The sequence below is a fragment of the Serratia proteamaculans genome (genome assembly GCF_013337185.1).
In the GTDB taxonomy this organism is placed as follows: Bacteria; Pseudomonadota; Gammaproteobacteria; order Enterobacterales; family Enterobacteriaceae; genus Serratia; species Serratia proteamaculans_D.
Map to the genome: position 1 here is coordinate 1 of NZ_SWDE01000006.1, position 113,127 is coordinate 113,127.

The window sequence follows — 113,127 nt, forward strand, 5'->3', positions numbered from 1 at the left end:
ACAAAGCCTCATGCGAAAGCATGGGGCTTTTTGCTGTGTGCGGCTATAAGTAAATGACCGTTATCCCATCAATTTTCACCCCACTCTTCAATGCGCATCACATAAATCACGCTATATTCTTCGCCCGCTATTTGTTTTAATCGTTAACTAAACACCAACAATTAAATCACATTTAAACGGCAGGACGCCGACTTCACTGTTTATCTGGCTCGGAGAATATAAAATGACAGAAACAACCTCGGCCATTGAGGATGGAGGGGCCGCCGATCTGGCGGTTCAGGACAAAAAGAAACGCATTTTCGCGATTGTAGGGGCTTCATCAGGGAACCTGGTGGAGTGGTTTGATTTTTACGTCTATTCCTTCTGTTCTATCTACTTTGCCGCCTCGTTTTTCCCCGCCGGCAACAGCACTACCCAACTGCTGCAAACGGCCGGTGTGTTTGCCGCAGGTTTCTTCATGCGGCCAATCGGTGGCTGGTTATTCGGTTATATTGCCGATAAACATGGCCGTAAAAACTCGATGCTGATCTCGGTCTGTATGATGTGTGCAGGATCGCTGGTGATCGCCTGTTTACCGACCTATGAGTCGATCGGCAGTTGGGCACCGGTGCTGCTGCTGGTTGCCCGTCTGTTCCAGGGGCTGTCGGTTGGCGGTGAATATGGCACCAGTGCTACCTATATGAGCGAGGTGGCCATAAAGGGGCGGCGCGGGTTCTATGCATCATTCCAGTATGTCACGCTGATTGGCGGCCAACTGCTGGCATTGCTGGTTCTGGTGGCGCTGCAGCAAATCCTCTCTGCCGGTGAACTCAAGGCCTGGGGCTGGCGTATTCCTTTTGCGATAGGGGCGGTATTGGCCGTGGTGGCGTTATATCTGCGTCGTTCGCTGAATGAAACCTCCGATGCCAAGACCCGTAATCATAAGGATGCCGGTTCACTGAAAGGGTTGTGGAAGAACCGTAAAGCTTTCCTGATGGTGCTGGGCTTTACCGCCGGTGGTTCGCTAAGTTTTTATACTTTTACTACCTATATGCAAAAGTATCTGGTCAATACCTCTGGAATGGACGCCAAGCTGGCCAGCGGTATTATGACCGCAGCCCTGTTTATCTACATGTTGATGCAGCCGTTGGTTGGGGCGTTATCGGACAAGATTGGTCGCCGTAGCTCAATGCTGATCTTTGCTTCCTTCGCCACCTTACTCACAGTACCTATTCTGCTAACCTTGAAAAATGTCAGCAACCCTTATGCGGCATTTGGACTGATCGTGCTGGCGTTGTTTATTGTCAGTTTTTATACCTCGATCAGTGGGTTGCTGAAAGCCGAGATGTTCCCGCCGGAGGTGCGGGCGTTAGGCGTTGGTCTGTCTTATGCGGTGGCTAACGCGATGTTTGGCGGGTCTGCAGAATATGTTGCTCTGTCGCTGAAATCGTACGGTATAGAGAATACCTTCTTCTGGTATGTTTCCGGCATGTGCCTGTTGGCGTTGATCGTTTCACTTCGCTTGCATCGCAAGGGGAAAGAAATCCAACTGTGAATCAGCGGGTGGCGTGGTACAGGCTATACCCCGTGGCCGCCCCCGCCACATCCCAGGCAAAATCCTTCCAGCTCCAGCCAGTGCCGCCTTCGCGACTGTCATACAGTTCTTTGGCGGCACCCAGTCCGATAGAGAACATCAGGCCAAAGCTGCGGCTGCGAGCCTCACTCCAGTTTTGATGATCGCCATAAGCGGCACCGGCGGCGGCAAAGGCTGCGGAAGAGACAAAATGTTGCGCCTTGTCTTTTCCGGTCCAGCTGTCATTTGCCCAATGGGTGCAACCGCTGGTGAACAGGACAAAGGGCAGCACAAACAGACAGTGGAGTGGGCGCATAATGAAAACATCCTGTTGTCATGGCTCATAAAAAACCCCGGCATGGGCCGGGGTCTGCGATAGCTGAATTATAGCGCGCTTACAGTATACGGCTAATCAATCGGTCGATACGGATACGGCGCAGACGGCGGATCAGCTTACGCACTTTGATCGGATACTCCTGGATGCTTTGCAATTCCAGATAGTGTCCCACCACGGTGGTATGGGTACGGATGCACTCCAGCTCTTTATGCCGCTGCTCACGCATTTCCTGCTTGGGATCGTGGATCAGAATGGCATTTTCCAGATCCAACCGCCAGGCGCGTGGGTTGAGGTTATTACCGGTAATCAACTGCCATTCGTCATCTACCCACATGCCTTTCAGGTGATAGCTGTTATCGCCGTCTTTCCACAGACGAACAATCAGCTGACCGGTATCGATATAACGTTGCAGACGGCTGAGAAAGCGTCGCAGATTGATTTCGTACAGGTAAGGCAGCGCACCGATAATTTTGAATGGCTGATCTTCCGGAATATAGAAGTCATTAGCGGTTTTATCACCGACAATGATTTCCACCTGCTTGCCCTGGCGCAACAGGTAGATGATATTGCGCACCAGCAGCGCCGGCAGGTTGAAGTAGGGGGTGCACAGCGTCAGTTTCTGATCGGCGCTGGACATCAGGTGGTGAATGGTTTTATTCAGAATGCTTTGTTTGCCCAGCCCAACCAGCGGAGTTACCGCCAGTTCATCGTTACCGGCGTTGTTGCGAAACTGATAGCCGGCACGGCGCAGGCCGAAACGGAACAGGCGAGTTTCGTTTTTGATCTCAGGGCTTTTCGGGCGATCGTCACGATCCAGACGTTGTACGGCACCGGCGGTTAGCAGATGCTGCTTGATGTAATCGACCAGGGTATTGGCCAATTCACCGTTGGTGATCAGTTGGTAGCGATCGTAACGGTATTTTTCATGCTGATGCAGGTAAACGTCATTGATACTGGCACCGCTGTAAATCACGGTATCGTCGACAACAAAACCTTTCAGGTGCAACACGCCCAAGGCTTCACGGGTGTTGACCGGCACGCCGTATATCGGTACCGGCAGCCCCGGGTGCTGGTCTGCCATTGAGCAGTACCAGTCGGCGTTGGTATTGGCGGCCGCGGCGCCGATGCGCCCACGCTGGGCACGATGCCAGTCGACCAGAATGCAAATCTCCAGCTCCGGACACCGCTGCTTCGCCTGATAAAGTGCATTGAGAATATCGCGCCCGGCGTCGTCGTGCTCCAGATACAGAGCGACCAGATAAATACGTTGGGTGGCGTTAGCGATTAATTCCAGCAGGGTGGCGCGGTAATCAGACGGCGTGTACAAAGTGCGTACATCAGCCACCGTCTGGGGGAGTTTGGGCAGTTGTGCAAGGTGTTGTTGATGTTTGCTACGTTTAAATTTTGACAACATCACAGTGCGCTTCTTCTCTCATGATTAGATGGCCTGAACGCCAAATACGGAAAAACAACAAATCGAATAATCGGGCGATAATACCACTAGTTGCCTCGATTGTGCGTATGTTTTGGCGTTAAGTGGTGGATTCGTAGCGCATTGCGACACAGGTCACTGCGCTTCCTCCGCCTGCAGCGGCAGGGTCAAATTGACGATACCGTCCTCTATCTGCACATCGATACCAAAGCCCAACCGCTGTGCCAGTCCGATCATTCCGCGGTTGTTTGGCATAGTGATACCGGTCAGACGGGTCAACCCATGGGCTCGGGCATAGGCGATCATTTTTTCCAGCAGTTGGCGTCCCAGACCGAGTCCTTTCAGGTCGGAACGCACTAGCACGGCAAATTCCGCATCGGTATTGTCCGGGTCGGACAGGGCGCGCGTTACGCCGATGATCTGTTCATCACGTACTGCGACAAAAGCCATTTCTCGATCGTAGTCGATCTGCGTCATGTTAGCCAAATCGTCATGGGTAAACTCGTTGATCTCACTGAAGTAGCGATAGTAGAGATCTTCCTTGGTCACGCGATCGATAAAGTGTTTCAACGCCGGCTCGTCTTCCGGCAGGATCGGCCGGAACAGGCATTGCGAACCGTCTTTCAACCCAATGGTTTCTTCCAGTTCATGAGGATAAGGACGGATCGCCAGCCGCGCCTGCGGGTCACCCACAAACGGGGCAAGCTGCATGGAAACGTCCAGCAGGGTGAATTCGCTGCCGGACGCCAGTACCGGGTGGATATCCAGACGAGTGATTTCCGGGCAGTCGAGGATCAGATTGGAGACTTGCACCAACAGGCGGCTCAGCCCGGGAATATCCAGCGGCCTCAGGGCGCTGCGCCCGCGGATTTTTCCTCCTTTTACCGCCTGCAATACCAGATAGCGCGCCAGCGCCATATTCAGCGGCGGCAGCGCCACCGCGACCTGATTTTCCTGCCGCCATTCGATGCCGCCTTCGCCCAGCATGATCAATGGGCCAAAAATGGCATCCTGTTCTACCGCAATACGCAGCTCTTGTGCCCCGGCGCGGTTGGCCATGCTTTGCACCAGCAAGCCGTGGATACGTGCCTGTGGATAGGTGCGTTTCACCCGGTCAAGAATGGCTTCTGCGGCACGCTGCACTTCAGTCGCGGTACGCAAATAGAGCATTACGCCCTGAACTTCAGACTTGTGGGGAATATCCGGCGAACGCAGTTTCAGGGCTACCGGGTAGCCAATTTGTTCGGCGATATGCACCGCTTCGGCGCTGTCTTCGGCAATCCAGGTCGGCAGAGTGGTCAGGTCATAGGCCTGCAGAATCGATTGCACCTCGTGGGTATCGAGTTGTGTAGCGCCTTCGGCCAGCGCCTGTTGAATTAATCGGTGGGCATCGGCGGTGTTGGCGGTCAGGCCGACCGGGAGCGCCGGGGTTTCTTTTAGCTGCTTCTGATTACGGCGATATTCCACCATATGCATAAACGCGGTCACCGCACCTTCCGGGGTGCGATAGGTGGGGATACCCGCCTCGGTAAACAGCCGTCGGGCTTCCTGCGAGGAATATTCACCGCACCAATTGGTGAGCAGCGTAATGCGTTTGCCACGCGGGTGTTGACGCACCGCTTCGATAATACGTTCGGCGGTAATGGTGCCCGGGGCCGCCGCGCTTGGGGCATGGATCAGCAGCAAGGCGTCGTAGTCATGGCTGTCGAGCAAAGTTTTAACCGCCGCCAGATAACGTTGCGGTGTCGCGTCATCACGCAGGTCAATCGGGTTGCCCGCGAGGATAAACTCGGGCAAAGCCTCGCCAAGCTGCGTCAGGATCTCGTCCCCTAACTGCGCCAGCTTGCCATTGCGGCCCAGCAGCTCGTCCAGAGCCATAGCGGCCGGTGCGGCACCGTTGCTGACGATCATCAGCCGCTCGCCGCGTAGCGGGTGCATATGGCTCAGGGTTTCTACTGCGGAGAACAGCTCATGAGTATCCTGCACGCGCAACAAACCGGCGCGCTGAATAGCGGCATCGTAGGCGGCATCCAGCCCCTGCTGGCTGTTAAGCAACAGCTGGGCCTGCTGGCTGCGGCCGCTTTTGACCACCAGAATCGGTTTGTTGCGTGAAGCGCTGCGCGAGGCGGATAAAAAGCGCCGTGCATCGCTGATGTTTTCCAGATACAGCAAAATGGCACTGGTCTTACTGTCGCGCGCCAGAAAGTCCAGCAGGTCGTCGACGTCAATATCCAGGCTATCGCCCAGCGCGATAAAATAGGAGAAGCCAACCTCACGCTGTTGTGCCCAGTCGAGAATGGTATTGGCCACAGCGGCGGACTGGGAAATAAACGCCAGCTTGCCTTTGAGAATGGGGACCGGTGAGAAACTGGCGTTAATGCCTTGCCACGGCGCCAGCAGGCCCAGGCTGTTTGGGCCCAGCAGGCGCATCGAATAACGCTGCGCGCAGGCTTTCAGTTCTGCGAACTGTTCAGGCGGGGAGGAGAGCACAATGGCGGTTTTGCAGCCACGCTTGCCCAGATCTTCAATCAATGTCAGGTTGCGCTGCGCATGGGTACAAAGTATCGCCAGATCGGGGCTGATGGGCAGGCTGGCGACGTCCGGGTAGGCCATCACGCCGCACACCGCCTTGTAGCGTGGGGTGACCGGCATCACCGGCCCGTTGAAACCGCCGGCCAGCAGGTTGCTCATCATCAGGTTACCGGCACGGCCGGGCTGTTGTGAAGCGCCGAGAACGGCAATCGATTTAGGACGTAAAAGCGCTTCTAACCCTCGCTGGCTCATGCACGACTCCTTTAGGCAACGTTACGCCTGATTCTAGGCGTTTTGCGACGGCTTTGCTGTGACCGGTGCCTCCGGGCGGGTAGGTTTCCCGGCCAGATACTGTTGACGGAAATAGTGAAAATGCTCGACCAGTCCGTCGGCGGCGGCCACATCCCCGGCCTGCTGCAACAGCGCTGCCGCCACTTCGGCCGTGCAGTGCTGCTCGGTGCGGCTGGCTTCGCGCAGTTGGTAATTCGAAGCGGCGGTCACGTTGAGTGAAAACACCGGGAACTGATTAAGGTACGGGCTTTTACGGAACATTTTGCTCGCCTCGGTCCAGGTGCCATCGAGCATAATAAACAGCGGCGGTTTGCCACCGGCAGGCAATTCGCTGAACACCGGCCGCTCGGGGGCGACATAGGAGGCGGGAAACACCACGTAAGGCTGGCGCTCGGGATCGTTAATCGCCGCCAGCAGGGCAGGGTCAACCTCGGTGCGCGACCAAAGAAATGCCTGGGTTTCCGGCAGAATATCGGCGATCAGTCGGCCGGTATTGCTCGGTTTCAGCGGCTCTGCTCCAAACATGATCAGGCAAAAACGGCTGGCGGCCGGCTGCGGTTGGATAGTGTCACACAGGCAGTTTTTATGGGGTAGCAGGCAGCCCTGACAACGCGGTACGCGGTTGCCACGCGCCAGAAAAGGGCGGGTAGAGCGTTCCAGGCGAAATTGGCGCAGGCGAAGGACGGCGTTGTCGGTCATAAAAGTCTCGGGGAAAACCGCTATTGTAACGCAGAAAAAAGCCCGACGGGAGCGTTCGGGCTGGATTGAGTCACGGCGGTGTCACGGGCAATGGGCAACACCGCCTATTGAAAGGCGACGGGTGTAGACTTTCTGCGTTAAACTAGTTCATTGAGCCAGTTATCGAACGGCGTTTTCGGCATGGCGCCGTTAAGCATGTCGACCATTTTCCCTTCGCGGAACAGCATGATGGTCGGAATGCTGCGGATGCGGAAACGGGCGCTCAGTTCGGGTTCCGCCTCGGTGTTGACTTTAACGAAGCGAACTTTGCCGGCGCGCTCTTCGGCGACGTCTTCAAAGATCGGGGCAAAACTGACGCAAGGGCCGCACCACGGCGCCCAAAAATCGACCACTACTGGCAGGCCATCTTGCAACAACGAGTCCAGTGTGGCAGCGGTGGCATTGATCACCTCGCCGTCAAAGAGCGCATGGCCGCAACGGCCGCATTTCGCGCCGTCAGCCACTCGTTCTTCAGGCACGCGGTTGGTGGCATTACAAGCTGGACAAACTGTATTCATGATGACCTCGGATACGGTGAAAGCACGACATACCGCACTCGGGTTGCGGATATGTATCTTTAATGCTGCTTATTATCGTTAAAAGTAGGGCAATGAACAAAGAGGTTTGTTCGATGAATACGATAGTTGTTAGCTTTTAGCGCAAGTAGGTGGCTTAGCACCCCAACATCAGGTAATCTTCGCGCCCTGCGCGTTGGTGGAGAAGAAAATGAACGATTCATTTAGTGGCAAGAACGGTAAAGTTAAAGTGATGTACGTCCGCAGTGACGACGACAGCAACAGCGACGACCGTAACAAGAATAAGCGTCCGGCCGGCAAAGGCCGTCCGGCAGACGGTGCGCGCTCTTCGGGCCGTACCGGTCAGGACAAGCCGCGCGGTAATAACGATCGCCGTGGCTCTGGCTCTGATTCCCGCCGCAGTGAAAGCGATCGTCCTCGCCGTCCAGCGCAAACTGAAGACCGTGGCGGTTATGATTCGCCGTGGAAAACCGTGTCACGTGGCCCGGAAGAAGAGCCGGCGTTTGATCACGGCGGCATCAGCGGCAAGAGCTTTATCGATCCAGAACAGTTGCGTCGTCAGCGTGCGGAAGAAACCCGCGTGTACGGCGAAAACGCCTGTCAGGCCCTGTTTGCCAGCCGTCCGGACGCTATCGTCCGCGCCTGGTTCGTACAGTCGGTCACGCCACGTTTTCGTGAAGCACTGCGCTGGATGGCGGCAAACCGCAAAGCCTATCACGTGGTGGATGAAGAAGAGCTGGCCAAAGCGTCCGGTACCGAACACCACGGCGGCGTTTGCTTCCTGATTAAAAAGCGTCAGGGTCTGGATGCACAAACCTATCTGAAAGAAGCCCCGGCGAAAGACTGCGTGCTGGCGCTGGAAGAAGTAGGCAACCCGCACAACCTGGGTGCTATCGTCCGTTCTTGCGCCCACTTTGGCGTTAACGGCGTATTGCTGCAGGATCCGGCGGTGCTGGAATCAGGTGCCGCGGTGCGTACGGCTGAAGGCGGTGCGGAACACATCAAGGCGATTAACGCCGATGACTTCCTGTCGGTGCTGGATACCTTCCGCAAGGCAGGTTACGCCATCGTCACCACCTCGAGCCACAAAGGCACCCCATTGGCGCAGGCTAAACTGCCGGCCAAAATGGTACTGGTACTGGGTCAGGAACGTGACGGCCTGAGCGACAGTGCCTGGCAGCAGGGCGACATGAACGTGTCTATCGGCGGTACCGGCAAGGTAGAAAGCCTGAACGTATCGGTCGCGACCGGTATTTTGCTGGCTGACTGGTGGCGTCAAAACCAGGCCTAATATACCCGTCGCCTTTCAAGCCGCAGCGTTGTGACCTGCTTTGGTTCTGTAGGGTGCGAATATATTCGCACCGAATAACACGGGCGCAGCATGCAGCGCCCCTACAATTCCTGGGGATGAGTGAGTTGGTCTGAAATTCATAGGGTATAGGGTCAAGAATAAAAAAACGGGCGCCTCAGGGCGCCCGTTTTGCTTTCTACTGTTTAGTGAGCGCCGCCGCCCCCACCGCCGGAGCTGAATGGCGGTTTCGCCACCCAGACCAGCGCCAGCAGGATCAGGAACACCCCAGCCGATAGCCAGAATATCTCGTTAGCCGAGATAATCAGCCCCTGCGCGGTGATCTCGTTGGCGATATAGGCCGACGCCTGCTGCTTGCTCATGCCAATCTGTTCCAACTGCCGGTACATCTCTTGCGACTGCGGGCTGTAAGGGTTCACAAATTCCGCCAGCTGCGAGTGATGCTGCGATTCACGCTGAGTCCACAGCGTGGTGGTGATCGACGTCCCGATCGACCCCGCTAGCGTACGGGTAAAGTTCGACAGGCTCGACGCCGCCGCCATACGCTCCGGCGGCAGGCCGGACAGCGTAATGGTGGTCAATGGCATAAAGAAGCAGGCGATGGCGAAGCCCTGGACAAACTGCGGCCACGCCGAAGCGCCAAAGTCCATTCCCGGTTCAAACGTATAAGCGCGCCAGTAAAAGCACACGGCATACATAATGAAGCTGAAGGTCACCAGTCGTCGCATGTCGAGCCGGTTACCGAACTTGCCGATGATCGGCGACAGCAATACCGGTATCAACCCGATAGGTGCCGAAGCCAGCCCCGCCCAGGTGGCGGTATAGCCATACACCTCCTGCAGTAGCTGCGGCAATAGCACGATAGCGCCGAAATACAGCATATAGGCCAGGCTGATACACAGGCAGCCGACGGTAAAGTTGCGCGACTTGAACAGCGACAGATCCACCACCGGGTGGTCGTCCGTCAGTTCCCAGATGATCAGGAACACCAGCGCCACCACCGCCACTACCGTTAGCACTATTATTTCGGTGGAGTTGAACCAGTCCAGCTCCTTACCCTGATCGAGCATCACCTGCAGCGAACCAATACCGACGATCAACAGCACCAGACCGATGGTATCGATCGGTTTGATCTCGGTTTTGGTTTCCCTGCCTTTCAACGTCGACATCGCCACCAGGATCACTACGGCGCCAATCGGAATGTTGATGAAGAAGATCCAGCCCCAGTGATAGTTATCACTGATATAACCGCCGAGGATAGGCCCGAATATGGGCGCGACGATCACCGTCATTGACCATAGCGCCAGGGCCATCGCTCGTTTGGCGGGTGGATAGTTGTTCAGCAACAGACTTTGCGACAGCGGGATCAGTGGCCCCGCGACCACGCCCTGGATCACGCGGAAGAAGATCAGCATGCCCAGACTGTTGGAGATGCCGCACAGCCAGGAAGCGAGCACGAACAGTGCGGTGGACCAAAGGAACAGGCGCACTTCACCGACGCGCTTCGCCAGCCAGCCGGTGATCGGGATCGAGATAGCGTTTGCCACGCCAAACGAGGTGATCACCCAGGTCCCCTGCGAGTTGGAGGACCCGAGGTTACCCGCGATGGTCGGGATCGCCACGTTGGCAATGGTGGAGTCCAGCACCTGCATAAAGGTCGCCATGGCGAGCGCGACCGTCATCCAGGCGAGCTGGGCACCTTCAAGCGGTTTCTGTGCCAAGGTAGCCTCCCACGCGCTTAGCCGGCATTCGCATGGATCACGTCGGCGATCATCTGGTTAACCGGTGTCAGGTTCAACGCCAGCGCGTCGGTCTGATACAGCGGCTTGTCACGCACCACGTCAGACAGCACTCGGCCGTCCAGGTTGGTGGTGTCAACTTTCACCAGCGTCGACAGACCGATACGCAGCGGATGATCGGCGATTTGCTTGGCATCCAGCTCAATACGTACCGGCAGGCGCTGAACCACCTTGATCCAGTTACCAGTAGCATTCTGCGCAGGCAGCAGTGAGAAGGCGCTGCCGGTGCCCATATCGATACCGACCACTTTGCCGCTGTACACCACATCGTCACCGTAAATGTCACTGACTACGGTGGCCGACTGACCGATGCGCATATTGGCGATCTGGGTTTCTTTAAAGTTGGCGTCCACCCAAATGTGATCGGCAGGCACCACCGCCATCAGCGGGGAACCGGCGGCGATTTGCGCGCCAACCTGTACGCTGCGGCGAGACACATAGCCGGTGATCGGGCTGATGATCTTGGTACGCTGCAACGCCAGCCAGGCGTCACGCATTTGCGCAGAGGACTGTTGGATAGCCGGCTGTTGCTCCAGCGGGGTGTTCAGCACCATTGCCTGGTTAGCGTTATATTGCTGAACCGCCACTTCCAGTGCTGCTTTGGCGCTGTCGACCGCATCACGAGCATGTTGCAGTTCTTCACGGCCGATGGCGTCAAGGCTGCCCAGTACCACGCGGCGCTTGAGATCGTTTTCCGCCTTGCTCAGGTCAGACTTGCGCAGGGCAATGTTGGCCTGATACTGCTTGCTGTTGATGATCAGCTGGTGGGTCTGACGCACGCTGTTGGCCAGGCCGGTTTTGGCGCGTTCAAGCGCCTGTTCGGCATCGGTCGGATCCAGCGTGAGCAGCACATCCCCCTGCTTCACATAGTCGGTATTGTCGAAGTTGACGCTGTTCACGCTACCGTTCACCTGGGCCATGATCTGCACCTGGTTACCGGACACGTAGGCGTCGTCCGTTTCCTGGTGATGACGCAACACCAGGAACCAATACACTAAATATGCCACCCCAATAACAATGAAAATAACCGTCATCAACAGCAGCCAAAACTTGCGCTGCTTCTTTTTGCCGACAGGTTGTGGCGGGGTCTGAGTCTCCGCGCTTGCGCTCATGGTGTTCTCCAAGCTCTCTATTTTATTATGCTTTTGAATCCGCAGCGACCGGGGCCTGATAGCCACCGCCCAGCGCACGGATCAGTCCTATCTTCGCCTGCAGCAAGTTGCTGTTGGCATTCAGTTCCGCCTGTTGCTGCTGCAAGAGCTGCGTCTGGCTGGTTAACAACTGGTCGCGCCCGATAATCCCTGCCTGGTATCGAGCGTTAGCGACGCGGTACACCTGTTGCATCGATTGGGACGCAGATGCCGCCTGCAGCTGCTGTTGCGCAGTGCTTTGTTGGACGGTGATGGCATCGGCAGTTTCCTGCACGGCATTCAGGATGGTTTGGTTATAGGACTCCACAGCCTGGTCGTACAGCGCGGACTCCTCACCCAGTTTGCTGCGCAGCGCACCGGCGTGGAAGATCGGCAATGAAATCGCCGGTACCACGTTCCAGGCCTGGCTGGCCGCTTCAAACAGATTCGGGCTGGTCCCACTGGTGTTGGTGGTCGTCAGGCCGGCAAAGGCTGAAATGGTCAGGCTGGGGTAAAATTCTTTGCGGGCGGCGCTGACGCGTTGGTTATAGGACTCCACCAACTGACGCTGCGCGGCGATATCCGGGCGTTTGCCCAGCAGATCGGCGGTCAGTTCACCTTTTGGCGCCATCAGATTACTGGCGGGCAGGGCCACCGGACGCAGATGCTGCATGGCGCTCGGGCCCTGGCCGGCCAACGCGGCCAACTGGTGTCTTAGTTGTTCAATCTGCGACTGCAGTTGCAGGATCTGCTGCTTGGCACCGTCGGCCTGCGCCTGGCTTTGTTGCGGAACATCAACGCCGGTGATGCCGGCTTTATATTGTTGTTGGCGCAAATCCGTCAGGCGTTGGTTGTTGTCGACTTCCTGCTGGAGCAGTTTTTCCAGCGCGAAATTGCTCTGCAACTGGAAATAGGCGGAGGCCACCGAGCTGGTCAGCGTCAGCGCAGCCTGTTCCTGCTCGGCACGGGCCGCATCGACCTGTGCCTTGGCGGCGTTAACCTGATTGCGGTATTTGCCCCACCAGTCAAACTCATAGGCCAGATTCAGCCCCAGCGAGTTGGATGACTCGTAGATCGGCTGATGCGGATAGCCCAACCCCAGGTTGACGTTCTGCGGAATTTTCTGGCGGTTGCTGCTGGCATTCAGATCCAGATTCGGGCCGTTGGCTGCACTGGCTTCGCCCACCACGCTTTGTGCTTCACGCACGCGCCCGGCGGCTTGCCTCAGCGTCGGTGAGCTTTGCAGCGTCTGGGTCATCAGGCTGTCGAGCTGCGGATCGTTGAGCGAACGCCACCACTGTGGGCTAACGTTCAGCGAGCTGACTTTCGGCTGTGACAATTGCAGGCTCTGCGGATCCATCAGGGTGGATTGCGGGGCAATATTGTCGGTAGAAGCGCACCCGGCCAGCAGCAATACGGCGAACAGCGGGGTGAATCTCCAGTTAAACGGGGATCGCATAGTAGGTTACCTGAACAGAAATTATTGGGATAACTGTCCTGAAACTTCCATCTGGTCCAGACGCGTTAACAGCTTGCGCGTCAGCTGTTCAAGCTGTTGCTGTTCATCATCGTTCAGCGTGGACCACAGGAAATGCAGACATTTGTGCTGCGGTGGCAGCAGTTGGTTGAGAAACTCTTCTCCCTGCGGCGTCATGTGCAAATGCAGGCAACGACGGTCATGGTCGCTTTCCCGGCGTTCAATCCAGCCGCGCTTTTCCAGTTCATCGGCAATCCGCGTGGCATTGGTGCGTGACGAGCCCAGAGCAGAGCTTAGCTCAGAAGGCTGGATGCTGTGATTCTCCTGCGCATCCAGAGTAATCAGCGCCATAAACAGTGTTTCGTTAATCCCTTGTGCCTTGAGCATTTTATTGCGATTTTCCAACAACTTGCTTTGCATGTGCATGCACAGCCGGGTCAGCAGAATTTCCTGATAAGGAAAATCTTTCTGACGTTTTGCGCGGAAATTAAGCATTTGTTCAATGGGAGTAAACGAGCTTTCCATAATTTGGGGCCTCATTAATTTCGTTCGAGATAGTAACGATAGTGATTAATAATGTAAATCTTCAGCCGTGCGAATAATTTAGCAATTCGTGTCATTTGTAAGTTATTTGTCAACGCCCCATTGGCGAGCGACAGCTCAGAATGGGGATGACGGATAAAATCAAAGGCTGGCAGGACCGAAAATCATAAATATTTTTAACGTTATGCCAAAGGCGAGTGCACCGATCAAGGTAGACAGAATGATGCTTTTGCTGCGGTAAAAGCATAGCCCCAGAGCGGCGAAGCCGAGCAGGGTTGGCCACAGCTTGTCCGGTTCACGCATCACCACCGGCGTGCTGGATACCACCAACAGTGCGCAAATGGAGGCGATACCAATGCTGTCGAGCAACAGCGCGGTTTTACCGCGTTTAATGCCCGGTTGGGCACGCGCCGGTGCCAGGCGTAAGGGCAAGTAACGGAACAGGTAATTAGCGCAACCGACCACCAGGCCAATCACCACCACATCAGTGTTCATCGATGGCCTCCGTTGCGGTGGGTTGGAACAGGGCGGCAATACAGCCGGCGCTGATGCCGGCTAAAATGGCGACGGGAATAGAAAACAGCACCACGCCGAGCAGCGCGCCAGCCAGTGCGGCGAAGATAGTCAGGCTTTGTGGACGCCTGAAGGCGGCCAGCAGGAAGCTGAGGAACAGCGCCGGCAGCATAAAGGACAACGAGGCTTCAATCGCCGGGTATTGGTCCAGCGGCCCGTTACCGAACAGTGCACCGATGGCGGTGCCCGCTACCCACGACAGCCAGGAGCACAGTGAAATGCCGAGCATCCAGTTCTCGCTCCAGCTGCGGTTATTGCGCATCAGTTTGGCGGTCGCGGCAGCGAATACTTCGTCGGTCAGGCCGAAGGCCCAGAGTGCGGTTTTACCGCCCGACATGCGTGAGACGATGCGGTGGCGCAGAGCGGGGCCATACAGCAGATGCCGGATATCCATGGCCATCACGGTCAGCGCGGAAACCCACAGCGACATGCCGGCGCTCAGCAGGGCGGTGATCACGAACTGGCTGGCACCTGCATAGATAATGCAGGAAAAGAAGATGCTCTCCAGGGGGGAGAACCCCAGCTTAACGGCGCTCAGGCCAAAGGCAAAAGCCACCGGCACATAGCCGATGACGATCGGTAAACTGTCGACGATGCCGTGGGTGAAGGTCGAGCTGACGGCAGGGGGATTGAGGTTTTCTGCAGCTTGGCTTTGCATTTTTATTAGTGTCGCAGGATAGAGAGATCAATAGTTCATCTGCAGAACATTACCAGAGAGTGAGTAATGTTTATACCCTGCGGCGCTAATAAATTCCTGATATGACTATTCGCTTGCTAATCAGATTGTCGCTGGTCCTTGCGGATCATGATGCTTGCCGCACCACCAGGTCAGTAGGTTGAGCAGGCATAAAACGCCCCCGGCAGCGGCAACGCCGGTCCAGCCCGCATGTTGATAGGCTGAGGCTGACAGCAGCGAGCCGAGTGCCCCACCGATAAAATAGCTGGTCATATAGCCGGCGGTCAGACGGTTACGCGCTTCCGGCATAATGCGGTAAATCACGCTCTGATTGGTGACGTGTACGGCTTGTACGGCCAGATCGAGGATCAGAATACCGGCGATCAATGCCCATAGTGATTGTTTAGCGAAAGCGATGGGTATCCACGAAAGCAACAACAGCACCAGGCCCACGCTGGTGGTTAACCCGGCTTTGCCCTGATCCGCCAAATGTCCGGCGCGTGAAGCTGCCAGCGCACCGGCAGCGCCGACCAGGCCGAACAGACCTATCACCCCTTCGGAATAACCAAACGGCGGTGCGGCCAGTAAAAAGGCCATCGAAGTCCACAGCACGCTGAAGTTGGCGAACGACAGCGCCCCGAGTATCGCGCGGGTACGCAGCAGCGGAGTACCGCAAAACAGGGTGAAGATCGATTTCAGCAACTGCGGGTAATTCAGTCCCGAATGCTGCTTGTAGCGCGGCAGTGCGCGCCACAGGATCAGCGCCATCAGGATCATCAATACGCTGGCGACCCAATAAATGGTGCGCCAGCCGCCGATCGAGGCCAGCGCTCCGGCCACGGTGCGTGCCAGCAAAATGCCGAGCAGCAGTCCGCTCATGATAATGCCGACGGTTTTGCCGCGTTTTTCCGGGTGTGCCAGCGTCGCCGCCAGCGGCACCAGGATTTGCGCGACCACCGAGAATAGCCCGGTGAGCGCGGTACCGAGGATCATCATCGGCAGGGTGGTGGAACTGGCGGTGATCAACATGCCGCCCGCCGCCAGCAGAGTCATAAAGACGATCAGTCCGCGGCGTTCAAACATATCGCCGAGGGGCACCAGCAACAGCAGGCCAACGGCGTAGCCCAACTGGGCGGCAGTGACGATAAAGCCGGCCTGATTCACCGATAAATCGAAGTTCTGGGCGATGGTTTCCAGCAGCGGCTGGGCGTAATAGTTACTGGCGACCGCCAGACCGGTGGCGATGGCGATCAGCACGATCAGCGCCGGGCTGAGACCTGGCTGTGCATGTTGTTGGCTCATAAGATATTAATCACAAAGAGAAGTTGAGCGCAGTATCGGGCAGGACAGCGCGTTAAACCAATGTATAATTTTCATTTGATTAATCTCATTTTGCGATAGATACCATGAACCTGAAACAGATCCGCTTTGCGCTGGCGGTAGCCGAAGAGCAGAGCTTTACCCGTGCGGCACAGCGCTGCCACACGGTACAGTCAGCCCTTAGCCACCAGATAGCCAAACTGGAGGAGGAACTGGGCTGTGCATTGTTTGAGCGTACCTCACGTCGGGTCAGACTGACCACCGCCGGGCAGGCGTTTATTCAGCCTGCACAACGGCTACTGGCGGCGAAGCAGACGCTGGTGGAAGAAGTGCTCGCGGCCAGCGGCACGGTATCCGGCACCCTGACCATTGGCACTATTTCGACCATAAACGCGATTGATCTGACCGAAAAACTGGGCAACTTCCATCGCCACTATCCGGCGGTGAATATCCGGCTGTACGTAGGCATGAGCGAAGCATTGCTGGAAGACGTCCATCAACAAAAAACCGATGTGGCGTTTGTCGGTATCTGGCCGGGGGATATCGATATGCTGCCGGTGTCACATCGGCAGCTAACCGATGAGCCGCTGGTGGCGCTGATGGCGTCGCAGCATCCGCTGGCCAGCCGTCAGCGGGTCAATCTGCAAACCCTGTCGGAAGTGCCGCTGGTGGACTTTTACAGCGGCACCGGCGCCCGACGGCAAACCGACCGCGCGTTTCAGGCAGCGGGTATCAAGCGGCATGTCAGTTTTGAAATTGATCATATTGAATGGTTGGAGAATTTGGTGCGGCGTGGTTTGGCGGCGGGCATTGTGCCGATTTCTACGGCGCAGCGTTTGAGTTCGCTGGTGTCGATCCCGATTGAGGACGGTCCGCGGCGACAGGTGTATTGCGTATGGCCGCAGCCGCTGTCCAGAACCGCCGAGCGTTTTTTGCAGTTTAGTGGGATAGATATTGCGGAATGAACAGAGCAGGGGCGCAGTGGTGAACTGCGCCCCCTGTGCGATTACTTCTTCGCGGCTTCGGCGGCGGTTTTCACCCAGCCGTCAAAGGTGGCCTGATGCGCTTTGATCCAGCCATTAACATGGTTCTGGATATCGGCTTCGGACGCCTGACCTTGATGCATACGCAGGTTCTGCGCATTCACATCGCTAATCGGCAGCTTCATGATGGCAAACAGCTTGGCGGCTGCCGGGTTGGCCTGCGCCCACTGTTTGTTGGCGACGATGCGCATGACGCTCACCGGGAAACCATAGTTGGCACCGTTGGGCAGCTTGGTGTCGATATCTTTCTGACTGCCAGGCAGGGAGGAGAAAGGAACTTGCAGCCAAACCACATCGCGACCCGTGACCAGTACGTCACTGAGCCAATAAGGGGTCCAGGTGTAGTACAGGATGGGTTTGCCTTCCTTGTAGCGGGTAATGGTATCGGCAACCATCGCCGCGTAGTTACCCTGGTTGTGTTGGACGGTTTTATCCAGGCCGTAGGCCTTGATCTGGTGATTAATCACCGCTTCACAACCCCAACCTGGCGTACATCCGGTCAGATCGGCCTTACCGTCGTCGTTGGAGTCAAACAATTTGGCAATTTTGGGATCTTTCAACTGCGCAATGTTGGTGATGTGGTACTTATCGGCGGTTTTCTTGTCGATCAGATAACCCTGCGCGGCGTTGTTTACATAAATGCCTTCGCGATAAAATTTGGCATCACCGCCGGCGGCCTTGTATTGATCGTTGTGCAGTGGCTGCCAGTTCACTGCCATGAAGGTTGCGTCGCCAGAGGCGATTGAGGTGTAGGCGACGTTATAGTCCACTTCACGGGTGTCCTTGACGTCATAGCCCAACTTTTCCAGCGCCTTGCTGACCAGCATCGTCTGGAAGGTTTCTTCAGAGATGGTGCTTTGCACCGGCTGAACGCTAATGCCTTTACCCGGCAAGTCCGCGGCGGAAACCGCCTGTGAGCCAATCAATGTGGTAAGGGCAACTGCCCAGATTCCTGTAGTGCGCATAGTGAAATACCTTTTTATGTTATGAAGCCGGGATTTCCGGCACGTCGGGATTATTTCGCTGCCGCCGCAGCGGTGCTGACCCAGCCGTCAAAAGTGGCCTGGTGGGCTTTAATCCAGCCGTCTACGTGACGTTGTATATCGTCGGCGCTGTTCTCGCCCTTGTGCATACGCAGGTTCTGCGCATTCACGTCTGCCAACGGCAGCTTCATGATGGCGAACAGCTTGGCCGCCGCCGGGTTGGCCTGTGCCCATTGCTTGTTGGCAACGATGTGTTCGTCGTTGACGGCGAAGCCGTAATTTTTACCGTTCGGCAGTGCGGTATCCTTATCTTTCAACGAACCTGGGCTGGCGGAGAAGGGGACGGTCAACCAGACCACATCACGGCCGGGTGCCAGCTCGTCGCTGACCCAGTACGGCGTCCAGGTGAAGTACAGCACCGGTTTACCCTGCTTGTAGCGGGTCAGGGTGTCGGCGATGATGGCGGTGTAGTTGCCCTGGTTTTGGGCCACCGTATCGCTCAGACCATAGGCCTTGATTTGCGTGTCGATCACTTTTCCGCACGTCCAGCCAGGCTCACAACCGGCCAGATCGGCCTTGCCATCACCGTCGGCGTCAAACAGTTTGGCCAGCTTGGGATCTTTCAACTGCGAAATATCGCGGATGTGGTATTGATCGGCGGTTTTCTTGTCGATCAGATAGCCCTGTGCCGCATTAGTGATATAGGCACCCTGGCGATAGAACTTGTTGTCGCCGCCGGCGCTTTGGTACATGTCGGTTTGCAGTGGGTCCCAGTTCACCGCCATATAGGTGGCGTCACCGGAGGCGATAGAGGTATAGGCGATGTTGTATTCCACTTCGCCGGTCGGCTGGACGTCATAACCCAACTTGGTCAGGGCGCGGTTAACCAGTTCGGTCTGGAAGCTTTCTTCGGCGAGGGTGCTTTGCAAGGGCTTAACCGTGACGCCTTTGCCGGGAAGTTCGACGGCGAACGCCTGTGTGCCAAGCAATGAAGTCAGGGCCAAAGCCCAAATTCCTGTCGAGCGCATAGTGGTTCCTTCGATTTTATTGGTGCTTGTCGGTGCCCCCGACGCGGGCCGGGGGCAGGGCGATTAAGGCTTTTTGATGAAGGGCCGGGTGATCAGGCCGATGGGGCCGTGTGCGAACCAACGTCCCATGCCTTTGCTGCGGCGATCGCGCCCCAGCGACTGGGTGAGACGGTCGAGTATAATTGCCAGGATCACGATACCAACCCCACCGACCGCGGCCAGCCCCATATCGAGGCGACCGATACCACGCAGTACCATCTGGCCCAGACCGCCGACGGCGATCATCGAGGCGATCACCACCATCGACAGTGCCAGCATCAGCGTTTGGTTTACCCCGGCCATTATGGTCGGCATCGCCAATGGCAACTGCACTTTAAACAGCAGTTGGCGTGGGCTGGCACCAAAGGACTCCGCGGCTTCGATCAGATCTTCCGGCACCTGCTTAATGCCCAGAATGGTCAGCCGGACGATTGGCGGCAGGGCGAAGATAATGGTGACCACCACCCCCGGCACGTTACCGATACCGAACAGCATGACGATCGGTACCAGATAGACGAAGGCCGGCGTGGTTTGCATGGCGTCCAGCAACGGCCGTATGACCTTGCCTGCGTACTTGCTGCGCGCCAGCCAGATGCCGAGCGGCAAGCCGATGACGATACAGAAGAACAGGGCGGTCAATACCAGCGCCAGCGTCACCATGGCCTGTGACCAGGCACCAATAGCGCCGATGGCAATCAGGGAGACCAGCGTGGCGGCACCCATACCGAGGCTGGAAAGCTGCCAGGCAATCAGCGAGAACAGCAAAATGGCTACGGGTGCCGGCATGCCCAGCAGCAGTTGTTGAAAACCGCTGAGGATAAAGTCGACCGGGACGCGGATCCCCTGGAACAGCGGGCGAAAGTGCATTACCAGCCAATCAATGCCGTGGGTTACCCAGGAGTCAAACGGCACCCAGGTCTTGTGGAACGGATCCAGCAGGTTGAAATGCTCCGGCTGGGCCGGTGCGCTGTTAAGCCAGTCGGAACCTTGAGCGGCCTGATTAACGGCGTCATGGCTTGCCGGTGGCGGCGCGCTGGACCAGGCATCGCCGGCGGGAGCCGCTGAATTTGCAGCGTCAGTGGCCGGTGCGGCACTGGCACCGGCGTCGGCAGGCGCAGTGGCCCATGGATCCTGTGTAGTATCACTCATTCGTTGGGCCCTCTTTATCCAGGGCCTGCAACAGCATGGCCTTGGAAATAATTCCGATATAGTTATTTTCTTCGCAGACCACAGGTACCGCGCAAGGCGCCAGAGCGACCAATGAAATCAGTTCGCTTAGCGGCATGTCGGCCGGTACCGGGGCGGGAGCTTCCAGCAGGGCGTCATCCAGTGTCTGGTTGGCCGCCAGCGCCTGCTTGAGCGAATCTACCGACACTACGCCGATAAATTTCTTTCCGCGTTCAACAACATAACCATAATCACGGTCTTCATCGCGCAGCAGCTGTAATGCTGAGCGCGGACCAAAACCGGGGGTTTTACGAATAAGCGCTACCGGACGACGCTTGGCGATATCCCTGGCGCTGAAAACATGGCTGACATCAACGCCACGGAAGAAGGTGCGCACATAATCGTTGGCCGGATTATTTAATATTTCCTCCGGCGTACCGACCTGAATCACCTCACCGCCCTGCATAATGGCAATACGATCGCCAATACGCATAGCTTCGTCCAAATCATGGGAAATAAAGACGATGGTACGCTGATGTTGGGCCTGTAATTTAACCAGTTCATCCTGCATTTCGGTACGAATTAATGGATCAAGTGCTGAGAAAGCTTCATCCATCAATAATATATCCGGATTATTAGCCATAGCACGGGCTAATCCAACGCGTTGACGCATCCCACCGGAAAGTTCATCGGGATAAGAATGAGCGTAATTCTCCAGACCGACCTGACGCAGGGCCTCCAGGGCTTTTTCCTGACGTTCCTGCGGCGGAATACCGGCTAATTCCATACCGAATGCGGTGTTATTCAATACATTCATATGTGGCATTAAAGCGAATGATTGAAACACCATGCTGATCTTATTGCGGCGCACGGCGCGCAGTGCGGTGTCGGATATTTTCGATATATCCTCACCGTCAATCAGCACCTGCCCACGGGTGGGTTCTATCAGACGATTGAGAAGGCGTACCAGGGTGGATTTTCCCGAACCGGAAAGCCCCATGATGACAAAAATCTCGCCTTCTTCAATGGCCAGAGAGGCGTCTTTTACGCCTAGTGATAACCCGGTTTTTTCAAACAGTTGATCTTTTGTCAGACCTTTCTCAATCAGTTTGAATGCGCGATCCGGATGTTCGCCAAATATCTTATACAGGTTCTTTACTTCGAGTTTAATTGCCATGCAATTTGCTGTTTCCTCTGATGAATTATCAAACGATAAAAAATGTCCCAATAGAAAATAATAGTCCCCTATACCCTAACACAGTGAATATCTGAGACAACCCTCAATGTCCGATGAATGGGATATTAGCGATTTACATCAACATTTCTATTGGTTATGGTAGTGGGGTGGATATTCAATTATTTGAATCTACTATTTGCCTTAAATGCTTGGTTTTAAGTAAAAATAATCCTGCTGCATTAATGTTATTATTTCCCCGTTCGGCGCTGAATTCAGACAATAAAAAACCCGACCATAGGCCGGGTAAAAGTCATCAGTATTTCATTAATTTCAACGACAGGTGCCGATATCGAGGGGATATCGCCGCAGTCATATTATCCGCCTAATATGACAGGCAGATGTCAGATTAAACCTTGCGATACAGGCGGCGTGGATGGCCGATATTGCCGTACATCATCTCTACGCGCACGAACTGGGTAGCGACGCAATATTCCAGATAACGCCGGGCGGTGGTCTTGCTGATACCCACCTGTTTGACCACGTCTTCCACCGCGTGCGCAGCCTCCGGCTGTTCGATAAACAGCGCCTGTACCAACTCCAGCGTGTTGGTTTCAATGCCCTTGGCACTGGGCTCGCTGGAGAACTGTTTGGATTGCAGGTTATACAGCGCGTCGACGTTGCTTTGGTCGATCACCTTAAAGGTTCGCTGGGTTTGAACAAACTGCATAAAACGTTCTAGCGAATTGCGCAGCCGCTTGTAGGACACCGGTTTGATGATGTAGTCGAAGGCACCGTTGCGGATCGCCTGGCTGCAGGTGTTCATATCGCTGGCGGCGGTAATGAAGATCACCGAACAACCGGGGTTTTTCACCGCAGTTTCTTCCATCAGTTCGATGCCCTGGCCGTCCGGCAGAAAATTATCCAGCAGGATCAGACGTGGCTGGTGGGCGTTGACTTTGGCTCTGGCCTCGGCCAGCGTGGCGGCATAAGCCACCACCCGCAGAGCAAAGTTCTGCTCAATAAACTCGGCGTGCAGCGTGGCCAACTGCGGCTCATCTTCCACGATCAAAACGTCCAGTGCTTCTGGTTGCATCATTCGGGTGCTCGAAACGGGTTATAAGGTTTTAGGGATAAATAAAGAAAAAATAGCCCCGTGCGGCTCGTTGTCCGACACTTCTATACTGCCATGGGCCTGCGCTACGTGGCTGGCGACCAAATGCAAACCTATGCCGTGGTCGCCTTTGTCATCTTTGGTGGTGATGCCCTGCTCGAACAGCGTGTCACGCACCTCGGCTGCAATGCCGGTACCGCGATCGGCCACTTCAATCACCAGCTCATTGCTGTTATCGCTAATATAGAGTTCTACCGCCTCGTGTGGTTCGGCGCAATGCAGCGTAGCGTCTACCGCATTATCCAGCAAATTGCCGATGATCGACATCAGTTCGGTTTCATTCAGCGCCGCCGGGATTTGCCGTAGCTGACAGGCGGGATCGAAGCGCAGCTCAACGCCTTTTTCCTTCGCACTGGAGTACTTGCCCAACAGCAAACCACAGAGCGCCGCCGAGCTGAAACGCTGTGAAATAAAGTCTAGGATCTCCTGCGCGCCTTCCGATTGAGCCTCCACATAGCGGATCGCCTCGTCGTAGCGCTGCATATGCAGCAGCCCGGCCAGGGTGGCCGTCCAGTTAAGCTGCTCATGGCGCATGATGCGCAGGTTGTCAGCGTAGCGTTTGACCTGGCTGAGCTGGCTGCTCAGGGTATTGATGTCGTTCTTGTCACGGAAGCTGATCACCCAGCCCTGCAACTCTTGTTCCTGCATGATACGTACCCGGCTGGCGATCACCCGCACGTGGTTAAAGCGACAAACCTCGTCGTGGGTGTCGTGCCCCAACTGGGAAGCACCGAAGAAGTCCGGCTGTGACTGGATAATCTCGCCGATATTGCGGCCCATCAGAGCGGCGGCAGGCTGGCGTAGCTCCAGCAGTTCGCGCGCCGCGTGGTTAATGGTGATGATCCGCAGTTGCGGGTCGACGGCAATCACCCCTTCGTAGATGGCTTCCAGCAAGGCTTTTTGCTGACGCACCAGCAGCGCAATTTCTTTGGGTTCCAGCCAGAACATCTGGCGTTTTAAATTCTTCGACAACAACCAGGAAAAAACAAACAGAGCGATTAATAACAACACAATAGATCCGACGATTTGCGTCAGGGTTCTGGCATTCAGGTTGTCGATATGGGATTTCAGATAGCCGACCGAAACAATGCCGATGACGTTATTATGCTCATCCATAATGGGCGCTTTACTGCGCAGTGAAATTCCGATGCCCCCTTTGCGGATGGAAATAATACTTCTCCCTTCCAAAACTTCTTTATTATCACCTCCGACCATCGGGGTACCAACAATATTGGCGTATTCGGAGTGGTAAAGGTGCCGGGTTTGCTTATCGCCGATGACGATATAGCTGGCATCGCTGCTGGCACGTATTTTTTTCATCAGCTCGGCAATTTTAACCGGGTCGTTTTGTTCCACCGCGCTGACCAGCGAAGGGATCAGGGCAATCTCCCTGGCCTGCACCTGCGCTCGCGCGCCAAGATCGCGATGCAACTGGGCATCGAGCTGGTAGTAGGTGTAAGCGCCAATAAAGGTTAACAGCACGCAGGAGAAGGCGACCAGGCACAGGAACAGCTTGATTTGAAATGAGAGTTTTATGCGCATGGCCTGGGGTTCACCCTGAGAGATCCTGAGTGCTTACCCTATCATGAGTCGCCGTTAATGTAATATTGCGCCGGATCAACTTGTGATCGCAGCCACGGGTTTATTCTTGGCGGGTCGCCACATTCACGGCTGCAATAAAAGTGATAAGTTTTAAAGTTTAAATAACATTAACACCATTAAAACCGCGCTCTATTTTACATAACCTCTATTAACACCATAGAAACCATAACCACCATTAAAAACCCTTTTTTAATTTGAACAAAATCACAGCAGATAATCCGTGCGTTTCTCTATGATGGCTGAACAAACTAATAAGAGGCCAGATTATGAGCACAACCGATGATTCTTACCTCGTCGCCAAAGACAAAGCAGCTGAAATACCGTTGCGTGAAAAATGGTGGCGCATACTGGATACTTACAAAGTAGGGATTATTCCGTTGCCGTTCTTTGTTCTGGCCGGCATGCTTATTTTACTCGATTGTCTGGAAGGGAAATTACCCAGCGATATCGTAGTGATGGTCGCTACCTTGGCTTTCTTTGGCTTTGCCTGCGGTGAGTTCGGTAAACGCCTGCCGTTGATTGGCAAAATGGGAGCCGCGGCGATCTGCGCCACCTTTATTCCATCCGCGATGGTGCATTACGGCCTGCTGCCGGATGTCGTGGTGGAGTCGACCACCAAATTCTATAAGTCGACCAATATTCTGTATCTCTATATCTGCTGCATTATCGTCGGCAGCATTATGAGTATGAACCGCCAGGTGTTGATCCAGGGGTTCCTGCGCGTCTTCGCACCAATGTTGTGCGGTGAGGTTGTTGGCATGCTGGTGGGCATGGCCGTTGGCATGGCTCTTGGGCTGGAACCCTTCCAGATTTTCTTCTTCCTGATCTTGCCGATCATGGCCGGCGGCGTCGGTGAGGGCGCTATCCCGCTGTCGATGGGCTACGCGGCCATCCTGCATATGGACCAGGGGGTTGCACTGGGCCGCATTCTGCCAATAGTGATGCTCGGCGGCCTGACCGCGATTGTTCTCGCCGGCTTGCTGAACCAACTCGGCAAGCGCTACCCGCACCTGACCGGCGAAGGCAGCCTGATGCCCAACAAGCAGGGCGACAGCGAGATGAGCGCGGTAGAAAAATTCAGTGGCAAGGTGGATGTCAGCACCATTGCCTGTGGCGCACTGCTGGCGATTCTGCTGTACATGGTAGGGATGTTGCTGCACCGCATGATTGGCCTGCCGGCACCGGTCGGCATGCTGTTTGCCGCAGTGGTGGTGAAGCTGGCGCACGGCGTGTCGCCACGTATTCAGGAAGGTTCGCAGGTGGTGTACAAGTTCTTCCGTACGGCGGTGACTTACCCGATTCTGTTTGCCGTCGGCGTAGCTATCACCCCGTGGCAGGAATTGGTTGATGCCTTCACTATCCAAAATCTGGTGGTGATTGTCAGCACCGTTTGCGCACTGGTGGCGACCGGTTTCTTCGTCGGCAAAAAAATTGGTATGCACCCGATCGACGTGGCGATTGTCTCCTGCTGCCAGAGTGGGCAGGGCGGTACCGGTGATGTGGCCATCCTGACTGCCGGTAACCGTATGTCGCTGATGCCGTTTGCCCAAATCGCCACCCGCATCGGCGGCGCGATTAACGTCTCCCTCTCTTTATTAGTCCTGGCCAAATTCTTCGTATAAATAAAAGAACCTCAGTTTTCTTTGCCTTTCCCCGCCCCCGCGGGGATTTTTTTTGCCTGTGTCATCGCTCTTCCGGGCAGGCTCTGGGTTTTGCGTTAATACTTAGCGCTGCCAAATTTACAATATGGAGTCGTTATGTTCTGGAAACGTTACCTGCTGGGGGCGGCGCTGGCCGTCATGTCACTGCAAACTCTGGCCGCTGCGGCACAGGTGAAAACCCCCGCGCCGGGTTTTTATCGCATTATGCTGGGCAGCTATGAAGTCACCGTATTGTCCGATGGCATCATCCGTTTGCCGGTGGACAAACTGCTGCTTAACAGCTCGCCAAAGCAGATTGAAACCGCCTTGGCGGAGCATCATCAGAAACTGCCGTTAGCCACCTCGGTCAATGCCTATTTGATCAACACCGGCAGTAAGCTGATCCTGATTGATACCGGTGCCGGCAAATTGCTGGGGGACGGGTTGGGCAAGCTGGTTGCCAATCTGAAGGCTGCCGGCTACCAGCCGCAGCAGGTGGACGAAATTTATCTGACCCATCTGCATCCGGATCATCTCGGCGGCCTGTCGCAAAACGGCAAGGCGGTATTCCCGAATGCGGTGGTGCGCGCCAGTCAGCAGGATGCCGATTTTTGGCTGAGCGAGAGCCGACTGAAGCAGGCGAAGAGCGAAGACAAAGCCTCGTTTGAAAGGGCCATCGCGGCGATCAAACCTTATCAGGCTGCCGGGCACTTTAAATCTTTTGCCAGTGACGGTGAGTTGTCTCCGGGGATCAGCGCGTTCGCGGCTCACGGCCATACGCCGGGCCACAGCATTTATCAGGTAGAGAGCCAGGGCAAAAAGCTGCTGGTGATTGGCGATCTGATCCATGTGGCGGCAGTGCAGCTTCCCGATCCGCGCGTTGCAATAAGTTTCGACAGCGATGCCAAAGCGGCGGTGGCTCAGCGCCTGCGAGTCTTTAGTGATAGTGCCCGACAGAGTGTGCTGGTGGGCGCAGCGCATCTGTCATTCCCGGGTTTGGGCTATCTGAATCAGCAGGGTGAAGGCTACAACTGGGTACCGCTGGATTACGGCACCCTGTAAGCCATTGACCGCCCTTATGGGGGCGGTTTTTTCAGCGGTTGGCTGCGGCGAACACCTTGCTGAACCAGTCGATAAATACCCGTACCCGGGGCGAAAGCTGGCGACTGCGCGGATACAACAGCGATACCGGCATCGGCGTGGAGGGGAATTGTGGTAACAGCGGCAGCAGGCTGCCTCTGGCTAAGTCTTCGCGCAGATGATAGCGCGGAACCTGAATAATCCCCAATCCCATACGGGCCGCTGCCACCAGGCTTTCCGCCGCGCTGACCGACACCGTGCAGGGCAAGATTATCTGCTGCGGCTGGCCTGCGACGTTAAACTCCAGTGGCATTATGCTGCCGCTGGCCGAGGAGCGAAAACCCACCATGCGGTGTCCTTCAAGTTCATTGATGCCAAGCGGCGTGCCGAAGCGTTGCAGATAGTCCGGCGCAGCGCAGGTCACTTCCTCCAGCTCACCCAGCCGACGCGCCACCATATCGCTGTCTTTCAGTTTGCCGACGCGGATCACGCAGTCGATGCCTTCCCGCACCGGATCCACCAGCCGATCGCCTTCGCTCATAAAAAATTCGATATCCGGATATTGCGCCAGAAAGTCGGGCAACCCTGGCAGCAGAAAGTGCCGTGCCAGCGTGCCGTGTACATCAATGCGTAATAACCCACGCGGTTTTGCGCCGGCAAAGGCCATCTCGGCATCTTCGATATCCGCCAGAATAGTCAGGCAGCGCTGATAGTAGGCCTCACCATCTAGCGTGGGGCTGACGTGGCGAGTGGTGCGCTGTAGCAGCCGCACCTGCAACCGGGCCTCCAGCTGTTTGATAGCATCGGTCACCGTCGATCGTGGCAGAGCCAGATCCTGCGCGGCCTGGGTAAAACTGCGTTGTTCCACCACGCGGGTGAACAGACGCATGGCGTCAATTCTGTCCATGAGATTGTTCGCTAAATTCGAATAGTGATACCGAAGATTAGGGGATTATCCGCCATTGCGAAAGGTGCATGATGACCTCACGCCAGCAAGCCTGCCGGCGCAGCGCCGACGAGGAGAGATCAGATGAACACTACTACCCAACAAGTTGCCATCGTAACCGGCGCATCACGCGGCATCGGTGCCGCCATCGCCGAACGGCTGGCCGCCGACGGTATGACCGTGATCGTCAATTATTCAGGTAATCAGGCCCTGGCCGATCAACTGGTGCGCAAAATTGAGCAAAATGGCGGCCGCGCGCTAAGCGCCAAAGCGGACGTCAGCGATGCCGCAGCGGTGGCAAAAATGTTTGATCATGCCGAACAGGCCTTCGGCGGCGTGGATATTTTGGTCAACAACGCCGGGGTAATTGCACTGGCCCCAGTGGCGGAAATGAGCGATGCCGATGCCGACCGGCTGATCGACATCAACCTGAAAGGCACCTTCAATACTCTGCGTGAAGCGGCGAAACGTCTGCGCGACAATGGCCGCATCATCAACTTTTCTTCCAGCGTGGTCGGGCTGTTGCAACCGAGCTACGGCATGTACGCCGCCAGTAAGGCCGCCGTTGAGGCGTTGACCAGCGTGCTGGCGAAAGAACTGCGCGGGCGTAATATCACCGTCAATGCGATAGCACCAGGCCCGACCGCCACCGGATTGTTCCTGGACGGTAAAACGCCAGAGTTAATCGAGCGACTGGCGAAAATGGCGCCGCTGGAACGCCTGGGCCAGCCGCAGGATATCGCCGCGGCGGTGTCATTTTTAGCCGGTGCCGACGGGGCCTGGATCAACGGCCAAACCCTGCGTGCCAACGGTGGCATTATCTGATGCCTGCGGCCGGTTTTTCCGCCACGGGATCGGGTATCCTGTGGCAGGAAATCCACCGTGAGGAAGTGTTTAATGGTAGGCCGTAGTAGAAGAAGGAAGGCGGGCAGCCAGATTGACGATGGCGTCCGTTCCCCCTGCAATAACGTTTGCCAGATCGACACCGAAAAGGCGTGGTGCCGTGGCTGTTGGCGTACGCTGGATGAAATCGCCACCTGGTCGAGCGCCGATGACGATGAAAAGCGGGCCATCTGGCAACGCATCCGGCAGCGTGCAATGGCGATTAAATGAACAATGCTGTTGAGTAATCAATGTTGATGTAGCACAATTGAGCTACATTCGCTTTGTCTGTGTCGAGGTTTGTTGACTATGCCGACTACCACCATCCGTATACCAGAAGAACTTAAAGCCCGAGTTGCGGCCGTAGCAGAGCAAGCCGGCGTGACTTCACACAGCTTTATTCTGCAGGCTATTGCCGAGAAAACTCAGCAGGAAGAATTGCGGCGTAATTTTGAAGAAGAAGCGGAAAAACGTTATGCCAACATTGTTGCTACGGGGGAAACTATTCCCTGGAGTGATATGCGTAGCTATCTGGAAAGTTATGTAGCAGGGGACACTGCTGCAGCCAAACCTTCTGTTAAAAAGCTGGGGGACTAATGACAAAAGTCGAGTTGGCGCCAGAGGTCAGGGATGATATTGAGCGTATTCTCGTCCATTTGGCACATTATGAGGTTGCAGACTCAGGACGGCGAATTGAGGAAATTATCCAGGCTATTGCAGTACTGGAACATAATCCGCTAATTGGTCGGCCGCTTGGGTCAGGAAAGCGTGAGTTGATCATTGGTCAGCAAACTCATGGATATTTGGCTCTTTACAAATACATTCCTGATATTGATACGGCATTTATTCTGGCGATCCGAAGTCAGAAAGAGCTTGGTTATTAATGTTGCGATACCGTCCTCATTAGGACGATATCGCGATAATTAACCTCAGAAATCCCAGTCGTCATCCTCGGTATTGACCGCTTTGCCAATCACGTAAGACGAGCCGGAGCCGGAGAAGAAATCGTGATTCTCATCGGCGTTTGGCGACAGCGCAGACAGAATCGCCGGATTGACCTCCGCCATCGACGGCGGGAACAGCGCTTCGTAACCCAGGTTCATCAGCGCCTTGTTGGCGTTATAGTGCAGGAAGGTTTTCACGTCTTCGCTCCAGCCCACGCCGTCGTACAGCTCCTCGGTGTAACGCACCTCGTTGTCATACAGGTCCTGCAGCAGATCGAAGGCAAAGTTTTTCACCTGTTGCCGGCGGGCGGCATCGACTTTCTCCAACCCCTTCTGGAATTTATAGCCAATGTAATAGCCGTGGACTGCCTCGTCGCGGATGATCAGCCGGATCAGATCGGCGGTGTTGGTCAGTTTGGCGCGGCTCGACCAGTACATCGGTAGGTAGAAGCCCGAATAAAACAGGAAGGACTCGAGGAACACGCTGGCGACCTTTTTCATCAGCGGATCGTCACTGCGGTAATGGGCCAAAATGATGCTGGCCTTTTTCTGCAGCGCACGGTTTTCCTCGCTCCAGCGGTAGGCGTCGTCGACGTCCGGCGTTTGGCACAGCGTGGAGAAAATCGAGCTGTAGGAGCGGGCGTGTACCGCCTCCATAAAGCTGATATTGGAGTACACCGCTTCCTCGTGCGGCGTAATGGCATCAGCGATCAGCGCGGGTGCGCCGACGGTATTCTGAATGGTATCCAGCAGCGTCAGGCCGGTGAACACCCGGATGGTCAGTTGCTGTTCCTTCGGCGTCAGCGTGGCCCACGACGGAATATCGTTCGACAGCGGCACTTTCTCCGGCAGCCAGAAGTTGGAAGTCAGACGGTTCCACACCTCCAGATCCTTGTCGTCTTCAATGATGTTCCAGTTGACTGCGCGCACCAGCTGCGCCGGTTTAATGCTATTCATAATTTGCCTCACAGCGCGCAGGACACGCAGCCCTGCACCTCGGTGCCTTCCAACGCCATCTGGCGCAGGCGGATGTAATAAATGGTTTTGATGCCTTTACGCCAGGCGTAAATCTGCGCGCGGTTGATGTCGCGCGTACTGGCGGTATCGCGGAAGAACAGCGTCAGCGACAATCCCTGATCAACGTGCTGGCTGGCGGCGGCATAGGTATCAATGATCTTTTCCGGCCCGATGTCATAGGCATCCTGGTAATACTCCTGGTTGTCGTTGGTCATATAGGGCGCCGGATAATACACGCGGCCAATCTTGCCCTCTTTGCGGATCTCGATGCGTGACACGATCGGATGGATGCTGGAGGTCGAATTATTGATGTAAGAAATGGAACCGGTCGGTGGCACCGCCTGCAGGTTCTGGTTATACAACCCGTGCATCATTACCGACTGGCGCAGCGCCAGCCACTCTTCACGGCCTGGAATGGCAATATTGGCGTCGGCGAACAGGGCGCGAACCCGTTCGGTCTGCGGCAGCCAATCCCGTTCGGTGTATTTGCTGAAATACTCACCGGAGGCGTAGGTGGAATCCTCAAAGCCGGCGAATGCGCTGCCGCGCTCGATAGCCAACTGGTTCGAGGCGCGAATGGCGTGGTAAGCGACGGTATAGAAATAGATATTGGTGAAGTCGATGCCTTCTTCAGAGCCATAGAAGATGCGTTCGCGTGCCAGATAGCCATGCAGGTTCATCTGGCCCAGACCGATGGCGTGCGAGCTGCGATTGCCTTCGGCGATCGACGGCACCGAACGAATGTCGCTCATGTCCGCCACGGCCGTCAGCGCACGGATTGCGGTGTCGATGGCTTTGCCGAAGTCCGGTGCATCCATGGTTTTGGCGATATTCAGCGAGCCGAGGTTGCAGGAGATATCCTTGCCTACCTGGTCATAGCTCAGGTCATCGTGGTAAGTGCTGGCGCGGTTAACCTGCAAAATCTCCGAGCACAGGTTACTCATATTGATGCGTCCGGCGATCGGATTCTCACGATTGACGGTATCTTCAAACATCATGTACGGGTAACCGGACTCAAACTGGATCTCCGCCAGCACCTGGAAGAACTCGCGCGCATTGATGCGTGATTTGCGGATGCGTTTGTCATCCACCATTTCGCGGTATTTCTCGCTGACGCTGATTTCAGAGAAGGGCACGCCATACACCTGCTCGACGTCATACGGCGAGAACAGGTACATCTCTTCATTATTCTTTGCCAGTTCGAAGGTGATATCCGGGATCACCACGCCGAGCGACAGCGTTTTAATGCGGATCTTTTCGTCGGCGTTTTCGCGCTTGGTGTCGAGGAAACGCAGGATATCCGGGTGGTGAGCATTGAGATAGACCGCCCCGGCCCCCTGGCGTGCGCCCAGCTGGTTGGCGTAAGAGAAGGCATCTTCCAGCATTTTCATGATTGGAATGACGCCGGAGGACTGGTTCTCAATGCGTTTGATCGGCGCGCCGACTTCACGGATGTTGGTCAGCAAAAATGCCACGCCGCCGCCACGCTTCGACAGTTGCAGCGCAGAATTCACCGCCCGGCCAATCGACTCCATGTTGTCTTCAATGCGTAGCAGGAAGCAGGAAACCAGTTCGCCGCGCTGCTGTTTGCCGCAGTTGAGGAAGGTTGGCGTCGCCGGCTGGAAGCGACCGGAGATCATCTCTTCTACCAAATCCTGCGCCAGTGCGGTATCGCCAGCGGCCAGCGTCATGGCGACCATGCACACCCGGTCTTCATAGCGTTCCAGGTAGCGTTTGCCGTCAAAGGTTTTCAACGTGTAACTGGTGTAGTACTTGAAGGCCCCGAGAAAGGTCTCGAAGCGGAATTTTTTCGCGTAGGCCTGCTGGAACAGCTGCTTGATAAAGGCGAAGTCGTACTGCGCCAGCACGCTTTGCTCGTAATAGCCTTCTTCCACCAGATAACGCAGCTTTTCTTCCAGGTTGTGGAAGAACACGGTGTTCTGATTGACGTGCTGCAGGAAGTAGTGCCGCGCCGCCAGCCGATCCTTGTCAAACTGGATGCGACCTTCGGCATCATAAAGATTGAGCATCGCGTTGAGCGAATGGTAATCCAGCGCGCTGGTGGCGGGCCGGGTCAGTTCTGTCGTTGCCAAAATGCGGTTACTCCCTGTCGAACGTTTGCAACGTCTTGTGTGGTGCCGAGCAGTTCAAAGCGGTAAAGAAAAGGCACCTGACATTTTTTGGCGATGATATCGCCGGCAATGCCGTACGCTGCACCGAAATTGGTATTCCCGGCGGCGATAACGCCGCGCAGGAAGGCGCGATTCTGCGGATCGTTGAGAAAGCGGATCACCTGGATCGGCACGGCTCCCACGGCGCTGCCGCCGCCATAGCTGGGCACGATCAAAATATAGGGTGTTTCCATCAACAGTTTGCTGCGGGCACCGGCGATCGGTATGCGCATCGCCGGCAAGCCCAGCTTTTCAACGAACCTGTGGGTGTTCTCCGAGCTGCTGGAGAAATAGACCAGCGGGTTCATGGTCGGCCTCAAGGCACCAGGGCGTGAGCCAGTGCGCCAATTTTGTCCGGGCGGAAACCGGACCAGTGATCGTCACCGGCGATAATTACCGGAACCTGCTGATAGCCAAGGGATTTGACATGGCTCAGCGCCTGCTGATCCTGGGTGAGGTCGATCACCTGATAACCAATCCCTTGTTTATCGAATGCGCGATAGGTGGCGTTGCACTGGACACAGTCCGGTTTACTGTAAATAATAATGCTCATGATTCGCATTTACCTTTTAAGCTGAAGGAAAGGCGGAAAGGTCAGATAACGGAGCATTGAACGGCGTTTCTGACGGCGTTATCGACCGCGACATCGTCCCTGCGGTTGATGGACTAAATACTATATGTAGATATTTAATTTATCAACCGCGCTATATATGGTGTTTTGATGGATTTTACGTGCAGGGCGCAGCCGGGCTGGGAAAGCGGTGGGTAAATATTTTTTGCAGAGGGTTATTGACGGAAAACCCCTCTCGCCGCGAGAGGGGAAATGCGGTTTTATCACTGACGCATGCTGATGGCCAGGCGGTTAAAGGCGTTCATGATGCTGATGGCGAAGGTCAAATCGGCAATTTCCACGTCGCTGAAGTGCGCTTGCAGTGCTTCAAACGCGCTGTCCGGTGCGCCGGTTGTGGCGATCAGGGTGACGGACTCTGCCCATTCCAGCGCCGCACGCTCGCGCTCACTGAATTCATGGCTGACGCGCCAGCCTGCCAACTGGTCCAGTTTGGCGTTATTGACGCCGCTTTCGCGTAGCGTTTTACCGTGCATATCCAGGCAGAAGGCACAGCCGTTGATCTGCGAAACACGCATGAACATCAGTTCAATTGTCGCTTTGTCCAGCGCGCCTTTCTCCAGCGCCATCAGGGCGCTCACCATGCTTTTGTACGGCGCGGGGGAGAGTACGGAATAGTTCAAACGTTGCTTAATCATGGTCAACCTCGGTGAGCGAATAACAGGAACATGACGCTACTTTAGCGGTGATATGGACTATGCTATAGGGCCATAAAATGATTATTTAACCGGGCCATGATGCGTCAGTTTCTTTCCTCCCTACCGCTGGACAGCCGGCTCGCCGACCCGCTGTACCGGCAGATCTATCTGCGGATCAAAGACGCCATAGCGCAGGGAACCCTGCCGGCGGGCAGCCGCTTGCCTTCGGTTCGTGGACTGGCGAGCGATCTGGGCGTGGCGCGCGCCACGGTAGAAAGTGCCTATGCCCAGCTGATTGCCGAAGGTTTTCTGCAAAGTCGGGGGCAGGCGGGTACCTATGTTTCGCCGCAGTTGCAGAACCTGCCGGTGCGTGCGGCGCTGGCGGTGGAGCCGTTGCCAACGGTGACGGCAAATCCGCTGCATCCGAACGGCGCCACCCAGCCGTTTCAACTGGGGCTACCGGCGTTGGATGCCTTTCCTCGCGCACTGTGGCAGCGGATTGTCGGCCGCCAATTACGCACCAGTCCACTGGCTGCTTTGGCCCATCCTTCAACGCAGGGATTGCCTGAACTGCGTGCGGCGATCGTCAATTATTTGCAGCTTTCACGCGGCATCAGTTGCCGACCGGAACAGGTATTTATCTGCGCGGGCTATCAGGCGCTGCTGGATCTGGTGATCGGTACCCTGCTCAAGCCGGACGATCAGGTCTGGCTGGAGGATCCGGGCTATCCGGTGACGCTGCCGCTGTTTCAAGCCGCCGGCATGCGGCCGGTGGCGGTACCGGTCGATGAACAGGGCATGAATATTGCCAGCGGCATGGCCAGGGCGCCTCAGGCAAGGATGGCGGTGCTGACGCCGACCCATCAAAGTCCGTTGGGGGTTTCGCTTAGCCTGGCGCGGCGCATGGCATTGCTGGAATGGGCGCAGCAACAGGCGGCATGGGTGATTGAAGATGATTACGACAGTGAGGTTCGTTACCACGGCAGGCCGTTGCCGCCGCTGAAAAGTCTCGATCGTCAGGGGCGGGTACTCTACGCCGGAACCTTCAGCAAAACGCTGTTCCCGGCGTTGCGCATGGCGTATTTAGTAGTACCGACAGGGCAGGTGGAAGCCTTTGGTCACAGCAGTCGGCTGCGTGGCTGCGGTTGCCCACCGCTGTTACAGGCCAGCGTGGCGGACTTTATTGAACAGGGGCATTTCTATCGTCATTTGAAGCGCATGCGGCCAATCTACCGTCAGCGCAGGGCATGGCTGGCGCAAGCGCTGGAACAACAGTTGAGCGACTATTTGACGGTGGCGTCGCAGGACGGCGGCATTCAGCTATTGGCGCGTTTTAAACAGGATGGACAGGATCGGCGTTTGGCGCAGGACGCCTGGCGGTGCGGGTTATCGGTGCAGGCGCTATCGGACTGGCGAATCACAGAACCTGCAGGGACTGGCTTGCTGATGGGGTTTGCCAACTTTACTCAGCAGGCCGAGACGGAACGTGCGGTGGCCAGATTGGCTGAGTTGTTCAAAGGCAGAAATTAAACGGCCCACGGTTTCCCGTGGGCCAGACGCACATCTGTTTTATCTTTATGACTGCAAGGGGTGTTAACGCCGGGCCAGCAGTACGCCAAGGACGATGCCGACAGCGGCCCCAATCCCAACGCCCTGCCAAGGTTTGTCGCGCACGTAGCTGTCGGCTTGTTCGACGGCATCGCGGGCGTGCTGTGTCAAATTGCTGGAGCCATTGAAGCGCGCACGGGCATCGCGTAAAACGCCTTTTGCCTTACTGTGCAACTCTTTCAGTTCCTCCTTGGTCTTGTCACCGGATTCGCGTAGCACCTCATCCAGCGTATCCGCCAGCAGGGTGACGTCCTGATCGATGTCGCGTTCAACTTTTTCAGATCTCTTAAACATTCGATTCTCCGTTTCGACACATGTCTTTTAAGTGTAGACCATTTTTCAAACTGTGTAGGCGATCACGGAAAAAACGTCCATTAGGTTCTGTTTTCGCGGCAGATAGCGACGTAATGGATGCCATCAGCATCCGGCGGCAATAAAGTCGCCGTTGGCACTGACCGGGATGACCGAACTGAACAGCACCAGCGCGAACAGGACCAGCAGCACACCGCCTAAAATAACCGCCAGCCGCGATGCTTGTGCCAGGCGCTTGCCCGTTAGTTGACCGTTGGCAGCGATAAATTTTTCACGCGCGTGGTGTACCAAAGTGGCGAGGATCATGATCGACAGCGCGGTTCCCAGCGCCATGCTCATGGTTGAAATTACACCCCAGGTGAACATGCCAACGGCGTTGGCAAATACCAATATGAGGATCGCGCCGCTGCAGGGGCGAATACCGATAGAAACGATAAGCCACAGCGCATTGCGCCAGCCGCCGGTCAGGTCTGCAGCCTCGGGCAAATGCCGGTGGCCGCAGTCACAATCGTCTTCATGGCTGTGTTGAGCGGTGGCTGTTAACGGCCTTGGTGCTTTGAACGTCGGTAGCTTGCGCCAGCGCCACCCGGTGGCGCGCAGGATCACCATCAGGCCGAAAGCGGCAATAAACAGCGCGCTGCCTTTTTCCAGCCAGTAACGGCTCAGGCTGAGATCGCCCATTGACAGGTTCAGCGTCACCGCCAGTATCAGCACGAAAAGGATAGCTACAACGCCCTGCATCAGGCTACCGAGCAGAGTGATAAGCCGGCTGGCGTTCAACTGCCTGCGGTGAGTGGCCAGGTAAGTGGTGATAACAAACTTGCCGTGGCCGGGGCCAACGGAGTGTAAAAAACCGTAGATAAAGCTGCCCAGCGCCAGCATCACCCCACCGCTGTACTGATGATTGCGCTGTTGCAGCAGGTACAGCACCAGATAGCGGTGCATATAGATCTGGGCATTGATGCAATATTGAACGAACTCAGCCCAGTGGCGGATAAACAGATAGAGCAAAGCCAGCAGCAGCAGGGCACCAGCGCTCAGCCCGGCAAAGTTTGCCGGGGTCACTTTTATCGATGAGGTTTTCATGGCGCTGTCAGCCTGTCGTAAAGGGGTTTTCAGCTTCCAGCATAGACTTGTGTACGCGGTTCACAAGCGCTGTACATTTGGTTACTCGGCGAAACCAATCACTCACGGAAGCCGCTCATCGATTCCTCTAGTATCTGCTTCAACGGCCCAACGGGGCTTACTGAAAAAACACTCTGAGGAATTAAAGATGAAAAAAGTATTAGCCCTGATCGTTGCAGCTACCATGGGTCTGTCTTCTGTTGCTTTCGCTGCTGATGCAGTGGCTCCAGCAGCTGCAGCTCCAGCGGCAACCATGACTAAAGCTGCACCAGCAGCCGCTGCTGAGAAGGCTCCAGCTAAAGCCACTCATCATAAGAAAACGCATCACAAGGCAACCAAAAAAGCCCCAGCACAGAAAGCTCAGGCTGCTAAAAAACACCACAAAAAAGCCGCCGTGCAGAAAGCTCAGGCCGCTAAAAAGCACCACAAAGCGGCCACTAAAGCCCCAGCCCAGAAAGCCCAGGCTGCTAAAACTCACCACAAAGTAAGCAAAAAAGCCCCAGCTCAGAAAGCTCAGGCTGCTAAAAAACACCACAAAAAAGCGCCAGTGCAGAAAGCTCAGGCCGCTAAAAAGCACCACAAAGCGACCAAAAAAGCAGCTCCAGCCGCTAAATAAGTGAAGTCTGCGGGTACCGCAGCATCCAGACGCTATGTAAACACCCGGTTTTGCCGGGTGTTTTCTTTTGAGGGCTAGCTCTTGATGATCAATCGTTATTTATTCGAAGTGATTTTCAGCGCCGTTACCCTGTGTGGGCTGATTGTCGCCTGGGAGCTGTTCCTGGCCGACGGCTTTCTCTGATTACTGTGCCAGCGTGGTTTCATGCAGGTGCCGCCAGCCCAGCCCGGCTTGGGTCTGTTCGAACACCACGGTGGAGTTGCGTAGCGTTGCCGCCTGCCCAGGCAACATTTGCTTTTCACGGTAGCTGACCACCGCACCCGTCGGCCATTCGGCCACTAACGTCATCTCTTCTATAGTAATTTCCAGCCCCGGTTTAGCGGCGCGATGCGCGTGGAAAAAAGCGCTCAGTGCGGCGAAATCCAGCCGACTGCCGTTTAGCGCGATCATGCTGAACGCCGGATCAAAACGTGCCAATAAGGCCTGTTCTTCCCCTGCACCTTTCTCCAGCCAGTTTTCAATGGCGACATGAGCGTCTATCACTTCGGTAAAATAGCGGTTCATCAGTTTTCCTGTTGAGTATTGAGACGGCGCACGATGGCGCGGTTAGCGATGCGCAGACACAGCAGCAGTGGGATCAGCGTGCTGGCGGCGGCCAGGTAAAAACAGCTTTGGTAAGCGACGGCGGGTGAAAAATGTTCAAGCAGCAGATTCAGCAGCAGGCTGAGCAGGGCGACCCCCAGGCAAAAGCTGAGCTGCCGATTGATATTCCACAGTGCGCTGGCATCCGCCAGTTGCTCATCGGCAATCTGCAGGAAAGCGCTGCTTTGCGCGGTGCTGCTGCACAGGCTGCCGCCAAAGCCCATCAGGGCGAAGGCCGCCAGTTGCAACCCATGATCCCCGGCGTGGCTAATTTGCGATAGCGCCAGAATGCCCAGCCCCTGCAGCAGGCAACCGGCGATAAACAGCGGTCGTGGGCCAAGGCGGTTAAATTTCTTGCCGGTCAGCGTAATGGCCAGGAACGAGGCCAGCGACCAAGGGAGCATCAGGCTGCCGACCTGGGCGGCGTGCATACCCAATTGATTTTGCAGATACAGCATGGCGACCAGGCTGACGCCGATAAACAGGCCGGGGATGCATTGATAAATCATCATTGAAGTGCGCAGCAACGGATCTTGCATCAGCCGCAAATTCAGCAGCGGTTGGGCAATGCGCAGGCTGCGTCGCAGGTAATAGGCCAGCATCAGTGCTCCGGCAGCCAACAACACCATGCCCTGCGTCAGGCCATCGGTTTCACCCAGCCGGGTCAGTCCCAGCAGGATTAGCGTCAATGCGGCGCAGGCGCTGAGTAGCCCATTGAGATCGAGCGGCCTGCGCTGAGTATCCGCTGCCTGCGGGCGTAACCACAGCGCGGCCAGCAACAACGCCAGTGCCGCCAGCGGCAGGTTGGCGAAAAACACCCAGCGCCAGTCAAGACTGTCGACAATCAACCCACCCAATGCAGGTGACAGCGCCGGGGCCAGCAGGCCGACCAGCATAATGGCGGCGGAAAGCCCAGCGCGTTCGTGGCTGCGATACAGCTGATAGGTTAGCGTTTGGCCGATAGGGATCAACAAGCCGCCCCCCATACCTTGTAGCACCCGCCAACCAATCAACTCGCCAATGGAGCCGGCGTAGCCCGCCGCAGTCGTCGCCAGCATAAACAGCGTCAGCGACAGCAAGAATACCCGCCGTCCCCCGATACGCTGTGCCAGCCAGGCGCTGAGCGGGATCACCAGCGTCAGGCCGAGAATATAACCGTTACTGACCCAGGCCAGTTCACCGACCGAAGCCTGCAGCGCATGGCCGATCGACGGGTAAGCGACATTGGCGATAAACATGTTGATCAGATCGACAAAAAATCCGAGCAGATAGACGATTGCGACTTTGATGCGATAGGGCATGGGGCCTCCGGTTGAAGGCCCGCAGTGTAGCGGGTGGGAAACTGCGGATAAATCGGCTGCGAACGATTACACTGTCAAAATAATTTTGACAATAACGGGCAACACTATGCTTAACCTGCAGCGTTTGGCGATTTTTGTGGCGGTGGTAGACGCGGGAAGTTTCACCGCCGCAGCGGTGGCATTGGGGCAAACCAAGGCGGTGGTCAGTTTCAATGTCAAACAGTTGGAAAGCGAGTTGGGCGTATCGTTGCTGGTGCGCAGTACCCGGCGGCTGGCGTTGACCGATGCCGGCGAGCGCTTTTATCAACGCTGCCTGCGGCTGCTGCAAGACGCGGAGAATGTGCTGGATGACGTGCGCCGCGATCACCACGGCCTGAGCGGGGTATTGCGTATCACCACCACGCCGGAATACGGCGCGCAGGTGGTGGTACCGGCGCTGGCGGCATTTTCCCTGTTGCATCCGCGCTTGCGCATTCAGCACGTTTCTTCTTCTTATCATGCCGATTTGATTTCGGAGCGCTTCGACGTGGCGATCCGGCTGGGGCAACTGGCGGACTCCAGTCATCACGCCGCACGGCTCGACAGCTTTGCTATCCTGCCGGTCGCCTCACCGGCGTATCTGGCCCGCCATCCCGTTGGCTCGCTGGCGCAACTGGCACAGGCGCAGTGGATAGCCCACAGCCGACTAAGTTCCCCCTTGAACTGGCAGGTGATTACCCCGGAACGGCAGGCGGTGCTGTTCAAGGTTGAAGATGCCGCCACGCTGATGGGGGACAGCGCCGCCGCCCTGTTGGCTTTTGCCCTGCACGGTGCCGGGGTGGCATTGCTGCCCGAATGGCTGGTGCGGCCCGCCATTGCCGAAGGCAAGCTGTGCCCGCTGCTGGCAGACCATCAATTTCCGGCGCAAAGCATTTATGCGCTTTACCCAAACACGCGCCACGTGCCGGAAAAGGTGCGGGCGTTTATTGATTTCCTGCGGGCGCGGGTAGCCACGGGCGAATAAACGTCATTATGGCCGCGAGGGTCTTCTGGTGTACCCATTCACGCTGCGTATTGGAGGAAGCGCATAACACCGCTGCCTCTTCCTCCTCTGCGGCCAGAATTTGGCGGCCATTCGGCTGACACAGCGGAATAAAATCGAAATGGTTACCCTTCGACAGCCGTAGTGCATCAATTGGTTGCTGGCCTGCGTCTTTGGCCAGTGCGGCACCGCCAAGGCCGGGGAGCCGACTGTCGGGTTCAAAACGCTGAGGTTCGATGACCAATAAAGGGGCGCTGAGCCGACGCAGGCTGGCAGGCAGCAGATAAGGCACCATGCCGGGATCGAGGGCAACGGCAAAGCGGATGCGTGGGTCGGTATAATCAGCCTCAAATTGCCGGGCGGAAAGCGCGCCCAAATCAACCTTGGCCTGGGTATAAAACTGGCAGTTGGGTGACTGCGGGGCCTGTCGGCAGCCGCTGATGAAATCGGCCAGCCGGACTCGCCCACCGATGGCGGCAATGGCACTGTAACCGCCCTTGGAGTGGCCGATAACGCCAATCATCTGGCGATTAATGACTTTATCCCACTGGGGTTCGGCAGTGATGGCGCTGATCAAGGCGGAAATATCTTCGGTCTGTAACCACAATTCGGCGGAGAGTGCCGGGACAGAGTTGCCGGTGGTACTGCCGGGGTGATTGGCCGCCACGACAATGATTCCCTGTTGGGCTAACGCCGCCGCCAGCCAGGCCTGACTGGCATTGTTGCCGCCGCTGCCGTGGCTGATAACGATCAGCGGGAAACGTCCACCGGCGACAGCGGCATCCGGTTGGCTGTTGATACCGGTAAAGACCGGATTCGCCCCGATGACCCTTTGTTGATGGGTCTCGGTGGTGGGGTAGTAAATTCGGCTGTTCAACGAACGTGAACCGGCCTGAAAGACTTCATCGCGGGTGGCGACCTGATAAGGGGTAGCGCTGGCAACGCCGCACAGCAGTATCCACAACAATAACGCTCTGTTCATTTTCACTCCTCAAAATGTTGACCTGGGGAGGGTGGCATTGGCGGCGCTATCCGGCGACCTCGATCGCGATCCGGGTCGTTAAATGATTGTTTTGACAGTACACTGCCGGTTCTGTGTGAACACAACAAGATGCCGATAATGCCACTTATTCCGCTCACTTTTCTGTTTGGTTTGCTGTGCCTGGGGCTGCTGTACCGCCTGGGACGACCACGGGCGCAGCTTTGGGTTTTCCAGCTATTGCTGCTGTTATGCGCCTGGCAAAGTTTGCTGGTGGGAGTTCGCTACGGCTATGGCGTGACGCAATTCAATGGGTTGCAACCCTTCGGCGCGGTGGCGATCCCGGCGTTGACCTATCTGGCCTTTTTGGTCAGTACCCAGGGCCGGCTTCGCTGGCGTGAACTCGGGCACCTGACGCCGCTGGGGCTGACGCTGTTGGCCAGCCTGATCGCGCCTTTCTGGCTGGATACCCTGATTGTTAGCGCTTATCTGGGTTATGGCGTGGCACTGTTGTACGCGTTGCGGCGCGGTGAGAACGCTTTACAGCAGGTGGCGCTGGCGGAAAGCTGGCTCAGTTACCGGTTGTGGCGCGGTTTGGGCATGCTGCTGATAGCCATCGCGCTGGCCGAACTGGTGATTGCACTCGATTTTTCACTGTTCGATGGCCGGCAAGCAGGCGTGCTGGCGACCATCGTTAACTTGCTGGTGGCCTTGAGCCTATACCTGGTGCTGTCCCGTAGCCGCCCTCTGGATAACCCGGTGGAGCCGCTGCCGGAGCCGACACCGGAGGTTATTGAAAACGAAGGGCAACTGGCCGAGTGGTTTGACCGGGTACAACAGCGGCTGCGGCAGGATGATCTTTATCTGGAGCCCGAGCTGAATCTGGCCCGATTGGCGCGTAAAGTGGGCTTGCCGACACGTCGGGTGTCACAAGCCATCAATCGGCATGCGGGCATGAATGTGTCGCAATATGTGAATCAGCTGCGTGTCCACCAGGCGGCGCAGTGGCTGCTTGCCAGTGATGATCCGGTGACAGATATCATGCAGGCGGCGGGCTTTACCACCAAGTCGAACTTTAACCGCGAGTTCTTGCGTATTTATGGCGTCAATCCGAGCGAATGGCGCAGGCAACAAACGCGTAGTTAAATAATAATTCGTTATAACTCTCGCATTTATCATCGGATCCCATCGGGGTATGCTGAGCACTGTTGCTTACCCCGTTCGATGCGAGCCACCTTCGATGACCGCAATCAGTTCCAAAGAAAACCATCTCCAACTGAATAAACGTATTTTGTCGGTCGTGATGTTCACCTTCGTCTGTTACCTGACCATCGGCCTGCCGTTGGCGGTGCTGCCTGGGTTTGTGCATAACGACCTGGGCTACAACTCGGTACTGGCCGGTTTGATTATCAGCGCCCAGTATTTCGCTACCTTGTTTAGCCGCCCGCATGCCGGGCGCTATGCCGATCAGCTCGGGCCAAAAAAGGTGGTGCTGTTCGGCCTGGCCTGCTGCGGTGCAAGCGGTCTGTTTTACGCCGCGGCCTTTTGGTTCAGCGGCCTGCCGTTGTTGAGTTTAATTCTGCTATGTGTCGGCCGGGTGTTTCTCGGCGTCGGCGAAAGCTTTGCCAGCACCGGCTCCACGCTGTGGGGCATTGGTCTGGTGGGGCCACTGCATACCGCCCGGGTAATTTCATGGAATGGGGTGGCGACATACGGTGCCATGGCGGCCGGAGCGCCACTCGGCGTCTATCTCAACCAGCATTGGGGATTGGCCGGGGTGGCGGCGCTGATTGTGCTGGCGGTCGCGGTTTCGCTGTGGCTGGCGAGCGGTAAGCCCAATGTGACGATCGCCGCCGGTCAGCGCATTGCCTTTAGCGCCGTGTTCGGCCGCATCTGGGCTTACGGCCTCGGACTGGCGATGGGCACCGTGGGTTTTGGCGTGATCGCCACTTTTATCACCCTCTACTATGCTGATAAGGGCTGGAGCGGGGCCGCGTTCTCACTGACGCTGTTCAGCGTTGCCTTTGTCGGTATCCGCCTGATATTTAGCCAGACGATTAATCGCCACGGCGGTTTGAAGGTCACGCTGGTGTCGTTCCTGATCGAGATTATCGGCTTGTTGATGATTTGGCAGGCTGGCGATCCGCTGATGGTGCAGGCCGGGGCTTTGCTGGCGGGGGCCGGTTTCTCGCTGGTGTTCCCGGCACTGGGCGTGGAGGCGGTGAAACAGGTGCCGCAACAGAATCAGGGCACTGCGCTGGGCACCTACTCGGCGTTTCTCGATCTGGCGCTGGGGATCACCGGGCCGTTGGCCGGTTTGCTGATGAGCCGCATGGGCGTGCCATCAATCTATCTGGCGGCGGCGCTGATAGTGTTTCTGGGCGTGCTGTTGACGCTGCGCTTGCTGCTGCAAAACCGCCAGAATCCATAATTAAGGATTATTCCTAAACCCACATCCATACCGAAAAATTTATTGTTTCATCTCATGATTACGGTAAGGTCGCTCAGCGGTCCAGAACGAGAGGAGAAATCGATGTATTTACGGCCGGATGAAGTGGCTAGGGTGTTGGAGAATACTGGCTTTGAGCGTGATTATGTCACCGACCAGTCTTATGGTTACCGCAAGGGTGAGCACTACGTATATGTGAATCGTGAAGCGCGGATGGGCAGAACCGCGTTGGTGATCCACCCGGCGCTAAAAGAGAAAAGCGTGCATTTTGCCACGCCGACCTCGCCGGTGCGCATCAGCAATCAGTACCTTGAGTTTCCCCTGGATTTAAGCAGCGATGCCCCGAGTGCGCGTTATGGCATTCCACACGGCTTCAGCTCGCGTGATGCGCTTTCGCGCTATATCTACAGCATGTTCCAGTAATGCTTCCCCCGCCTGCGGGGGACACATTCTTACCAGTTCGCAATCGCTTCCTGATTAAAACGCTCATTGTAAGCGCGGCGAAACTGCGCCAGTTCGAAAGCGTCGATATCCAGATCGGCAAAGTAAAACAGCGCGGCTTCGGTATGTTCGGCATGCAGCTCCGGCGACAGCCCGGCGCGTATCAGCGTTTCCCGCCACAGAGCTATCTGGTGGTCATCCGCCTGTTTGATAAAGGTCAGATAGATAAACAGCAAATAGACCGCCTGGTGCATCTCTTCGGTGTAACCGTTGTTCAGCACGCGGATAAAAGTCTGGCTGTTGCGGCTGCCCATCTCCTGAATCATGGATTCAATCAGCATCGGTTTGACTTTCAGCAGGTGGGCCAGAGAGTCGATGGCTTTGCGAGTATCGGAAGTCAGAATGCGGTAACCAATAATAAATACAACGATCAGGGCAGCGATGATGATCCAGGTCATTTATGATTTATTACACTCTCATAGCGCCAGTATTTGGCAGGAGGCGCTGCGTGACAGCGCCCGGTGTCAACGCTGTTCGCCGCTGAAATTGTCGGCTGCCCGCTGTTGATGACGCAGGTGGTGGTTAAAGGTGGCTGCATCCTTGGCCAGCGCGTCCAGATGGGCGCCCAGCATTTTGATTTGCTTCACTAACGCGTGCTGTTCCGGCACTGAACTGGCGGTGCTCAGCTTGCGCACCAGCTGCTCATTTTGCATACGCAATGCGACTTCGCGCTGTTTAGCCTCTTCCAGCAACTGCTGCAGTGCCTGATAGCTGTGCTGCCATTCACGGTGCTGCTTTTCGAAGCTGGCCTGCAACTCGCTCATGGCATTTTGAAACTGGGTTTCCAGCTCGCGCATTTTCATGGGATCGATCCTTTGCGGCACTCAATAATGGTTTAGCAGTATAACGAAAACTGCACAGAACCTCACCCGTTGACGACGATTGCGGAAAATTCCCGGCTTGCAACCGGGGTGAGGCGTCTTACAATCAGGGTCATTCCCGGCATTAAAGGCCCAGTCTAGGAGTGGCAGAGCGATGAGCAACCAGGACAAAGACTTTTTTGAACAGGCGATGGCGGATGTGATCCCGTTATCCAGTGCCCCCGAGACCTTGTACCTCAAACCGCAGGACACGGTGGATAAAAGCGCACGCCGTGAGGCCGAGGCGCTGCGGCAGGAAAACTTTCTCAGCACCGGCTTTCTCGAACTGATCCCTTGCGAAGTCCCGTTGGAATACAAAGGCGAGGGCATTCAGCAGGGCGTTCTGGACAAGCTGAGCCATGGCCGCTATCCGCCGCAGGCCAGCCTGAACCTGCTGAAACAATCGGTGGAGGCTGCGCGGCAGGCGCTGTTTCGCTTTATTCTGCAGGCAGAAAAGCAAAACCTGCGTTCGCTGCTGATTATCCACGGGCGTGGGCGGGAAGAGGAGAGCCATGCCAATATCATTCGCAGCTATCTCGCCAAATGGCTGGCACAGTTTGAACAGGTGCAGGCTTTTTGCCGGGCGCTGCCGCGTGACGGCGGTGAAGGGGCTTGCTATGTCACGCTGCGCAAATCGGCGCAGGCCAGGGCGGATAATTTCGAGCGCCACGCCAAGCGCAGCCGTTAGGGTATTGTGGAGGATCAGCCGGCAGCGCTGCCGCCGGCTGGAAGAGATTATTTATTGAAGAATTTGTAGTCCAGCGAATAACGCCCGGCACCGGTGACCGCCAACAGCAGCAGACCGCCGATAATGCTGATATTTTTAAAGAAGTTTATTTCGTTGCCCATCATTTCCATGCCGGTCATTTTCCAGAACGGGTGACCGATAAAAGCGGTGCCGAGGACATAGACGGCAAAAATAACCGCAATAGGGCGGGTAAATAACCCGAGAATAAGCGCGATGCCAAAAAAGAATTCAACCACCACGGCGATAATCGCCGCCAAATACGGCATTGGCGTACCATAACCCTCCATTGCCGTCACGGTTGCGCCAAAGCTGGTCAGCTTCATCCAGCCAAAAATGATAAACAGGATCATCAACAAGATTCGAGATAGCAGAATAACGCCGTCTTTTGAGCTTTCACCCATTTTGAACTCCTTAGCCACTGTCAACATTATGCTGTATTACTGTTTAAATAGTAGTCTAATATCAGGTTTGTTCTAGCGATCACCAACAGTTACGCACTTTTAAAATGGGATAAATTTATGGATCTTGAAATTCTGGCAGACGAGAAACGTTTCTATATAAACGATCGGCAGGGAAAAATGATCGCCGAGATCTCCTTTGTACCGAGCGGCGACAAATTAACCATTATCGATCACACCTGGGTGGATGAGGTATTGAAAGGTCAGGGCGTCGGTAAAAAGCTGGTGGCGCTGGTGGTGGCGAAAATGCGGGCGGAAAACCGTAAGATTATTCCGCTGTGCCCGTTCGCCAAACATGAGTTTGACACCACGCCGGAATATCAGGATATCCGTGCCTGAAGGTTAGGCCATAGGTGACATTGGGGGAGGCAGCCTCCCCAATATTGGATGTGTTAAGAATTTACTGTGGCAGGGGATAACTACGCGGGTTTATGGGCAGCCAGAATAAAAATCATCGGGCGTTCTTTCTCTTCGTCCAGCGCGGGGGTTTCTGCGATTTGCTGCGCCGAAGGGCCCCATTCATTGAGATAACTCACGACAAAACCTTGCTGCACCAGCAGATTAAGGTAGCTGCCGAGCATGCGGTGCTGCTTGATCACCCCTTCCGCCAACCAGTTTGAAATGCGTTGGCCTTCCTGCTGATAACCGTTGACCGGCCAGGATTTTTGCCCGTTCTCATCCACCAACCAGCCCTGCTGTTTTGGTGCGGTGTAAATCGGGTGTTCGGCGGTAAAGATAAACTGTCCGCCCGGCACCAGCGCCTGATAAACCGTGGCGAACAGCCGGGCCAGATCTTCGATGTAGTGCAGCGTCAGCGAGCTGTAGGCCAGATCAAAAGAAGCCGTTGGCAGTTGAAGCTGCTCCAGATCCTGTTGGCGGTATTCTATACCGGCATCCTGAGTCATCGCCCGTGCCTTATCGAGCATTTTCTCCGACAGATCCAATCCCAAAACGCTAGCGGCGCCTTGTTCACGCGCGCTGCGGCAGAACCAGCCATAACCACAGCCGAGATCGACCACTTTTTTATCCTGCAAATCCGGCAGGATGCTACGGATGGTTTGCCATTCCGGTGCACCGTCCAGCCCGTGCACCGAGCGGCTGAGCTGGGCATAGCCGTCGAAAAACGCCTGATTGTCATAAATGTTTTGTGTCATAACGACTCCTGTTTGAGTAAACCACTCACTGCACTAGACCAATCGATGTTCGTGCAGCTTGATGGTATTCATGATGCTGTCCATCATCACCTGCACCCGGTGGGGGAGCACGCCGCGTTGGCGGTAAATAAGATACGCCTGCATATCGATGCAGCGTTCGCGTTCAATGCAGGGCAGCAGCGAACCGGACTCCAGCGCCGAGGCCACCGAGTAATAAGGCGCATGAACAATCCCCAACCCCTGTTTGGCCAGTTCGACCGCCGGCAGAATATTGTCGCAGATGCTGGTGCCATTGACCTCCACCTGCTCCAACTGGCCCTGCAAGTTATAACAACTCCAGGTATTACGGCTGCCGCCCAATACCCGCAGGGTAATGCAGCGATGCTGCGTCAGTTCCGCCAGTTCGGTTAGCGGGGAGCGGGCAATATAATCTGGTGAGGCAAACAGCCCGACGCGAAAACGGGTCAATGGCCGAGCAATCAGGCTTTCGTTTTGGGGCTGGAAGAAGCTAATCAGCAGATCGCAGTCGCTGTCGAAAACCGCGCCGTACTTTTTCTCACGCTCATCCGGGTTACGGGTGACCAGGTCGATAATCAGTTCGGGGGATTCTCGCAGCAGGGGCGGCAGAACATAACGGGTCAGGAAAGAATGAATGCCGATCGGCGCACCGAGCGTCACCATGCCATTCAGGCTTTGTTTATAGGTGCCGGACATATCGAGCAGGTCGTTATGCTCATCCAATAGCTGAGCGGCACGGCGTAAAAACTGCTCACCAAACTCGGTCAAAGACAGCGTTCTTGGGCTGCGTAGAAATATCTCCAGGCCAAGCCGCCGCTCCAGCGCCGTCAGGGTGCGCGACACATTGGATTGCGGCATATCCAACAGCTGTGCCGCCTTGCTGACGCTGGCGGTTTCGGCGATGGTGCGAACGATCCTGAGTTCATCGATCCTGAAGTCTTTTGCTTTCACGCGGTGAGCCATTCTGAGTTTGCATATCAAAAATGATATACATTTTTGCCGGTATTGTCATATGACTTATCACTGACCGGCGGGTATTCTTTTGGTCAATTATTTGCTATGCATTAAAATTGACATGGAAGATTATAATGAAAATAACCTGCGCGATAATTTTACCCGTGACGTTAACATTGGCCGCCTGCTCATCATCGGTCACTGAAAAAGAGAAATACTCGACGTTTCTGCCTAATTATAATGATATTACCAAGAGCCAATCGGCCTCCGGTAAGGACGTATTATATTGGAAGGATAAGAACGTTGATTTCTCCAAGTATAAATATCTGGTTTATCAGCCGATGATCTTTTTCCCACGGCCAAAACCTAGTGAGATGGTGAGCCAGCAGGCGCTCGATAATATCCTGGCTTATACCAACAGAGAATTCAAGAAAGCCATGGGTTCTCATTTTATCCTGAAAAATACACCGCGTGAAAATACGCTGATTTTCCGTGGCGCCATCACGGCGATTGACACGCAGAAGAAGGGACTGCAGGTGTATGAGGTACTGCCGATTACGCTGCTGGTTGCCGCAACACAAAGCGTAACCGGCCACCGCACCATGGAAAGCGCCGTTTATATGGAAGGTGAGTTTATCGACGCTTCAACCCACCAGCCGGTAATCAAAGTGGTGAGGAAGGCCTCCGGAGACAATCTGAATAATGAAAAGTCGCAGTTAAAAGTGGCCGATGTTAAAAATGCCATAGATACCATTGCCAATGATATTAAAGAATATAAGACGTCATAGGCGTCGATAATTATTTTAGCCTTATTAACCAGGGTTTCGCATGTTTCTAGATTACTTCGCTTTAGGCGTATTGATCGCCGTGTTTTTAATTCTGTTTTACGGCGTGATTATTATTCACGATATTCCTTATCTGCTGGCCAAAAAACGCCAGCACCCGCATCAGGATGCCATCCATGTGGCGGGCTGGGTCAGCCTGTTTACCCTGCATGCCATTTGGCCACTGTTATGGATTTGGGCGACCTTATACCGGCCGGAACGGGGCTGGGGAATGAGCGATAAAGCTGAGCAACCTGATGTGTTGCAGGCGCGAATTAATCGGCTCGAAAGTGAATTGCAGCGTATGCAGACGCAGGTTGCAGATCAAAGCTCGTCGTCCAATAAAGGTTAAACAACAGTATGGATCTCTTAATTATTCTCAGCTACGTTGCGCTGAGCTACGGCGTATTCAAACTGTTCCGTATCCCGGTCAATAAATGGACGGTGCCGACGGCGGTGCTTGGCGGTATTTTCATTGTGGGTGCCTTAATCCTGGGCATGAATTACAACCATCCTTATACCTACCGGGCGCAGAAGATCGCGATATCCGTGCCGATCGTCCCGCAGGTCTCGGGGATGATTGTAGAAGTCACCGATAAAACCAACGTATTACTGCGCAAAGGGGAAATTCTGTTTCGCCTTGATGATACCCGCTACCGCGCCCGACTCAACAAGCTGCAGGCGGAGCTTGCCGGTGCGCAGGCGGATGTACGCGGACGCCAGGCAACATTGAATGAGTCTGCCGCGAATGTTCAGCGGGTAAATGCCGAGTATGAGCGAGCCCGCAAGGATTATCAGCGCTATGCCAAAGGCGCGACCATGGCAGTCAACCCTTTTTCTGAGCAAGACATCAGCCATGCGCAGCAACAATACCAGGCACAATCCGCCGCGCTGCAGGCCGCCAGGGCTCAGCATCAGCAGGCGAAGGAACAGCTTTCGGGCCACTTCAATGGTGAAGATGCCCATATCGCCAGCCTGAAGTCACAGATTGCAGAGGCCACTTATAACCTGGAACAAACCACTATTCGCGCACCCAGCGACGGCTATGTTACCCAGGTATTGGCCAGACCGGGCACCACGGCGGTGCGTTTGCCTTTCAAGCCGGTGATGATTTTTATTCCGCAGCAAAAACGGCAGGTGGTGGCGGTATTCCGGCAAAACTCGATTCTGCGCTTAACCGAGGGCGATAAGGCCGAGGTGGTATTTAACGGCTTGCCGGGTAAAGTCTATGGCGGTTCGGTGACGCGGGTGTTGCCGGTGGTACCGGACGGTAGCTACCAGGCCAGCGGGGCATTGCAGGGGTTAAATGTCGGTGCCCAGCAGGAAGGGGTTTACGTGATGATTGATCTGGCCCCCAGCAAGGAACTCGACAAACTGCCCGATGGCGTAACGGCGCAGACTGCGGTCTATACCGAGCACTTTGAGCATCTTTCCATTATGCGCAAAGTCCTGCTGCGCATGACCAGCTGGATGCACTACCTGTATTTGGATCACTAGCTGTTATCTGTTTTACAGACACAAAAAAGCCCGCAACGTGAATTGAACTGCACCCCAAAAGTTGGAGATCCAACTGAGTAAGGTGCAGTTTTTTATGGCAAAACCAAAATACTCCCTCGAAACCAGACTGGCAGTGGTCACGCATATTCTTCCTTTCATCTGCCTATTTTCGCTCATTTCACGCTATGGCTGCCTCTGGATAAGGCATATTATTAGACGGTCTTTATTGATACCCAATGAAAGGATTCGGATGATGGCATTTGAAGATAAGAAGAAAAAGGCAATAGCCCTGATGGAAGATAAAAAGATGTGGCGGAGCAATTATGCACCACCGATCTTGCGCCTGTTTTGGAAAATGGGGGGTAAAATGCCACCGCCACCGTTTGCCCCCTTCTGGCTGAATACGTTGTTCTTCGCCGTCTGGTTCGGCCCTCTATGGGGCATTTTCATGTGGTTTAGTAGCTGGAAAAATCAAGGCTTAAGCGTATTGCTTGCGGTGTTTACCGCCCTCTTTGCCGGTTTGCTGTTTGGTTTATTCATGGCGCTAATTCACTCTTGGCGCAAGCGGGCCAACAAACTGCCTGACTGGAAGAGTCTCTAACAGGGCAATAATCTGAACGCCAATCGGAGCTGCGGAGAAGTCCGATGCTACGGATGCAGGTTGCTAACGAACTGAAGGAAAAACGCCAGCGCTTGCAACAATAAGGGGCCACGCAGCCCGTTGTGTACCCATTCTTGGCATACGGTTATGGCATACATTTCCATGCATACCAATAACTCCAATATTTATCAGGATATTCTCGGACTATTACAGACACAAAAAAGCCCGCAAACCTAGGTGGTATGCGGGCTTTCCGTACTTCTCCGGACTTATCTGGTAATACCCGGATCATCATTTGGGGCTGGGGGAATCTGAATAAATCGATTAGTCTGTTGTAATCATTGATGAAAATCGAGTTCAGATTTGTTGGGTATACCTAAACGTATACCAATGCAGGAAAGTGACACCGATTTAGAGGGGGATTTTAGAATCTGGTACCACCAATTAGCGCCTTTTTTCCCATGCTTGCTTGATGAGCTGCACATCAGGTTTGAAGCGCGACATGTGGCGGATACCTACCACAGGCACATCGAATTGCTTAAACCGTGCTGTAAAGCAGAACGTGGAGTAGTAGCGGTTTCGGCTTATGTACTCGGGTTCATCGCCATCGCCGAATGCTTTTAATAGCAAGCGAGCTGCTGAGTGAGAGTTCATTCCGTTACTGTAAGCAATAATTAGCTCAGGTTTGCATAGGGGGACGGTAACGTTTTCAAAGAAACTCATTGATTTTTCAATCAGTCGATCCAAACTGCCAATCGCGCTCTCTTGAGCACATTTTTTGAGCGACAGGGCATCTTTAGAACACATGAGTAGTGCATTGGTATAGACAGTATCTTGCCATCTAAAGCCTAGCTGTTCAGGGACTGATTGCAGGCGGTTTGCCAAATGTTTGATACCCCATTCACCTTCAGTACCGGCCTGAACATTAGAGAAATAAGGTGAATTAAAGCCGCTTATCACTGCTTCAGCATTTGTAAAACCGTCATCCGCAGATGAACCATTGAACCCAACCATGATTAAACGCTTTCTTGCTGGCTTGGCGGCCAGTAATTCGAAGGAACAGTCATAAGGGCGGCCGGGGAGTTTGCTTAAACCATGCCGCTCTAATCCTTCCATAATTATTTTCTTGGTCGTTTCCATCTTAGTGGTTACCCCTTAAATGAGTCTGTTTTTGGCTCTGCCCCATGATAGATCCAATCCGTCATCTCACTCAGAAAAAAAAGATTTATAGAAAAACTGGTCACACTGTTCACTTTTGGTTTTAGTTGTTTTAAAACAATGAATTAACTGGTGATTAGTCGGTGATGAGTTTGCCCTGACTGGTCACTTACCGTGAACAGTCAGCCCCAAAAAGGCAAAATGCCGACTTGAACCGATTATTGAGTTACTTTTCACTATGATGTCGGTGATTTCTGCTGTCGCAGAATTTGAGCGGGATCTGTTGCTTGAGCGCACGCACTCAGGTATTGCGAGGGCAAAACAGCTGGAAAGCGATTTGGTCGTCCTTCAGCACTGAATGAAGAACAGCAACTTACTGTGATTATACGTATAAACACCGGGATCAGTATCAGCGCCTTTGCACGGGAATTTGATAACACCTGATAAACAATACTCTGGGTTAACAGGTTGCTATGTGCCAGAAGCAAACCCTGCGAGCATCATTGTGTAGTAAACGGGTATTACCATATCTCCAACCTTTATTAATCAGGCTTTTTATAAATAGGTTTTTAGTAATGTGATGCTCTCCCAAGTTAAAGGCAGCAGTTAGAAGTATGATGCTGGCTGGATTGTGGCAGATGCCCATTACATCGCTGCAAAAATGACCAAGCCCAACAAATTTAACAAGATATCCGAGAAACCACGTTATTTGAGATTTTCATTTACCTGTTGGAGTGATTTAATCGAGTCTCAATTTATTTAGGATACCTGTAGCCTCGGGATTGCTTAGATGCAATATTTTGAAGTGGATACGTTTTATGACGAGGTCCCTACATGGGCTGCTACTGCTCTAAGTCTGGGCTATCGGTGGAACCTAGGTTGCGGTAATGCTCGTCGGATCGGTCTGTTGTCTATGCCGTGCGAGTCGGAGGCTGCTGGTCTTATCGCTCTGGGCGCCCTGCGGAATGATCTGGAGCGTACGACGGCAAACCACGTGGATATGCACTTCGATTTTCTGCTGCGAACATGCCACGAGCGTATTGCCGCGAAGGTGCGATGCGGGGCCCATCCTGAAGAGCTCTCGTGGGATGTGCGTGACTCCGTTGACGATACTCGCTGGCGTTTTGTTGCCTTTAATGGCGAGTTAGATGCCATTGTTCTCGAGAAAGCTACATACCGGCCTTTTGTCAAAAGGAAGGGCAAAAGCATCCCTAATCCGCACGGGGTCTGCACCTGTTACATCATGCGTGGCAACGCCATCCGCTGGCAGTTGCGCGATTGCCCCTTGCCGCAGTTACCTCATGACGGGAAGGGGCTGGAATACTCCGAGTATCGCGATCTCCCGGGATGCGCCGGCCCTATCTTGGAAGCAAATCTGCGTCAGTCCTATGATGGCCTAGTCTTGGTTGGGCAGGGGGGGGCGCGTGACTCCAGTTATATGCAGAAGCTTTATGCTGCGGGTTTCGCAACAGCTGACCGCAGATTTTCGCTGGGCGATCTGCTGACTCTGCATCACACTGAGCGGCAATACATACGGCGCCTTCGCTTCCTCAACGAGAGAGTGCATCAAGACGAGGCCATACATGCGGCCTGGTTAGTGGTGGCCGATGGCATATCGGCGCTGCTCTGTGCGGAGAAACTGTTCCCTTCGAGCGACATCATTGGTGTCTGCAACCGTGATGCATCTGTCGAGTCGATCCTCCAGCTCAAGGACTGGTTGAATAATATCAGCCGCTACTACAAAGATAGGGACGCCAGCAATTGTCTGTTGGGTGAAATGCAAACCGGAATGCAGCTGCGCGTGCTGCAACGAAGGATGTGACCATGATTATCCCGACAACCGCGCGCTTGCAGTTTCTAGATAGTAATCCGCCGTTCCAAGAGCTCTTTATTGGCGAGTCTCCGCTTTTTTCCGCGATCCGCCACCATATGCGGATACTTTATTCAGCACTTTACCAGCTAGATAGCGGCCCTGACGTGAACGAGTCGGCCCTGCTGCTTCGCTTCGAGATGCAGAAGTGGCTGACGTCACCTTTGATACCCGATATTGGCCTCTTTCCCCGCTGTGGCCTTGCCGATGCAGCGCAGATTCGCCGGCAGTGGGGGGCGAATGCCGTACAAACCGTCGAGCTCCTGAAAGACCTGATCACCTGTTACGCTGAGGAGGGCTCTGTACTTAATGCGGAGTTCGTCCGGTTATTCATCGAACTTAAGTGCGAATATGGGAAAGACAACGTCAGGATTTGGTGCCATCCCAAAGAACGCGACCTTTTTCGCAAGCTGCTCGAAGGGTTGGTGGACCTCAATGATGGGGGATTCGTAAGCACACTTGCAGAGTACCGCAAGATCCCTCCGGCAGATGCGTTGATCCGATTCGGACCTTTGCGCACGCGTGGCTTCGGCAGTGCGCCGGAGGCATTAATTACTTCCCCATCATACCGTCGTCTGGTCCGCTTTGTTTGGTCAGGGCTGGCAGATGAGGAAGGATTTGCCGATGATCCGGTACTGCCCACCTACAACTATCTGGCCAGCCTGCGTTCAGTTCGGACTACCGTCAGCGAGAATCCCAGAACGATGACTGTGCCTCCTACGGCTGAACAAGTTGATGATCTTGTGTACCTTGACAATAAGACGTCCACGGGCAAAGCCTTGCATCGATGTGTGCTAGTGGAGTTTCCAGCTGAGTACGGAGTGCTTCTTCGTCCGGGGTCCCGCTTGCTGGTATTCAGTCCCCATCGCACCGACATTGAGGCCATTGGCTACAGACAGATTAATGAAGTAGAAGCAGATGATTACCTGCTGATTCACGATGCTGATGCTGACCTTGGTGAGGTTAGTGTCGATGCCTCTAAAGCGCCGCTGGCTGCCCTCTGGAAAAAGGCGCTGGCTGATGCTTGGAAACGACATCCCAATATATGTCTTCAGAAAATGCAGCAAGCCGGCATTGATCTCCAAGATCTGCATCGTGCGGTCCACAAATGGAAAGAAAGCAATGGTACTGTGATTCCGGCGCCGCTGCGTAAGAGGCATTTCGAAGCATTGCTGATAAAGGTACTTGATCCGGATCTTATTCCACCGATGGTGGTTAATGGCAGAACTGTTCCTGGATGGCGTCGGGCGTGGAGAGAGGTCGAGGCCTCTCGGGTTAACGCGATACAACATGGAGCGGTTGAGCATGCCATTGTAAACGAACAACTAACTGCGGAGCTGCGTAGAGAATTGCCTGCTATTCGCAGTATGCTCTCGTTAGTATATGTATATCCTCACCGGCTTGAGCCGGAAAGTGGCCTGACCGGCAGCGTGTTATTTAAACCTGTGATTAGTATTTCGCCGGACTTTGCTGCTCCGGCAGAGGTGCTGGAAAAACTGCTCAAGCTGCCGATTGCTGAACGGTATCGCGCAGGCTTAGGAGGCGAGCATTTGTGCGCATGATTCCCGGATTTATCGACGAGACTTCACCGCCCGGTGAGATTGACCTTTACCGGAAACTCGAAAGTGCCCGGTGCAACTGGACCGTTATCCATTCGCTGGATCTGGCACCGAGCAACCATAACAGGCGCACCGAACTTGACTTTGTGATTGTGATTCCCGACGTTGGCATTCTCTGCATTGAGGTCAAATCGCATCGAGAGATTGGCTTCGACGGCGATCACTGGTACCCAAAAAGCATTACAAAATCGCCGTTCCGCCAAGCACAGGATGCTCGTTATGTTCTGCGGCGTCGGCTGGTGGAGCGGTTAGCGATCTTTTCTCAAGTCCCAGTGATTCATTGCTGTGTTTTCCCTCGGGCAGATTTTACCGTGCCGCCCAATCTGTCGGTTAGTCCATACGAGGTGATGGACCGTTACCGGTTCGATGCCTGTACAACGGGCGATGCGCTGTGTGAAGCTCTTAAAAAAATGGCCCTGCGGATCATCTATGCGGATCCAACGATCGCCCTGCTGAAGGCACCACTGTCAGGGGCGCAGGTAGAAGATTTCGTCAGTTTCTGCTTCCCCATCCGTACACGCCGGCCGGAAAAGTTCACCGAAATTCGCTATCGCGAGGAGGAGCTTGAGAAGCTATTGCGCGATCAACAATACCCGGTGCTTCGTTTGACGGATTACAACCCGAGGGTGCTAGTTGAAGGGGGGGCAGGAACCGGTAAGTCACTAATAGGTATTAGCGTGGCTCGGCTCAAGGCGGCTCAAGGTCTAAGGGTAGGTTATCTCTGTTTTAACAGGCTGATCGGTCAATGGGCTGCCAGTCAGCTAGAGGAAGAACACAACCCGCTTTTGGTCGGGGGCTCTGCCTTAAGCGTGTTGATGTCCCTTACTGGGGTAAGTGTGCCGGAAAATCCAAACGATGATTTCTGGTCCAGCGTAGCGCTGGAGGTCCAAGACCGCCTCACGGATCCATCTTGTGCGCATGATGCTCGGTTCGACTATCTGGTCATCGACGAGGCGCAGGATATTCTCGGGCGCCCAGACCTGTTGGACTGCCTCCGTCTGCTTATAGATGGTGACCTAGATGGCGGCCGCTTCCTTATGTTAGGTGACTTCCGCAATCAGGTACTGACAGGAGCAACGGCACTGGAGGTCCCCCTAGCTACCGTGCGGAAGAATTCAGCCCGCTGGGTACTTACGGAAAACTGTCGCAACTACAAGACCGTTGGCCAGTTCGCAATGAAGCTCTCTCAGGCAGACAGGAGCACCTACTCCGGTTACCTACGACAGGGGGGCGGCCTGAATGCATGGAACCTTGAGCTGTACAAGGACGCAGCGGATCAAATCCGCAAGATCATGATATGTATAGATTCAGCTTTGGCCAGCGGATTCCGGGAGGCCGACATTACGGTGCTTTCCTTCGGGTCTGAACGTCGCTCAGTGCTCCCATTGCTTCGCGAGGCCTGCAACCGCGCATTCGTCTCCGTCGGAAATTCGAGCACCAAGGGCATACGCTACTCCACTGTTCCAGCCTACAAGGGGCTGGAGAACAAGGTCATCATCATCACTGATGTAATTCCTTCTGATAGTGGGTTTGATCGCAACCGCTTTTATACGGGAATCACCCGGGCCCAAGAGCGGCTCCATCTATTTTGTCATGCATCAGGTGCATCACAGCTAGCTGAATGGGTGACAAGTGCCAGGTAAAAAGTATGAATAAGGAACGATCTGCAGAAATCGAGTTTCTTCGTGGAGAGCTGGTGGGGCCCTCGCGCGTCATCGAAACCGTTACAACCTTCGGAATGGTTACTATTGATGCACAAGGCAGCTTCCGGCTTTCCGGGGAAGAGTTCGGGCCCCTTTACTACCAATGCGGAGACAGCGATGTTCTGCAGGAAATCGTCCACTACAATGGCGAAACGCCTATGCAACGTTATGGCGCGGGCCTTTTGTACCCACGTAAATATATGCAGGGGATGGTAATTGACGATCATGCGGACCCTGGATCATCCGCTGGGCTAATAAACGACGGTGAGAATGGAGAGAACGCATTGACTGAGACAGTGCTGGCAGTGGTCTCCAATCCGGAAGTGTCGACGTTGCCTGCAATGTTTACCAGCGGTGACCCAGCTTCAGAGGGAGGTGGCACTGAGGCGGATGACGATGATTTCGAGGTTGGCAGTGACGATATGTACCAACCCTCGGTCATGGGTATTAGCTTCTGCCTGGAGGAGAGTGAAGGCGAATTTGTCGTATCGCTTCCCGCTGCTAAAAAGTTCTTTTGGCAGCTACCAGAGGCCGCCGCGTTCCCAGTCAACGGAAGGTATGAACCCTGTATTAAAGTAACGAGCAAGGAGAATGGTGAACATCGTGCGGAGGCGTGGCGGCGTGTGCCGGCTACAACTGTTGCTACGTGTGAACGATTTCTGTTGGCTAGCCTAAAGCCCGGAAAAACCGAGTCAAGGAGCCTGAGCTTGCCTGGGGGGCTTGCTTTACAGATCCAAGTTTTTCCACGACGCATGCATGGCAAGTGGATTGTCACATGCGTACTGCGCAACCAACAGGATGCCCAAGCGGCCAAGAGCAAAGCAGATCAGATCCGAAGCATCCTCTTTCAGGCGTACTTCCAGGTGCGGGTGCAGGGCGGTGCAGTCTTTAGCCGTTACCCTGAAGGAGTCAGGCCGTTCGAACAGCTCGATGATGACGAGAAAACGCTCTCCCTGCTGTACCGTGACCAAGCTACTTGGGCGATCGGACACGGTTGTGCGGCGGGATGGGATCTTGTCGAAGGGGGAGTACCGGATGCTATTTTCGCGGATGTGATGCCGGCCGTGGAACTGCCGAGTATGACTCCTGACATCACGGACCGCGAGGGAGACCCTGTCACCCTATCTATGCGTGATCTAGCGGGGCTTACAACCTTTGCCCCGGGCGCTCAGGACTGGGCACCACTCGATAGTCTCGTGCAAGAGTATGCTGCTTGGATTGATGCTCGCGAGGCAGGCAGCGAGAAGCTATCGCCCCAGTTGCGTGATGTAGCCACAAGCCATCTGGATGACTGCCGCCAAAGCCTCAAGCGCATCAGACACGGCATTGCGATCCTGCAAACCGACACCACTGCACTAGAGGCATTTCGTCTGGCCAATCAGGCAATGCTGCTCCAGCAGGTAGCATCCAAACAGATCTCTCGTCGCCCGCTAGTCCTCCTCAACAACTATGTGGTTGCTGAGGAGGTACCTGAAGGACAGCCACGCACACCATGGGAGGTGTGGATTGATGGTTCCGAAAAACAGGGTGTCGGCAAATGGCGAGCCTTCCAGGCAGCGTTCTTGCTTATGAGTATCGCCGGACTGGTTGAGGAACGTTGTGATGACCGGGAAATCGTCGACCTGATCTGGTTCCCCACAGGCGGAGGCAAGACCGAAGCCTATCTCGCAGTCGCCGCTTTCTACATGTTCCACCAACGCTTGATTTCGCGCGTAGATGATGAACTGCGTCGTGATGGCACCAATGTATTCATGCGCTACACCTTGCGGATGCTGACCACACAGCAATTCCAGCGTGCTGCCAGCCTGATCTGCGCTATGGAACAAATCAGAGTACGCCGGGAAAAGGAGGCCGCCAGCCCCTCGCTAGGGACCTCCTGCTTCACACTTGGACTCTGGGTTGGTGGTGATGGTTCACCAAATAAATGGGCTGATGCCAGCAAAGCGGTCCGCAAATATGACTCCGGAGATGTGACAGGAAATCCGTTAGTCTTGACGGAGTGCCCTTGGTGCCGGAGCACAATCGGCCGGTTGACTCAAGCCTCGTCCAGTAAAGGCAAGAAGAACAAGAACAGCAATCTCGCTGGGCTGGTCGGTGGAAAGCAGCCGTACCTGATGTGCTCTGACACTGGATGTGAATATGGTGGCGAACGCAGTAGGCTACCTGTCGAGGTTATCGACGAAGCCATCTACAAAGATCCACCATCCATGTTCATCGGGACCGCTGACAAGTTCGCAATGATGGCCTGGAAGCCGGAAACCGGCGCACTGTTTGGCTTGGATCATGGCAAAGAGGGAGAAGTGATTCCTGTCAGACGCCCCCCAGGATTGGTGATCCAAGATGAGTTTCACCTGATTTCAGGGCCTTTGGGTACGATCTATGGGTTATATGAGGGGGTGATCGAGCAGCTTTGCAGCGCAAAGAACAGGCGTTATCTGATAAAGCCCAAGATAATCGCCTCGACCGCCACCATTCGGGGGGCGGCAGAGCAGGTACGTACTGTCTATGCCCGTGAGAAGCTGCAGCTGTTTCCCAGCCCAGGGCTGGAGATGGGCGACTCGTTTTTCGGCCGTTACGCCAAGGACAAAGATGGACAGCTGAAACAAGGCCGACTCTACCTAGGAATTCACGCCAGCGGTTATCGGTCTTTCCTGACAACTCAGGTCCGTGCATTTTCGACTGTGTTGTTCAGAGCGTGGATGTTCGATGACAACAAGAAAGATGCATGGTGGACCCTGCTGGCGTTCTACAACAGCTTGCGTGAGCTGGGTGGTGCCCAGACCCTGTTCCAGTCTGACATTGCTGCGCGTCTAAAGGACTATTCATCGCGTTATGGGCTCAAAGGCGGCCCTCAACGCTACCTCAATACTGTGGAAGAGTTGACCAGTCGTCAGAGTCAGGCACAGCTGGTTGAGTTAATGGATCGGTTGGCGCTCCCTTGGGATGCCAAGGACAGCTTGGATGCCTGTCTTGCGTCCAATATCATCGAAGTTGGAGTGGATATCGACCGGCTAGCGTTGATGGCTGTTGTCGGTCAGCCCAAGTCAACCGCTCAGTACATTCAGGTGACAGGCCGGGTAGGACGGCGCTGGTGGGAACGTCCTGGACTGATTCTGAGCATGTTCAACCCGGGGAAGAGTCGCGACCGCTCGCACTTTGAGCAGTTTCATAGTTATCACCGCCGTCTCTATGAGCGGGTCGAGCCGACTTCGGCTACACCATTTTCGGTTGAAGCAGTGGAGCGCGCACTGGCAGGAGTAATGCTGCTCTGGGCACGGCAGCGGCATGGTGCCAGCTCGCCTGGTGAGGCCTTCGGCGACTATGCCGACTATTTGAACGAGGCGCTTGAGCTGCTGCTTGAACGATGCGGAGCCATCATGGAGGTTCAACCAGATGAATTGGATCGAGTATGCGAAGCCATGCGCAAAGTACACAGTGAACTCCTCAATAAGTGGAAAACCAATCCACAAGAGTGGTGGGCGTACCCGCAAAAGAAAGATGGAGAGTATCTGATGCTATGGACAGGTGAGTTCGCGACTAGGGAGCAGAAACGAAAAGGGATGCGGGTTCTCAGCAGCATGCGCAATGTTGACGGCACTGCCCGGGCAGCAATCAGCAGCAACTATTTAGGCGAGGAGCATACAGAGCATGGCCAGTGACATTCGGCTGGGGCAATTGATTGTCCCCTTCGGGCCGGGGAGCATCTATACCGACAAGAACGGTGTACCTAATATAATCTGCGGGCTAGACTTCTGGCATAAACAGATGGATGAGAAAGGCAAGTGGACGGTGGATGAGGCCGCCATGCGCAGGCATGTGATTGACGAGCCTCGACTATCTGCTCTGCTTCAGGTTCCACAATTCCGCCAGCCGCCAGAATACTGCCGTGACGACCAGAATCCAGGGCTATCGGGGCTGGAAATCCAGACTCACCGCTTTCCTACTTGGTATGTCGACAGCTACAGCGGAAAAATGCGCCGTTTCAGCCTAGATACCCGGAAACTTACCCCGCTCCCAAATGACAAAAAACCAAATTGGCGCCCCGTGCGTTTCATCAGCGTCTGCAGCCAAGGGCATATTGCAGATTTCCCATGGAAAGCTTGGTGTGGATGTACCTGCCCAGGGGATAGCGGACTGGTGCTTAAGGATTCCGGCGGCCCAGACCTGAGGTCCGTTAAAGTCACCTGCTCGATATGCAAGAAATGGAAAACCTTGGCGGGAGCAATGAGCATGGTTCGCGATCCCGACAGTGGCAAAATCGATAAATCCGGACTTAAGTCGGCAGGGATCTTCTGTAGTGGTGAGCGTCCTTGGCTGGGCTTGGCAGCTCAGCCATGCCAAGAACCCCCTGTTGCAGTGCTGATCAACCAGTCGAACATCTATTTTGGAAAAGTGCTGTCTTCAATCTATCTGCCGAATATGAGCAGCGAACAATGCGTTACTGACATTCAGAAGATACTGAGAAATGATGATCTGGATTTAAGCGTCGTAAAGCTATTTATCCAGCTCGGAATTATCTCGGAAGCACTAAAAAAGCTCCATGAGATCCTGCTCCCCTATTACCCCAGCCTGCCTGATGACGCGTTGATAATGCAGGCCATGGACGCTCTCAACCAAGGCAGCTCGCTGGCAGATGGAGGCCCTCAGCCTGTAATGGCAGAATCAGAGTCCCAGAAATACCGCCGGGCCGAGTACAACGTACTACGCAATGAAGTAGCCCTTGGAGTAGACAACGAACTAAGGGTAATTCCAAGCTTGGTTCCGCTTGGGCTGAAATCTTGGTTCGGGCGGATCAATCTGGTTGAAAAGCTGCGTGAAACCCGGGTTTTTTGTGGCTTTGACAGACTTATACGGGAAAGGGAGCCGTTGGCTAGCATGCCGGACTCAGCTATGAACCAGCTTTTCCTTCACCCGCCGGCACCAGAATCCCAGTGGCTGCCTGCTATCAAGAATTATGGTGAAGGTATTTTCGTCGAGTTGGATGAGGGCGCCGTCAGCAATTGGCTTGCAGAGAATGCCGAGTGGCTTGCACACCGGCTGGATCAGGCGTTTGTGGCACGCATGGCTGACGAGAAAAACCTGATGCCACCGCTCCAGAGTAATTACGTTACGCCACAATGGGCTGCCCGATACCTTCTGGTTCACACCTTGGCTCACATCATGATCAATCAGATGGTGTTTGAATGTGGTTACTCCTCAGCTTCGCTGAAAGAACGCATCTTTGTATCTAGCGATCCAGAGGCACCGATGGCGGCCTTTCTCATTTTCACCGCAGCCGGAGATTCGGAAGGTAGTCTGGGCGGGTTGGTTCGTATCGGCCGGCCTAAGCTTTTTGAGCCGATGGTTCTCAGGGCTCTTTCTCGGGCGTCTTGGTGCTCTGCTGATCCTGTCTGTTCGGAGGATTTGGGTGGGACGGGTTCGCGACGGGTCAACAAAGCAGCCTGCCATGCCTGTGTACTATTGCCGGAAACAGCATGCGAAACAGTCAACAGCGGGCTGGATCGTGCTATGGTCATCGGGACGCCGCAGGCACCGCATCATGGATTCCTATCGGAATTGATTAAAGGGGGTTCCATCTGACTTGCTTTAGCCACTCAGCACAGTAATCCAAGAAAAGGCTATGATTGAAACTGATCTAGGCGGTCCCCTTAAAGTGATGAAGATATAATCTCACATTTTCTCAACAGTTTAGAGCTATGCCGTGTCCCGCGTTAGCTGTTATCAGCTGAACAATGCACAATGGGGCTCATCGAGCCCCATTTTTCTTATCGTAGTCTGAGTGGACGGCCTACACGTGAACCAGGCTTAGTGCTCAATGGTATTCTCTTTAATTACGAGCCTGTGAACAAGCTTGTGTGGCTCTACCACCGAGCAAAGCATTAGGAGCAGACCACAACAGGCCAATCCAGCTGGTTTGTGTCACTTCTAATAAGTTTCGGTAGCATTTCTAGTGCTGACTTATCAGTGTAAACATTGCGCTTAACCTGACTATTCACTTTTAGAAATCTTCCGGCAAACCAACTTCTGCTCTCGCCCAAAGCTGCCTGTCAGAACCTGTTTATCTTAAAAAGTCTTAGAGTGGGATTTTTTCCGTTTTCCAAACGGCCCCTCTATGGCTGACTCTGGATAAGGCATATTATTAGACAGTCTTTATTGATACCCAATGAAAGAATTCGGATGATGGCATTTGAAGATAAGAAGAAAAAGGCAATAGCCCTGATGGAAGATAAAAATATGTGGCGAAGTAATTATGCGCCACCGATCTTGCGCCTGTTTTGGAAGTTGGGGGGTAAAATGCCACCTCCACCGCTTGCCCCCTTCTGGCTGAATACGTTGTTCTTCGCCGTCTGGTTTGGCCCGTTATGGGGCATTTTCGTGTGGTTTAGTAGCTGGAAAAATCAAGACTTCAGCGTATTGTTTGCGGTATTCACGGCCCTCTTTGCCGGTTTGCTGTTTGGTTTATTCATGGCGTTAATCCACTATTGGCGTAAGCGGGCCAACAAACTGCCTGACTGGAAGAGTCTCTAACAGGGCAATAATCTAAACGCCAGAAAAAAAAGATTTATAGAAAAACTGGTCACAGTGTTCACTTTTGTTTTTAGTTGTTTAAAAACAATAAACTAACCAGTGACTAGTTGGTGATAAGTTTGCCCTGACTGGCCACTTACCGTGAACAGTCAGACCCCAAAATGTAAAATACCGGCCTGAGCCAGTGATTGATTGCACAGTCGGTGAGTGACAGTGAGAGATTTCAGGCAAAGAAAAGGCCTGCAAAGCAGGCCTGAGTAGTCACCGCTACGGGGTTCCCCGGTGTTGGGTGTATGCGGTTTGTACAGAACGACTATAAGCGGCCCCACGCAACAGCGTCCAATGGGTTCGGCAGATCAATAACCGCGTATTGATCGGCAGAAACGATCGTGACGCTATTTGCTCAGCGCATTTCACACTTGGGGAGCCAGTCGGCTTCGCAGTCTTCGCTCAATATCAGGTTGGTCTGCATCCCCTGATTGGTCTTGCGTTTTAACAGCGCTATTTCGTACTCACGCAGGGTTTGCGGCACCGCACGCCCGAACGCGGTCAGATTCAATGGGTACTTGTGTCCCCGAGCCTCCATGTAAGAGAGGTAAGCGTGATATAGATACTTGCGTGGGTTCGCCGGGGTAATGTTGGCATTACCGATATACAGACCGTCAGGCGCACTGACTGCCAGCAGGTAGCCGCAGAAGTCGACCAGCGGATCGGCACTGCGTTTAATCTCCAGCGCTTCGTCGGAGTTCTGTTGGGCTTCGAGTAATATGCGTGCGTCATTGGGCGCGGCAAAACGCTGCATCAGGTGGCGCACGATCACCGCCAACTCACCGGTGATTTTTGCCAGCAACTGCGGGTCACGTTCGTTGGCCGGTATCACCTCCGGGAACGGCAAGATCACCCGGCGACGGGAGACACCGCCGCTGCGGTCACTGAATTGCATCGGGTTGTTGTTTACCGCCAGAATTACCGCCGGAATGTGCGTGGAGTAGGCATCCCGGTATTTCGGATCGATAGCCACCGCATCGCCGCCGGTGATCGCTTTGATGCCCGCTCCGTCACCGCTCCATTTCTCTTGGTCAGGCAGGATAATCAGCGAGAACCCGACCACAGAGGCGCGTTCCCGTGAGGATTCCAGCGTATCAATGGTGGCCGACGTGGTGTTGTCTTTCCCCGCCAGCAAGCTGGCTATTGCGGCCATCACGCTTTTACCGCTGCCGCCAGGGCCGGTGACCTCAAGGAACAGTTGCCAGTCATAGCGGTTCGCCAGAACCATAAACAGCGCGGCAAGAATGCGCGCCTGCTTGTCGGGTTGCTGTCCGGCGGCGCGTGTCAGCCAGCGGCAGAAGTGCGGGGCGTGGTCGACCAGATTCTCCCCGGCCTTAGGCGGCGTGTAGTCCACGCTGTTGACGGTGCGCAGCCAATGCGTTTTCTGGTGCGCACTGAATTGCCCAGTGGTGGTATCAAATACCCCGTTACGAAAGCCAATCAGGTGACGTGCCGGCGTGCCCATTTGCGGCACCATCAACCTGAGCGTATCCAGAATGCTGTTGATACCCGCCGCTGAGAACGGGGCGCGGATTTTCTGGAACAGCGCGGCAATCTCCCGGCTGAGCACCCGGTACGATAACACCTGCCATGCGCCGTTTTCATAGCGGCACAGGTCTTCACCGACCGGTGGCACGGCCAGCAGGTGCTGGTAGTGCTCTGCCAGCAGTTCGGCCTTCTCACTGGCGCTCAGGGCTTTCAGGTCGGCATCGCTGAGCGTATCAAACGGGCTGGGTTGCTTGGGCTGGCTGAAGGCTGTCAACTGCGCAAGCGTGGCCAGCTTGCCCTGTTGCTGGTATACGTCGTTCCAGTCGCCTGTTTCTGACGGTAACGCCGGTGTGCCGCCGATCAGTTGCGCGGCCTCGGCGGCGCGGCTCTGGCCGGTGCCGTTTTCGTCATTATCGGCCGCTAGCAGCAACAGCGCGTCAGGGTAGTGGGTGCGCAACTGCTGCGCCATGGCGGGCAGGTTATTGGCGCTGAGCGCGACACAGACACTTTCCCCGGTTAGTTGATGCACGGTCAGGCCGGTAGCGTAGCCCTCGGTCAGCCAGATAACGGTATTATCCTGCCCTGGCAGGAAGTGGCAGGCGTCTTTTACCTGCCCCCCGGGCAACGTGCGCTTGATACCTGCGGCATTGATTAACTGGACGTTAACCACGTCTCCGGCACTGTCGGTCAGGGGTAACAGCAGGTCGCCGGGCTGATAAGTGATACCGCCCACGCGCAATGACGGCCCCTGTAATGTCAGGGCGTCAGTGTCCGGCCAACCCTTGGCGGTCAGGTAGGCATTCCCGGCCTGTTGTCGGGCGCTGGCGAGCAGTTGTCTGGCCTGTTGCGCTGCGTGATACCGTGCCTGTGCTTTGTCCTGCTGTTCCTGTTCGGGATTGTATTCGGGCAAGGTGTTGCCCGACGGTTCACCTAATACACCAGCCACCTTCACGGCGGCCTCTTTGGTGGTCACGGCCAGTGCCTTTTCGACCAGATTCAGGCCATCGCCACCGCCGCACTGGTTGCAAAACCATGTGCCGCGCCCCTGCAGGTTGTCAAAGCGAAAGCGGTCTTTGCCGCCGCAGACCGGGCAGGGCTGTGCCCGGCACCCTGCAGTAATGTGAATGCCTAGCGCGGGAAGCAAGACCGGCCAGTGGCCGGTCGCAGCACGTGAGGTGTGAGAAACGCTTGATGCGGTCATTGTTTGGCTCCCTCAGTGCACGGTGGTGTTGCAGGTGACGGCCATCCGGCCACAGCACAGCTCGTCCATCATCTTTTGCCCAAGCGTTGTCAGACGCGGTGGCGCAACCAGAATATCCGGCTGCACCATGTCACTGAGCATGGTACAGGCCATGTCCATACCCACCTCAGCGCCATGCTGGCGGACAAAGTAGCCCTCAATGTCCATTGCAATCGCCATTTGCAACTCATCCAGCGTGTAGCCGGGGGTCACCCGGTAAAAGGCGCAGGTATCGAGATAGGCATGGGCCAATGCACGGCGGTAAACGGCGGTGCGGACTTCAACGGGTAAACAAGACTGTGGGGCGTTCATGCGGCGGAAGCCTCCATGCTGGCGAGAATGTGGGAATCACAGGTTTTTACGACCTGTCCGAGCTGGTCAGTGAGCACCGCTATGACCGACGCAAAGGCAGCTTTCTGAACGGCATCCGGGCGTTGGCCGGTTGACTCGAGGGTGTCCAGCATGTCGAGGAACAACACGCCGGTAGAATGCGCGTGCTGAAGACGCAGGAAATCAGCATGCGGAATAGGGTAATGGGTTTCACTGTGGAAACGGGCGGCTAGCGTATTCATGCTACCCCCTGCACAGGCAGACGGCCCGCAAACGACAGAATGTAGTCACGCGCCAGCAGGCGGCGAGCGCTGTGCTCGGAATCCGCCACGGTGCGCAGCATGCGCGGGGTTGCCGTTAGGCTAGTACGGCGAATGGCCGCAAACAGGAAACAGAATTCAGGGTGAGTCGGGGTGAGGGTCGTAGCCATGGTGGCAGCCTCCATTGAGTAATGGTTATTGCTACCACCGAAGTTCCTACGCTTATGGGTGGTAGCCCAGACGGGGGTAGGAATACCGGCCTCAATGGATACCGGCCAGCCCGAAGGCTGCCCCGCCTGAGCCACCATTGTTTGATAGCCACAGTAGCATAAATAGCACTGTGCAAAAAATGAGCGCGCAAAGGCTGCGACGAAAAAAAACACGCTCGGCGCGTGTTGTGTCGCCATTGAGTAACACGGGTTCCTACGCCCGGCTGCCGATTGTGCGACAGCGGGGGGACTATAGCGCAGGGCCGGACGTGGGGGCAAGCCGTAAGACGCCCACGGACGTTCAATCGATCGCATAGTGATCAACAATCGGTAAGCGGGTCATTGCGGGTATCGGCTCCCGCATCGGTCAAGGGGATCGGCCCGGCGCGGAATAAACGCGGTTCGGCCAGGTGACTGGCCAGGCGGATCACGCCGTGTTTATCGCTACGGTGTTCCGGCAAGGCAATATCCGGCTGTTTGCGTTGCAACAGGATGGCTTCTGCGACAAACAGCGCGTCGTTGTCGTTCAGGGTAAAGCTCTGTCGGCCCAGGGTTAACTGCATCATGCTGCGGCCCCCTGATGACGATTGGCGATACGTTCAGCCATCCAGTTTTCGATTTCTGATTCGAGCCATGCCACAGTTTTACCGCCCAGGGAGATTTGGGCCGGGAACTGACTGCGGGTCATCATCTCGTAGACGGTAGAGCGTGACAGCCCGGTGGTGTACAGCACTTCCGGCAGGCGAATGAAGCGATCGCGTGGCGTGTAATCAACCGGGACGGGCGAGAGTGTGGAAGGGGTCTGTATGGCAACTGCAAGCATGGAATGCTACCTCGTTTATACCCGGTGGGATCTCACCGGCGCTGTGTGGGTTCGTCTGGTAGCGCCCTATTATGTGAATATTTTCCCGGTTGGCAACAAAGTATTGTTGTGTGATTGACTAAGAAATTGTACGTAAAAACAATGAATTGCACTAAGTTGTATTAGACCATCCTTCCTCCTGCTTCCTCACCTTTATTCAATAGTTTTCAGCAATCAATAAGCGATTTATAAATAGGCAGAAACAGCAAAAATAAATCTAACCATGGCTAGCCAGAGAAAAGGTCTTTTTTAGAAAAGTGAACAGTAATGAACACTCGGTGATGAGTTTTAGATGAACTGCTCACTACTTTATTTACTGATTTATATAACTTTTTAATTAAAGTGAATAGTAGTGAATAGTTTTTATAAGAACTAAAATCTCGTTGGTGGTTTTCTCTTCAGATTTTGGGGCTGTTGTCCTGCGGACAGTCTAACAGGGATGAATGGCGATGTTGTACGGCAGTCAGCAGAATAGCTTCACATTGACTGACACCGGAGATAACTCTATGAGCACGACTGCATTACCCAAGCGTATCAACGACAAGCTGCAAGCCCTGCGTGACGCCCGCGCTCCCATGACAAAAACTATCAGGCGTTGACAGACGTCATTACGGGGGGCGCCCGCTGCCATCAGCAGAAGAAAGACACGGAGGTGGAAAGTCACGAGGCGGAATGCCAGTGGCGAACCTTGCACCACAAGCTGCGTGGGGAAATGACCCCGGAGCTGCAAGCACAGCACCACAACCGGATCTCCAAACGGGAGCTGGCGAAAGAGTTTGACGGTCTGGTTGAAGAAATGCAGATGGATAAAATGCAGCTTCACTTCAGTTGCGGCGGCACACGAAGCGGCCCTGAAGGTCTTTGCCGAACATGCGATGAATAAGGCCGTAGATGCCCTTGATGCGGCCATCCTGAGCGCCGAGGAGGTTAATCCTGCGTACTGGCTAAATGGGCTTATGGCGTATATTGGCGCGACCCGCAGGAAATGATTGAAAAACGCCTGCTGGGGGAGCTGAGTGGTCGTGTTATTGCGGCCACAGTGCTACAGAACATTGAACACTCGGTGCTCAATGACATCGGCCTGACGATCCCTACTGAGACGGGGATATTGCCGGAACTGAAAAATAGGCCGACCACACGGATGCAGGTCGCGAGGGAACTGGCGGAAAAACGTCAGCGTTTCCAGCAGAAGGGGGCAAAATCATGATGCGTTGCCCATTGTGTACTCATTCGTTTTATACCCGTACCAGTCGTTATGTCACGGAACAGACAAAAGAGGCCTATTACCAGTGCCAAAATATCGTGTGCTCCTTCACATTTAAAACGGTAGAGAGCGTCGATAAGATTTTATGTCAGCCTATAAAAACGGAGACGGTTACCGGTGATGATTTACCGCCGCCGGAAAAAAAAGACATTAAATCGTTATCACCGTTATAGTCGAAATCAAACACTTCACTGATTGAAGTAGCCCCGCTGCAATGCTGATTTTGCTACGAAGCGTTTACCGTTCCCCAGGCCCGAAAGCAGCTTTTTTCTGGCTAGCCTGCCTCAAACCTGGCGTGCACGCATAAGGTGCATGATTTTGCATTAATCCCTAGCCCCTCAAAACAGCCGAACCCCCGCGCCACAAGGGCTTACAAGGCCTCTGTGTAATGCATGAAATATGCATGATGAAGTCAGAGCGCGTAGGCGAGGGAGTATTGCGCGCGCAGAGGTTTGAACAACTTTTCGTTTAATGCGTCAGCGTGCCTCTGCTGCGTTTAAGAGGCTAGGGTGAGTAGTGCCGTTATCGCGCCCTGACTGGCCTCCAAGTGAACTTTTTCTGATTTGTGAATGGGGGATGGCAGAGACGCTCATGCACATTGGTGGGCCTGGTACTCATTGATTAACATAGCACGGTGTTAGTAACATCCGCTTCTGGCACTGAACGGCCCAGGTACCGCTCACTGGCAGATTTAGCGAAAAGCGGAAGTTCGAATAAGGTAAATTAATAACATTCCCGTGTATTAATCTACGGTAAGCAAGTCAATAGTAATTAAGAAAACCGCCATCCAAGAGGGATGGCGGATAAAAACCTGAGAATGAGTCCACTATTGCGTTTAATCCTATTCAGGTAGGGGCAATGAAGGCAGGTTTGATCCGTTCCTGAAAACCAGCGTTAATAAGATTCTCCTTTAATTCTTTTAGGCATGATTCAGGCACTGCGAGCCAGAATAGGTTTTTTGCCCTGGTGATTGCGACATACCCAATCCGGCCTTCTTCATCATCTGTGCCTGAAAGCAACGCTTCTATATGGGGTTTCTTCGCCAGGTACATAACTGCGCCGATAGACTCCCCCTTAACCTGGTGTACCGTCTCTACCCTGAGTCCATGTGCCTGAGTGACTGTTGCACTGGCCAATGGAAGGTCCGGTAGGAATTTTTTTGTCAGTTTTTTGCCAAGCGTGCCAGCAATTTTGTATTCGTATTGTTTCTCAATCTCTGAGAGAAGCGCTTTGACATTCGTTAATAGCTTGGTGTGCCAGTCAGTTTTCGCTGAAAGCGCAGACGAGGGAAGCCCCACATCTGCGCTGCGACTGAAACGCCATAGTAGTCGCTTCAGCCCGCTCATTCCGTCTTCATGTGAGAGCCCCTGAAGTCCCGAACTGAGTCCATGGGGTGTATTGTCCAGTAAGCCAATGATTGCCCTGCAGACCAATTTGAAGCAGCCATGATAGTCATTATGTTGATCTCGTAACAACGATGCTTCTGCTAAGACTTTGACCATACCTTGCCCATGTGAGGAAGCTCTACCCGCAATTACTTCGGCTCTCGCCGCCCCGCGACAAAGAATCACTGAATCCTGAAGCCGCATGCCTAACTCATCAATATGGTCCTTGAATGCTTCAGTTAATTTGGGCAGTTCAGATTCCTTGTATCCGAAGAAAAATGCGCCACCTTGCTCGTTCTGTCGGTCGGGCTCGTCATTACGGTTGCAGAGAGAATTGGCGATGTTAATGATTGGCGGCAGGGAACGATAGTTGCGAGTAAGCTTGTAACTGGTCACCTCAGCACGAGCTTCATAGCTCTTCAGGAACTCTCCGTCAGCACCTGCGAATCCATAAATCCCTTGGTTAACATCCCCGATAAGAGTTACCTGAACCCCTGCTCCTATAAGTAATTCTAAGATTTCCTGATGTACTGTACCCAAATCTTGGGATTCATCGACAAGGATTTGAGGGTAGCGGGCTGCCAGCGCACGCAGTACGGCTGGTTGTGAGACTAAAGTCTGATAAACCCAATACCGGCCAAGATCATGAGTGTAGGCGCCTGTTTTTCCCAGTCTATTGACGATCTTTATAACCTCAATTTTATCAAGCAGCTCCAGCTCATCCCCTTTGCTTGTGACGAAGTAGAAATCTTTATTAAACATACCTACTTTTATGTCTTTTAATGGCAATGGATAGCTGTCTTTACGCCAATATTGAAAGCTGGTTAGAAAAGGCTCCGAGCCTGACACTAAGTACGCAGCCCGATCCGTGGCCATAGTCCGGTAGGCATGGGGGCGTAAAATATGTTTGGTGAAAAAACCGTCAAGTGTATCGACCTCCACCCGACGACGGTTAATATCGTCCGGTAGGGCAGAAGTAAGCCCTGCATACCCAGTATTAAAGGTATTGACCGCTACATTGGAGAAAGACAACAGCACGACCCGTCCTCGGCTGCTTTCCATCTTCTCTCGTACGGCAATCAGGCGCCGAATGGCTGTTTCCGTTTTCCCGCTTCCGGCGCAAGCAGTCACAGCAATTGGTCCTAACGGCGCATCGATAATGTCTCTCTGTTGCTTTGATAGTTTCACGGTTTGACCACTCCCAGACAGACATACTGAATAGCTTTTTTAAGATAATCAGGAACTTCAAAACCTTTATCTTTCGAAATCTCTTCAGCTAATGCCTGAGCAAATCGACCTTTCTGGATGTTGCCGCTATCTTTGCGCTCAAACATGCCGCAGAACAGCGCTTTGGCTTTTGCCGTGTTGTCTGGCTGGCTATCTACGAACTTACGAAGAGCCTTTGAGATCCTTGGATGGGGATCGGCCAACGCAGTAAGCATGGGACCGCGGTTTGCCTCAATGAGTGCCAGATCGTATTCTAGGGTTTTCACTCCGTGAAAGATCTTTACGAAGTCATCTTCCAGTTTCAGCATCTTAAGGGTATTGCCCGATAACCTCACCTGGCCTCCAAGAGCTGGATATACCTCTTTCCTTTTGACTTTTTTCTTTTTCTCATCATCGCCAACAGCCTCTTCGTCATCAGGATCGTCTGTCTCTTCCTGGTAGGCAGCCTCAGCTAGTATGTTGTCAATTTTTCCCTCATCTTGTCCGTCCTCTGTCTTGGCCTCTATCTCTTCTTCTTCAAAAGGATCTGCATCGGTCACTACAGCAACGGGAATTCGCAGCCCCTGTTCACCAAAAAGCGGGAGGAAGGAGTCAAAATTAAGTCCTTCAACGCTAATCAGGCTGACCCCATATTTCCTGAGATCAAGATCCATCTTCTTAGCAAGTGCATCAATCAACATAAGTTCTGCTGCGCCCTCGACGAAAATAACTCGGCGAGCAAAAAAGAGTTCAGCCCTGGTTACGTCCAGATACCGTTCCAGCTTTTCACGCTTTCCCTTTTCAAATTTGATATCACGTGGGAAGAACGTCTCTACACCGGACTTGTTCTCGATAAGGCATACAAGAGAGTCCAGCTTTGAATTGCTGGCGAAATTAGGTGAGTGGCTGGTGACGAACAGTTGTACAGGCTTTTCGCCTTCGCCTGTTGGAATACCTGCAAGGTACTGCAGCAGCACGCGCTGCAGCTGGGGATGCAAATGCGCTTCGGGTTCCTCAATAATCAAACTCCTGAAAGCAGAGCCAGTATTTTTGGCCAGTTCACTGAGTACTACTGCCATGAAGATCAGATTATTGAAGCCCAATCCATTTTTCTCAATCTCCATAGCTTCAGCCGTCAAGGTCAGCCGGGAAGAGAGACGCTGAAAATCAGTCACGCTGAGCCCGACGGCAAGCTCCTGCGCTAACTGAGCACCCATCATGGAATCATGTCTGGTTGATATCGCTTTATGGGTGCTCTGAATAGATTTGTCTTGTTTAAGTGTTTCATCGAGTTTTTTCAAAGCCGTGTTTATAGTGTCACGGCCTGCCTCATCGGTGAGCAAATGAAGTAATCGAGCCAGCTGGCTGTTACGGTTAGGACGAAGGCCCTGCGCGGCATCGCGGAGAGGCGGGAGATAAACGCCGCGAAGGTTCTCCATCATATCTGAGGTAAGTGAAACTTCTGGGTGATCGCCACACCAGCGCCGGACTTTGAATCGGCCCGTCTTATCCATATCGGTATACTGAACATGGATATGCGCCTCCATGTTCTTGTCCCCATTTGGCTTGAGGGCAGCTATAAAGTCCGCTTCATCTTCAAGACTGAGATCTCTGAACACAAAATGGAAGCTGATGTCTCCAGTTGGCTCGCCCTCATGCGGGCGGTGTCTGTCAGAATCATCGAGGCGAGGATAAGTCTCATCATGACCTGCGAGAAGCGTCCGGAGTGCATCGACTACTGCACTTTTCCCTACGTTATTTGGGCCTACCAGAACATTTAAACCGGGTTGAAATTTAAGCTTAGCTTTACGCAGTTTGCGAAAATTCTTTATCGTGAGCTCTGCAAGATACATAAAGGTCTCCATCCTATGATGCTGTTCTGAATGAGAAATAGCACGAAGTGTAAAATCATTCCAACTTGAATGACGAGTCGATTACAAGCCAAATTCTGATATTTGAGGTGCTGTCATCTTAGCATCACTGGCATTAGCTAATAAGCACGTATCCACTGACCTTTGCCCAAATTATGTGACACACGATTGATTGCTACAGAAAGGTCTATTTATGGCACGAAGGGGACGAGCTAACTGAGCTGAAGGTCCGCGGTGAGCGAGGAGCAGAAGTTCGCAATTACTTACGCAGTTGATGGCGCATGTTAATCTGCGTGATACAGGTCAGAAATATTAATTTTTACTGTAAATCTCTGTTCGCACTGGTGTAAAATTTTTGCTTGGTGGTATCGATTTTCCCAGCCGTTTTTAAGCTTTTCTCGATAGAGTGAATGAAAGGCGCAATTAGTAAGGATCATGAATGGATTCGGCTTACTTCAAATTTGAAAAAGCATGATGACGTTCGTGTTGGTTTTTAAACATGACTACTCGCTCAGCGTAAACTGTTTATGGCTTCTTTTTTTGTGTCATTAAAGAGGGCGTGTTTACTCTAAATTCTTATATTCACAAGCAGTACAAGAATGATGCGACTGCTTTTTCTTATAATCGTTTTATTAATCAGGCAGTCCTGCACCTGTTTAAAATAATTAAGGAGTTAAATAAGGTAGTATTTAATGGTGTCCGAGGGGAAGGTGTCAATGAATATTCTTGTAGCAGCATCATAGAAATTATTAAGATTGCTATCCCGGATAGAACAGATATTCTTTCCAGACGAATATAAAATAAAATTTATAATGGTAAAAAAATAAAAGTTCTTATTCATTAATATTCAGTAAAGTGAATTATATCGAAAAATTTGAGTTAATCGGACAGTTCATAATGCTTGAAAATCAAGGGCGGAATGGTCATAAAATACCTTATCATTCTATGATATTCGGTAGGTAATATTAGAAGGTCGTTGTCAGACCTTATGTATAGAAGATAAGGTCTTTTTAAATTTTTGATCTTATGGTATATGTCCATGAAATAGTAAACTAAGTATCACATCATTTTATTTATCGACACATATTAATTATATTCACCATAACTAAATAGCAAAAAAGTAACAAGTAGCTCCGAGCCGTTTATGGAAATGATAACAAATTGTAGACATGAATTCATAATCAAATTGATAAGTTGATTATTTTATGATAGCTACTTAGGTTTTTTTTGTATATATCTTCATTCCTATTGTTTAAGTTATCCAACATATTTTCATATTCAAATTTCAAACCTATAATATTCCCAAGAATTTCAGTTTCAGCTGATATAATATCAATGGAGCTAGCTAGTTGAACTCGACCTAAATGGTTCGACGCATTCCATGTATATTTTGGAGAGTGCTTAAGCATAGCTATAAGCTTGACAACCTCACTCATGACTAACTTCTCATTTAAGCCTTCATAAGGCGAATTAATAAAATCCGGGTATCGAAACCATTTGAATTCATCTATTGTAGAAAAATCAATTAAACTCTTTCTTGGAACAAATGCTAAATCTGGGATTTTTTTTAACTCAGATACTAGTTCTTGTTTGATAAATACTCTTGCGCCTTTACCTGCTCCTTCAAGTCTTACTGCATCGGTTACTGCACCACCACAAATGAACATGCCTAATTTAGTATTTATTTTATCGGGCTCAACGATCTGTCCATTTGCCATTCCTCCCCTACAAAGAAGCCCGCCTAGTACACTTTTCCACATTATATCCCTAGCGACATTAACTACTATATCAGGATCATCTGACCAGATGAATGCACAATCAGACAGTTGAGCCACTTTAATGTTTTTTACACTTTTTGTAGCTTGTACTAATATTCTCCTGAATTTCAATAATAATTTTGCGAAAAACTGATGCTCTGAAAATTTGCTTTGATATCTAAAATTATGTGATGAAAAATCATTTTCACTAATTTCTATTTTCCCTTGAGTTAAGGCTCCAACTCCAAGGATATCTACAAAAAAAACTGCTCCAGTATATTCTTTCAAAATATATCCTATTTGTAACTATATTCATCAAAATCAACATAGGCTACAAAAAGTAGCACTATCCCTTATCATGCCAGCGATATTACATTCTAATTTAAATTCAGTCACATTTTGAATCATAGTATTAGTAAAATAAGCAAAGTCCGCTCGTGGCACAGCGCTGCTGTTGCAGCCCTGACATCCTTAGACCTCAATCGACTCAGAGATCTCTAACGCATCATCGACTTCAATGCCCAGATAACGAACTGTGCTTTCCAGTTTCTTATGGCCCAACAGAAGTTGGATCACCCGGAGATTCTTAGTTTTCTTGTAGAACAGGTAAGGTTTTGTTATTCTTACGGAATGTGTGCTGTAAAGTGAATCTTCAAGACTACCCACCCATGAAAAATTCGGTTGTATTGTCGGGTTGATATGTGCTGGTTAGTTCCGACCCGAGACCGGAACAAGAAGTCTTTACTGTGTAAATTTCCAAGTTTTATCAATGCAGCAACAGCTTCTCTTGTCCCTTTGGTTATCTCAAATTGCACAGGGCTACCGGTTTTCTGTTGCAACACCGTTGCTCTACTTGAAACAGAGCTGCCATATGCAACATCAGATACTTTGAGTTTGACCAGATCACAGCCTCGTAGCTTACTGTTCAAGGTCATATTGAACAGGGCCAAATCGCACGTTTTATCTTCAAGTTCAAGCCTGATTCGGATCCCCCAGATATGAGATATCTGAAGTGGTCTTTTTGGCCGATGATACGGTATTTGTTCCAAAGTGACGTGTTCATACTCAAATCTCCTGCAATGTGGGAGATTTGAGTATGGTTGTCCCTCAAGAGCGAGAAGCGGAAGTTCACTTTAAGAGTAACCTAATCCACATGCATAGGAATTCTAAGAGAATTATGCGTTTTCGTATAGCCTGCATCAGACCCACTAGCTGCTCTAATACTTTTTATAGCCATCAAGTGGTAAGCCTTTATCTCCAGAAATTTTAAGAATATTACAAACAATCTCAAAATATTGCGGCTGAATACCTTCAATTCCTTTAAATTCACCATGATCGTTTAACGAACGAATAGTTTTGAAATTATCCCACAATCTATTTTTGGTTATAATTTCGTTAACTTCGTGGTGTTTCGTGCAACCATGATCTCGATAAATTTTTATGTACTCGTTGATTTCCTTAGTTTCATTCGAAGAAAGGGGGCTGCCTCTAATAATTGACTCAGAAATCTGTCCCTGCAGGGAATACTCTCGGTAGAGAAATACCATTTTACTGAATCTATCTGAACCACTAGAGACTAGTAATTGCAAGCTTTGCCACGAAAGTTGCGTTATATTTGTGATATGGATAGTACTTTTTCTACCTTTTCTATTAGATACTTGAACGAATTTATTTACACTAAAATTTGCGATTTCTCTGTAAAGACTTACGTCATAATCAATTTTCATAACGATCTCCAATTATACTCATCCTTGAATTTAACACAAAGTTAAGGGGGGAACGCTGTAACCGCCGAAATTTACATGACGCATAATTTCGCGTTTGGCGGATTGTACGTTAGACCGTCGTCAACCGGGCAGCGAAAAAATAGCCATTTGGAGCGAAAAACCACTGATTGCAACGTCTCACATAGCTGGTACGGATAAATTCTAATTCATGACATCATAAGAGTACTCATCGGCACATACCAAACATGCTTCAAAAATAGACTAAATCCTAGTGCCGGAAATTTCGACGGTTCCGTACAGGAACCCCTGGATGGAAAAAAGGCAGCGCTGAACCAACGTCTGCTCTTGGCAAGGCGGACGTTCAGAGCCGGAATCATCATTAGGCTCAAGACTTGAGCAGTAATAATGCAGCCAGCTCTTAAATGCCGCTTCAGCGGCATGAAGGCGCCAGATGACGATGAAGGAAAGACGCCGTACGCCCGGCGAAGACGGTTACAGTCGTATAAATCCTTCCATCCCCGACCTTTCCCTGAAGAGCCATTCGGGCTTTCAGCAATGAAGCGGTTTACGTAACCCCTTTTAACCCCGGCGAGCGGGCTTTACTTTGCCTGCGACATAAAGGGCGTGATTTCCGAGGCCTTGGTGTCGGCTGCCTGCTGCTGACTCGTAGGGGGGCAGAATAACATTCACCGACAGCCACGGAACTTAACACGGTAGCTCTCTGATAACATTGTTTTAGTCTTCACGAAGAGAATGATCTCTCATGAATTCATCTAAGGTTAAAATTTTCACGTTCAATAAATCTTTTGGGAAGCGTTGATAAATTTTGTCGTTGGAAATAAATAATTCGACATGATTGCAGTACGCTATATGACATATATCGTGATTATCATTTTTACCCGGTTGGTTACCTGTTTCCATTGCATCTAAAATATATGCAGTCAAGCATTTTAAATAATTATCTAGAATTTTATTCTGATTGTATTTATTGATGGCATTTAGATATTCAGGGGTAAAACTCCTTTCAGGGTACAGATTCTGTACCCGCCCTAAATTTTCTTATTCCGAGATTATGCAGGAACTTTATTAAAGTTATGTCAGTTTGTACTCTTATTTTTTCTGCTGTGTAAGGGTTGTCTCGAAGTGATTCTCTATCTTCTTTTTTTGTTAACATTGTTTTTTTAAAACTGATGTTGAATCCCCTACAAGCATATTGTCATAATTAGTTAACGTCTCGATAGAATACACTTCCCCACCGAGTTCAATTTTTATATTTTCTGCCTCGGACAGTGTGTTTGTTTTGATAATCTTTTCCATTAACAACTTTGTGGCTGGCACATCATAATCATTGAAGTCAATACCAAATGCCTTAGCCTGTAAGGTACCTACGGATTCCCATATAATTTTTACCCCACGATTCAAAATGTTAATCAGAGAAATTTTCCGTATGTAGTACTCTTTTTCTGACGTCATCCCTGCAATCAGTTCCATGATGCCAAGCTGTGAACATATCAATTCAATATTATTTTCTTTCGGGATTTTATTTAGTTGTCTTAGTATATTTGTATCCAGATATGCTTTCATGTTTTTTAAATACACCTTTTTTCTTTATTTTTTATAGAGTGATTATTTATCACTGAGTGAATACTCGTACATTTATAAAAAAAACTCAAGAGGCAGCTTTGCTCACTTATTGCTGATGACCGTTCCTAGAGTATTTATCGCCACATGCAACTCTGACGCGAGAGGGGCTTTTCCCGCACCCTTTATGGCCCGACCCCGGGAAAACGCCCCTGATGAATTCTGCGCGTCTGCATGCCTACGCACTGAGATCTTTTCGCTTCAGATTAGTAAATACAGATTTTTGTGATGCTCGCTTTTGGCACAGAGCTGTCCGTGGGATTGGGTATAACCCTGGGCCGTAAAAGTGTAAGCTCATGTCTGAGCTAATACATATATGACTATTTTTTTGAGTGTACTTCCGCTCCCCACCAATCCATTAACGTACGTCGCTGCTCAAGGTATGTGGAACGGTTATAGGCCCTTCGAACCTCATTCTTATCACAGTGTGCCAAAGCTGCCTCAATCATATCTGCATTAAACTCTGCCTCATTCATAGCTGTACTTGCGATAGAACGTAACCCATGCGCGACTAATTTTCCACCATACCCAATACGTTTTAACGCAGCATTCGCTGTCTGGCTGTTCATGGCCTTACGCGGGTCATTGCGGCTTGGGAATACGTACTCACGCTGGCCGCTGATAGGGTACATGATTTCGAGTATCTCTAAAGCTTGGCCTGAGAGTGGAACGACATGATCACGCTTGGCCTTCATACGTTCCGCCGGAATACGCCATTCACGATTTTCAATATCGATCTCGGCCCATGCGGTTGCGGAGGCTTCAGCAGGACGAATCAGCGTCAGCAACTGCCATTCAAGCAAGCAGCGGGTTGGAATTGATAGATTGCTCATCGAGATCGTGCGCATCAGCTTAGGCAGCTCTTCTGGTCGTATAGTCGGCATATGCTGCTTCTTAGGGCGCTCGAACGCATTGCCGATACCAGAAGCCGGGTTAGCATCAATCAATCCGGTGTTGACGGCGTAGATCATGATTTCGTTAATACGCTGTACTAAACGTCGAACGGTCTCTAACGCTCCACGGGCCTTGATAGGTTCCAGCACCTGGATCAGCAAACGCGCCTTGATATCCTGAACTGGGACATTTTCGATAGACGATAATATGTCCTTCTCGAGAGAACGCCAGATGTCTTCAGCATGCTTAGTGCTGACGCTGGCCTGTTTCAATGCGAACCATTGCTTTGCCACATTCAGGAAAATGCTTTCTTGGGCTACCTGCTTCTGTTCCGCTTCTTCTGCCTCTTTGGCCTGTGGGTCAATGCCTCTCGCCAGTATCGCGAGCTTTTCGGCACGTATTTGTCGGGCATCGGCAAGTGACAGGGCAGGGTAGGCACCGAGGCTAACCATAGTTCGTGAACTGGTGCCGGGGCGAAGGTAGCGGAAACGCCACAATTTTTTGCCGGTGGTTTTGACTAACAGGAACAGGCCGTCACCGTCGTGCAAAGTGAGGTCTTTCTCTAGGGCTTTGGCTTTTTGTACTTCGGTATGTGTGAGGGGGCGTGTAGTCCGCGCCATGCAAGGGTTCTTCCATAATTGGTATACGTTTATGGCATACATTTTAACGTATACCTAAACGTATACCAATAAATCCCGGATTTAGCTGGATGTTCTCGGACTGCTACAGATACAAAAAAGCCCGCAAACCTAAGTGGTATGCGGGCTTTCCGTACTTCTCCGGACTTATCTGGTAATACCCGGATCATCATTTGGTGGAGCTGGGGGGATTTGAACCCCCGTCCGGAATTACTACACCGTCGGCACTACATGCTTAGTCCAATCTTCACATTCGCCGGTCAGCTGCGGATGGACACGCCACTAACAAACTAGCCTGATTGGGTTTAACGCTTCAGCCCCAGGCAGGACATCCACGCGATCTCTTTTGGGTTTGACCTCTCTTGATCCCCGTCCTAAGAGCGGAGGCTAGGGAGAGAGGGAATCTTCAGTTTCTTAGGCTGATTAAGCTGCTAAAGCAGCAGATTCGAATTGCGAGTCGTTTGCAATTATTTTTTTTGCGGCTTTTAACGAGGCAAACCGCCCCTCGGCATGCTCCTAAGGCCTCACAATCCCGTCGAATCCAGAATCAGCCCCAAGTTACGTCGCGCAGTATAACAGAAGTTTTACCCGTTAAGCCAGTGGCTTATCGGTTGGCGTGCTTCATGATACGGGATTTCGCCGTCTGCCATTCACGATCTTTGATGTCATCGCGCTTATCGTGTTCTTTCTTACCTTTGGCTACGCCGATTTTGATCTTGGCCCAGGCATTTTTCCAATACATGGACAAGGCAACCACGGTGTAACCGTCACGGTTTACACGGCCGAGCAGTGAGTCCAGCTCACGTTTTTTCAGCAGGAGTTTACGGGTACGTGTCGGATCGCAGACCACATGAGTAGAAGCTACGTTGAGCGGTGAGACAGTGGCGCCAAACAGGTAGGCTTCACCATCGCGGAAGGTCACGTAGCTGTCACTAATGTTGGCTTTGCCGGCACGCAGTGATTTGACTTCCCACCCTTGCAGGGACAGGCCCGCTTCGAATTCTTCCTCAATGGAATATTCGAAACGCGCTCGCTTGTTTTGCGCAATGGTGGCAGAGCCGGGTTTGTGTGCTTTTTTCTTTGTCATAGTGTGTTCATTATACTGGATGCGTCAGCGAAAGAAATCCTTTACCTCTCAGCACCTGCGCAATTTTTCGCATTTTTGGCCTCTGGGTTGCATAGCAGATTTTTTGTTTGCCGATAGATAAATGGTATGATTTGTACGTTTTGTGTCTCACAGGAAATGATATGCCCCAGATCAGTCGATCTGCGTTAGTGCCGTTTAGCGCCGAGCAGATGTATCAGTTGGTTAACGATGTTCATTCTTATCCCGATTTTCTGCCAGGTTGTACCGGCAGCCGGGTGATTAACGCGTCCAACAATGAAATGACCGCCGCGGTAGATGTTGCCAAAGCCGGTATCAGCAAAACTTTTACCACGCGTAACACGCTGCTGGATAACCAGAGCATCAATATGCAGTTGGTTGATGGTCCGTTCCGCTCCTTGATGGGGGGCTGGCACTTTACACCGCTCAGCCCGGAAGCCTGCAAGGTTGAGCTGCACCTGGATTTTGAATTTACCAACAAACTGATCGAGTTGGCGTTCGGCAAGGTGTTTAAAGAGCTGGCGGGTAACATGGTGCAGGCATTCACCCAGCGGGCGAAAGAGGTCTACAGTGTCTGAGATACGGGTCGAGGTGGTTTACGCCTTGCCGGAGCGTCAGTATCTTCGCAATGTCACACTGGCGGAGGGCAGCAGCGTTGAGCAGGCGATTGTCGCCTCCGGGCTGCTGGAACTACGGGGTGATATTGACCTGCAAAGTAACAAGGTGGGCATCTATAGCCGACCGGCCAAGTTGGCAGATGTGCTCAACGATGGCGACCGGGTGGAAATCTATCGCCCCTTGATTGCCGATCCCAAAGAGCTGCGCCGTCAACGGGCAGAGAAGGCAAAAAAATAAGGCGCTGATAGCGCCTTATTTTTTATCAGAATTTTATCTTCCGAGTTGCAGCCTGGTACTGTCATGAAGAACTTGACGCGTCCCTCACGGGCCGGACGATAGTTCCTGCGCGGATTACTTGGTCAGCGCCGGCTTGTTCTGAATATCGGTCAAGACACCCGCGCTGTTAAAGGTCAGCGTCAGGGTTTGCTGGGTGATATTTTCATGACCAGGTTGCTGGCGGAACACATAGAACCACGTCTGAGTACCGAACGGGTCCTGCAGCATTGGGGTGCCCAATGTATAAGCGACCTGTTGCTGGGTCATACCTTTTTGAATTTTAGCTACGTCGGTTGACGTCAGGTAGTTCCCTTGGTTGATGTCAGGCCGGTAAACCACCTTCTCAAAAGTAGAACAGCCTGCAGTCAGCATCACAAGAACCACAGCGGCGGCAGTCAGCGTTTTACAGCGCATAGTAATCACATTCCTTTAGGGCATAGGATGCCGATGATAATAGACCTTGCAGCAGTTGGAAACCTTTACAGGGCCCCAATATGACCTCAGGAAAGTAAAAAAGTTGAGCTTTTCTATGCAGCAAGCAGTTCTTTCGCGTTTGCCAGGGTATTTCGGGTGACTTCACTGCCGCCCAAAAGGCGCGCCAATTCTTGCAAGCGGGCGCGTTTATCCAGTGGTGACATCTGTGTTTCGGTTTCTGTGCCGTCGGTCTGTTTGCTGACGAACAGATGCTGATGGCCACAACCGGCGACCTGCGGCAAGTGAGTGACGCACATAACCTGGGTCGATTCCCCCAACTGGCGCAGCAGGCGACCGACAATGGCGGCGGTTGGGCCGCTGATACCTACGTCCACTTCGTCGAAAATCAGCGCCGGTGTTTCCATTTTGCGGGCGGTAATCACCTGGATTGCCAGCGCGATGCGTGACAGTTCGCCGCCAGAGGCCACTTTCGCCAGCGCCTGCAGCGGTTGGCCCGGGTTGGTGGAAACGCAGAACTCGGTGCGGGTCGCGCCTTCAGCACTCAAATATTGCGGTTCGAAGCGTACGTCGATATTGAATTTACCGTGCGGCATGGAGAGTGCCTGCATGCTGTCGGTAATCAAAGTGGTCAGCTCAGCGGCATAATGCTGGCGTTTCTGATGCAGTTGCTCTGCCAACAACAGCGCTTGCTGATGATGCAGCGTCACCGCTTCGGTCAGGTGTTCGTGGTCGCTTTCTTGCTGTGACAGCAGCTGTTGTTCATCCAGCATTTGCTGGTGCAACTGCGGCAGCTCTTCTGGTGCGACGTGATGTTTGCGCGCCAGGTTGATTTGCCGCGACAGGCGCTGCTCGAGTTCTTGCAGACGGTTGGGATCCAGATCCATGCGATCGGCGTAGTGGCGCAGTTCATCGCTGGCTTCACTGATTTGGATTGACGCCTCTTCCAGCATATCCAGCAGGCCACTGAGCTTTTCATCCATGCCGACCAGCTCAAGCAGCAGGTGCTTGGCGGTATAGAGCTGGCTCAGCATATTACTTTCTTCGTTATCAGCCAGTAATTGCAGGGTTTGCTGGCTGATGGTCAGCAACTGGCCGCTGTTGGCCAGGCGTTTGAATTCGGTGTCGATTTGTTCAAACTCACCGGCCTGCGGCGCAAACTCGTTCAGCTCTTTCAATTGGTATTGCAGCAGTTGTTTGCGTGCGTCGCGCTCGATGGACTGTTGCTGATGATGAGCCAGTTCGCGGCAGCTTTGGTGCCAGCACTGGTAAGCCTGTTGCATTTGCGTCAGCAGGGCGGGTTCGTCGGCGTAGGCGTCGAGCAGTTGTTTTTGGTGCTCTGGCTTGAGCAACAACTGGTGGGCATGTTGGCCATGGATTTGAATCAGGCGCTGGCCGAGTTCGCGCAGTTGCGAAAGCGGGACGGCGGTGCCATTGATAAAGCCGCGTGAACGGCCATCTGCGTTGATCACCCGGCGCAGCAGGCACTCATTGCTGTCGTCCAGCTGGTTCTGCTCGAGCCATTGCCGTGCAGAAGGGGTGTCCGCCAGTGAGAAACGGGCGCAGATATCGGCACGGGCGGCTCCCAACCGGACGACGTTACCATCGGCGCGATTACCGAGGCACAGCCCCAACGCGTCGATGGCGATCGATTTGCCGGCGCCGGTTTCACCGGTAATCGCCGTCATACCCGGTTGAAAATCAATTTCCAACTCACGAACGATAGCAAAATTGCTGATGGTCAATTGCGCCAGCATGGGAACCTTCCTGTGTATAAACACATAACTGTAGTTTCATACAGTATAGACTGGTTTTATATACAGTAAAGAGGCTGGCGCAGTTTTTAGAATAATTTTTTTGACCAGCCCAGCTTGGTGCTTAACGTATTGAAATAGCTGTAGTCCTTTGGATGAATAAGATTCAAATGGAAATCACTACGGCGTATCAATACCTCTTCACCCTCCTGGATAGGCAGGGCGATTTGGCTGTCGCAGCTGATCTCCAGATCGCTGCCAATCTGCGAAAACTTCAGCCGGATAGTGCTGTTGCCGTTGATCACCAACGGGCGGGCCGAAAGGGTGTGCGGGAACATCGGCACCAGCGCGATGGCTTCCAGCGACGGCGTCAGGATCGGGCCGCCGGCAGAGAGCGAATAGGCGGTCGAACCGGTCGGGGTGGCGATGATCAGGCCGTCGGAGCGCTGCGAGAAGGCGAAGCGATCGTCGATATACACTTCGAACTCAATCATGTGCGCCACTTTACCGGGGTGCAACACCACTTCGTTGATCGCGGTGCTGATGCGGCACTGCTGGTTTTCCTTGTGTACGATGGTTTCCAGCAGGAAGCGCTGTTCATCGATATATTCGCCTTCCAGCACGTCGGCCAATTGCTGCAATGCGTTGTCGGGATCAAGATCGGTCAGGAAACCGAGATTTCCGCGGTTAACACCGATCACTTTAATATCGTAACGAGCCAGCACGCGCGCTGCGCCCAGCATATTACCGTCGCCACCGACCACTACGGCCAAATCGGCCTTTTGGCCAATCTCTGCCAGGCTGCCGGTGACCGCGTCTTTCAGCCCCAAATCCTGGGCTATCTGCCGTTCAACCATCACCGAATAGCCTCGGGCGACCAGCCAGTGAAATAACATCTCATGCGTTGCCAGCGCCGAAGGGTGACGCGGGTGGCCAACAATGCCAATACAGGCGAATTTTTTATTCATTGTTGTGATTTTCCTCACCGGGACCAGTTTATGCCCCACATTGTGACCGGTTGACTTGAAACCCCGGTTTTGATCCCCATAATAAGCCAAGTTGCGAGATTAATGCTAAAACGCGGAGATATTCATGAGTAGTAAAGAACAGAAGACGCCAAACGAGCAAGTCTCGGAAGAAATGGAACAGCAGGAAGTCTTGCCGGAAGCGGCTGAGGGCGTCGATCTGCGGGATGAGCGCATTGCTGAGCTGGAAGCTCAACTGGCCGAAGCCCAGCAGCATGAACGCGACAGCCTGCTGCGTGCCAAAGCGGAAATGGAAAACGTCCGCCGCCGCACCGAGCTGGATATTGAAAAAGCGCACAAATTTGCACTGGAGAAATTCTCCGGTGACCTGCTGCCGGTGTTGGATAACCTGGAGCGTGCGTTGGATCTGGCGGATAAAAACAATCCGGAGCTGACGGCGATGATCGAAGGTATCGAGCTGACGCTGAAGTCCCTGCAGGACGTCGTGCGTAAGTACGGTATCGAAATCGTTGGCGACACTAACGTGCCGTTCAACCCGGAAGTGCACCAGGCGATGAGCCTGATGGAATCTGCCGATCACCAGCCAAATCACGTAATGATGGTGATGCAAAAAGGCTATACGCTGAATGGTCGCCTGCTGCGCCCAGCGATGGTCGCGGTTTCCAAAGCCAAGGCTTAAGCGAATTAAGTAAAGAAAAGGCACCTTCGGGTGCCTTTTTTACGTCTGAATCAGCTCTGCGGCAGTTGCGGCAGCCAGTCGATAGGTTGCAACCCCTGTTGCACCAGCAGCTGGTTGGCCTGCGAAAAGTGTCGGCAGCCGAGGAAACCTCGATGGGCGGAAAGTGGTGAAGGGTGCGGCGCTTTCAGCACGTGGTGGCGGTTGCTGTCGATAAAGTTGCCTTTCTTCTGGGCGTGAGCGCCCCACAGCAGAAACACCACGCCTTCGCGGTTTTCATTCAGCGCGGCAATCACCTTGTCGGTAAAGATTTCCCAGCCCAGCTTGGCGTGCGAATGTGCCTGGCCGCCTTCCACCGTCAACACCGTGTTCAGCAGCAGCACGCCTTGTTCCGCCCAACTTTGCAGACAGCCGTGGTCAGGACGTTCAAAGCCCGGGATGTCGGTTGCCAGCTCTTTATACATATTCACCAGTGAAGGGGGAGCAGGCACGCCGGGCAGCACCGAGAAAGACAGGCCATGGGCCTGATTTGGGCCGTGGTAGGGATCCTGCCCGAGGATCACCACCTTCACGTCTGCCAGTTCGGTATAACGAAAGGCGTTGAACACGTCTTTTTGCGGTGGATAAATGGTCTTACCGGCCTGACGTTCAGCGGCAACAAAGGCAAGCGTTTCATGAAAATAGGGCTGCTCTTTCTCCTTGCCGATGACATCATGCCAGGTGAGGGAGGTGGACATAAACGCTCTCCTTTGTTTTCGTTAACAATTCACTGGGCATAGCTTACCGTTTAGCTTCACTCAGTGAAACCCGCTTTTATCCTGGCGTCTTCTCGTTTTATACAAATATTGTTGAAAATTTACAAAAATAATTGCGAGGTGTTCTGCGGGGAAAATTGACATAAAACATAAACTTGCCCCTTTTAGGCGTGTGGGTACCCCGTAAAAATTGACTTTAATCAAAGAATTGCCCCGGTCAGACTGGTATACAGAACAACAAGACAACAATGGTTTTACCAAATGGCCGAAACCAACATTGGGTTTTTTCTCGAAGTAGAATTTTTCGCCCTTGTACGGAGGCAACAACATGATTACTGGTATTCAAATCACTAAAGCGAACGACCAGGCGCTGGTGAACTCTTTCTGGCTGCTGGACGATGAAAAATCTGAAGCTCGCTGCGTTTGTGCGAAAGCCAACTACGCGGAAGATCAGGTCGTTCCGGTCAGCGAACTGGGCCAGATCGAGTACCGTGAAGTGCCGCTGGAAATGCAATCTACCGTGCGCGTGGAAGGGGGGCAGCACCTGAACGTGAACGTACTGCGCCGTGAAACGCTGGAAGATGCGGTTAAGCATCCGGAAAAATACCCGCAATTAACCATTCGCGTGTCCGGTTATGCGGTGCGTTTCAACTCGCTGACGCCAGAACAGCAACGCGACGTGATTACCCGTACTTTTACAGAAAGCCTGTAATTGTCCGCGTGATTAATAAGGGAGCTTCGGCTCCCTTTTTTATTGCTGTGCCCGCCAGAAAGTGAATCCTGATCACATTCCTCGCAAAGATAATCGCTCGCATTACAGAACTGCTCCGACCTGCCGATAGCTACAGCAGCACTCATTTGGGTGCGGCATAGATAAGTCTATCGACAAGGAGTCGGCATGAGTATGTCTTTGAGTTTTACCTCTGCGGTCAGCCCTGCGGCCATTCAACCCCCGGTGGCCCGTGCGATACCGGAACCCCTGAATTCGCCACAGCCGATTGAATCCCCAGCGACCAAAGCCCCTGCGGCCACGCTTTCCCCAAACAGCCTGAATGCTCAGAATCTGCTGAATACGCTGGTGAGCGATATGTCGGCCGCTGTGCCGGTGGCTGCCACTCAGGGCGTGACGCGTGGGCAACAGTCACAGCAAGGGGACTATACGCTGGCGTTGCTGGCCAAGGACGTTTATAGCAGCGAGAGTCAGGGCGTTGGCGGTTTCACCCGCTTGAACGACAGTGCCTTGCTCGGCGCAGGCATTGACCCCGCCAGCCTGCATGACTCGGCATCGGGTTTCCAGGCCGGGATCTACAGCGATAATCAGCAGTATGTGTTGGCCTTTGCCGGCACCAATGATATGCGTGACTGGCTGAGCAATGTGCGTCAGGCGACCGGCTATGATGATGTGCAGTACAATCAGGCGGTCGCGGTTGCCAAAAGCGCCAAAGCGGCGTTTGGTGAGGCGCTGGTGATTGCCGGTCATTCGCTTGGCGGTGGGCTGGCAGCTACGGCGGCACTGGCGACCGGCACGGTGGCGGTGACTTTTAATGCCGCAGGCGTTTCCGATTACACGCTGAACCGGATGGGGATCGATCCGGCAGCGGCGAAACAAGATGCGCAAGCGGGGGGGATCCGCCGTTACAGCGAACAATACGACATGCTGACCGGCACGCAGGAATCCACTTCGCTGATCCCGGACGCAATCGGACATAAAATCACGCTGGCCAATAACGATACTCTGAGCGGCATTGACGACTGGCGGCCAAGCAAACATGTGGATCGCAGCCTGACCGCGCACGGAATCGATAAGGTCATCAGTTCGATGGCGGAGCAAAAGCCATGGGAGACCAGGGCCAATGCCTGACAGACGGCGCGTACGGCAGACCTTGATTATCGCCATACTGGCGTTGGTTGCGATCGCCGGTTTGCTGATTATGGCTAAGGAGCAACAGATGAATCAGGAAAACTCTCCCTTCAACGGGCACGGCAATCTGGCGCTGGCCCAGGCGGTAGCGCGCGGTGACACCAAGGGGATCCTTGAACAGGCCACCCAGGGGCGACTGCGCGAGCAGGGCGACCGTCAGGTTACTTTGCTGCAATGGGCGATACTGTCGCAGCAACCGCAAAGTCTGGCCTTACTGCTGGAGCTGGGAGCTGATGCTTCCATTCCGGGGCTGGATGGCAACAGCGCACTGCATACCGCGGCGGCGGTGCAGGATCCGCAGTATTTGCGGCTGTTGCTGGAGCAGGGGGCAGCGGTTAACCCACGTAATGCGGTAACCGGCGCCACACCCCTGGCGACTGCCGTGTTGGCCGGGCGGGAAGAGCAACTGCGGTTACTGTTGGTCTCCGGGGCGGATGTCACGCTGAGCGATCGGCTGGGTGATACGCCTTTGCATGTCGCGGCAAAAACCAACGCGCCGCAGTTGGCGATGATGCTGTTGCAGGCAGGGGCGGATGCCAAGGCCCGCAATCAGCAGGGGATGGCCTTTCAGTTTTATTTCTCACAAACGCCAACATCGTTGCAGAATGAAGAAATGCGCGAGGGTTATCGACAACTGAATGCCTGGCTGAAAGCCCATCAGCAGGCAACGCATTATGCGCAGCAGTAAGCGGGCATAAAAAAACCGCCTTCAGGTTAATGGAGGCGGTTTTTATTCACTACGGCAGCATTACTTCGCGCCGTTGCTCTCAGGTTTGGCCTTCGGCTGGCGACGTTTGCCCACGTTTTTCGCATCGCGATGACGTACTTTCACCTTGGCTTTTTCTTTGTTCTTTTCTTTGTCGGCTGCGCGTTTGGCAATCACCTTCTTGGAAGGTTTGCCGTTGCTTTTTTCGCTCGGCACTTTGGTCGACGGACGCAGCTCTTCAATCACCCGCGCTTTCAGCGGCTCGTTCAGGTAACGGCCCACTTTGCCCAACAGCAGGTGGTCGTGTGCTTCAACCAGAGAGATCGCGGTGCCCTTACGCCCGGCACGACCAGTACGGCCGATGCGGTGCAGGTAGGTATCCGCCGTGCGCGGCATGTCGAAGTTGAACACGTGGGTGATATCCAGGATATCCAGACCACGGGCAGCAACGTCGGTGGCAACCAGTACGTTGACACGGCCGTCCATCATGCGTTTTACCGCTTCGTTACGCTTGGCCTGCACCATTTCGCCTTCGAGGTAACAGGTGTTGATGCCCGCCTCGCGCAGCCAGGCTGCCAGCTCATGCACGCGCTCACGCTTACGCACGAAGATCACGGATTTCTGCACGTCCGGTTGCTGCAGCAAATGCACCAACAGGGCGGTTTTATGCACCACATCGTCGGCGCGGTAGTACCACTGCAGGATCTTTTTGCGCTCACGGCGTGACGGGTCAGCCTCGACTTCTACCGGCTCTTTCAGAATGCGTTCGGCGAATTCGCGGATGGCATCGCCTTCCAGCGTCGCGGAGAACAGCAGGGTCTGGTTACGCCAGCGGGTTTCGGCGGAAATGGTTTCGATGTCCTGCGCGAAGCCCATGTCGAGCATGCGGTCGGCTTCATCGAGGATCAGCGTTTCTACCGCGCGGCAGTCGAAGTTTTCTTCTTTAATGTACTGCAGCAGACGACCGGTAGTGGCAACGACCACGTCCTGGTTTTCGCTGAAGACTTCCGCGTGGTTCATATAGGCGACGCCACCGGTGATGGTAGCGATATCCAGCGAAGTATGAGCAGCCAGTTCACGTGCCTGATCGGCTACCTGCATCGCCAGCTCGCGTGTCGGGGTCAGGATCAGTACGCGCGGTGGGCCGGACTTCTTGCGTGGGAAGTCGAGCAGATGTTGCAATACCGGCAGCAAAAATGCAGCGGTCTTGCCGGTGCCGGTCGGCGCCGAACCCAATACGTCGCGCCCATCCATCGCAGGCGGGATCGCCTCGGCTTGAATGGCGGTTGGGCGTTCGTAGCCTTTATCACGCAGGGCGTTTATCAGGCGTTCATCGAGTTCGAGCTCGGAAAAATTGGTTACTGTCATGGTCTACCTCTACTTGGGGCGCCGATTATAGACGGGTTGGCCGCGTTCTTCACCTATTTAAGCGGAAAGCATCCCTTTTCCCAAAAATCAGATTGCCTTATGCTACGCCAGTTTTGTATTCAGGTGGTTATTGTGAGCACTCAATCGAAAGCGAATTTTACTCCGCGTCGCGGCGGTTTTACCTTTAAGCAATTTTTTGTTGCTCACGATCGCTGTGCAATGAAAGTGGGTACCGATGGCGTGTTGCTCGGTGCATGGGCCCCCCTGGCGCAGGCACAGCGGGTGCTGGATATCGGCAGCGGCAGCGGATTGATCGCGCTGATGCTGGCGCAGCGTACCGCCGAGAACGTGCAGATTGACGCTGTAGAGCTGGATGAAGCCGCCGCTGCACAGGCGCATGACAATGTGCTGGAATCCCCTTGGTCGCCGCGCATTCAGGTGCATGCGCAGGATATTCACCATTTTGCCCAGCATCATGCCGGCGAATATGACCTGATCGTCAGCAACCCGCCGTATTTCGAGCCTGCGGTCGCCTGTCGCGACCAGGCGCGTCACAACGCACGTTATACCGAAACCCTGACCCATGATGCCCTGCTGGCCAGTGCGGAACAGTTAATCGCTCCGCAGGGGACCTTTTGCGTGGTGCTGCCGCATGACATTGGTGAAGCTTTCGAAACCAATGCCCAACGCCGTGGCTGGCATACTGCGCAGCGGCTGAATGTCAGCGATCGCGCCGATACGCCGATGCACCGGGTATTGTTAGCCCTGACGCGTCAGCCTGCGGAAGATGCAACCGAACAGAAGCTGGCGATTAAGTTGGCCGATGGCAGTTATACCGATGATTTTCGCCGTCTGATTACCGATTTTTATTTATTTTACTGAGATGAAAAGGGCACCGCTATGGGTGCCCTGGCGATGCGATTAAGGTTGCAGAATGGTCGGCAACGCTTCCGGCAGCAGATCCGGATAGTCCAGCGTATAGTGCAACCCACGGCTTTCCTTGCGCTCCATGGCGCTGCGGACGATAAGCTCCGCCACCTGCACCAGATTGCGCAGCTCCAGCAGGTTGTTGGAGATGCGGAAGTTGGCGTAGTACTCGTCAATTTCTGCCTGCAGGGTATTGATGCGGCGCAGCGCTCGCTCCAGCCGTTTGGTGGTGCGCACGATCCCTACGTAGTCCCACATAAACAAGCGCAATTCATGCCAGTTATGTTGGATCACCACTCGTTCGTCAGCGTCGTCCACCCGGCTTTCATCCCACTGCGGCAGCTGTTTCGCCAGTTTGATAAACGGCAGACGCATCATGATGTCTTCCGCCGCCGACCAACCGTAGACCAGACATTCCAGCAGTGAGTTGGATGCCATGCGGTTAGCGCCGTGCAGGCCGGTATAGCTGACCTCGCCAATGGCATACAGCCCGTCAAGGTCGGTACGGCCATGCTGATCGACCATCACACCGCCGCAGGTATAGTGCGCGGCGGGGACGATAGGGATCGGCTGGCTTGTCAGGTCAAAGCCCAGCGTCAGCAGTTTTTCATGGATCATCGGGAAATGCTGGGTAATGAATTCAGCCGGTTTATGGCTGATGTCCAGATACATGCAGTCCGCACCCAGACGTTTCATTTCGTGGTCGATGGCTCGCGCGACTACGTCCCTCGGTGCCAGTTCGCCGCGAGGGTCAAAATCGGGCATAAAGCGGCTGCCGTCCGGGCGCTTCAGATAGGCACCTTCACCGCGCAACGCTTCGGTCAGCAGGAAGTTACGCGCCTGCGGATGGAACAGGCAGGTCGGGTGGAACTGATTGAATTCCAGGTTGGCGACGCGGCAACCTGCGCGCCAGGCCATGGCGATACCGTCGCCGGATGAGATATCCGGGTTGGTGGTGTATTGGTACACCTTGGCTGCACCGCCGGTAGCCAGCACCACGGTTTTGGCACGGTAGGTTTCTACCTGCTCCAGCTCGCGGTTCCAGACGTAGGCGCCGACGACCCGGCGAGTGCCCGGCAGGCCGATTTTGTTCGAGGTGATCAGATCGACCGCATTACGGCGTTCCATCACGCAAATATTGGGGTGGTTGCTTGCTTTCCCCACCAGGGTGGTCTCTACTTCTTTACCTGTAGCATCAGCGGCATGCAGGATACGGCGGTGGCTGTGCCCCCCTTCCCGCGTCAGGTGGTAATGGGCTTCGCCCTGAGCGTTGACCTCGGTGTCGAACAGTACCCCCTGATCGATCAGCCACTGTACGCAGTGGCGCGCATTGCCGGCGATAAACTCAACGGCGTCTTTGTCACACAGGCCGGCTCCGGCAATCAAAGTGTCATCTACGTGTGAGGCAATGCTGTCCGTTTCATCGAAAACCGCGGCGATCCCGCCTTGGGCATAAAATGTGGCGCCTTCGTTGAGCGGCCCCTTGCTGAGTACGGTAACCTTGCAATGCTGCGCCAGGCGCAGCGCCAGTGACAGGCCGGCAGCACCGCTGCCGACGATCAGTACATCGCTAACATGTTCAGATGATGGTTGCATAGCGTATGATGTGTGCAGAAGAAGAGTGAAATTCATGTTAGCCTAATTGTCCGGGCAAAAGCCACGGATGGGTGACATCAACATAAAAAACAATGGCAATACGGAACTTCGTGTTCTGTATGAACTCCAAGCGAGTGCTTGCTCAGGAAAATAATGTATGGCTGGCAGTACAATTTTACGCGTGGAGACGGATTTGGGGAGAGTTTACCTCGGATGAGCGAGCAGTTAACGGATCAAGTTCTGGTTGAGCGGGTCCAAAAGGGCGATCAGAAATCGTTTAACTTACTGGTAATTCGTTACCAGCATAAAGTGGCGAGTCTCGTTTCCCGGTATGTACCGCAGGGCGATGTGCCGGATGTGGTACAGGAGTCGTTTATTAAAGCCTATCGCGCACTGGAGTCGTTCCGTGGGGATAGCGCTTTTTATACCTGGTTGTATCGAATTGCTGTGAATACGGCAAAAAATTATTTGGTGGCTCAGGGCCGTCGTCCGCCATCCAGCGATGTGGATGCCAACGATGCCGAAAATTACGAAAGTGCGGGTGCACTGAAAGAAATTTCGAACCCTGAGAACTTAATGTTGTCAGAAGAGCTGAGACAGATAGTTTTCCGTACCATTGAGTCTCTCCCTGAGGATCTTCGCATGGCGATTACCCTGCGGGAGCTGGATGGTCTAAGCTACGAAGAGATAGCTGCCATCATGGATTGCCCGGTCGGAACAGTACGCTCACGTATTTTCCGCGCCAGGGAGGCTATCGATAATAAAGTTCAACCGCTGATTCAACGTTAGCAATGGCGGACACAGGAAGGGTACTTAGGCATGCAGAAAGAAAAGCTTTCCGCTCTGATGGATGGAGAATCGCTCGACAGCGAGCTGCTGAGTTCGTTGTCTAAAGACAGGGCGCTTCAACAAAGCTGGCAGAGCTATCACCTGATACGTGACACACTACGGGGTGATATCGGACAAGTCATGCATCTCGATATCGCAGATCGTGTTGCTGCTGCACTTGAGAAAGAACCTGCACGTCTGGTTCCTTCTGCAGTTCCGGAATCTCAGCCGCAACCTCACACCTGGCAGAAAATGCCGTTCTGGCACAAAGTCCGCCCTTGGGCTAGTCAGATCACACAGATTGGTATGGCGGCCTGCGTGTCGCTGGCAGTGATTGTAGGCGTACAGCAATACAATCAACCGGCTGCACAGTCTGGCGCCGCTGAATCACCGGCGTTTAATACCCTGCCAATCATGGGGCAGGCGTCACCGGTCAGCCTCGGCGTGCCGGCAGACAGTTTCTCCACCGGCAGCGGTCAACAGCAGCAGGTGCAGGAACAGCGCAAGCGTATTAACGCTATGCTGCAGGATTATGAGTTGCAACGTCGTTTGCATTCTGATCAGCTGCAGCTTGAGCAAAGCACCCCACAACAGGCTGCCGTTCAGGTACCCGGAACTCAGTCTTTAGGAATGCAACAGCAGTAATGAAGCAAATTTGGTTCTCCGTCTGTCTATTGACGGGCAGCCTGCTCTACTCAAACATCGCCCCGGCGCAGCCCTCTGCGTCCGGGGCGTTGTTACAACAGATGAGCAGTGCCAGCCGTTCGCTCAATTATGAACTCGCCTATATCAGCATCAGCAAGCAGGGGATCGAATCGCTGCGCTATCGCCATGCGGTGATTGACCAGCAGCCGCTCGGCCAATTACTGCATATGGATGGCCCACGCCGTGAAGTGCTGCAGCGTGGCGAGGGGATTAGCTACTTCGAACCCGGCCTGGAGCCTTTCACGCTGTCCGGCGATCACATCGTCGATGCGTTGCCGTCCATTGTTTATGCTGATTTTGACCGTCTGGCGAAATATTACGATTTCATCTCCGTCGGTAGCACCCGCATTTCCGATCGTCCATGCGAGGTGATCCGCGTGGTTGCCCGCGATGGTTCACGCTATAGCTATATTGTCTGGATGGATGAAGCCACCAAACTGCCGTTGCGGGTGGATTTGATTGACCGCGATGGTGAAACGCTTGAGCAATACCGGGTGATTTCGTTTGTCGTGGGGTCGCAGGTACAAGGCGCAATGCAGGGGCTGATCAAGGCTAATCTGCCTCCTTTGCTGTCACTTCCGGCGGTAGATAAAATCAAGTTGAGCTGGAGCACGGGCTGGTTGCCGGCTGGGGTCGATGAAGTCGCACGTAACCGCCGCAAGCTGCCGAATGTGACCGAACCTGTTGAATCGCGACTTTACAGCGACGGCTTGTTCAGTTTCTCGGTCAACGTCAGCCCAGCGGGCAGCGGTGCCGGCCAGCAGTATTATCGCCAGGGTCGTCGCACTATCCAAACCGAAGTGCGTAACGGAAATGAGATCACTATCGTGGGCGAACTGCCGCCGGCGACGGCCAAGCGTATCGCTGACAGCATTTCCTTCAAGGTGTCACCACAATGATGAAAGAGTGGGCCACGGTCGTTTCGTGGCAACAGGGCGTGGCGCTGCTGCGCTGTGAGCCGAAAGCCGGATGTGGCAGTTGTACTGCCCGTTCTGGCTGTGGCGCGCGGGCGTTGAATGAACTGGTGCCGGAAACCGAACACCAGCTGCAGGTGCATATCGCGCAGCCGCTTGAACCAGGTCAGCGGGTCGAGGTGGGTATTGCCGAAGGCAGCCTGCTGCGTTCGGCAATGCTGGTTTATCTGACGCCGCTACTGGGCATGATGCTGGGGGGCAGCCTGTTGCAATACTGGCTGGGTACCGATGCTTCTGCCGCGCTTGGCGCACTGCTCGGCGGTGGCGCGGCCTTTATGCTGGCGCGCAGTCTGGCACGCCGCCTCGGTGAACAGGCAAATTACCAGCCCATCGTTCTGCAAATTGGTTTACCGCCTGGCGCCCTGCGCCTGCAAACGGAAAACCAGCCTCTGCATTAAAACTGCTGCCGCGTCATCGCCGGGTTATGGTAGGCGGTGATGCGGGTGTAGATCATATGCTCCAGCAGCGCGATAAACAGATCGGCGCTGAGCAGCGAAAAATATCCGATAGTAAATAACGCGTTGCCCTGATTATCCAACAGGCGAATGGTGCCGCGCTGCGGATTATTTTCCAGCTCGCGGATCTGCTCAATCGGGATAGATCCTTTAGCTGTGATCAGTGCCGTCGAGCTCAGGCTCAACGTTTGGGCTGATTGTCCTTTCCGATGGCCAGGCAGCAATTGAGTCAGCCAGCGAGCGCCGCAACTGAGATAGTGAAACGACAACACTTCCCCCTGGTACAGTGCATTCAACGCCAGCGGTCCACGCTGTTGGATCTGCTGAGCAATAATGGTATCTGCCAGCCGCAAGGAGTGGGAAACATTGCTGAACACCGGACACCAGGGTTGATCTGCCGACGCGCGAAACGCCATTACATCCAATACCCCTCCAAACAGACGACCGCCGCGAAAACGATAAATATCCCCAATTTTTTCAAAGGGGATAAACCGTTCTTTATGACTATGTGGGTTAATCACCCGAACACCGTGTTCGTACAGGCGATAGGTCAAGGTTGGCCGCAGATAATGGCGTAGTGCCAGCAGAATACAGCCGAGTAAAATAGTTGCTGCGCCGGTTTGCAGTAAGGTCAGTACCTCATTTTCATCCATGTTGCTCAGCAGCGGCAGCAACAGCAGTGCCGCACCGAGAGTTAACAGCAGCGCTGCCGCTGCCAGAATGCCCCAATTGACCTTTGAAAAATCGTGCCGGCTCAGCATTTGCCCTTTATCGATCATTATGCACCTTCCAATCAACACGCAGAGATATGCTGGTGAACCCCGGTGGGCATGCCGATGTAGTGCCCTGAATTATGTTTTATCGCGGTGTTCACCCTCATTTCTATAGGAGTGGTCGGCGAGCGTACATCGGGTTTTTCCTAAAGGCCGGGGGGTAAAGTTCAATTCTAAGATGTTGATCCAGATATTATTTTATCCAGAATTAGGAGAGGGTTTATTGCGTTATTGGCGGTTATGTATTAACGGCCGATCCCGCCAGCGGCAGGAGAGGAAATATCGGAGGGAAGGATTGTTATAACTTACCGTTTTGACCGCGTCGGGCTTTGTTAACATCCGCTTTCATAACCCGGGGCGCTCTGTAACATTAAAGTGTACATAATAGAATGCCTTCACTGCACCGATCGCTAGGTTTTCAGTGTTGTGGCATGTAGAATGCTGCGATTCAGGCGCAAGACGGCCGAACCCATTCACTGTCGCTTTAGGTCCATGCGGGTTTCTATAGGCGAGTAATTCAGAAATACCAAGGCAGAAAAACTTTTATAATGAAGCATATACGAAATTTCTCCATTATTGCCCACATTGACCACGGTAAGTCGACGCTGTCCGACCGTATTATCCAAATCTGCGGTGGCTTGACCGAACGTGAAATGGCCGCGCAGGTGCTCGATTCTATGGATCTTGAGCGCGAGCGTGGCATCACCATCAAAGCGCAGAGCGTGACGCTGGATTATAAGGCGCAGGACGGCCAAACCTACCAGCTCAACTTTATCGACACGCCTGGGCACGTTGACTTCTCCTACGAGGTTTCCCGTTCACTGGCCGCCTGTGAAGGCGCACTGCTGGTGGTCGATGCCGGGCAGGGCGTAGAAGCCCAGACGCTGGCCAACTGCTACACCGCGCTGGATATGAATCTGGAAGTGGTGCCGGTACTGAACAAAATTGACTTGCCGGCAGCCGATCCCGATCGCGCCGCGCAGGAAATTGAAGACATCGTTGGCATCGACGCTACCGATGCGGTGCGTTGCTCGGCCAAAACCGGCGTTGGCGTACCGGAAGTGCTCGAACGTCTGGTGCGTGATATTCCGGGGCCGGCAGGCGATCCGGAAGCGCCACTGCAGGCATTGATCATCGACTCCTGGTTCGATAACTACCTGGGCGTAGTTTCCCTGGTGCGCGTCAAGAACGGCACCATGCGCAAGGGCGACAAGATCAAGGTCATGAGCACCGGCCAAACCTATAATGCCGATCGTCTGGGTATCTTCACCCCGAAACGTGTTGATCGCGACGTGTTGAACTGTGGTGAAGTGGGCTGGTTGGTCTGTGCAATTAAAGACATCCTTGGCGCACCGGTGGGCGATACCCTGACACTGGCTCGTCAACCGGCGGACAAAGCCTTGCCGGGCTTCAAAAAAGTGAAGCCGCAGGTTTACGCTGGTCTGTTCCCGATCAGCTCCGACGATTATGAATCCTTCCGCGATGCGCTGGGCAAGCTTAGCCTGAATGACGCCTCGCTGTTCTACGAGCCAGAGAGCTCCACTGCGCTGGGCTTCGGCTTCCGCTGTGGCTTCCTCGGCCTGTTGCACATGGAGATCATTCAGGAACGTCTGGAGCGTGAATACGATCTGGAGCTGATCACCACCGCGCCAACGGTAGTGTATGAAGTGGAAACCACCAGCAAAGAGACTATCTACGTTGATAGCCCATCCAAGCTGCCGCCACTCAATAACATCGAAGAGCTGCGCGAACCGATCGCCGAATGTCACATGCTGATGCCGCAGGAATTCCTGGGCAACGTAATCACTCTGTGTATCGAGAAACGCGGTGTGCAGACCAACATGGTTTATCACGGTAACCAGGTTGCGCTGACTTACGAAATTCCGATGGCGGAAGTGGTACTCGACTTCTTCGACCGTCTCAAGTCTACCTCGCGCGGTTACGCGTCACTGGATTACAACTTCAAACGCTTCCAGACCTCTGACATGGTGCGTGTCGACGTATTGATCAACAACGAGCGCGTGGATGCGCTGGCGCTGATTACTCACCGCGACAATTCGCAGTACCGTGGCCGTGAGCTGGTAGAGAAGATGAAAGAGCTGATCCCACGCCAGCAGTTCGATATTGCCATCCAGGCCGCTATCGGGACTCATATCATCGCGCGTGCGACGGTGAAACAGCTGCGTAAAAACGTTTTGGCGAAATGCTACGGCGGTGACGTCAGCCGTAAGAAGAAGCTGCTGCAGAAACAGAAAGATGGTAAGAAACGCATGAAGCAGGTGGGTAACGTCGAGTTGCCGCAAGAAGCGTTCCTGGCCATTCTGCACGTTGGCAAGGACAAGTAAGTAACAGCGATAAAGTCGCGAAACTAGGGAGTTTGCATGGCGAATATGTTTGCCCTGATCCTGGCACTGGCCACATTGGTTACCGGGATCATCTGGGCCTTTGAGCGCTTCAGATGGGCGCCGGCCCGCCGAGCGAAGATTGCGGCGGTGAATGCACAGACTGCGGGCGCCGTAGACGATAAAACGCTGGCAAAAGTGGCGAAACAACCGGGTTGGATTGAAACCGGCGCGTCGGTTTTCCCGGTATTGCTGCTGGTCTTTGTGGTGCGTTCGTTTATTTACGAACCTTTCCAGATCCCGTCCGGTTCCATGATGCCGACGTTGTTGATTGGCGATTTTATTCTGGTGGAGAAATATGCCTACGGCATTAAAGATCCTATTACCCAGACCACGCTAATTGAAACCGGTCATCCAAAACGCGGTGATATTGCGGTATTTAAATATCCGCTGGATCCGAAACTCGATTATATCAAGCGCGTGGTTGGCCTGCCGGGCGACCGTGTGAGTTACGATCCGATCAATAAGCGTGTGACCGTTCAGCCTTCGTGTAATAGCGGTCAGCCATGCAATACCGCATTGGCAGTGACTTATAACGATGCGCAGCCAAGTGACTTTGTGCAGCTGTTCAGCCGCAGCGGCATGGGTGAGGCCAGCAATGGTTTCTACCAGATCCCGCTGAGTGAAAACGTGCCACAGGGCGGCATTCGCCTGCGTGAACGCCAGGAAACGCTGGGTAATGTTTCTCACCATATTCTGACCGTGCCGGGCACGCAGGATCAGGTGGGTGCTTACTATCAGCAGCCGGGTAAACAGTTGGCGGAGTGGGTTGTGCCGGCGGGTCATTACTTCATGATGGGTGATAACCGCGACAACAGCGCCGACAGCCGTTATTGGGGCTTCGTACCGGAGAAAAATCTGGTAGGCAAGGCCACGGCTATCTGGATGAGTTTTGAAAAGCAGGAAGGCGAATGGCCTACCGGCGTAAGATTTAGCCGCATCGGTGGAATTCATTAATCCAGTGTTTCTGCCCTATGAATTTCAAGCTGTAGCTAGGCGACCAGCTCGCTCATCCCCAGGCGCTTACTCAAGTAAGTAACTGGGGGGAGCGAGTGCAGGTAACAACACTATAGTTTGAAAGGCGACGGGTATATTAACGCAGCATTATATTTCCACTCGTTGTAGAATACCGGCTCGAGCGATAAAAAGTTGGCTCCCTGTTGGGGGCCACTGCAAACGAAACAGCTTTGGATTGGCTTTCGGCAAAGCAGGCCTGTTCCGTATGCTGCAAGTTTTTGACGCATTCTTGATCTATTGGTAACTCATGAACCCCATCGTAATAAATAGGCTACAGCGGAAGCTGGGCTACACTTTTCAACAGCAGGAGCTCTTACTGCAAGCGTTAACTCACCGTAGCGCCAGCAGTAAACACAATGAACGTCTTGAGTTTCTGGGTGACTCCATTCTCAGTTTTGTCATCGCCAATGCGCTGTTCCAGCGTTTTCCTCGCGTAGACGAGGGCGATATGAGCCGTATGCGCGCCACGCTGGTGCGCGGTAATACGCTGGCAGAGATGGGTCGTGAGTTTGATCTGGGCGAATGTCTGCGTCTTGGCCCGGGTGAGTTGAAAAGTGGTGGATTCCGCCGCGAATCAATCCTGGCGGATACGGTGGAAGCCTTGATTGGCGGCGTGTTCCTGGATAGCGACATCCAAACTGTTGAACGACTGATTTTGGACTGGTATCGCAGCCGGTTGGACGAAATCAGCCCCGGTGATAAGCAGAAAGACCCAAAAACCCGTTTGCAGGAGTTTTTGCAGGGTCGTCATCTGCCGTTACCTTCTTATCTGGTGGTGCAGGTTCGCGGTGAGGCGCACGATCAGGAATTTACTATCCACTGTCAGGTGAGTGGTTTGAGCGAGCCCGTCGTGGGAACCGGCTCAAGCCGCCGTAAAGCCGAACAAGCGGCAGCGGAACAAGCGTTAATTAAGCTGGAGCTTGAATGAGCGAAGAGAAACAATACTGTGGTTTTATTGCGATAGTCGGTCGTCCCAACGTGGGCAAGTCCACGTTGCTGAACCAACTGCTGGGGCAAAAAGTCTCCATCACCTCGCGTAAACCACAGACGACCCGTCACCGCATTATGGGTATCGACACCGATGGCGCCTATCAGGCCATCTACGTCGACACCCCGGGTCTGCACATCGAAGAAAAACGCGCCATCAACCGTTTGATGAACCGCGCGGCCAGCAGCTCAATCGGCGACGTCGAGCTGGTGATCTTCGTTGTGGAAGGGACTAACTGGACCGCCGACGATGAAATGGTGGTCAACAAGCTGCGTAGCCTGAAATGCCCGGTCCTGCTGGCGATCAACAAGGTCGACAACGTCACCGACAAATCCAAGCTGTTGCCGCACATTGCGTTCCTCAGCCAGCAGATGAACTTCCTCGACGTAGTGCCGATTTCTGCCGAAAAAGGCATGAACGTGGATACCATCGCGGCTATCGCGCGCAAGGTACTGCCGGAAGCGGAACACCACTTCCCGGACGATTACATCACCGACCGTTCCCAGCGCTTTATGGCGTCGGAAATTATCCGTGAAAAGCTGATGCGTTTCCTGGGTGAAGAACTGCCTTACTCGGTGACGGTTGAGATCGAACAATTTGTGCCGAATGAACGTGGCGGTTACAACGTCCACGGGCTGATCCTGGTTGAGCGCGAAGGCCAGAAGAAAATGGTCATCGGCAACAAAGGCGCCAAGATCAAAACTATCGGTATCGAAGCCCGCCAGGATATGGAACAGATGTTCGAAACCAAAGTGCATCTGGAGCTGTGGGTGAAAGTGAAATCGGGCTGGGCGGACGACGAACGTGCGTTGCGTAGCCTGGGCTATACCGACGACCTGAAATAAACTATCCAATGGACGGCTGGGAGCGCGCTTTCGTCCTGCATGGACGACCGTACAGTGAAACCAGCCTGATGCTGGATATGTTTACCGAAGGTCATGGGCGGGTGCGTTTGCTGGCAAAAGGCGCGCGCAGCCGCCGTTCCAACTTAAAGGGTTGCCTGCAACCCTTTACTCCTCTGCTGGTACGCTGGGGCGGTCGTGGCGAAGTCAAAACGCTGCGTAGCGCTGAAGCGGTCTCTCTCGGTTTACCCCTTAGCGGCATGATGCTCTACAGCGGCCTGTACGTGAATGAACTGCTGTCACGGGTGCTGGAGCAGGAAGCCAACTACTCGGTATTATTCTTCGATTATCTGCAATGTTTGCAGGCGCTGGCGGCAGAAGACGTTTCGCCGGAGCAGGCGTTGCGTCAGTTCGAATTGGCCTTGCTCAATCACCTGGGCTACGGCCTGGACTTCCTGCACTGCGCCGGTAGCGGCCAGGCAGTGGATGACGGCATGACCTATCGCTACCGCGAGGAAAAAGGCTTTATCGCCAGCCTGGTGGTAGACCATTACAGCTTTACCGGCCGCGAGCTTCGTGCGTTGGCAGAGCGCCAGTTCCCGGATGTACAAACCTTGCGTGCCGCCAAACGTTTCACCCGCATGGCGCTCAAACCCTATCTGGGGGGCAAACCACTGAAGAGCCGCGAGCTGTTTCGTCAGTTTGTTCGTAAACAGCCGGACTCGCCGGTCGACGATGCCTGACCTTTTCCCCTTTTGCAGCACTGTTCCGGCGTGTAAACTACGGCCACTGAAAATCGTTTTTTAGAGGGTTGTCATGGCTGATTTGCTGCTGGGCGTCAATATCGATCACATCGCCACGTTACGTAACGCGCGCGGAACCCAATACCCGGATCCGGTTCAGGCGGCATTTATTGCCGAGCAGGCAGGGGCCGACGGGATCACCGTACACCTGCGTGAAGACCGCCGTCATATCACCGATCGCGACGTTCGCATTTTGCGCCAGACCATCCAGACGCGCATGAATCTGGAAATGGCCGTGACCGATGAAATGCTGGATATCGCCATTGAGCTGAAGCCGCACTTTTGTTGTCTGGTACCGGAAAAGCGTGAAGAAGTAACCACCGAAGGCGGACTGGACGTCGCCGGGCAGCAAGACAAGATGGCGGTCGCTGTTGAGAGCCTGACGAAGGCCGGCATTCTGGTTTCGCTGTTTATCGATCCGGATCATCGACAGATCGATGCGGCGGTCGCGGTGGGCGCGCCCTACATTGAAATTCATACCGGCGCCTATGCCGAAGCCGAAGGCGAACTGGCGGTGAAAGCCGAGCTGCATCGCATTGCTGTTGCGGCGACCTACGCCGCAGAGAAAGGCCTGAAGGTCAACGCCGGCCACGGTCTGACTTACCATAATGTTCAGCCGATCGCGGCCCTGCCGGAAATGCATGAGCTGAACATCGGTCATGCAATTATCGGCCAGGCAGTGATGTGTGGGTTGCCGGCAGCGGTGACAGACATGAAGTTACTGATGCGCGAAGCGCGTCGCTAATGGCGGTGCTGGGGCTGGGTACCGACATTGTCGAAATGGCGCGCATTGAAGCGGTCGTGGAGCGCAGTGGCGATCGTCTGGCGCGTCGCGTGCTGAGCGAGGCTGAATGGGAACTGTACCAGCAACATCAGCAGCCGGTACGCTTTCTGGCCAAGCGGTTTGCGGTGAAAGAGGCCGTCGCCAAGGCGTTTGGCACCGGTATCCGCAATGGGCTGGCGTTCAATCAGTTTGAAGTGTTCAACGACGGTCTCGGCAAGCCGAATATTCGCCTGCATGCTCGCGCCGCCGAGCTGGCGCAGGAAATGGGGGTAACCTCAATTCATGTCTCGCTGGCGGATGAACGCCGCTATGCCTGTGCCACAGTGATTATCGAAGGGTAACAATTTCATCCGGCTACAAAACTAAAGGGCGCCTGTTGGCGCCCTTGTTGATCTGACCGCTGCGGTCAGAGTCGGTCGGCGTGGTGCAGCACCACAAACTTGTCCCACAGCTGTTCGTTGGTTTCGTTGTGCTGCGGATCAACCACAATGGTGTTATCGATCGGGCACACCTGCTGGCAGGTGGGAATATCGTAATGGCCGACGCATTCGGTACAGCGATCGGTATCAATCTGGTAGATATCCTCGCCCATCGAAATGGCCTGATTAGGGCATTCGGGTTCGCACATATCGCAGTTGATGCATTTTTTGGTAATCAGCAGTGCCATGTCAGTTATCTTTTAATCGGTGCACACGCACAGGCGCGCAATCTATCATAAAACCCATTTTCCCGGGCGCTTTTCCACCTGTAGCAGCAGATGCGCTTAACCGGGCCGTCATAGTAACTCCGGCGGGTCGTTGGCCAACTGATCAAAATCAACCATTTCCTGACCATTGAAGACGTGCCTCTTGCCTTGCGCCGTTACCGCTGAAGACAATTGTGGCCGGGTAATGGTAATCCCCGCCTGTTGAGCAAACAGACTGAGGAAATCAAAGGCACTGTGCGGATCCTCAATAAGGGTCCGTTGTCGGTCCGAATCAGAAAGCACCAGCAGTGGCACTTCATAATTCTGCCAATAATTGCCACCGTGGCGCAGGTAAAGTTTACCGTCAATTTCTCGGTGAGAAAGGCCGTGGTCAGAAAAATAGATTAATTTAAACGGTGAGTGAGTCGTTTGCAGCATCTGATAAGCATGCTCGATGAAGCGGTCTGTCTTGCGGTAGGTTGAAAGATAACAAGCGAGCTCAGCGTTATCGCTGGTGAAAACCGGCAGTTCGTCACCGAGGCGTTCGCAAAAGTCTGAGTGAGACCCCATGATATGCAACACATACAGATTTCCCAGACCATTGTTAGCCAATGCCCTTTGTAGCAAGGGTAACAGCTCATCATCATCGGTATTACGTGACTGATAGTCCCCTTTTTTCAGGAAACGACGTTCATCACTGAACATGGCTATTTTGGAAACCGGTGAATCAAATTGGCCAAGCAACCCTTGATTGGAAAACCAATGGGTGTGTAATCCAGCAGCTTTCGCCAGCGTAATAATATTATCTGCAATAAAACTGTTTCTCCCCTCGCTCATTGCCAGGGTTCTGGGCAATGATTCGAACGTGTTCGGTGCAGTGGAAATATAATTACTGTAAAAGGTCCCGTTTACGTTATCCAGAAAAGGGGTAGTCGGCGTCGGGTAACCGAATAATGACATGTAATCCCTACGCATGCTTTCGCCAACGATTACCACATAGTTAGCTTGGTTGCTATTCCCTGCGTCCACTATCCAGTCAGGGTGAGCCAAGGTGCCGATTTCAATTTCTGCCATTTGTTGGTTATAGCTCTGGTACGAAGAAATTAGCGAGGAAAAGAAGTTCACTAATTTAAGATTTTCCACTCCCCCACTGAGTATTCTGGCGAACAGCAAAACGATAAAAATCACCAAAAATGGCAATGTTTTTTTAGTCGGGAGTGGCCGCTGCCAGCTATAGCGAGCAAGAATAAACAATGTGAGCAGTGTGGCGCAGGGTAACAGATAGCAGCCGGCAGGTATGGCGTGCAGAAACTCGATGGCTTCCGCCCGGTTGGTTTGAAACAGGGCCGACACCACAGAGACTGAAGGCGGGCCGTAAATCACGCCTACGGGGGCATAAAGGGCACAGAATAGAATGTAGGGGATGACCAGAAAATATCGAGTGAGGGGGATTACAGATAATAATAACAGGCTAAGTGATATAAACAGGATATCAATCCCTTTGGCGCCCCCATACCCCATCGCTTTTATTAATATCAACGAAGCGACAACAAATAGCAAAAAATTGCGGATCATTGGGGATGTTGCGAGTATGTGGGTTCTATTTAAAATTACTGTATGTGTTTTCATTAAACTCTATTATCAATATATTGCTGTCCATGCCTGTTTAAATTCCGGTCGGGATTTAAACAATAAACGCCACACACTCTATTTTTAGATGTGTTTTTTATATTCTGGTGTTTGTGGCATGGGCATTATACGACTCAGACGAGTTTTTTCACTAATTGTTCGCTGTGTTTTATTCTATCGCGGGCGTGATCAAGATCGTGCTGAATTAAGGCCATAAACAGCAGATCGGTGAGGGCATATTGAGCGGTGCTGGAAGAGATAGCCGCGCTGCGGGTGTTGGGTTCTTCGGCGATGGTATATAAGCAGTGGTCGGCGCGTTGCTGCAGGCCGTTCGGTGAGAAGCTGGTCAGCGCCAGTACTTTAGCGCCGGCCAGGCGGGCTTCTTCTGCCGCCAGGTTGATTTCCCGTCGTTCGCCGCTAAATGAAATAGCCAACAGCAAATCCCGTTTGTCCAGCGCCTGAACCGTTGCCAACTGGACGTGCATATCCTGCTCGGCTACTGCCATCACGCCAATTTTAAGTAACTTGTAGGAGAAATCTTTGGCGACCAGGCCGGAAGCCCCAATCCCCAGCAAAATAACCCTTCGTGCCTGACGTAACATTTCCAGTGCCTGATGCAGGCGTTCCTCACTGTTGATATCCAGCGTGGCGCGCAGCGCTGCCTGTTTTTCTACCAACAGTTTTTCACCGACGGTTTTCAAGGCATCACTGCTGAGGATCTGGTTATGTACCGTAACTACGGGGGCGGTCTGCGGTTGGGCCAGGGTCTCGCTCAGCGCCAGTTTTAGTGCCGGGAAGCCTTTGTAACCCATCTTCTGAGCAAACTTCACCACGCTCGACTGACTGATGCCCGCCAGTTGGGCCAGCTTTTGCGAGCTGAGATGGCGCGCCTGTTCGGCGTTATGCAGCAGAAAGTCCGCCAGCTTGCGGTCATTTTGAGCCAAAGTTGGATACATCTGGCGAATACGAAGAAGGGTACTCATTGATAATTCCCTGGAAACCAGACGTCATTCTGCCACGCCGAGGGCGAAAACGCGCAGTGAAAATTTTTTGTGAGCCAGTCTCTAAAATAGCAAAAAGCGCTCGCTTTGTTGAATAAAATATTCAAATAATGATTTTAGTTTGTGAATTAAAAATTCAAAGGTGAAAAAATGAACTTGGGCGCATTAGTATCCGAAACCCGCAATCCGGCGACCATGGGGCTCGACGAGATGTCGACGCTGGAGATGGTGAGCTGCTTTAACCAGGAAGACCGCAAAGTACCGGAGGCGATTGAAAAAGTATTGCCGGCCATCGCACAAGCGGTAGATCTGGCGGCCGCGGCGTTGAAGGCCGGTGGGCGGTTGATTTATCTGGGTGCTGGCACCAGCGGCCGCCTTGGGGTGTTGGATGCCTCCGAATGTCCGCCGACCTTTGGCGTGCCGCATGGCATGGTGATCGGGTTGATTGCCGGTGGCCCAGGCGCGTTGCTTAAAGCGGTAGAAGGCGCAGAGGATGATGCGGCGCTGGGTGAGGCTGATCTCGTCGCGCTGGATTTGACCGCCACCGACATGGTGGTAGGGCTGGCAGCATCCGGGCGGACGCCTTATGTGATTGGCGCACTGCGCTATGCCCGCCAATTGGGCTGCCCGACGGCGGCGATTTCCTGCAACCCGGATTCGCCGATTGCCCATGAGGCGCAGGTGGCGATTTCTCCGGTGGTGGGGCCGGAAGCCCTGACCGGTTCGACGCGTTTGAAGTCCGGCACTGCACAGAAACTGGTGCTGAACATGCTGTCGACCGGTGCGATGGTCAAACTGGGTAAAGTTTATGAAAACCTGATGGTGGACGTGAAGGCTACCAACGTAAAACTGGTGGATCGCGCCTGCCGCATCGTGGTGGAAGCCACCGGTGCCGAGCGCAGTCAGGCCGAAGCGGCGTTGACGCAGACCGGTTTTGAAGTCAAACCGGCAATCCTGATGATTCTGGCCGGTATCGACGCACAAGAGGCGCAGCAGCGCTTACAACAGCATGACGGCTATTTGCGCGCGGCATTGACGCGCTAAACCACACCTGGGGCGGGCGATGGACAAGACAACGGCACTGGCGACACAGATCCTGGCGGGCATTGGCGGTGAGGAGAATATCCTCCGGCTGGAAAACTGCATGACACGAGTCCGTGTCGAGGTTAACGACGAGCAACGCCTTGACCTGGTGGCGCTCAAGCAGTTGCCGGGCATTAAGGGCTATATCAAACAGGGTGAACAACACCAGTTTATCGTCGGCCCAGGGGCCGCCGCCAAGGTGGTCGATGCCATGCGTTCACTGCTCACCGGCGCACCGGCTGCTGTGGCTAGCGGAGATCATGTCGCCCGTAACAAGGCGCAAGCCAAACAAAAGTATGCTGCGCCAATGAGCGGTGCGCTGAAAAAGCTGGCCGATGTCTTTATTCCGTTGATACCGGCGTTCATCGCCTCCGGCCTGATTACCGGCATCATCAACCTGCTGAAACGGCCGGATATTGCCGGCGAACTGGCGTTAAATTATCCCAACGTGCTGGGGCTGCTGGCTATTTTTGGCAGCGCAGTATTCGCCATCATGAATATTCTGGTCGGGGTTAACGCCGCCAGGGTGTTTGGCGGTTCTCAGGCGATGGGCGGCGTTATGGCCGGTATCCTTTCCAGCCCGGCGTTGGCGCAAATCACCCTGTTTGGTGAGGCATTGCAGCCTGGTCGTGGCGGGGTGATTGCGGTGCTGCTGGTGGTGGCGCTGATGTGCTGGGTAGAAAAGCGCCTGCGTCATTGGCTGCCTGAGTCGATTGAGCTGATCCTCAATCCGCTGATCACCACGCTGGTGACCGCGTCGTTGGCGATTGTGATCCTGCAGCCGTTGGGCGGCTATATTTCTGATGCTATCGCCCACGGTGCTAACCTGGCGATCGACAAAGGGGGGTTGCTGGTGGGCGCAGTGCTGTCCGGGCTGTTCCTGCCGTTGGTGCTGTCCGGTTTACATCAGGGTCTGGTGCCGATCCACGTCGAACTGGTGCAGGCACACGGTTCCAACCCACTGTTGCCGATTTTGGCGATGGCGGGCGTCGGTCAGGTCGGGGCGGCGCTGGCCGTATTAATGAAAACCCGTAATGCACGGCTGAAAAAGGTAATAAAAGGGGCGTTGCCGGTCGGCATTCTCGGCATTGGCGAACCTTTGATTTTCGGGGTGACCTTACCGCTGGGCAGGCCCTTTATTGCCGCTTGTCTCGGCGGTGCGGTGGGTGGGGCGCTGATCAGCTACTGGAAGGTGGCGACGGTGATCACCTTCGGTATCTCGGGTTTACCTTTGGCGTTAACCATTGTCTCGGGTAAGGTGATGTTGTATCTGACGGGGCTGGTGATTACCATTGCCGCTGGATTTATTTTCACCTGGATAATGGGATTCAACGATCCTGAGGAGTAGCGCTTGAGCGAGAAACAGAGCCAACAGGCCGCGGAAGGCCGCCGTGTGGTGTTCTTTGATCTGGACGGCACGCTGCATCAGGAAGACATGTTTGGCAGTTTCTTGCGTTTCTTGTTGCGCCATCTGCCATTGAATCTGTTGCTGGTGGTGCCGTTGTTGCCGGTTGTCGGGCTGACGCTGTTGGTGATGGGCCGTGCCGCCCGCTGGCCGATGAGCGTGCTGCTGTGGTCGATTACCTTTGGTCGCTCAGAGGTCCGCTTAAAGGCGCTGGAACAGCGCTTTGTCAGTTATTTCCGCGATAAGGTGACCGCCTTCCCGGTGGTGCAAATGCGTCTGCGCCAGTACCTTGAAGTGCATGATGCACAGGTATGGCTGATCACCGGTTCGCCGGAGCGTCTGGTGGAACAGGTGTATCAGGACTCTGCTTTTTTACCGCAGGTCAACCTGGTAGGTAGCCGTATTGTACGGCGTTACGGTGGTTGGGTGCTGGCTCTGCGTTGCCTGGGGATACAGAAGGTGACTGAGTTGGAACAGCGTCTCGGTACGCCGCTCAAGCTATACAGTGGCTATAGCGACAGCAAGCAGGATAACCCTTTGCTGTATTTCTGCGAGCACCGCTGGCGGGTCAGTAAGCTGGGTGAGTTGCAACAGCTGGAATAGCAAAAGGGCGGATTATCCGCCCTTTTATATTTTTGAAGCTTACATAGCCGCGCGGAAGATGGCGACAATCTGTTCGTGGGTGGCTTGTATCGGGTTGGTGAAGCCGCAGGCATCTTTCAACGCGTTGGCCGCCAGCGTATCGAAATCCTGTTCTTTCACTTTTAAATCGAGCAGCCCAGCCGGGATACCGACGTCTTTTGCCAGCAAACGAATGGCGGCGATACAGGCAGCAGCGCCCTGTGGGTCGTTAAGATGCTTCACATCCAGCCCCATGGCGACGGCGATGTCTTTCAGTCGTGGTGCACAAACCCGGGCGTTGAACTCCTGCACGTGTGGCAGCAGCACCGCGTTACATACCCCATGCGGCAGATCGTAGAAACCGCCGAGTTGGTGCGCCATGGCGTGCACATAACCGAGAGAAGCGTTGTTGAAGGCCATTCCGGCCAGGAACTGGGCATAGGCCATATTTTCACGCGCCTGCATATTGCTGCCGTCGGCGACCGCGTCGCGCAGCGATTCGGCAATCATGGTGACGGCTTTCAGCGCGCAGGCGTCGGTAATCGGGTTGGCGGCGCTGGAAACATAGGCTTCAATCGCGTGGGTTAATGCATCCATCCCGGTGGCGGCGGTCAGTCCTTTTGGCATGCCGGCCATCAGGTGCGGATCGTTGACCGACAGGATTGGGGTGACGTGTTTATCGACAATCGCCATTTTGATGTGGCGTGCTTCGTCGGTAATGATGCAAAAACGGGTCATTTCGGAGGCGGTGCCGGCGGTGGTGTTGATGGCAATCATCGGCAACTGCGGTTTGGCAGAGCGATCGACACCTTCATAATCCTTGATCTCCCCGCCGTTGGTCGCGACCAGCGCGATACCTTTGGCGCAGTCGTGTGGCGAGCCGCCGCCAAGAGAAACTACGCAATCGCAGCGGTGTTCTTGCAGCAGGGCCAGACCCTGCTTCACGTTAAGGGTAGTTGGGTTAGGGTGGGTGCCGTCATAAACGCAGCTTTCAATCTGTTGGGCGGCAAGTAACTGTTGAACCTGAGCGACCACGCCAATGTTATTCAGCACTTTGTCGGTCACGATCAATGCGTGGCGCAATCCTTGTTGCTTCATGGTGTTTGCCGCTTCGTTCAGACAGCCGGAACCGATCATATTGACGGAAGGGATAAAGAAAGTTGAGGCAGCCATAACTCACTCCTTGATAAAAGCTTTATTGCTTGCCTCAAACATTACTCCGCTAATTATTAAGCGTTTATGATC

109 protein-coding genes, 1 other RNA gene and 3 pseudogenes are annotated in these 113,127 nt (G+C 53.7%); 52 read left to right on the forward strand and 61 right to left on the reverse strand.

The features are described 5' to 3' along the window. Positions 1–223 precede the first annotated feature (223 nt). Complete coding sequence (locus tag FCL49_RS19810) at positions 224–1,534, forward strand: MFS family transporter (RefSeq protein WP_254611115.1); 1,311 nt, start codon at positions 224–226, stop codon at positions 1,532–1,534. A 1-nt stretch (position 1,535) separates the two neighbouring features. Here the strand turns inward: FCL49_RS19810 and FCL49_RS19815 are convergent, their stop codons facing one another. From FCL49_RS19815 to trxC, 5 genes are all read right to left on the reverse strand, one after another. Beyond that, a complete protein-coding gene (locus FCL49_RS19815) occupies positions 1,536–1,868 on the reverse strand; it encodes a YfiM family lipoprotein (protein ID WP_174354847.1) in 333 nt (110 codons plus the stop codon). 79 nt (positions 1,869–1,947) lie between these two features. Further along, positions 1,948–3,303, reverse strand: a complete 1,356-nt coding sequence (gene pssA / locus FCL49_RS19820; protein WP_167519939.1) for a CDP-diacylglycerol--serine O-phosphatidyltransferase — start codon at positions 3,301–3,303, stop codon at positions 1,948–1,950. A gap of 153 nt (positions 3,304–3,456) precedes the next feature. Further along, complete coding sequence (locus FCL49_RS19825) at positions 3,457–6,105, reverse strand: bifunctional acetate--CoA ligase family protein/GNAT family N-acetyltransferase (protein ID WP_174354848.1); 2,649 nt, start codon at positions 6,103–6,105, stop codon at positions 3,457–3,459. Positions 6,106–6,138: 33 nt separating this feature from the next. After that, on the reverse strand, positions 6,139–6,843 hold the full coding sequence (locus FCL49_RS19830; protein WP_174354849.1) for a tRNA-uridine aminocarboxypropyltransferase: 705 nt from the start codon (positions 6,841–6,843) through the stop codon (positions 6,139–6,141). Positions 6,844–6,980: 137 nt separating this feature from the next. Beyond that, complete coding sequence (gene trxC, locus FCL49_RS19835; RefSeq protein WP_012146452.1) at positions 6,981–7,400, reverse strand: thioredoxin TrxC; 420 nt, start codon at positions 7,398–7,400, stop codon at positions 6,981–6,983. 208 nt (positions 7,401–7,608) lie between these two features. Between trxC and FCL49_RS19840 the strand changes: the two genes are divergently transcribed. Continuing rightward, on the forward strand, positions 7,609–8,709 hold the full coding sequence (locus tag FCL49_RS19840) for a tRNA/rRNA methyltransferase (protein ID WP_135317696.1): 1,101 nt from the start codon (positions 7,609–7,611) through the stop codon (positions 8,707–8,709). A 203-nt stretch (positions 8,710–8,912) separates the two neighbouring features. Here the strand turns inward: FCL49_RS19840 and emrB are convergent, their stop codons facing one another. The 7 genes from emrB to FCL49_RS19875 all read right to left on the reverse strand — a co-directional run bounded on the left by emrB (position 8,913) and on the right by FCL49_RS19875 (position 16,227). Next, positions 8,913–10,448, reverse strand: coding sequence for a multidrug efflux MFS transporter permease subunit EmrB (emrB, locus tag FCL49_RS19845; RefSeq protein ID WP_037422298.1), 1,536 nt, complete (start codon positions 10,446–10,448; stop codon positions 8,913–8,915). 17 nt (positions 10,449–10,465) lie between these two features. Continuing rightward, positions 10,466–11,638 (reverse strand): multidrug efflux MFS transporter periplasmic adaptor subunit EmrA, encoded by a 1,173-nt coding sequence (gene emrA, locus FCL49_RS19850; protein WP_174354850.1) that lies wholly within the window; start codon positions 11,636–11,638, stop codon positions 10,466–10,468. 25 nt (positions 11,639–11,663) lie between these two features. Beyond that, entirely contained in the window at positions 11,664–13,115 is a 1,452-nt protein-coding gene (locus FCL49_RS19855; protein WP_174354851.1) for an efflux transporter outer membrane subunit, read from the reverse strand. Positions 13,116–13,136: 21 nt separating this feature from the next. Continuing rightward, positions 13,137–13,658 (reverse strand): transcriptional repressor MprA, encoded by a 522-nt coding sequence (gene mprA / locus FCL49_RS19860; protein WP_012146447.1) that lies wholly within the window; start codon positions 13,656–13,658, stop codon positions 13,137–13,139. Positions 13,659–13,817: 159 nt separating this feature from the next. Beyond that, a complete protein-coding gene (gene ygaH / locus FCL49_RS19865) occupies positions 13,818–14,171 on the reverse strand; it encodes an L-valine transporter subunit YgaH (RefSeq protein WP_174354852.1) in 354 nt (117 codons plus the stop codon). Continuing rightward, positions 14,161–14,907 carry an AzlC family ABC transporter permease gene (locus FCL49_RS19870; RefSeq protein WP_217434510.1) on the reverse strand — a complete coding sequence of 249 codons (747 nt, stop codon included), beginning with the start codon at positions 14,905–14,907 and terminating at the stop codon, positions 14,161–14,163. The genes ygaH and FCL49_RS19870 overlap by 11 nt, the downstream gene beginning before the upstream one ends. A gap of 120 nt (positions 14,908–15,027) precedes the next feature. After that, a complete protein-coding gene (locus FCL49_RS19875; protein WP_174354853.1) occupies positions 15,028–16,227 on the reverse strand; it encodes an MFS transporter in 1,200 nt (399 codons plus the stop codon). Positions 16,228–16,331: 104 nt separating this feature from the next. On the opposite strand from FCL49_RS19875, the gene FCL49_RS19880 reads away from it, so the two are divergent. Continuing rightward, positions 16,332–17,210, forward strand: coding sequence for a LysR family transcriptional regulator (locus tag FCL49_RS19880; protein ID WP_174354854.1), 879 nt, complete (start codon positions 16,332–16,334; stop codon positions 17,208–17,210). Positions 17,211–17,251: 41 nt separating this feature from the next. Here the strand turns inward: FCL49_RS19880 and proX (FCL49_RS19885) are convergent, their stop codons facing one another. From proX (FCL49_RS19885) to FCL49_RS19910, 6 genes are all read right to left on the reverse strand, one after another. Beyond that, positions 17,252–18,253, reverse strand: a complete 1,002-nt coding sequence (proX, locus tag FCL49_RS19885; protein WP_174354855.1) for a glycine betaine/L-proline ABC transporter substrate-binding protein ProX — start codon at positions 18,251–18,253, stop codon at positions 17,252–17,254. Between the two features lie 50 nt (positions 18,254–18,303). Further along, positions 18,304–19,299 (reverse strand): glycine betaine/L-proline ABC transporter substrate-binding protein ProX, encoded by a 996-nt coding sequence (gene proX, locus FCL49_RS19890; protein WP_174354856.1) that lies wholly within the window; start codon positions 19,297–19,299, stop codon positions 18,304–18,306. Between the two features lie 63 nt (positions 19,300–19,362). Next, a complete protein-coding gene (gene proW, locus FCL49_RS19895) occupies positions 19,363–20,487 on the reverse strand; it encodes a glycine betaine/L-proline ABC transporter permease ProW (protein ID WP_174354857.1) in 1,125 nt (374 codons plus the stop codon). Further along, entirely contained in the window at positions 20,480–21,682 is a 1,203-nt protein-coding gene (gene proV, locus FCL49_RS19900; RefSeq protein WP_174355026.1) for a glycine betaine/L-proline ABC transporter ATP-binding protein ProV, read from the reverse strand. The genes proW and proV overlap by 8 nt, the downstream gene beginning before the upstream one ends. 406 nt (positions 21,683–22,088) lie before the next feature. After that, entirely contained in the window at positions 22,089–22,775 is a 687-nt protein-coding gene (locus FCL49_RS19905) for a response regulator (RefSeq protein ID WP_174355027.1), read from the reverse strand. A 21-nt stretch (positions 22,776–22,796) separates the two neighbouring features. Next, the gene (locus FCL49_RS19910; protein WP_174354858.1) at positions 22,797–24,395 is read right to left on the reverse strand and encodes an ATP-binding protein; all 1,599 of its coding nucleotides are present in this window, start codon (positions 24,393–24,395) and stop codon (positions 22,797–22,799) included. Positions 24,396–24,721: 326 nt separating this feature from the next. Between FCL49_RS19910 and FCL49_RS19915 the strand changes: the two genes are divergently transcribed. Beyond that, positions 24,722–26,077 carry a 2-hydroxycarboxylate transporter family protein gene (locus FCL49_RS19915; RefSeq protein ID WP_174354859.1) on the forward strand — a complete coding sequence of 452 codons (1,356 nt, stop codon included), beginning with the start codon at positions 24,722–24,724 and terminating at the stop codon, positions 26,075–26,077. Between the two features lie 135 nt (positions 26,078–26,212). Then, positions 26,213–27,157 carry an MBL fold metallo-hydrolase gene (locus FCL49_RS19920; protein WP_174354860.1) on the forward strand — a complete coding sequence of 315 codons (945 nt, stop codon included), beginning with the start codon at positions 26,213–26,215 and terminating at the stop codon, positions 27,155–27,157. Positions 27,158–27,188: 31 nt separating this feature from the next. On the opposite strand, the gene FCL49_RS19925 is transcribed toward FCL49_RS19920, so the two are convergent. Beyond that, positions 27,189–28,082 carry a LysR family transcriptional regulator gene (locus tag FCL49_RS19925; protein WP_174354861.1) on the reverse strand — a complete coding sequence of 298 codons (894 nt, stop codon included), beginning with the start codon at positions 28,080–28,082 and terminating at the stop codon, positions 27,189–27,191. 123 nt (positions 28,083–28,205) lie between these two features. Here FCL49_RS19925 and FCL49_RS19930 point away from each other — a divergent pair, with 123 nt between their 5' ends. The 4 genes from FCL49_RS19930 to FCL49_RS19945 all read left to right on the forward strand — a co-directional run bounded on the left by FCL49_RS19930 (position 28,206) and on the right by FCL49_RS19945 (position 29,887). After that, entirely contained in the window at positions 28,206–28,946 is a 741-nt protein-coding gene (locus tag FCL49_RS19930) for an SDR family oxidoreductase (RefSeq protein ID WP_174354862.1), read from the forward strand. 72 nt (positions 28,947–29,018) lie between these two features. Then, the gene (locus FCL49_RS19935) at positions 29,019–29,234 is read left to right on the forward strand and encodes a DUF1289 domain-containing protein (RefSeq protein WP_174354863.1); all 216 of its coding nucleotides are present in this window, start codon (positions 29,019–29,021) and stop codon (positions 29,232–29,234) included. Positions 29,235–29,312: 78 nt separating this feature from the next. Next, positions 29,313–29,600: a CopG family ribbon-helix-helix protein gene (locus FCL49_RS19940; protein WP_061808371.1), complete on the forward strand. Its 288-nt coding sequence runs from the start codon at positions 29,313–29,315 to the stop codon at positions 29,598–29,600. After that, positions 29,600–29,887 carry a type II toxin-antitoxin system RelE/ParE family toxin gene (locus FCL49_RS19945; RefSeq protein ID WP_061808370.1) on the forward strand — a complete coding sequence of 96 codons (288 nt, stop codon included), beginning with the start codon at positions 29,600–29,602 and terminating at the stop codon, positions 29,885–29,887. Before FCL49_RS19940 ends, FCL49_RS19945 begins: the two co-directional genes overlap by 1 nt. Positions 29,888–29,932: 45 nt before the next feature. On the opposite strand, the gene nrdF is transcribed toward FCL49_RS19945, so the two are convergent. From nrdF to FCL49_RS19970, 5 genes are all read right to left on the reverse strand, one after another. Beyond that, positions 29,933–30,904 carry a class 1b ribonucleoside-diphosphate reductase subunit beta gene (gene nrdF, locus FCL49_RS19950; protein WP_112362826.1) on the reverse strand — a complete coding sequence of 324 codons (972 nt, stop codon included), beginning with the start codon at positions 30,902–30,904 and terminating at the stop codon, positions 29,933–29,935. Between the two features lie 8 nt (positions 30,905–30,912). Beyond that, complete coding sequence (gene nrdE, locus FCL49_RS19955) at positions 30,913–33,057, reverse strand: class 1b ribonucleoside-diphosphate reductase subunit alpha (RefSeq protein ID WP_217434511.1); 2,145 nt, start codon at positions 33,055–33,057, stop codon at positions 30,913–30,915. Then, a complete protein-coding gene (nrdI, locus tag FCL49_RS19960) occupies positions 33,039–33,443 on the reverse strand; it encodes a class Ib ribonucleoside-diphosphate reductase assembly flavoprotein NrdI (RefSeq protein ID WP_017893761.1) in 405 nt (134 codons plus the stop codon). The genes nrdE and nrdI overlap by 19 nt, the downstream gene beginning before the upstream one ends. Before the next feature lie 8 nt (positions 33,444–33,451). Continuing rightward, positions 33,452–33,688, reverse strand: coding sequence for a glutaredoxin-like protein NrdH (gene nrdH / locus FCL49_RS19965; RefSeq protein ID WP_012146427.1), 237 nt, complete (start codon positions 33,686–33,688; stop codon positions 33,452–33,454). A gap of 281 nt (positions 33,689–33,969) precedes the next feature. Beyond that, positions 33,970–34,401: a carboxymuconolactone decarboxylase family protein gene (locus FCL49_RS19970; RefSeq protein WP_174354864.1), complete on the reverse strand. Its 432-nt coding sequence runs from the start codon at positions 34,399–34,401 to the stop codon at positions 33,970–33,972. 96 nt (positions 34,402–34,497) lie between these two features. On the opposite strand from FCL49_RS19970, the gene FCL49_RS19975 reads away from it, so the two are divergent. Continuing rightward, positions 34,498–35,931 carry a PLP-dependent aminotransferase family protein gene (locus FCL49_RS19975; protein WP_174354865.1) on the forward strand — a complete coding sequence of 478 codons (1,434 nt, stop codon included), beginning with the start codon at positions 34,498–34,500 and terminating at the stop codon, positions 35,929–35,931. 63 nt (positions 35,932–35,994) lie between these two features. Here FCL49_RS19975 and FCL49_RS19980 read toward each other — a convergent pair whose 3' ends face one another. After that, entirely contained in the window at positions 35,995–36,303 is a 309-nt protein-coding gene (locus FCL49_RS19980; protein WP_037422211.1) for a DUF883 family protein, read from the reverse strand. Between the two features lie 123 nt (positions 36,304–36,426). Continuing rightward, a complete protein-coding gene (locus tag FCL49_RS19985) occupies positions 36,427–37,407 on the reverse strand; it encodes a nickel/cobalt transporter (protein ID WP_174354866.1) in 981 nt (326 codons plus the stop codon). Between the two features lie 187 nt (positions 37,408–37,594). On the opposite strand from FCL49_RS19985, the gene asr reads away from it, so the two are divergent. Further along, positions 37,595–38,062, forward strand: coding sequence for an acid resistance repetitive basic protein Asr (asr, locus tag FCL49_RS19990; RefSeq protein ID WP_174354867.1), 468 nt, complete (start codon positions 37,595–37,597; stop codon positions 38,060–38,062). Positions 38,063–38,245: 183 nt separating this feature from the next. Here asr and FCL49_RS19995 read toward each other — a convergent pair whose 3' ends face one another. Together FCL49_RS19995 and FCL49_RS20000 are read right to left on the reverse strand one after the other, a co-directional pair. Further along, positions 38,246–38,626, reverse strand: coding sequence for a DUF4440 domain-containing protein (locus tag FCL49_RS19995; RefSeq protein ID WP_174354868.1), 381 nt, complete (start codon positions 38,624–38,626; stop codon positions 38,246–38,248). Further along, the gene (locus FCL49_RS20000) at positions 38,626–40,005 is read right to left on the reverse strand and encodes an MFS transporter (protein WP_174354869.1); all 1,380 of its coding nucleotides are present in this window, start codon (positions 40,003–40,005) and stop codon (positions 38,626–38,628) included. The genes FCL49_RS19995 and FCL49_RS20000 overlap by 1 nt, the downstream gene beginning before the upstream one ends. A 106-nt stretch (positions 40,006–40,111) precedes the next feature. On the opposite strand from FCL49_RS20000, the gene FCL49_RS20005 reads away from it, so the two are divergent. Continuing rightward, entirely contained in the window at positions 40,112–41,008 is an 897-nt protein-coding gene (locus tag FCL49_RS20005; RefSeq protein ID WP_174354870.1) for a LysR family transcriptional regulator, read from the forward strand. On the opposite strand, the gene FCL49_RS20010 is transcribed toward FCL49_RS20005, so the two are convergent. Then, positions 40,968–42,008, reverse strand: coding sequence for an alpha/beta hydrolase family protein (locus FCL49_RS20010; protein WP_174354871.1), 1,041 nt, complete (start codon positions 42,006–42,008; stop codon positions 40,968–40,970). The two genes, FCL49_RS20005 and FCL49_RS20010, sit on opposite strands and share 41 nt — an antisense overlap. Before the next feature lie 129 nt (positions 42,009–42,137). On the opposite strand from FCL49_RS20010, the gene FCL49_RS20015 reads away from it, so the two are divergent. The 3 genes from FCL49_RS20015 (at position 42,138) to FCL49_RS20025 (ending at position 44,877) form a co-directional block, all read left to right on the forward strand. After that, a complete protein-coding gene (locus FCL49_RS20015; protein WP_174354872.1) occupies positions 42,138–43,151 on the forward strand; it encodes a helix-turn-helix domain-containing protein in 1,014 nt (337 codons plus the stop codon). Positions 43,152–43,245: 94 nt separating this feature from the next. Next, positions 43,246–44,436: an MFS transporter gene (locus FCL49_RS20020; RefSeq protein WP_174354873.1), complete on the forward strand. Its 1,191-nt coding sequence runs from the start codon at positions 43,246–43,248 to the stop codon at positions 44,434–44,436. 102 nt (positions 44,437–44,538) lie between these two features. Further along, a complete protein-coding gene (locus FCL49_RS20025) occupies positions 44,539–44,877 on the forward strand; it encodes a DUF2002 family protein (protein ID WP_012146416.1) in 339 nt (112 codons plus the stop codon). Between the two features lie 29 nt (positions 44,878–44,906). Here the strand turns inward: FCL49_RS20025 and FCL49_RS20030 are convergent, their stop codons facing one another. After that, positions 44,907–45,353 carry a DUF1198 family protein gene (locus tag FCL49_RS20030; protein ID WP_174354874.1) on the reverse strand — a complete coding sequence of 149 codons (447 nt, stop codon included), beginning with the start codon at positions 45,351–45,353 and terminating at the stop codon, positions 44,907–44,909. A 66-nt stretch (positions 45,354–45,419) separates the two neighbouring features. After that, entirely contained in the window at positions 45,420–45,758 is a 339-nt protein-coding gene (locus FCL49_RS20035) for an MbeD/MobD family mobilization/exclusion protein (protein ID WP_012146414.1), read from the reverse strand. A 172-nt stretch (positions 45,759–45,930) separates the two neighbouring features. On the opposite strand from FCL49_RS20035, the gene smrA reads away from it, so the two are divergent. Beyond that, the gene (gene smrA, locus FCL49_RS20040) at positions 45,931–46,503 is read left to right on the forward strand and encodes a DNA endonuclease SmrA (protein WP_174354875.1); all 573 of its coding nucleotides are present in this window, start codon (positions 45,931–45,933) and stop codon (positions 46,501–46,503) included. Between the two features lie 47 nt (positions 46,504–46,550). Here the strand turns inward: smrA and FCL49_RS20045 are convergent, their stop codons facing one another. Next, the gene (locus FCL49_RS20045; protein ID WP_037422180.1) at positions 46,551–46,964 is read right to left on the reverse strand and encodes a DoxX family protein; all 414 of its coding nucleotides are present in this window, start codon (positions 46,962–46,964) and stop codon (positions 46,551–46,553) included. Positions 46,965–47,081: 117 nt separating this feature from the next. On the opposite strand from FCL49_RS20045, the gene FCL49_RS20050 reads away from it, so the two are divergent. Then, positions 47,082–47,360 carry a GNAT family N-acetyltransferase gene (locus FCL49_RS20050; RefSeq protein ID WP_012146411.1) on the forward strand — a complete coding sequence of 93 codons (279 nt, stop codon included), beginning with the start codon at positions 47,082–47,084 and terminating at the stop codon, positions 47,358–47,360. Positions 47,361–47,440: 80 nt separating this feature from the next. Here the strand turns inward: FCL49_RS20050 and FCL49_RS20055 are convergent, their stop codons facing one another. Together FCL49_RS20055 and FCL49_RS20060 are read right to left on the reverse strand one after the other, a co-directional pair. After that, on the reverse strand, positions 47,441–48,175 hold the full coding sequence (locus tag FCL49_RS20055; protein ID WP_174354876.1) for a class I SAM-dependent methyltransferase: 735 nt from the start codon (positions 48,173–48,175) through the stop codon (positions 47,441–47,443). A 33-nt stretch (positions 48,176–48,208) separates the two neighbouring features. Further along, a complete protein-coding gene (locus FCL49_RS20060) occupies positions 48,209–49,156 on the reverse strand; it encodes a LysR family transcriptional regulator (RefSeq protein WP_174354877.1) in 948 nt (315 codons plus the stop codon). A 125-nt stretch (positions 49,157–49,281) separates the two neighbouring features. On the opposite strand from FCL49_RS20060, the gene FCL49_RS20065 reads away from it, so the two are divergent. From FCL49_RS20065 to FCL49_RS20080, 4 genes are all read left to right on the forward strand, one after another. Next, complete coding sequence (locus FCL49_RS20065) at positions 49,282–49,935, forward strand: DUF3313 domain-containing protein (protein WP_174354878.1); 654 nt, start codon at positions 49,282–49,284, stop codon at positions 49,933–49,935. A 40-nt stretch (positions 49,936–49,975) separates the two neighbouring features. Next, the gene (locus FCL49_RS20070; protein WP_174354879.1) at positions 49,976–50,323 is read left to right on the forward strand and encodes a DUF3302 domain-containing protein; all 348 of its coding nucleotides are present in this window, start codon (positions 49,976–49,978) and stop codon (positions 50,321–50,323) included. Between the two features lie 8 nt (positions 50,324–50,331). Then, positions 50,332–51,468, forward strand: a complete 1,137-nt coding sequence (locus FCL49_RS20075; protein ID WP_174354880.1) for an HlyD family secretion protein — start codon at positions 50,332–50,334, stop codon at positions 51,466–51,468. A 253-nt stretch (positions 51,469–51,721) separates the two neighbouring features. Continuing rightward, positions 51,722–52,069, forward strand: coding sequence for a DUF6404 family protein (locus tag FCL49_RS20080; RefSeq protein ID WP_174355029.1), 348 nt, complete (start codon positions 51,722–51,724; stop codon positions 52,067–52,069). Between the two features lie 444 nt (positions 52,070–52,513). Here FCL49_RS20080 and FCL49_RS20085 read toward each other — a convergent pair whose 3' ends face one another. After that, on the reverse strand, positions 52,514–53,209 hold the full coding sequence (locus FCL49_RS20085) for a hypothetical protein (RefSeq protein ID WP_254611116.1): 696 nt from the start codon (positions 53,207–53,209) through the stop codon (positions 52,514–52,516). 259 nt (positions 53,210–53,468) lie between these two features. Here FCL49_RS20085 and FCL49_RS20090 point away from each other — a divergent pair. From FCL49_RS20090 to FCL49_RS20120, 7 genes and pseudogenes are all read left to right on the forward strand, one after another. Continuing rightward, positions 53,469–53,671: pseudogene (locus FCL49_RS20090) on the forward strand (helix-turn-helix domain-containing protein); the annotation flags it as partial. Positions 53,672–54,017: 346 nt separating this feature from the next. Next, positions 54,018–55,049, forward strand: a complete 1,032-nt coding sequence (locus tag FCL49_RS20095) for a hypothetical protein (RefSeq protein WP_174354881.1) — start codon at positions 54,018–54,020, stop codon at positions 55,047–55,049. 2 nt (positions 55,050–55,051) lie between these two features. Continuing rightward, positions 55,052–56,659, forward strand: a complete 1,608-nt coding sequence (locus tag FCL49_RS20100; RefSeq protein ID WP_174354882.1) for a hypothetical protein — start codon at positions 55,052–55,054, stop codon at positions 56,657–56,659. After that, complete coding sequence (locus FCL49_RS20105) at positions 56,656–58,359, forward strand: nuclease-related domain-containing DEAD/DEAH box helicase (RefSeq protein WP_254611126.1); 1,704 nt, start codon at positions 56,656–56,658, stop codon at positions 58,357–58,359. The genes FCL49_RS20100 and FCL49_RS20105 overlap by 4 nt, the downstream gene beginning before the upstream one ends. A 5-nt stretch (positions 58,360–58,364) precedes the next feature. Beyond that, a complete protein-coding gene (locus FCL49_RS20110; RefSeq protein ID WP_174354884.1) occupies positions 58,365–62,078 on the forward strand; it encodes a helicase-related protein in 3,714 nt (1,237 codons plus the stop codon). Further along, complete coding sequence (gene drmB / locus FCL49_RS20115) at positions 62,068–63,999, forward strand: DUF1998 domain-containing protein (protein ID WP_174354885.1); 1,932 nt, start codon at positions 62,068–62,070, stop codon at positions 63,997–63,999. Before FCL49_RS20110 ends, drmB begins: the two co-directional genes overlap by 11 nt. A 600-nt stretch (positions 64,000–64,599) precedes the next feature. Beyond that, positions 64,600–64,947: a DUF6404 family protein gene (locus tag FCL49_RS20120; protein ID WP_174355031.1), complete on the forward strand. Its 348-nt coding sequence runs from the start codon at positions 64,600–64,602 to the stop codon at positions 64,945–64,947. A gap of 403 nt (positions 64,948–65,350) precedes the next feature. Here FCL49_RS20120 and FCL49_RS20125 read toward each other — a convergent pair whose 3' ends face one another. From FCL49_RS20125 to FCL49_RS20150, 6 genes are read right to left on the reverse strand one after another with little or no spacing between them, the layout of a single operon-like run. After that, positions 65,351–67,684, reverse strand: coding sequence for a primase-helicase zinc-binding domain-containing protein (locus FCL49_RS20125; RefSeq protein WP_174354886.1), 2,334 nt, complete (start codon positions 67,682–67,684; stop codon positions 65,351–65,353). Between the two features lie 12 nt (positions 67,685–67,696). Beyond that, positions 67,697–68,035, reverse strand: a complete 339-nt coding sequence (locus FCL49_RS20130) for a DUF5375 family protein (protein WP_174354887.1) — start codon at positions 68,033–68,035, stop codon at positions 67,697–67,699. Further along, positions 68,032–68,295: a hypothetical protein gene (locus FCL49_RS20135; protein ID WP_174354888.1), complete on the reverse strand. Its 264-nt coding sequence runs from the start codon at positions 68,293–68,295 to the stop codon at positions 68,032–68,034. The genes FCL49_RS20130 and FCL49_RS20135 overlap by 4 nt, the downstream gene beginning before the upstream one ends. Next, on the reverse strand, positions 68,292–68,837 hold the full coding sequence (locus FCL49_RS20140) for a host cell division inhibitor Icd-like protein (protein WP_174354889.1): 546 nt from the start codon (positions 68,835–68,837) through the stop codon (positions 68,292–68,294). Before FCL49_RS20140 ends, FCL49_RS20135 begins: the two co-directional genes overlap by 4 nt. Before the next feature lie 5 nt (positions 68,838–68,842). Beyond that, positions 68,843–69,088 carry a hypothetical protein gene (locus FCL49_RS20145; RefSeq protein WP_174354890.1) on the reverse strand — a complete coding sequence of 82 codons (246 nt, stop codon included), beginning with the start codon at positions 69,086–69,088 and terminating at the stop codon, positions 68,843–68,845. Continuing rightward, entirely contained in the window at positions 69,085–69,345 is a 261-nt protein-coding gene (locus FCL49_RS20150) for a helix-turn-helix transcriptional regulator (protein ID WP_174354891.1), read from the reverse strand. The genes FCL49_RS20145 and FCL49_RS20150 overlap by 4 nt, the downstream gene beginning before the upstream one ends. A gap of 691 nt (positions 69,346–70,036) precedes the next feature. Here FCL49_RS20150 and FCL49_RS24710 point away from each other — a divergent pair. The 3 genes and pseudogenes from FCL49_RS24710 to FCL49_RS24720 all read left to right on the forward strand — a co-directional run bounded on the left by FCL49_RS24710 (position 70,037) and on the right by FCL49_RS24720 (position 70,843). Further along, a complete protein-coding gene (locus FCL49_RS24710) occupies positions 70,037–70,267 on the forward strand; it encodes a hypothetical protein (protein WP_254611117.1) in 231 nt (76 codons plus the stop codon). 102 nt (positions 70,268–70,369) lie between these two features. After that, entirely contained in the window at positions 70,370–70,591 is a 222-nt protein-coding gene (locus FCL49_RS24715; RefSeq protein WP_254611118.1) for a hypothetical protein, read from the forward strand. Beyond that, a pseudogene (locus FCL49_RS24720) lies at positions 70,588–70,843 on the forward strand (ogr/Delta-like zinc finger family protein). The gene FCL49_RS24715 and the pseudogene FCL49_RS24720 overlap by 4 nt, the downstream one beginning before the upstream one ends. A 650-nt stretch (positions 70,844–71,493) precedes the next feature. Here FCL49_RS24720 and FCL49_RS20165 read toward each other — a convergent pair. The 9 genes and pseudogenes from FCL49_RS20165 to smpB all read right to left on the reverse strand — a co-directional run bounded on the left by FCL49_RS20165 (position 71,494) and on the right by smpB (position 82,854). Continuing rightward, on the reverse strand, positions 71,494–73,221 hold the full coding sequence (locus tag FCL49_RS20165; RefSeq protein WP_174354892.1) for a UvrD-helicase domain-containing protein: 1,728 nt from the start codon (positions 73,219–73,221) through the stop codon (positions 71,494–71,496). Continuing rightward, the gene (locus tag FCL49_RS20170) at positions 73,218–75,092 is read right to left on the reverse strand and encodes an ATP-dependent nuclease (protein ID WP_174354893.1); all 1,875 of its coding nucleotides are present in this window, start codon (positions 75,090–75,092) and stop codon (positions 73,218–73,220) included. The genes FCL49_RS20165 and FCL49_RS20170 overlap by 4 nt, the downstream gene beginning before the upstream one ends. A gap of 1,199 nt (positions 75,093–76,291) precedes the next feature. After that, a complete protein-coding gene (locus FCL49_RS20175) occupies positions 76,292–77,155 on the reverse strand; it encodes a hypothetical protein (RefSeq protein WP_174354894.1) in 864 nt (287 codons plus the stop codon). A gap of 183 nt (positions 77,156–77,338) precedes the next feature. After that, a pseudogene (locus FCL49_RS20180) lies at positions 77,339–77,930 on the reverse strand (tyrosine-type recombinase/integrase). 154 nt (positions 77,931–78,084) lie between these two features. Continuing rightward, positions 78,085–78,594: a hypothetical protein gene (locus FCL49_RS20185; RefSeq protein WP_174354895.1), complete on the reverse strand. Its 510-nt coding sequence runs from the start codon at positions 78,592–78,594 to the stop codon at positions 78,085–78,087. 1,167 nt (positions 78,595–79,761) lie between these two features. Next, positions 79,762–80,178: a hypothetical protein gene (locus FCL49_RS20190; protein WP_174354896.1), complete on the reverse strand. Its 417-nt coding sequence runs from the start codon at positions 80,176–80,178 to the stop codon at positions 79,762–79,764. A 377-nt stretch (positions 80,179–80,555) separates the two neighbouring features. Continuing rightward, positions 80,556–81,749: an integrase domain-containing protein gene (locus FCL49_RS20195; RefSeq protein WP_174354897.1), complete on the reverse strand. Its 1,194-nt coding sequence runs from the start codon at positions 81,747–81,749 to the stop codon at positions 80,556–80,558. A gap of 192 nt (positions 81,750–81,941) precedes the next feature. After that, positions 81,942–82,322, reverse strand: a transfer-messenger RNA (tmRNA) gene (gene ssrA / locus FCL49_RS20200). 49 nt (positions 82,323–82,371) lie between these two features. Further along, positions 82,372–82,854 carry an SsrA-binding protein SmpB gene (gene smpB / locus FCL49_RS20205; RefSeq protein ID WP_135317654.1) on the reverse strand — a complete coding sequence of 161 codons (483 nt, stop codon included), beginning with the start codon at positions 82,852–82,854 and terminating at the stop codon, positions 82,372–82,374. Positions 82,855–83,015: 161 nt separating this feature from the next. Between smpB and FCL49_RS20210 the strand changes: the two genes are divergently transcribed. Together FCL49_RS20210 and FCL49_RS20215 are read left to right on the forward strand one after the other, a co-directional pair. Continuing rightward, on the forward strand, positions 83,016–83,450 hold the full coding sequence (locus FCL49_RS20210) for a type II toxin-antitoxin system RatA family toxin (protein ID WP_012146395.1): 435 nt from the start codon (positions 83,016–83,018) through the stop codon (positions 83,448–83,450). After that, positions 83,443–83,727, forward strand: coding sequence for an RnfH family protein (locus tag FCL49_RS20215; RefSeq protein WP_153859333.1), 285 nt, complete (start codon positions 83,443–83,445; stop codon positions 83,725–83,727). Before FCL49_RS20210 ends, FCL49_RS20215 begins: the two co-directional genes overlap by 8 nt. A gap of 114 nt (positions 83,728–83,841) precedes the next feature. Here the strand turns inward: FCL49_RS20215 and bamE are convergent, their stop codons facing one another. From bamE to nadK, 3 genes are all read right to left on the reverse strand, one after another. Continuing rightward, positions 83,842–84,180, reverse strand: coding sequence for an outer membrane protein assembly factor BamE (gene bamE, locus FCL49_RS20220; protein ID WP_012146393.1), 339 nt, complete (start codon positions 84,178–84,180; stop codon positions 83,842–83,844). A gap of 113 nt (positions 84,181–84,293) precedes the next feature. Then, positions 84,294–85,955 carry a DNA repair protein RecN gene (gene recN, locus FCL49_RS20225; protein ID WP_174354898.1) on the reverse strand — a complete coding sequence of 554 codons (1,662 nt, stop codon included), beginning with the start codon at positions 85,953–85,955 and terminating at the stop codon, positions 84,294–84,296. An 86-nt stretch (positions 85,956–86,041) separates the two neighbouring features. Then, the gene (nadK, locus tag FCL49_RS20230; protein WP_012146391.1) at positions 86,042–86,920 is read right to left on the reverse strand and encodes an NAD(+) kinase; all 879 of its coding nucleotides are present in this window, start codon (positions 86,918–86,920) and stop codon (positions 86,042–86,044) included. A 124-nt stretch (positions 86,921–87,044) separates the two neighbouring features. On the opposite strand from nadK, the gene grpE reads away from it, so the two are divergent. After that, a complete protein-coding gene (gene grpE / locus FCL49_RS20235; protein WP_017893731.1) occupies positions 87,045–87,617 on the forward strand; it encodes a nucleotide exchange factor GrpE in 573 nt (190 codons plus the stop codon). 50 nt (positions 87,618–87,667) lie between these two features. Here the strand turns inward: grpE and ung are convergent, their stop codons facing one another. Beyond that, entirely contained in the window at positions 87,668–88,351 is a 684-nt protein-coding gene (gene ung, locus FCL49_RS20240) for a uracil-DNA glycosylase (protein ID WP_174354899.1), read from the reverse strand. Between the two features lie 346 nt (positions 88,352–88,697). Here ung and grcA point away from each other — a divergent pair, with 346 nt between their 5' ends. The 3 genes from grcA (at position 88,698) to FCL49_RS20255 (ending at position 90,978) form a co-directional block, all read left to right on the forward strand. Next, entirely contained in the window at positions 88,698–89,081 is a 384-nt protein-coding gene (grcA, locus tag FCL49_RS20245) for an autonomous glycyl radical cofactor GrcA (RefSeq protein ID WP_012146388.1), read from the forward strand. A gap of 186 nt (positions 89,082–89,267) precedes the next feature. Further along, positions 89,268–90,230 (forward strand): DUF2974 domain-containing protein, encoded by a 963-nt coding sequence (locus FCL49_RS20250; protein WP_174354900.1) that lies wholly within the window; start codon positions 89,268–89,270, stop codon positions 90,228–90,230. Next, the gene (locus FCL49_RS20255; protein WP_174354901.1) at positions 90,223–90,978 is read left to right on the forward strand and encodes an ankyrin repeat domain-containing protein; all 756 of its coding nucleotides are present in this window, start codon (positions 90,223–90,225) and stop codon (positions 90,976–90,978) included. The genes FCL49_RS20250 and FCL49_RS20255 overlap by 8 nt, the downstream gene beginning before the upstream one ends. A gap of 60 nt (positions 90,979–91,038) precedes the next feature. Here the strand turns inward: FCL49_RS20255 and srmB are convergent, their stop codons facing one another. Further along, the gene (srmB, locus tag FCL49_RS20260; RefSeq protein WP_153859338.1) at positions 91,039–92,364 is read right to left on the reverse strand and encodes an ATP-dependent RNA helicase SrmB; all 1,326 of its coding nucleotides are present in this window, start codon (positions 92,362–92,364) and stop codon (positions 91,039–91,041) included. A gap of 99 nt (positions 92,365–92,463) precedes the next feature. On the opposite strand from srmB, the gene trmN reads away from it, so the two are divergent. Further along, positions 92,464–93,246, forward strand: coding sequence for a tRNA(1)(Val) (adenine(37)-N(6))-methyltransferase TrmN (trmN, locus tag FCL49_RS20265; RefSeq protein WP_217434512.1), 783 nt, complete (start codon positions 92,464–92,466; stop codon positions 93,244–93,246). 39 nt (positions 93,247–93,285) lie between these two features. Here the strand turns inward: trmN and nadB are convergent, their stop codons facing one another. Further along, on the reverse strand, positions 93,286–94,887 hold the full coding sequence (nadB, locus tag FCL49_RS20270; protein WP_174354903.1) for an L-aspartate oxidase: 1,602 nt from the start codon (positions 94,885–94,887) through the stop codon (positions 93,286–93,288). A gap of 213 nt (positions 94,888–95,100) precedes the next feature. Between nadB and rpoE the strand changes: the two genes are divergently transcribed. From rpoE to rseC, 4 genes are read left to right on the forward strand one after another with little or no spacing between them, the layout of a single operon-like run. Continuing rightward, complete coding sequence (gene rpoE, locus FCL49_RS20275; RefSeq protein ID WP_012146382.1) at positions 95,101–95,676, forward strand: RNA polymerase sigma factor RpoE; 576 nt, start codon at positions 95,101–95,103, stop codon at positions 95,674–95,676. A gap of 30 nt (positions 95,677–95,706) precedes the next feature. Next, complete coding sequence (gene rseA / locus FCL49_RS20280) at positions 95,707–96,360, forward strand: anti-sigma-E factor RseA (RefSeq protein ID WP_012146381.1); 654 nt, start codon at positions 95,707–95,709, stop codon at positions 96,358–96,360. Then, entirely contained in the window at positions 96,360–97,319 is a 960-nt protein-coding gene (rseB, locus tag FCL49_RS20285) for a sigma-E factor regulatory protein RseB (RefSeq protein WP_174354904.1), read from the forward strand. The genes rseA and rseB overlap by 1 nt, the downstream gene beginning before the upstream one ends. Beyond that, entirely contained in the window at positions 97,316–97,792 is a 477-nt protein-coding gene (rseC, locus tag FCL49_RS20290; protein ID WP_174354905.1) for a SoxR-reducing system protein RseC, read from the forward strand. The genes rseB and rseC overlap by 4 nt, the downstream gene beginning before the upstream one ends. Here the strand turns inward: rseC and FCL49_RS20295 are convergent. Next, positions 97,789–98,628 carry a hypothetical protein gene (locus FCL49_RS20295; protein WP_174354906.1) on the reverse strand — a complete coding sequence of 280 codons (840 nt, stop codon included), beginning with the start codon at positions 98,626–98,628 and terminating at the stop codon, positions 97,789–97,791. The genes rseC and FCL49_RS20295 overlap by 4 nt on opposite strands. Before the next feature lie 542 nt (positions 98,629–99,170). Here FCL49_RS20295 and lepA point away from each other — a divergent pair. The 7 genes from lepA (at position 99,171) to acpS (ending at position 105,799) form a co-directional block, all read left to right on the forward strand. Then, a complete protein-coding gene (lepA, locus tag FCL49_RS20300) occupies positions 99,171–100,967 on the forward strand; it encodes a translation elongation factor 4 (RefSeq protein WP_012146377.1) in 1,797 nt (598 codons plus the stop codon). 36 nt (positions 100,968–101,003) lie between these two features. Then, positions 101,004–101,981 (forward strand): signal peptidase I, encoded by a 978-nt coding sequence (gene lepB, locus FCL49_RS20305; RefSeq protein ID WP_135317641.1) that lies wholly within the window; start codon positions 101,004–101,006, stop codon positions 101,979–101,981. 307 nt (positions 101,982–102,288) lie between these two features. Continuing rightward, positions 102,289–102,969, forward strand: coding sequence for a ribonuclease III (gene rnc / locus FCL49_RS20310; RefSeq protein ID WP_012146375.1), 681 nt, complete (start codon positions 102,289–102,291; stop codon positions 102,967–102,969). Continuing rightward, on the forward strand, positions 102,966–103,874 hold the full coding sequence (gene era, locus FCL49_RS20315) for a GTPase Era (protein WP_012146374.1): 909 nt from the start codon (positions 102,966–102,968) through the stop codon (positions 103,872–103,874). Before rnc ends, era begins: the two co-directional genes overlap by 4 nt. Positions 103,875–103,882: 8 nt before the next feature. Further along, a complete protein-coding gene (gene recO, locus FCL49_RS20320; protein WP_174354907.1) occupies positions 103,883–104,614 on the forward strand; it encodes a DNA repair protein RecO in 732 nt (243 codons plus the stop codon). Between the two features lie 73 nt (positions 104,615–104,687). Further along, positions 104,688–105,419 carry a pyridoxine 5'-phosphate synthase gene (pdxJ, locus tag FCL49_RS20325; RefSeq protein WP_135317639.1) on the forward strand — a complete coding sequence of 244 codons (732 nt, stop codon included), beginning with the start codon at positions 104,688–104,690 and terminating at the stop codon, positions 105,417–105,419. After that, positions 105,419–105,799 (forward strand): holo-ACP synthase, encoded by a 381-nt coding sequence (gene acpS, locus FCL49_RS20330; protein WP_017893718.1) that lies wholly within the window; start codon positions 105,419–105,421, stop codon positions 105,797–105,799. Before pdxJ ends, acpS begins: the two co-directional genes overlap by 1 nt. 65 nt (positions 105,800–105,864) lie before the next feature. Here the strand turns inward: acpS and FCL49_RS20335 are convergent, their stop codons facing one another. The 3 genes from FCL49_RS20335 to FCL49_RS20345 form a co-directional block, all read right to left on the reverse strand. Further along, positions 105,865–106,125: a YfhL family 4Fe-4S dicluster ferredoxin gene (locus FCL49_RS20335; RefSeq protein ID WP_174354908.1), complete on the reverse strand. Its 261-nt coding sequence runs from the start codon at positions 106,123–106,125 to the stop codon at positions 105,865–105,867. A 108-nt stretch (positions 106,126–106,233) separates the two neighbouring features. Further along, positions 106,234–107,772, reverse strand: a complete 1,539-nt coding sequence (locus FCL49_RS20340; RefSeq protein ID WP_174354909.1) for a phosphoethanolamine transferase — start codon at positions 107,770–107,772, stop codon at positions 106,234–106,236. A gap of 134 nt (positions 107,773–107,906) precedes the next feature. Next, positions 107,907–108,755 (reverse strand): MurR/RpiR family transcriptional regulator, encoded by an 849-nt coding sequence (locus tag FCL49_RS20345; protein ID WP_012146368.1) that lies wholly within the window; start codon positions 108,753–108,755, stop codon positions 107,907–107,909. 168 nt (positions 108,756–108,923) lie between these two features. Between FCL49_RS20345 and murQ the strand changes: the two genes are divergently transcribed. From murQ to yfhb, 3 genes are read left to right on the forward strand one after another with little or no spacing between them, the layout of a single operon-like run. Beyond that, positions 108,924–109,817, forward strand: coding sequence for an N-acetylmuramic acid 6-phosphate etherase (gene murQ / locus FCL49_RS20350; RefSeq protein ID WP_115184002.1), 894 nt, complete (start codon positions 108,924–108,926; stop codon positions 109,815–109,817). A 19-nt stretch (positions 109,818–109,836) separates the two neighbouring features. Next, entirely contained in the window at positions 109,837–111,204 is a 1,368-nt protein-coding gene (locus tag FCL49_RS20355; RefSeq protein WP_174354910.1) for a PTS transporter subunit EIIC, read from the forward strand. Positions 111,205–111,207: 3 nt separating this feature from the next. After that, positions 111,208–111,864 (forward strand): phosphatidylglycerophosphatase C, encoded by a 657-nt coding sequence (yfhb, locus tag FCL49_RS20360; RefSeq protein ID WP_174354911.1) that lies wholly within the window; start codon positions 111,208–111,210, stop codon positions 111,862–111,864. Between the two features lie 39 nt (positions 111,865–111,903). On the opposite strand, the gene yiaY is transcribed toward yfhb, so the two are convergent. Further along, a complete protein-coding gene (gene yiaY / locus FCL49_RS20365) occupies positions 111,904–113,055 on the reverse strand; it encodes an L-threonine dehydrogenase (RefSeq protein WP_174354912.1) in 1,152 nt (383 codons plus the stop codon). Positions 113,056–113,127: the final 72 nt, after the last annotated feature.

Bases quoted from the DNA above. Each gene is read 5' to 3' on its own strand.
- ygaH (WP_174354852.1), bottom strand. From the start codon at position 14,171: ATGAACACTGATGTGGTGGTGATTGGCCTGGTGGTCGGTTGCGCTAAT.
- FCL49_RS20005 (WP_174354870.1), top strand. From the start codon at position 40,112: ATGCTTAACCTGCAGCGTTTGGCGATTTTTGTGGCGGTGGTAGACGCG.
- FCL49_RS19825 (WP_174354848.1), bottom strand. From the start codon at position 6,105: ATGAGCCAGCGAGGGTTAGAAGCGCTTTTACGTCCTAAATCGATTGCC.
- emrA (WP_174354850.1), bottom strand. From the start codon at position 11,638: ATGAGCGCAAGCGCGGAGACTCAGACCCCGCCACAACCTGTCGGCAAA.
- FCL49_RS20250 (WP_174354900.1), top strand. From the start codon at position 89,268: ATGAGTATGTCTTTGAGTTTTACCTCTGCGGTCAGCCCTGCGGCCATT.
- FCL49_RS20095 (WP_174354881.1), top strand. From the start codon at position 54,018: ATGCAATATTTTGAAGTGGATACGTTTTATGACGAGGTCCCTACATGG.
- FCL49_RS20125 (WP_174354886.1), bottom strand. From the start codon at position 67,684: ATGACCGCATCAAGCGTTTCTCACACCTCACGTGCTGCGACCGGCCAC.
- pssA (WP_167519939.1), bottom strand. From the start codon at position 3,303: ATGTTGTCAAAATTTAAACGTAGCAAACATCAACAACACCTTGCACAA.
- FCL49_RS20195 (WP_174354897.1), bottom strand. From the start codon at position 81,749: ATGGCGCGGACTACACGCCCCCTCACACATACCGAAGTACAAAAAGCC.
- FCL49_RS20060 (WP_174354877.1), bottom strand. From the start codon at position 49,156: ATGGCTCACCGCGTGAAAGCAAAAGACTTCAGGATCGATGAACTCAGG.
- rseB (WP_174354904.1), top strand. From the start codon at position 96,360: ATGAAGCAAATTTGGTTCTCCGTCTGTCTATTGACGGGCAGCCTGCTC.
- FCL49_RS20025 (WP_012146416.1), top strand. From the start codon at position 44,539: ATGTATTTACGGCCGGATGAAGTGGCTAGGGTGTTGGAGAATACTGGC.
- FCL49_RS20100 (WP_174354882.1), top strand. From the start codon at position 55,052: ATGATTATCCCGACAACCGCGCGCTTGCAGTTTCTAGATAGTAATCCG.
- mprA (WP_012146447.1), bottom strand. From the start codon at position 13,658: ATGGAAAGCTCGTTTACTCCCATTGAACAAATGCTTAATTTCCGCGCA.
- rpoE (WP_012146382.1), top strand. From the start codon at position 95,101: ATGAGCGAGCAGTTAACGGATCAAGTTCTGGTTGAGCGGGTCCAAAAG.
- FCL49_RS20130 (WP_174354887.1), bottom strand. From the start codon at position 68,035: ATGAACGCCCCACAGTCTTGTTTACCCGTTGAAGTCCGCACCGCCGTT.
- lepB (WP_135317641.1), top strand. From the start codon at position 101,004: ATGGCGAATATGTTTGCCCTGATCCTGGCACTGGCCACATTGGTTACC.
- FCL49_RS20340 (WP_174354909.1), bottom strand. From the start codon at position 107,772: ATGAAAACACATACAGTAATTTTAAATAGAACCCACATACTCGCAACA.
- FCL49_RS19880 (WP_174354854.1), top strand. From the start codon at position 16,332: ATGAACCTGAAACAGATCCGCTTTGCGCTGGCGGTAGCCGAAGAGCAG.
- FCL49_RS19970 (WP_174354864.1), bottom strand. From the start codon at position 34,401: ATGATTAAGCAACGTTTGAACTATTCCGTACTCTCCCCCGCGCCGTAC.
- FCL49_RS20085 (WP_254611116.1), bottom strand. From the start codon at position 53,209: ATGGAAACGACCAAGAAAATAATTATGGAAGGATTAGAGCGGCATGGT.
- proW (WP_174354857.1), bottom strand. From the start codon at position 20,487: ATGAGTGATACTACACAGGATCCATGGGCCACTGCGCCTGCCGACGCC.
- FCL49_RS19815 (WP_174354847.1), bottom strand. From the start codon at position 1,868: ATGCGCCCACTCCACTGTCTGTTTGTGCTGCCCTTTGTCCTGTTCACC.
- FCL49_RS20140 (WP_174354889.1), bottom strand. From the start codon at position 68,837: ATGCGATCGATTGAACGTCCGTGGGCGTCTTACGGCTTGCCCCCACGT.
- FCL49_RS20210 (WP_012146395.1), top strand. From the start codon at position 83,016: ATGCCCCAGATCAGTCGATCTGCGTTAGTGCCGTTTAGCGCCGAGCAG.
- FCL49_RS19925 (WP_174354861.1), bottom strand. From the start codon at position 28,082: ATGGACAGAATTGACGCCATGCGTCTGTTCACCCGCGTGGTGGAACAA.
- FCL49_RS19935 (WP_174354863.1), top strand. From the start codon at position 29,019: ATGGTAGGCCGTAGTAGAAGAAGGAAGGCGGGCAGCCAGATTGACGAT.
- FCL49_RS20150 (WP_174354891.1), bottom strand. From the start codon at position 69,345: ATGCTTGCAGTTGCCATACAGACCCCTTCCACACTCTCGCCCGTCCCG.
- FCL49_RS20080 (WP_174355029.1), top strand. From the start codon at position 51,722: ATGGCATTTGAAGATAAGAAGAAAAAGGCAATAGCCCTGATGGAAGAT.
- era (WP_012146374.1), top strand. From the start codon at position 102,966: ATGAGCGAAGAGAAACAATACTGTGGTTTTATTGCGATAGTCGGTCGT.
- FCL49_RS19975 (WP_174354865.1), top strand. From the start codon at position 34,498: ATGATGCGTCAGTTTCTTTCCTCCCTACCGCTGGACAGCCGGCTCGCC.
- FCL49_RS20045 (WP_037422180.1), bottom strand. From the start codon at position 46,964: ATGGGTGAAAGCTCAAAAGACGGCGTTATTCTGCTATCTCGAATCTTG.
- FCL49_RS19940 (WP_061808371.1), top strand. From the start codon at position 29,313: ATGCCGACTACCACCATCCGTATACCAGAAGAACTTAAAGCCCGAGTT.
- FCL49_RS20295 (WP_174354906.1), bottom strand. From the start codon at position 98,628: ATGATCGATAAAGGGCAAATGCTGAGCCGGCACGATTTTTCAAAGGTC.
- FCL49_RS20105 (WP_254611126.1), top strand. From the start codon at position 56,656: ATGATTCCCGGATTTATCGACGAGACTTCACCGCCCGGTGAGATTGAC.
- FCL49_RS20185 (WP_174354895.1), bottom strand. From the start codon at position 78,594: ATGAAAATTGATTATGACGTAAGTCTTTACAGAGAAATCGCAAATTTT.
- FCL49_RS20020 (WP_174354873.1), top strand. From the start codon at position 43,246: ATGACCGCAATCAGTTCCAAAGAAAACCATCTCCAACTGAATAAACGT.
- FCL49_RS19995 (WP_174354868.1), bottom strand. From the start codon at position 38,626: ATGAACCGCTATTTTACCGAAGTGATAGACGCTCATGTCGCCATTGAA.
- trmN (WP_217434512.1), top strand. From the start codon at position 92,464: ATGCTACGCCAGTTTTGTATTCAGGTGGTTATTGTGAGCACTCAATCG.
- FCL49_RS19930 (WP_174354862.1), top strand. From the start codon at position 28,206: ATGAACACTACTACCCAACAAGTTGCCATCGTAACCGGCGCATCACGC.
- FCL49_RS20170 (WP_174354893.1), bottom strand. From the start codon at position 75,092: ATGTATCTTGCAGAGCTCACGATAAAGAATTTTCGCAAACTGCGTAAA.
- FCL49_RS20000 (WP_174354869.1), bottom strand. From the start codon at position 40,005: ATGCCCTATCGCATCAAAGTCGCAATCGTCTATCTGCTCGGATTTTTT.
- srmB (WP_153859338.1), bottom strand. From the start codon at position 92,364: ATGACAGTAACCAATTTTTCCGAGCTCGAACTCGATGAACGCCTGATA.
- proX (WP_174354855.1), bottom strand. From the start codon at position 18,253: ATGCGCACTACAGGAATCTGGGCAGTTGCCCTTACCACATTGATTGGC.
- FCL49_RS20135 (WP_174354888.1), bottom strand. From the start codon at position 68,295: ATGAATACGCTAGCCGCCCGTTTCCACAGTGAAACCCATTACCCTATT.
- drmB (WP_174354885.1), top strand. From the start codon at position 62,068: ATGGCCAGTGACATTCGGCTGGGGCAATTGATTGTCCCCTTCGGGCCG.
- FCL49_RS19905 (WP_174355027.1), bottom strand. From the start codon at position 22,775: ATGCAACCAGAAGCACTGGACGTTTTGATCGTGGAAGATGAGCCGCAG.
- nrdH (WP_012146427.1), bottom strand. From the start codon at position 33,688: ATGAGCATTATTATTTACAGTAAACCGGACTGTGTCCAGTGCAACGCC.
- FCL49_RS20075 (WP_174354880.1), top strand. From the start codon at position 50,332: ATGGATCTCTTAATTATTCTCAGCTACGTTGCGCTGAGCTACGGCGTA.
- FCL49_RS20335 (WP_174354908.1), bottom strand. From the start codon at position 106,125: ATGGCACTGCTGATTACCAAAAAATGCATCAACTGCGATATGTGCGAA.
- FCL49_RS24715 (WP_254611118.1), top strand. From the start codon at position 70,370: ATGATTGAAAAACGCCTGCTGGGGGAGCTGAGTGGTCGTGTTATTGCG.
- smpB (WP_135317654.1), bottom strand. From the start codon at position 82,854: ATGACAAAGAAAAAAGCACACAAACCCGGCTCTGCCACCATTGCGCAA.
- proX (WP_174354856.1), bottom strand. From the start codon at position 19,299: ATGCGCTCGACAGGAATTTGGGCTTTGGCCCTGACTTCATTGCTTGGC.
- nadB (WP_174354903.1), bottom strand. From the start codon at position 94,887: ATGCAACCATCATCTGAACATGTTAGCGATGTACTGATCGTCGGCAGC.
- rseC (WP_174354905.1), top strand. From the start codon at position 97,316: ATGATGAAAGAGTGGGCCACGGTCGTTTCGTGGCAACAGGGCGTGGCG.
- yiaY (WP_174354912.1), bottom strand. From the start codon at position 113,055: ATGGCTGCCTCAACTTTCTTTATCCCTTCCGTCAATATGATCGGTTCC.
- rseA (WP_012146381.1), top strand. From the start codon at position 95,707: ATGCAGAAAGAAAAGCTTTCCGCTCTGATGGATGGAGAATCGCTCGAC.
- FCL49_RS19870 (WP_217434510.1), bottom strand. From the start codon at position 14,907: ATGCAAAGCCAAGCTGCAGAAAACCTCAATCCCCCTGCCGTCAGCTCG.
- FCL49_RS19915 (WP_174354859.1), top strand. From the start codon at position 24,722: ATGAGCACAACCGATGATTCTTACCTCGTCGCCAAAGACAAAGCAGCT.
- FCL49_RS19855 (WP_174354851.1), bottom strand. From the start codon at position 13,115: ATGCGATCCCCGTTTAACTGGAGATTCACCCCGCTGTTCGCCGTATTG.
- acpS (WP_017893718.1), top strand. From the start codon at position 105,419: ATGGCGGTGCTGGGGCTGGGTACCGACATTGTCGAAATGGCGCGCATT.
- smrA (WP_174354875.1), top strand. From the start codon at position 45,931: ATGAGCAACCAGGACAAAGACTTTTTTGAACAGGCGATGGCGGATGTG.
- FCL49_RS20355 (WP_174354910.1), top strand. From the start codon at position 109,837: ATGGACAAGACAACGGCACTGGCGACACAGATCCTGGCGGGCATTGGC.
- rnc (WP_012146375.1), top strand. From the start codon at position 102,289: ATGAACCCCATCGTAATAAATAGGCTACAGCGGAAGCTGGGCTACACT.
- nrdI (WP_017893761.1), bottom strand. From the start codon at position 33,443: ATGAACCCGCTGGTCTATTTCTCCAGCAGCTCGGAGAACACCCACAGG.
- FCL49_RS20055 (WP_174354876.1), bottom strand. From the start codon at position 48,175: ATGACACAAAACATTTATGACAATCAGGCGTTTTTCGACGGCTATGCC.
- FCL49_RS20065 (WP_174354878.1), top strand. From the start codon at position 49,282: ATGAAAATAACCTGCGCGATAATTTTACCCGTGACGTTAACATTGGCC.
- FCL49_RS19875 (WP_174354853.1), bottom strand. From the start codon at position 16,227: ATGAGCCAACAACATGCACAGCCAGGTCTCAGCCCGGCGCTGATCGTG.
- FCL49_RS20120 (WP_174355031.1), top strand. From the start codon at position 64,600: ATGGCATTTGAAGATAAGAAGAAAAAGGCAATAGCCCTGATGGAAGAT.
- FCL49_RS20110 (WP_174354884.1), top strand. From the start codon at position 58,365: ATGAATAAGGAACGATCTGCAGAAATCGAGTTTCTTCGTGGAGAGCTG.
- bamE (WP_012146393.1), bottom strand. From the start codon at position 84,180: ATGCGCTGTAAAACGCTGACTGCCGCCGCTGTGGTTCTTGTGATGCTG.
- FCL49_RS20015 (WP_174354872.1), top strand. From the start codon at position 42,138: ATGCCGATAATGCCACTTATTCCGCTCACTTTTCTGTTTGGTTTGCTG.
- FCL49_RS19920 (WP_174354860.1), top strand. From the start codon at position 26,213: ATGTTCTGGAAACGTTACCTGCTGGGGGCGGCGCTGGCCGTCATGTCA.
- asr (WP_174354867.1), top strand. From the start codon at position 37,595: ATGAAAAAAGTATTAGCCCTGATCGTTGCAGCTACCATGGGTCTGTCT.
- nadK (WP_012146391.1), bottom strand. From the start codon at position 86,920: ATGAATAAAAAATTCGCCTGTATTGGCATTGTTGGCCACCCGCGTCAC.
- FCL49_RS20070 (WP_174354879.1), top strand. From the start codon at position 49,976: ATGTTTCTAGATTACTTCGCTTTAGGCGTATTGATCGCCGTGTTTTTA.
- lepA (WP_012146377.1), top strand. From the start codon at position 99,171: ATGAAGCATATACGAAATTTCTCCATTATTGCCCACATTGACCACGGT.
- grpE (WP_017893731.1), top strand. From the start codon at position 87,045: ATGAGTAGTAAAGAACAGAAGACGCCAAACGAGCAAGTCTCGGAAGAA.
- FCL49_RS19985 (WP_174354866.1), bottom strand. From the start codon at position 37,407: ATGAAAACCTCATCGATAAAAGTGACCCCGGCAAACTTTGCCGGGCTG.
- pdxJ (WP_135317639.1), top strand. From the start codon at position 104,688: ATGGCTGATTTGCTGCTGGGCGTCAATATCGATCACATCGCCACGTTA.
- grcA (WP_012146388.1), top strand. From the start codon at position 88,698: ATGATTACTGGTATTCAAATCACTAAAGCGAACGACCAGGCGCTGGTG.
- FCL49_RS20255 (WP_174354901.1), top strand. From the start codon at position 90,223: ATGCCTGACAGACGGCGCGTACGGCAGACCTTGATTATCGCCATACTG.
- proV (WP_174355026.1), bottom strand. From the start codon at position 21,682: ATGGCAATTAAACTCGAAGTAAAGAACCTGTATAAGATATTTGGCGAA.
- FCL49_RS20010 (WP_174354871.1), bottom strand. From the start codon at position 42,008: ATGAACAGAGCGTTATTGTTGTGGATACTGCTGTGCGGCGTTGCCAGC.
- FCL49_RS19945 (WP_061808370.1), top strand. From the start codon at position 29,600: ATGACAAAAGTCGAGTTGGCGCCAGAGGTCAGGGATGATATTGAGCGT.
- nrdF (WP_112362826.1), bottom strand. From the start codon at position 30,904: ATGAATAGCATTAAACCGGCGCAGCTGGTGCGCGCAGTCAACTGGAAC.
- ung (WP_174354899.1), bottom strand. From the start codon at position 88,351: ATGTCCACCTCCCTCACCTGGCATGATGTCATCGGCAAGGAGAAAGAG.
- FCL49_RS19810 (WP_254611115.1), top strand. From the start codon at position 224: ATGACAGAAACAACCTCGGCCATTGAGGATGGAGGGGCCGCCGATCTG.
- FCL49_RS20030 (WP_174354874.1), bottom strand. From the start codon at position 45,353: ATGACCTGGATCATCATCGCTGCCCTGATCGTTGTATTTATTATTGGT.
- FCL49_RS19980 (WP_037422211.1), bottom strand. From the start codon at position 36,303: ATGTTTAAGAGATCTGAAAAAGTTGAACGCGACATCGATCAGGACGTC.
- recN (WP_174354898.1), bottom strand. From the start codon at position 85,955: ATGCTGGCGCAATTGACCATCAGCAATTTTGCTATCGTTCGTGAGTTG.
- FCL49_RS20035 (WP_012146414.1), bottom strand. From the start codon at position 45,758: ATGAAAATGCGCGAGCTGGAAACCCAGTTTCAAAATGCCATGAGCGAG.
- FCL49_RS20050 (WP_012146411.1), top strand. From the start codon at position 47,082: ATGGATCTTGAAATTCTGGCAGACGAGAAACGTTTCTATATAAACGAT.
- FCL49_RS20190 (WP_174354896.1), bottom strand. From the start codon at position 80,178: ATGAAAGCATATCTGGATACAAATATACTAAGACAACTAAATAAAATC.
- FCL49_RS19840 (WP_135317696.1), top strand. From the start codon at position 7,609: ATGAACGATTCATTTAGTGGCAAGAACGGTAAAGTTAAAGTGATGTAC.
- recO (WP_174354907.1), top strand. From the start codon at position 103,883: ATGGACGGCTGGGAGCGCGCTTTCGTCCTGCATGGACGACCGTACAGT.
- murQ (WP_115184002.1), top strand. From the start codon at position 108,924: ATGAACTTGGGCGCATTAGTATCCGAAACCCGCAATCCGGCGACCATG.
- FCL49_RS20345 (WP_012146368.1), bottom strand. From the start codon at position 108,755: ATGAGTACCCTTCTTCGTATTCGCCAGATGTATCCAACTTTGGCTCAA.
- trxC (WP_012146452.1), bottom strand. From the start codon at position 7,400: ATGAATACAGTTTGTCCAGCTTGTAATGCCACCAACCGCGTGCCTGAA.
- FCL49_RS19910 (WP_174354858.1), bottom strand. From the start codon at position 24,395: ATGCGCATAAAACTCTCATTTCAAATCAAGCTGTTCCTGTGCCTGGTC.
- FCL49_RS19830 (WP_174354849.1), bottom strand. From the start codon at position 6,843: ATGACCGACAACGCCGTCCTTCGCCTGCGCCAATTTCGCCTGGAACGC.
- FCL49_RS20145 (WP_174354890.1), bottom strand. From the start codon at position 69,088: ATGATGCAGTTAACCCTGGGCCGACAGAGCTTTACCCTGAACGACAAC.